The organism is Sphingomonas sp. Ant H11, assembly GCF_000797515.1.
Lineage (GTDB): Bacteria > Pseudomonadota > Alphaproteobacteria > Sphingomonadales > Sphingomonadaceae > Sphingomonas.
In genome coordinates, this window is sequence record NZ_JSBN01000002.1 from 115,343 (window position 1) to 199,346 (window position 84,004).

General features: G+C 63.8%; 64 protein-coding genes and 14 pseudogenes (1 of these 78 only partly in view). 38 read left to right on the forward strand and 40 right to left on the reverse strand.

Features of this window, described 5'->3' with window-relative positions:
• The 16 genes and pseudogenes from NW75_RS00790 to NW75_RS00860 all read right to left on the reverse strand — a co-directional run.
• Positions 1-758, reverse strand: the beginning of a protein-coding gene (locus NW75_RS00790; RefSeq protein WP_010405585.1) for a heavy metal translocating P-type ATPase. Its footprint begins 1,768 nt before the window's first position; only the first 758 of its 2,526 coding nucleotides appear in the window; it begins with the start codon at positions 756-758; its stop codon lies off the left edge, out of view.
• Entirely contained in the window at positions 758-1,363 is a 606-nt protein-coding gene (locus NW75_RS00795; RefSeq protein WP_010405584.1) for a cation diffusion facilitator family transporter, read from the reverse strand. Before NW75_RS00795 ends, NW75_RS00790 begins: the two co-directional genes overlap by 1 nt.
• Complete coding sequence (locus NW75_RS00800; protein ID WP_010405583.1) at positions 1,360-2,043, reverse strand: ZIP family metal transporter; 684 nt, start codon at positions 2,041-2,043, stop codon at positions 1,360-1,362. The genes NW75_RS00795 and NW75_RS00800 overlap by 4 nt, the downstream gene beginning before the upstream one ends.
• A 31-nt stretch (positions 2,044-2,074) precedes the next feature.
• Positions 2,075-2,410, reverse strand: coding sequence for a hypothetical protein (locus NW75_RS00805; RefSeq protein ID WP_231564852.1), 336 nt, complete (start codon positions 2,408-2,410; stop codon positions 2,075-2,077).
• A 65-nt stretch (positions 2,411-2,475) separates the two neighbouring features.
• The gene (locus tag NW75_RS00810; RefSeq protein WP_010405581.1) at positions 2,476-2,931 is read right to left on the reverse strand and encodes a hypothetical protein; all 456 of its coding nucleotides are present in this window, start codon (positions 2,929-2,931) and stop codon (positions 2,476-2,478) included.
• Between the two features lie 26 nt (positions 2,932-2,957).
• Complete coding sequence (locus NW75_RS00815) at positions 2,958-3,413, reverse strand: MgtC/SapB family protein (RefSeq protein ID WP_010405579.1); 456 nt, start codon at positions 3,411-3,413, stop codon at positions 2,958-2,960.
• On the reverse strand, positions 3,413-3,853 hold the full coding sequence (locus tag NW75_RS00820; RefSeq protein ID WP_010405576.1) for a hypothetical protein: 441 nt from the start codon (positions 3,851-3,853) through the stop codon (positions 3,413-3,415). Before NW75_RS00820 ends, NW75_RS00815 begins: the two co-directional genes overlap by 1 nt.
• Positions 3,854-3,970: 117 nt before the next feature.
• Positions 3,971-4,213, reverse strand: coding sequence for a TFIIB-type zinc ribbon-containing protein (locus tag NW75_RS00825; protein ID WP_010405574.1), 243 nt, complete (start codon positions 4,211-4,213; stop codon positions 3,971-3,973).
• Positions 4,214-4,344: 131 nt separating this feature from the next.
• Positions 4,345-4,845, reverse strand: a complete 501-nt coding sequence (locus tag NW75_RS00830; protein ID WP_010405572.1) for an SRPBCC family protein — start codon at positions 4,843-4,845, stop codon at positions 4,345-4,347.
• Positions 4,846-4,991: 146 nt separating this feature from the next.
• Entirely contained in the window at positions 4,992-5,339 is a 348-nt protein-coding gene (locus tag NW75_RS00835; protein ID WP_033963078.1) for a DUF190 domain-containing protein, read from the reverse strand.
• Positions 5,339-8,593 carry an efflux RND transporter permease subunit gene (locus tag NW75_RS00840; RefSeq protein ID WP_126849020.1) on the reverse strand — a complete coding sequence of 1,085 codons (3,255 nt, stop codon included), beginning with the start codon at positions 8,591-8,593 and terminating at the stop codon, positions 5,339-5,341. The genes NW75_RS00835 and NW75_RS00840 overlap by 1 nt, the downstream gene beginning before the upstream one ends.
• Before the next feature lie 3 nt (positions 8,594-8,596).
• A pseudogene (locus NW75_RS00845) lies at positions 8,597-9,762 on the reverse strand (efflux RND transporter periplasmic adaptor subunit).
• Positions 9,762-11,115, reverse strand: a pseudogene (locus NW75_RS00850) (TolC family protein). Before NW75_RS00850 ends, NW75_RS00845 begins: the two co-directional pseudogenes overlap by 1 nt.
• Before the next feature lie 65 nt (positions 11,116-11,180).
• Positions 11,181-11,531 carry a hypothetical protein gene (locus NW75_RS23335; RefSeq protein ID WP_081988561.1) on the reverse strand — a complete coding sequence of 117 codons (351 nt, stop codon included), beginning with the start codon at positions 11,529-11,531 and terminating at the stop codon, positions 11,181-11,183.
• 170 nt (positions 11,532-11,701) lie between these two features.
• Positions 11,702-13,639: a cytochrome c/FTR1 family iron permease gene (locus NW75_RS00855; RefSeq protein ID WP_029622657.1), complete on the reverse strand. Its 1,938-nt coding sequence runs from the start codon at positions 13,637-13,639 to the stop codon at positions 11,702-11,704.
• Positions 13,640-13,779: 140 nt separating this feature from the next.
• Positions 13,780-14,199 (reverse strand): MerR family transcriptional regulator, encoded by a 420-nt coding sequence (locus NW75_RS00860; RefSeq protein ID WP_010405566.1) that lies wholly within the window; start codon positions 14,197-14,199, stop codon positions 13,780-13,782.
• Between NW75_RS00860 and NW75_RS25590 the strand changes: the two genes are divergently transcribed.
• From NW75_RS25590 to NW75_RS00870, 3 genes are all read left to right on the forward strand, one after another.
• Entirely contained in the window at positions 14,177-15,193 is a 1,017-nt protein-coding gene (locus NW75_RS25590) for a hypothetical protein (protein ID WP_231564854.1), read from the forward strand. The genes NW75_RS00860 and NW75_RS25590 overlap by 23 nt on opposite strands.
• A complete protein-coding gene (locus NW75_RS00865; protein ID WP_231564855.1) occupies positions 15,120-16,790 on the forward strand; it encodes a heavy metal translocating P-type ATPase in 1,671 nt (556 codons plus the stop codon). The genes NW75_RS25590 and NW75_RS00865 overlap by 74 nt, the downstream gene beginning before the upstream one ends.
• Before the next feature lie 65 nt (positions 16,791-16,855).
• Positions 16,856-17,728 (forward strand): undecaprenyl-diphosphate phosphatase, encoded by an 873-nt coding sequence (locus NW75_RS00870; RefSeq protein ID WP_010405564.1) that lies wholly within the window; start codon positions 16,856-16,858, stop codon positions 17,726-17,728.
• Positions 17,729-17,957: 229 nt separating this feature from the next.
• Here the strand turns inward: NW75_RS00870 and NW75_RS22590 are convergent, their stop codons facing one another.
• From NW75_RS22590 to NW75_RS00890, 4 genes are all read right to left on the reverse strand, one after another.
• Positions 17,958-18,194, reverse strand: a complete 237-nt coding sequence (locus NW75_RS22590) for a copper-binding protein (RefSeq protein ID WP_010405563.1) — start codon at positions 18,192-18,194, stop codon at positions 17,958-17,960.
• A 314-nt stretch (positions 18,195-18,508) separates the two neighbouring features.
• The gene (locus tag NW75_RS00880) at positions 18,509-19,741 is read right to left on the reverse strand and encodes an aspartyl protease family protein (RefSeq protein ID WP_231564856.1); all 1,233 of its coding nucleotides are present in this window, start codon (positions 19,739-19,741) and stop codon (positions 18,509-18,511) included.
• A gap of 119 nt (positions 19,742-19,860) precedes the next feature.
• A complete protein-coding gene (locus NW75_RS00885; protein ID WP_033963080.1) occupies positions 19,861-20,550 on the reverse strand; it encodes a transporter in 690 nt (229 codons plus the stop codon).
• A 163-nt stretch (positions 20,551-20,713) separates the two neighbouring features.
• Positions 20,714-21,112 carry a MerR family transcriptional regulator gene (locus tag NW75_RS00890; RefSeq protein WP_033963081.1) on the reverse strand — a complete coding sequence of 133 codons (399 nt, stop codon included), beginning with the start codon at positions 21,110-21,112 and terminating at the stop codon, positions 20,714-20,716.
• A 279-nt stretch (positions 21,113-21,391) separates the two neighbouring features.
• Here NW75_RS00890 and NW75_RS00895 point away from each other — a divergent pair, with 279 nt between their 5' ends.
• The 8 genes and pseudogenes from NW75_RS00895 to NW75_RS22595 all read left to right on the forward strand — a co-directional run bounded on the left by NW75_RS00895 (position 21,392) and on the right by NW75_RS22595 (position 32,353).
• Positions 21,392-22,672, forward strand: a complete 1,281-nt coding sequence (locus NW75_RS00895) for a TolC family protein (protein ID WP_033963168.1) — start codon at positions 21,392-21,394, stop codon at positions 22,670-22,672.
• A gap of 88 nt (positions 22,673-22,760) precedes the next feature.
• Positions 22,761-23,930: an efflux RND transporter periplasmic adaptor subunit gene (locus NW75_RS00900; RefSeq protein ID WP_010405553.1), complete on the forward strand. Its 1,170-nt coding sequence runs from the start codon at positions 22,761-22,763 to the stop codon at positions 23,928-23,930.
• 3 nt (positions 23,931-23,933) lie between these two features.
• Positions 23,934-27,199 (forward strand): annotated as a pseudogene (locus tag NW75_RS00905) (efflux RND transporter permease subunit).
• 14 nt (positions 27,200-27,213) lie between these two features.
• Positions 27,214-27,555, forward strand: a complete 342-nt coding sequence (locus tag NW75_RS00910; protein ID WP_010405551.1) for a DUF190 domain-containing protein — start codon at positions 27,214-27,216, stop codon at positions 27,553-27,555.
• Positions 27,556-27,648: 93 nt separating this feature from the next.
• Positions 27,649-28,848 (forward strand): sodium:proton exchanger, encoded by a 1,200-nt coding sequence (locus tag NW75_RS00915; RefSeq protein ID WP_231564862.1) that lies wholly within the window; start codon positions 27,649-27,651, stop codon positions 28,846-28,848.
• Between the two features lie 64 nt (positions 28,849-28,912).
• Complete coding sequence (lspA, locus tag NW75_RS00920; protein WP_126849018.1) at positions 28,913-29,479, forward strand: signal peptidase II; 567 nt, start codon at positions 28,913-28,915, stop codon at positions 29,477-29,479.
• Positions 29,480-29,514: 35 nt separating this feature from the next.
• Complete coding sequence (locus NW75_RS00925) at positions 29,515-31,635, forward strand: NAD(+) synthase (protein ID WP_081988567.1); 2,121 nt, start codon at positions 29,515-29,517, stop codon at positions 31,633-31,635.
• A 274-nt stretch (positions 31,636-31,909) separates the two neighbouring features.
• Entirely contained in the window at positions 31,910-32,353 is a 444-nt protein-coding gene (locus NW75_RS22595; RefSeq protein ID WP_010405543.1) for an MAPEG family protein, read from the forward strand.
• Here NW75_RS22595 and NW75_RS23345 read toward each other — a convergent pair.
• The 7 genes and pseudogenes from NW75_RS23345 to NW75_RS23350 form a co-directional block, all read right to left on the reverse strand.
• A complete protein-coding gene (locus NW75_RS23345; protein WP_269430243.1) occupies positions 32,285-32,869 on the reverse strand; it encodes a YgjV family protein in 585 nt (194 codons plus the stop codon). The genes NW75_RS22595 and NW75_RS23345 overlap by 69 nt on opposite strands.
• Positions 32,870-32,994: 125 nt before the next feature.
• Entirely contained in the window at positions 32,995-33,387 is a 393-nt protein-coding gene (locus NW75_RS00935; protein WP_010405537.1) for a copper-binding protein, read from the reverse strand.
• Between the two features lie 17 nt (positions 33,388-33,404).
• On the reverse strand, positions 33,405-36,548 hold the full coding sequence (locus NW75_RS00940; RefSeq protein ID WP_033963083.1) for an efflux RND transporter permease subunit: 3,144 nt from the start codon (positions 36,546-36,548) through the stop codon (positions 33,405-33,407).
• Positions 36,545-38,038: an efflux RND transporter periplasmic adaptor subunit gene (locus NW75_RS00945; protein WP_010405530.1), complete on the reverse strand. Its 1,494-nt coding sequence runs from the start codon at positions 38,036-38,038 to the stop codon at positions 36,545-36,547. Before NW75_RS00945 ends, NW75_RS00940 begins: the two co-directional genes overlap by 4 nt.
• Complete coding sequence (locus tag NW75_RS27595) at positions 38,035-38,709, reverse strand: TolC family protein (RefSeq protein WP_331385950.1); 675 nt, start codon at positions 38,707-38,709, stop codon at positions 38,035-38,037. Before NW75_RS27595 ends, NW75_RS00945 begins: the two co-directional genes overlap by 4 nt.
• On the reverse strand, positions 38,624-39,265 hold the full coding sequence (locus NW75_RS27600) for a TolC family protein (RefSeq protein WP_331385951.1): 642 nt from the start codon (positions 39,263-39,265) through the stop codon (positions 38,624-38,626). Before NW75_RS27600 ends, NW75_RS27595 begins: the two co-directional genes overlap by 86 nt.
• Before the next feature lie 154 nt (positions 39,266-39,419).
• Positions 39,420-40,481: pseudogene (locus tag NW75_RS23350) on the reverse strand (IS630 family transposase).
• A gap of 242 nt (positions 40,482-40,723) precedes the next feature.
• Between NW75_RS23350 and NW75_RS23355 the strand changes: the two are divergent.
• Complete coding sequence (locus tag NW75_RS23355) at positions 40,724-41,632, forward strand: HNH endonuclease (RefSeq protein WP_081988564.1); 909 nt, start codon at positions 40,724-40,726, stop codon at positions 41,630-41,632.
• 39 nt (positions 41,633-41,671) lie between these two features.
• Positions 41,672-41,881 (forward strand): annotated as a pseudogene (locus NW75_RS00960) (NaeI family type II restriction endonuclease); the annotation flags it as partial.
• A gap of 32 nt (positions 41,882-41,913) precedes the next feature.
• Here the strand turns inward: NW75_RS00960 and NW75_RS00965 are convergent.
• The 6 genes and pseudogenes from NW75_RS00965 to NW75_RS00990 all read right to left on the reverse strand — a co-directional run bounded on the left by NW75_RS00965 (position 41,914) and on the right by NW75_RS00990 (position 49,960).
• Positions 41,914-42,975 (reverse strand): SDR family oxidoreductase, encoded by a 1,062-nt coding sequence (locus NW75_RS00965; RefSeq protein WP_033963178.1) that lies wholly within the window; start codon positions 42,973-42,975, stop codon positions 41,914-41,916.
• 100 nt (positions 42,976-43,075) lie between these two features.
• Positions 43,076-43,797, reverse strand: a pseudogene (locus NW75_RS00970) (ABC transporter permease).
• Between the two features lie 205 nt (positions 43,798-44,002).
• Positions 44,003-44,929 (reverse strand): ABC transporter ATP-binding protein, encoded by a 927-nt coding sequence (locus NW75_RS00975; protein ID WP_033963086.1) that lies wholly within the window; start codon positions 44,927-44,929, stop codon positions 44,003-44,005.
• Between the two features lie 61 nt (positions 44,930-44,990).
• Positions 44,991-45,716 (reverse strand): DsbA family protein, encoded by a 726-nt coding sequence (locus NW75_RS00980; RefSeq protein WP_033963087.1) that lies wholly within the window; start codon positions 45,714-45,716, stop codon positions 44,991-44,993.
• On the reverse strand, positions 45,716-47,071 hold the full coding sequence (locus tag NW75_RS00985; RefSeq protein WP_033963088.1) for a M48 family metalloprotease: 1,356 nt from the start codon (positions 47,069-47,071) through the stop codon (positions 45,716-45,718). Before NW75_RS00985 ends, NW75_RS00980 begins: the two co-directional genes overlap by 1 nt.
• Positions 47,072-47,189: 118 nt before the next feature.
• A pseudogene (locus NW75_RS00990) lies at positions 47,190-49,960 on the reverse strand (Rne/Rng family ribonuclease).
• A gap of 556 nt (positions 49,961-50,516) precedes the next feature.
• Here NW75_RS00990 and NW75_RS00995 point away from each other — a divergent pair.
• From NW75_RS00995 to NW75_RS01025, 7 genes and pseudogenes are all read left to right on the forward strand, one after another.
• The gene (locus NW75_RS00995) at positions 50,517-51,722 is read left to right on the forward strand and encodes an N-acetylmuramoyl-L-alanine amidase (protein ID WP_033963090.1); all 1,206 of its coding nucleotides are present in this window, start codon (positions 50,517-50,519) and stop codon (positions 51,720-51,722) included.
• Between the two features lie 76 nt (positions 51,723-51,798).
• Positions 51,799-54,333: a penicillin-binding protein 1A gene (locus NW75_RS01000; protein WP_033963091.1), complete on the forward strand. Its 2,535-nt coding sequence runs from the start codon at positions 51,799-51,801 to the stop codon at positions 54,331-54,333.
• A gap of 88 nt (positions 54,334-54,421) precedes the next feature.
• Complete coding sequence (gene prfB, locus NW75_RS01005; RefSeq protein ID WP_033963092.1) at positions 54,422-55,549, forward strand: peptide chain release factor 2; 1,128 nt, start codon at positions 54,422-54,424, stop codon at positions 55,547-55,549.
• Complete coding sequence (locus tag NW75_RS01010) at positions 55,549-56,274, forward strand: class I SAM-dependent methyltransferase (protein WP_033963093.1); 726 nt, start codon at positions 55,549-55,551, stop codon at positions 56,272-56,274. The genes prfB and NW75_RS01010 overlap by 1 nt, the downstream gene beginning before the upstream one ends.
• Positions 56,275-56,422: 148 nt before the next feature.
• The gene (locus NW75_RS01015; protein ID WP_033963181.1) at positions 56,423-57,319 is read left to right on the forward strand and encodes a thymidylate synthase; all 897 of its coding nucleotides are present in this window, start codon (positions 56,423-56,425) and stop codon (positions 57,317-57,319) included.
• A gap of 363 nt (positions 57,320-57,682) precedes the next feature.
• Positions 57,683-59,970: pseudogene (locus tag NW75_RS01020) on the forward strand (TonB-dependent receptor).
• Positions 59,971-60,035: 65 nt separating this feature from the next.
• Entirely contained in the window at positions 60,036-61,640 is a 1,605-nt protein-coding gene (locus NW75_RS01025) for an AMP-binding protein (protein ID WP_033963183.1), read from the forward strand.
• Positions 61,641-61,693: 53 nt separating this feature from the next.
• Here the strand turns inward: NW75_RS01025 and NW75_RS01030 are convergent, their stop codons facing one another.
• Positions 61,694-63,334 (reverse strand): carboxylesterase/lipase family protein, encoded by a 1,641-nt coding sequence (locus NW75_RS01030; RefSeq protein WP_033963094.1) that lies wholly within the window; start codon positions 63,332-63,334, stop codon positions 61,694-61,696.
• Positions 63,331-64,647: a spinster family MFS transporter gene (locus NW75_RS01035; RefSeq protein ID WP_033963096.1), complete on the reverse strand. Its 1,317-nt coding sequence runs from the start codon at positions 64,645-64,647 to the stop codon at positions 63,331-63,333. Before NW75_RS01035 ends, NW75_RS01030 begins: the two co-directional genes overlap by 4 nt.
• 149 nt (positions 64,648-64,796) lie before the next feature.
• On the opposite strand from NW75_RS01035, the gene NW75_RS01040 reads away from it, so the two are divergent.
• From NW75_RS01040 to NW75_RS01075, 9 genes and pseudogenes are all read left to right on the forward strand, one after another.
• Positions 64,797-65,492, forward strand: coding sequence for a TetR/AcrR family transcriptional regulator (locus NW75_RS01040; RefSeq protein WP_033963186.1), 696 nt, complete (start codon positions 64,797-64,799; stop codon positions 65,490-65,492).
• Between the two features lie 671 nt (positions 65,493-66,163).
• Positions 66,164-66,799: pseudogene (locus tag NW75_RS28010) on the forward strand (IPT/TIG domain-containing protein); the annotation flags it as partial.
• On the forward strand, positions 66,800-70,147 hold the full coding sequence (locus NW75_RS22600; RefSeq protein ID WP_231564858.1) for an autotransporter domain-containing protein: 3,348 nt from the start codon (positions 66,800-66,802) through the stop codon (positions 70,145-70,147).
• Between the two features lie 75 nt (positions 70,148-70,222).
• On the forward strand, positions 70,223-70,693 hold the full coding sequence (locus NW75_RS01050) for a dihydrofolate reductase (RefSeq protein WP_033963098.1): 471 nt from the start codon (positions 70,223-70,225) through the stop codon (positions 70,691-70,693).
• A 107-nt stretch (positions 70,694-70,800) separates the two neighbouring features.
• Positions 70,801-71,985 carry a dipeptidase gene (locus NW75_RS01055; RefSeq protein WP_033963099.1) on the forward strand — a complete coding sequence of 395 codons (1,185 nt, stop codon included), beginning with the start codon at positions 70,801-70,803 and terminating at the stop codon, positions 71,983-71,985.
• A gap of 7 nt (positions 71,986-71,992) precedes the next feature.
• Positions 71,993-72,927 (forward strand): annotated as a pseudogene (locus NW75_RS01060) (bifunctional riboflavin kinase/FAD synthetase).
• 669 nt (positions 72,928-73,596) lie between these two features.
• Positions 73,597-73,914 (forward strand): glycine zipper 2TM domain-containing protein, encoded by a 318-nt coding sequence (locus tag NW75_RS01065; protein WP_033963191.1) that lies wholly within the window; start codon positions 73,597-73,599, stop codon positions 73,912-73,914.
• Between the two features lie 72 nt (positions 73,915-73,986).
• A complete protein-coding gene (locus NW75_RS01070) occupies positions 73,987-74,415 on the forward strand; it encodes an OsmC family protein (protein WP_033963195.1) in 429 nt (142 codons plus the stop codon).
• 135 nt (positions 74,416-74,550) lie between these two features.
• A complete protein-coding gene (locus NW75_RS01075; protein ID WP_033963101.1) occupies positions 74,551-75,099 on the forward strand; it encodes a glycine zipper 2TM domain-containing protein in 549 nt (182 codons plus the stop codon).
• Positions 75,100-75,154: 55 nt separating this feature from the next.
• On the opposite strand, the gene NW75_RS01080 is transcribed toward NW75_RS01075, so the two are convergent.
• Positions 75,155-75,385 (reverse strand): hypothetical protein, encoded by a 231-nt coding sequence (locus NW75_RS01080; RefSeq protein WP_033963103.1) that lies wholly within the window; start codon positions 75,383-75,385, stop codon positions 75,155-75,157.
• 122 nt (positions 75,386-75,507) lie between these two features.
• Here NW75_RS01080 and NW75_RS01085 point away from each other — a divergent pair, with 122 nt between their 5' ends.
• From NW75_RS01085 to NW75_RS01115, 8 genes and pseudogenes are all read left to right on the forward strand, one after another.
• On the forward strand, positions 75,508-76,287 hold the full coding sequence (locus tag NW75_RS01085; protein ID WP_033963106.1) for a hypothetical protein: 780 nt from the start codon (positions 75,508-75,510) through the stop codon (positions 76,285-76,287).
• 111 nt (positions 76,288-76,398) lie between these two features.
• A complete protein-coding gene (gene crcB / locus NW75_RS01090; protein WP_033963108.1) occupies positions 76,399-76,773 on the forward strand; it encodes a fluoride efflux transporter CrcB in 375 nt (124 codons plus the stop codon).
• Positions 76,770-77,879, forward strand: coding sequence for an RluA family pseudouridine synthase (locus NW75_RS01095; protein WP_033963110.1), 1,110 nt, complete (start codon positions 76,770-76,772; stop codon positions 77,877-77,879). The genes crcB and NW75_RS01095 overlap by 4 nt, the downstream gene beginning before the upstream one ends.
• Before the next feature lie 67 nt (positions 77,880-77,946).
• A pseudogene (locus tag NW75_RS27605) lies at positions 77,947-78,051 on the forward strand (FMN-binding negative transcriptional regulator); the annotation flags it as partial.
• 89 nt (positions 78,052-78,140) lie between these two features.
• Positions 78,141-78,503, forward strand: a complete 363-nt coding sequence (locus NW75_RS01100) for an FMN-binding negative transcriptional regulator (protein ID WP_331385952.1) — start codon at positions 78,141-78,143, stop codon at positions 78,501-78,503.
• On the forward strand, positions 78,500-79,171 hold the full coding sequence (locus NW75_RS01105; protein WP_033963196.1) for an HAD-IA family hydrolase: 672 nt from the start codon (positions 78,500-78,502) through the stop codon (positions 79,169-79,171). The genes NW75_RS01100 and NW75_RS01105 overlap by 4 nt, the downstream gene beginning before the upstream one ends.
• On the forward strand, positions 79,168-79,389 hold the full coding sequence (locus tag NW75_RS01110) for a hypothetical protein (RefSeq protein ID WP_033963112.1): 222 nt from the start codon (positions 79,168-79,170) through the stop codon (positions 79,387-79,389). Before NW75_RS01105 ends, NW75_RS01110 begins: the two co-directional genes overlap by 4 nt.
• Positions 79,390-79,448: 59 nt before the next feature.
• A pseudogene (locus tag NW75_RS01115) lies at positions 79,449-80,166 on the forward strand (ATP12 family chaperone protein).
• Here NW75_RS01115 and gmk read toward each other — a convergent pair.
• The 4 genes and pseudogenes from gmk to NW75_RS01135 form a co-directional block, all read right to left on the reverse strand.
• Complete coding sequence (gene gmk / locus NW75_RS01120) at positions 80,116-80,772, reverse strand: guanylate kinase (protein WP_029622978.1); 657 nt, start codon at positions 80,770-80,772, stop codon at positions 80,116-80,118. The pseudogene NW75_RS01115 and the gene gmk sit on opposite strands and share 51 nt — an antisense overlap.
• A gap of 51 nt (positions 80,773-80,823) precedes the next feature.
• Complete coding sequence (locus NW75_RS01125) at positions 80,824-81,045, reverse strand: hypothetical protein (protein WP_033963120.1); 222 nt, start codon at positions 81,043-81,045, stop codon at positions 80,824-80,826.
• 228 nt (positions 81,046-81,273) lie between these two features.
• Positions 81,274-82,661: pseudogene (gene fumC / locus NW75_RS01130) on the reverse strand (class II fumarate hydratase).
• A 138-nt stretch (positions 82,662-82,799) separates the two neighbouring features.
• The gene (locus tag NW75_RS01135) at positions 82,800-83,282 is read right to left on the reverse strand and encodes an SspB family protein (protein WP_033963122.1); all 483 of its coding nucleotides are present in this window, start codon (positions 83,280-83,282) and stop codon (positions 82,800-82,802) included.
• Positions 83,283-83,379: 97 nt separating this feature from the next.
• Between NW75_RS01135 and hisB the strand changes: the two are divergent.
• Positions 83,380-83,966, forward strand: a pseudogene (gene hisB / locus NW75_RS01140) (imidazoleglycerol-phosphate dehydratase HisB).
• The last annotated feature ends 38 nt before the right edge of the window (positions 83,967-84,004 follow it).

Consider the following 84,004-nt stretch of genomic DNA (forward strand, 5'->3'; position numbering starts at 1 on the left):
TTCAGATTGTCGATCGCCTCGCGCAGCGTGAAGAAGCCGCCGAACACATAGGCGCCGACATAGAAAGCGGTCGGCAGCCAGTCGGGCGCGCCCGCGACCAGCTTCTCGATCGCGAAGCCGATCGCCAGCAGCGCGCCGCATGCCAGCGCGAAGATCAGCTCGGTATTAGGGCCGAGGAAATTGGCGTGGGCATGGTCGTGGCGATCCCCCGGCCCATGCTTATCCGCGCCTTCGCCGTGATCGTGCCCGGCATGGTCGCCGGAGTTGTGATCGTGTCCGGCATGATCACCGGCCTGATCGGAGCCAGTCCGCTTGCCGGGTTTGACCTTGAGCCTGCCCAGTGCCGCGAGGATCGCCGCTTCGTCGACGCGTTCTTTGTCATATTCGACACGGACGCTGCCCGAGGCGCTGGCATCGGCCTGCAATACGCCGGGCACCTGGGACAGGGTTTCCCCGACGGTACGGGCGCGGCGTTCGTGGCCGATCCCTTCGACCTGCCATGTCACATGACCGTATCGCCCGCTGATCTCGGCGCCTGCCGCCCGCACCATGTCGCGCACGCGTGACAGCGGCAGCGCTTCGCCGTCGAAATGGATGCAGAGCTTTGCCGCCGTATCGCCGTCGGCGGGCAGGACATGCGCGCGCTCGACGCCGCGCTTGGCGCTCAACGTCGAGACGAGGCGCCCGACACAGGCATCGGCCGCGTCGGGAACCTCGGGCAGAAGGACGGGAATATCGAGTTCGAGCTTTTCGGTCATCACGCCGTCTCCGCGTTGGTCTTGGTTTCTGCGCGCGCATCACGCAGGATTTCGATGCCGCCCTTGATCGCGATAAGGGCGGTAGCCAGGCCGACCAGTAGATCGGGCCAATTCGTTCCCAGCCAGAGCACCAACGCCCCAGCAATCAGGATGCCGCCGTTAGAGATGAAGTCGTTGAAGCTGAACGTGGTCGCGGCGCGTAGATTAACATCGGGCTGCTTGAGCCGTTGCAGCAGTCGCAGACAGATATAGTTCACGACGCCGGCAATCGCCGACATCACCATCATTGTCGGCCCGATCGGGTCGCTGCCCTGGATATAGCGGCGGCCGACGTCAATCAGGATGCCGCCGGCGAAGATCAGCAGCATGACGCCGGACACTGTTGCAGCCCGCGTCTTCCAAGCGCGTCCCTGACTCAGGGCAATCAGGCTGAGGGCATAGACCGCGGTGTCGGAGAGGTTGTCGACGCCATTGGCGATAAGCGCGCTGGAATCGCCGATCAGGCCGGTCACGAAGAAGCCCGCGGCGATCACTACGTTGAGCAGCAGCACGATCCAGAGCGTGCGGCGCTCGACTGAAACCTGCCCATCCGGGGAAGCCGTCATACCATGATTTCCTCGATCAGCAGGAGGACGAGGAAGCCGACGAAGAACATCGCGCTAATAAGCGGCGAGTCCGGCTTCTCGTGCGCTTCGACCAGCAGCTCTTCGGTGACGAGATAGAGTAGCGCCATAAGACCGAAGCTCAGGAAGCCGGTGATCCATATCGGCGTCAGCAACGCCACCGGCTGTGCGATCAGCGCGCCGATCGGCACCAGCACCGCCAGCGCGCAGGTCAGGCCGATCGCTTTCATCTTGCGATACCGGCCTGCCAGATCGTTGGTGAGGGTCAGGGCCAGGAACAGCACTTCGAGGGTCAGCGCGACGGCCAGCAAAGAACCCGCCTTCTCGCCGGCGATAAAGGCGAGGCCGAGAACAAGGCCGTCTATCGCCAGATCAAGACCGATCGCGGCGAGCAGCGCGACCGGCCCCCTGAACCGGCTTTCCGCCGCCTTCAGGCCGAGCATCACAGCGACGCCCAGCGCTCCGCCGATCAACGTTGCGGTCGGAGAACTGCCGTGCATCACCAGCGGCAGGATCTCCGTCGCAGCGGCGGCGAACACCACGCCGGCCGCGAGGTGCTGCATGGCCGCGACCAGCTTCTCGCCGGGCGTGCGCCATCCGGCGACTAGCGCGCCGATCATGATCGCGATCATGGGGATCAAGGAGAATTTGAGCGCTGCCATCGTCAGCGCCCCTCTGGGCCGGGTGAATTGGTCACAAGCTCGTTGCCTTCCTGCACAGGACCGGATGCTTGTCCGCTTCCTCGATTTTGATTTCGCTGCCCGAGAAGGTCGCGCTCATCGTGTCGCCGACATATTGGAGGCCGGGTGCCGGCGCGGTCAGGACGATCGGCGCCGCGTTCGCATCGCGGCGCAGCTCGAGCGCCAAGCCCTCATCCTTGAAGTCGACGAGGAGCGGGCGATTGTCCTCGCACCGATAGGGGTGACGACCGCGGGTTCCGCTCGCATCCCCGCTGTCGCCGGCGTGGATTTCCTGTTCGGTCGGCGGCCCTTTGCGAGGCTGTTCGGAACAACCCGATAACGTCAGCACAACGCATATGCCGGCGATTCCAATCCGAAATCGCGTCATGTGTGTCGCCGGGCACATCCTGATACTCATAAAAGCCATTGAGCAGCTCCGATGACGCCGGCGATCGTGACGATGACGCCAACCAGGATCAGCTTTTCACGGCGCGGATCGGCGACGTTTCGTATTCGCGCCGCGACCTGCCAGGCAGGGCGCACCGGGACGCGCCAAGACCCGGACGCGATCCGGTCCAGCTCGGTATCCGAAAGGCGGAAAAACGATTTCACGTCAGTCCGAGAGCGTCCCGTGAGACCCGTCACGCGAAAAACCGGGTCGGCCCAAGCCAGTTCGATGGCGCTTGGATTCGCGGCCATCGGTGAGATGTCGTCGCCCGCTGCCCATGACGGACGCAGCAGCGCGATAAGCCGGTGCGGATCGCGTTCGAGCAGAGAAGCCCAGCGCACCAAGCGTGAACGACGGTCGCCGCTCGGGAGCGCGGACACCGGCTCGGATTGCCCACCACTCTTCGGCACTCGCCATTTCATGCGCGTGTCTGCGGGACGATTGTGCCTCATTGCCGGTCAACCGGCTCGACGTGATCTTGGGAGGCACGCTTCAGCGGATGAGAAAAGCGCAACGTCAGGAAGGTCGTCAAGCTGAGAACCGCCGCGATGTCGTAGAGACCATAGCCGACTGCGGCCCCCAGCGCTCCGGTCGCCCATAGGCTTGCAGCGGTAGCGGTCCCGGAAGCCTTTCCGCCATGCTTCAAAATGGCGCCACCGCCGATGAACCCGACGCCTGTGATCAATCCTTCGAGCAGACGTGCTTGGGCAGGAGACGTGCGACCGAGAATGGCGATAGCGACAAGCACGAACCCGCAACTGGCGATGGCGACCAACGGAAAGGTTCGGATGCCAGCGCTGCGTTCGTCCTTCTCCCGGTCCCAGCCAACCGGAAGCGCTAGCGCATACGCCAGCGCGAGGCTGACGATATGGGAAAGGGCTTCCCACAATGACGGCAGCAGCATCATGCGGCCGAGCCCGCGGCTTTTCCGCTTGCTGCCTTGTCCGCTGAATCTCGATAGGCGGGCGCCCTCTTGCAGGTCATGGCGCGCGCGCCGGGGCGCTCGAGCGTGATCAGGTCGCCGCCTGAGATCGACACGTTAAGATTTGGGCCGACGTAGGTCAGCCCGCTTGCCGGCGAAGTCACTCGCATCGGGGCTGCGTTCGGATTTGTCTTTATAGCGAGGGTCAGGCCATCGCCGAGAAAATCGACATCGAGGCGTGAACCATCAGGACATGCGTAGAAATGCTCGCCAATGAAGTCGGGCATCTGACGATCACGGGATGCTTTGGCCTCGCTGTCGCTCGCAGATGGCGAGCAGCCGAGCAGGCCCGGCGCCAGGGCAAGCCCGGTTGCGATGATGATCCATCGAACCGGACCGCTGCTAGGTCGCCGAGCCGTCATCTCCCTGTCTTCCCACGATCTATCGCCATGGGCGCTACAGGGGGCACGCCCATGGCGCGGGCCGTTCTCACACGGACACCCGAAGGACTCGTTGTGCGGCGGCCGATCCACAGCAGTTCAGTCGAACAATTCGCTCAGGAAGCCCTTGCGGCGACCCTTATGGCCCCGCTCGTCGCCGTGCTTCCCGCCATGATCGCCATGGCCACGATCGTCGAACATCCCGGCGCGACCGCCGCTCGCCGGCGGCGCGATGTCGCCGCCGGCGCTGCGCTCGATGATCTTGTCGAGTTCGCCGCGATCGAGCCAGACCCCGCGACATTGCGGGCAATAGTCAATCTCGATGCCTTGGCGCTCGCTCATGACGAGATCAACCTTGCAAGTCGGGCACAACAGACCTTGTGAGGTTCTGTTCTCTACCATGACGACACCCTTTCTTTTGGATTTAAGAAGCAAATGACGATCAGCCAATGTCCGCCGCGTTCGACAGCGTGTCAGTCATTGGCGGCATTGCGAGCAGCGGGCGGTTTAATCGGCCGTGGGCGGTTTCGCGTGGATCGCCCCGGCAATCGGGACTGACGGCGCAGAAGGGCCAAAAAAGCCGCATCCTGCTGACGCATGGTCCGGCGCAGGCCCTTGCGCATCATGCGGCCGACCAAGGCGCCGACGATACCCCGACATTCGACTGAATGGTGAACACAGACGCCGTTCGCGATAGGCTCGATCTCGTAGCGTTCGTCCAGGGTGAGAAAACCTCGCACACCCATCTGCCATCCGATGAGCTGGGGTTTCGTCAGCCGGTTGATGATCATTTGCGTCGTCATTTTCCGATCGCCGCCGAACAGGAGCCATGTCACATCGATTTCGGCACCACGTTCGGCCTCGCCCGCGATGCGATATACGGGGTGCCATCGTGCAAAGCTCCTTAGATCGGAGATCAGCGACCAAACGCGGAGCGCTGACATGTTGAAATCGAAACTCGTCTCTTCCTTCATGACTGCCTGTCCTGTCGGGGCCCGACACGGCCGAACCGGAGGCCGCGCAAAAGCGGCCTCCTCCCCGATTAAGCGGGAAATTGATGGGAGCTGCGTGGACGCCAGGGGCTGGTACGGACCAGGCCCCGGTGCGTGCGGGCCGATCCTCATTGGCTAGGGCTTTCCAGCGTTTTACTGGCCTTGCCCCCGATGACCTCTACGGCTTCGAGAGTGATGAGGCCGATGTCAGGCACATCATCCAGACTGGCAACGAACGCGCGCAACGCATCCTCAAAATCGACGATCTCGATCACCACGGCTCGATCACTTTCGAGCACATGGCGGCGGTGGACGTGCGACGACGCCCCAAACCCGATCAGCGCCTCAAGCACCGTGAGACCCGCCATCTTCCGATCGCGCGCCAGCGAGGCGACATGTTCGAAAACCTTGCGATCGCCGATATAGGCCGCTTCGTCTGTGTAGATCCGCAGCAATTTTCGAGCGGGTTGTCCCATCACGCTTCTCCTATCAAAGGGGCAGGATCCTCGTCGTGCGGGGTGCTACCCTCTTGTTCTTTTTGGTCCTGGGTTCGCCCGAGGATCACTTTCGCGAGCGCCGGCAGCACGAGCAAGGTAAGGATAGTTGCCGCAATCAGGCCGCCGATCACGACCGTCGCAAGCGGCTTCTGGACCTCAGCGCCGGTACCGTGCGCGAGCGCCATCGGCACGAAGCCGATCGCCGGCACGAACCCCGTCATGATGACCGCGCGCATCTTCTCGGCCATGCCTTCGCGAATCGCCTGCGCGATAGGCAGTCCACCTTCACTCCGGTCTCGGATCGCCGTCATGACGACAAGCCCGTTTAGCACCGCCACGCCGGCGAGGCAGATGAACCCAACCGCCGCCGACACCGAAAAGTTGATGCCCGTCAGCGCCAGTGTGAACACGCCGCCGGCGAGGCCCAGTGGAACCGCCAGGAACACCGATGCCGCCCTGCCGAACCCGCCGAGCGCCATATAGAGGAGCCCGAAGATGGCCAGGAAGCAAAGTGGAACGACGATCGACAGTCGTTTGGACGCTGCAGCCAGGTTCTCGAACTGGCCACCCCACTCAAGATAGTAGCCGGCCGGTAGCTTGATCTGCGCGATCTTTGCCTGCGCCTCCTGTACGAACGACCCGGCATCTCGACCGCCCAGGTTAACCTGAACAACGACGCGACGCTTGCCGTTCTCGCGGCTGATCTGGTTCAGACCCTCGGTCAGCCGGATTTGCGCGACTTGCGCCAGTGGCACCTGCCCACGCGGACGACCCGCTACCTCGGGTAGCAGCACCGGCAACGAGCGGATGTCGTCGAGATTGGCACGGGTCGCATCTGGCACACGCACGGTGATATCAAAACGCCGATCGCCCTCGTACACACGCCCGGACTCACGACCGCCGAGTCCAGCCGCAACGGTATCCGCGACATCGCGGATGGTCAGGCCGTACCGCGCGATCGCCGCGCGATTGAGCTTTACGTCGAGCGCTGGCGCGCCCCCGACCTGTTCGGCCTTGACGCTCGCCGCGCCGGGTACCGTCTGGAGCACCCGCACCATTTCGCCAGCGGTCTGCGCCATCTTGTCAAGATCGTCGCCGTAGATCTTGATCGCGACGTCGCCGCGGACGCCCGCGATCAGCTCGTTGAAACGGAGCTGGATCGGCTGACTGACCTCATAAAGATTGCCGAGCAGTCCGCCGGTCGCCTTTTGGATCTTGGCAACGATGTCGGCCTTGGTCGTGCCCTTGGCCCATTCCTCCTTCTCCTTCAGGATCACAAACCCGTCCGAGACGTTCGGCGGCGCCGGGTCAGTTGCGGCTTCCGCGATGCCCGTCTTGGAGAACATCAACGCGACTTCCGGCACCTTTATCACCGCCTCCTCGACCTTGCGTTCCATCAACAGCGATTGTTCGAGGCTGACCGAGGGCACGCGCGTAGACGCGAAGGCGAGATTTTTCTCGTCGAGCTGGGGGATGAACTCGGAACCGAGCAGTCCAAAGGCGGGGATCGCCGCCAGGAAGAAGGCAAGCCCGCCGATGATGAACGGCCACGGCTTGGCGATCGCCCTGTCGAGCAGTGGAAGGTAGCGCTCTTTGGACTTGCGGATCAGCCACACATCCTTCTCCGCGACCTTGCCGCGGATCAGGATTGCGACCAGCGCCGGAACCAGCGTGATCGCCAGCACGAACGCCGCCACCAACGCGAGCATGATCGTGATCGCCATCGGCGAAAACGTCTTGCCTTCGGTGCCGGTGAAGGTCAGCAGCGGTGCAAATGCCAGGAGGATGATGGCCTGACCAAAAACGGTCGGCTTGATCATCTCCTGCGCGGCCCGCATGGTCTCCTCCAGCCGCTCCCTGACCGAAAGCAGCCTTCCCTCATGTTCTTGCCTATGCGCCAATCGGGCGAGGCAGTTTTCGATGATGATGACCGCGCCATCGACGATCAGCCCAAAGTCAAGCGCGCCCAGGCTCATCAAATTGCCGGGGACGTTGAACGCGTTCATTCCCATGGCCATCATCAGGAACGAGAACGGGATTACCAGCGTCGCGATCACCGCGGCGCGCCAGTTGCCGAGCAGCAGGAACAGCGACGCCGCGACGAGGATCGCGCCTTCGGTCAGGTTGCGCTGGACCGTGGCCACCGTTGCCCCGACCAGCGCCGCGCGGTTCAGCACCACCTTAACCTGGATGCCGGGCGGCAACGTCTTTGCTATCTGATCGAGCTTGGTAGTCGCCTGTTCGGCCACGACCCGGCTGTTCTGTCCAATCAGCATCAGCACCGTGCCGATGACCGCTTCGCGGCCGTTCATGCTGCCAGCGCCGGTACGCAGGTCACCGCCAACACGAACGTTGGCGATCTGGCCGATCGTGATCGGCGTCCCGCCCCGCGTAGCGGCGACCGCGTTGCGGATTTCGTCAACGGTACGCACGCGGGAGTCGACGCGCACAAGGTACGCTTCACCACCGCGGTTGTAGTAGTTCGCGCCCACCGCGAGATTTGCGTTCTCGAGAGCTTGGCCAAGTTCACTATAGGAGATGCCATAGCTGGCTAGTTTCGTCGGATCAGGCTCAACCACGAATGTCTTAGCGAAGCCGCCGATCGAGTCGACGCCGGCAACGCCCTTAACCGAGCGAAGCTGCGGACCGATGATCCAGTCTTGGACAGTTCGCAGATAGCTCGCCTTGGCCACCGCGTCCGTTAGTCGTTCGCCTTCGGGCGTCAGATAGCTGCCGTCAGGCTGCCAGCCGGGTTGGCCGGCGACCTTTTTCGCGCCCCTGCCGTCCGGATTGGCGTAGCCGACCGTATACATGACGATCTCGCCGAGGCCGGTCGAGACCGGCCCGACCTGCGGCTGCACACCGTCCGGCAATTTTTCGGCCGCTTGGCGCAGGCGCTCACCGACCTGCTGGCGCGCGAAATAGAGGTCGGTGCTGTCGGTGAAGATCGCACTGACCTGGCTGAAGCCGTTGCGCGAGATCGAACGTGTGGTTTCTAGCCCGGGAATGCCTGCGAGCGCAATTTCGACTGGATAGGTGACGAGCTTTTCGATTTCGACCGGCGACAGCCGCGGATCGATCGTGTTGATCTGAACCTGTTTGGTAGTGATGTCGGGCACCGCGTCGATCGGCAGCTTGGAAAGCTGCCACACGCCGAGGCCGGCGATGACGAGGAACAATGCGAGGACCGTCCAGCGTGCGCGGACGGAGAGCGCCATGAGATTTGCGATCATGATCTATTCTTCCTCGCCCGCGCCCTTGCCGAGTTCGGCCTTGAGCAGAAATGCGTTTTTGGTTGCGACTTGGCTGCCTGCCGCGAGACCCTTCAGGATCTCGACCCGGCCGTTGCTGCGTTGTCCGATCGTGATGGTCTGAGCCTTGAAGCCCCGCGCGGTCCGCACGAACACGATGTCACGCCCCTCGAGCGTCTGCACCGCATCCTCCGGCACCACGATCGCATTGCTAGTCGTGCCGCCTCCGCTCGGTAGGAGCCGCACGCGCACCGCGAGCCCTGGCTGAAGGCTGCCCGTCACATCGAGGACAGCAGTCGCCGAGCGCGTGTCATTGGCGAGGCCAGGCGTGACGGCGCGCACCCGTGCTTCCACGGTTCGGCCGTCGGGCAATTCGATAATCGCCCGATCGCCGGGCGATAGCCGCTGTGCATCGGTCGGTCCGACCGCGGCTCGACCTGTATCTTCGACGCATCGGCGACGCGCATCAGCTCGGTCTCGGGCTGGACAAAGGCGCCCAAGCTTACGTTCTCCGAGGTAACGCGGCCGGAAATCGGGCTGGACACCAACACGCCGCGGCCATCGGACGTCACCCGTGCGGCCCCTGCCGCCACGCTGGCGCGGCGCGCCTCAGCCACAGCAGACGCGGCCTCGGCTTCTGCCTGTTCAAGCTCGACCCGCGCCGAGACCTTCTGGCGGAATAGATATTGCTCGCGGGCGAGTGCCTTTTGCGCCAGCGTCGATTTCGCAGCGGCAGCTGTGCGATCGGCAGCAAACTGCGCCGCGTCCCGGCTTTCGACGACGGCGAGCGTTTCGCCGGCACGCACCGGATCACCGAGCCGCTTCATCAATCGCGTGACCGCGCCGCCTGCGCGGGCGGTCACGATCGCTTCGCCTTGCGGTGATGCGCTGACTGTCGCCTGCGCTACGATTTCCGCGCCGAGCCCGCTGGGATTGATCGTCTCGACGGCAATACCGGCCTGCTGGACCGCTTGCGCGGTCATCGCCACCGTGTCGGGGTTTTTTTTCTCCTCTTTAGGGGCGGCGGTGTTGCCGCTTGCCGCTTCGGTCGCGGCAGGTTCACTCGCGGTCCAGCGTGCGATCCCGAAGCCGCCAAGTGCGGCGACGATCGCGACAGCCGCCGCACCGCCAAGAAAGCGCTTATCGTTCATCATCGATCATCTCCGGAAATCGTCGGGGCCGGCGTCGTGAGCCGGTCGAGCCGGGCCTGCGCGTCGTGGTACGCCGCAAGCGCATCGACGTAGGTCTGGCGGGTCTGTGAAAGCGTGCGCTCGGCATCGAGGAGCGCGATCTGGTCGAACTTGCCCTGCGTCCAACCGATCCGCGCTATGCGGGCGGCCTCCTGTGCCGCCGCCAGTCCCGGCCCGCCCGCCGCTCGCGCGGTCGCAGCGGCGTTCGCCACTTCGGTTTGTGCGCTAGCGATCTGTTGCCGGGTATCGATCACGGCGAGGTTGCGCAGCGCGATCGCCTGCGTCTGTTCAGAGCGTGACTGCGCCACGAAGGCGCTGCCGTTGTTGAAGAACGGGATCGGGATCGAAATGCCGACGACCGCGGCGGTGTCGTTGGTCGCCGCCAGTCGGCGGGCGGAGGCGCTGACCGTTACGTCAGGAACCCGCAACGACCGAGCCACGCGAACCTGCGCATCCGCGGTGCGAACATCCGCTTCCGCAGCAACCAAGGCGAGCGTCCCATCAACATCGACGGGCCGGGGCGGTCCGTAATCAGCGATCCGCTCGAACCAGGCGCGATCGAGTGGGCCCATCACCGGCACCGACAACAATGTCTCAAGGTTTGCACGCGCCGCCTGTGCCTGCCGGGCCGCGATATCGGCTGCGACCTGCGCATTGATGCGCAGCACATCGGCGCGCTGTTGCTCGATCGGACCTACATCGCCGGCCTTGACGCGCTCGCTTGAGACCCGGAACGCGTTGTTGGCGATCCCTGCCTGCTCGCTCAGCACTTCGGCACGGCGCTCGGCGGCGGCGGCTTCGATATAGAGCTGCGTAATCCGCAAGCGGAGATCCGCCTTCGCGATTTCAGCCTGGACTTGCGCGCGACTGAGGCGTGCGGTTGCAAGCGCGACACGCGCTGGCCGCTTGCCGCCCAACTCTAGCGGGAGCGCCACGCCAACCGTCGTCTCGGAGCTTCGCAAACCCTTGTAGACGCCGGTCCCCGCAAGATTCTCAACCTGCGCCTGCACTTCTGGGTTGGGGCGCAAGCCTGCGACACGCCGCGCCGCGGTCGCGGCATCGACGCCGGCCGTGGCCGCCGCGATCGACGGAAGTGGAGCCGATCCGCTCCCCCCCCGATGCCGCGCCGTTGTCGAGGACGGCCGACGGGATGGATGGCATGCCGCCCGCAGCGAGAGCGTTCTCGAGCGAGAACGCATCGGCCGATTGTGACGAAGTGGTCGCCGCCGGAATGCCGGGCGGCGTTGTTGTTTGCGCCCCGGCCGCACCGGCAAGGGACGCCGCGACCATGACGGCCGCGATTGTACGATACATGGATGATAACTCCTGACGAACCGGGTTCGCCCCGCGCGGCAATTGCCGGCGAGGTCAGCGGATCCTCAGGCTTGGGGAGGCCTCAGCGCCGGATCGGCGGTAGAGAGCGGCCGCATGGAATGACTCGCGAAGACGGGGGCGACCCGAAGATCGCGCGTCAGTGCTGCGTTGGTAGCCTTGACCGGCGCTGCGACGTGATCGCCATGGCAACCACCGTGATGATGAGGATAGCCCTTGTCGCTATCAGAAGGCACTTGGTCGGCGTCGCCAGGTACATGGCCTAACGCAACTTCGTCCACGCGCGCCTCATGGGATGAAGCGCTAACATCCGGTCGCTCCAGCACATGCGCAGTCGCCGTCGTTCCCAAGGAGAGGGCGATCGTCAAATACGCAAGGATGTTCAGCAGGCGTCGCACGGATCACGCTCTAACAGGAACGCAGGTAACGGGCTAGTCCGCTCGTCGCATGAAGAAATAAAGCCGTCATCGGAAAGTCTGCAATAAAATAGGACGTGCCTTGCGCCATATCGGGATCGCCTCGGCACGCACCCACTCGCCTAGGAATATACACGCGCGTTCGGGCTGCATCAGCCGGTGGCCGCAGCGGCTCGGCGCCGGTTGAGGATGAACCCGCCGATTACCGCGATGAACATCAGGAGCTGAGCCGCCATCGATTGCAAGGTCGGGAAGATACCGAGCATAGAAACGCGGATCCCGCCGCCAAGCGGCGCAATGTCGATGATGCCGGCTTCCTGTAGCGCCGACACGCCCTTGCCGGCGAGGACTACGGTGAGGATGGCCATCAGCCAAGCACTGTAGGCAAAGAATTTCGCGATCGGCAGGGCGCGGCTGTAGCGCAACATGGCCCAGGCAATGAGCCCGAGCAGAACGACCGCCGAGCCGGCGCCCGCCAACATCATGCCGCCATTGCCCTGGGTCCAGAGCGCGGCATAGAACAGCATCGTCTCGAACACCTCGCGATAAACGACGATGAAGGCCAGGCCGAACAGGAACCAGGCCGACTGCTTCGACAATGCGTGCGATATCTTCTCGCGGATGTAGCGCTGCCATTGGTCCGCCTGCGCCTTGCCGTGCATCCAGATCCCCACGGAGAGCAGGACGACAGCCGCGAACAGCGACCCGAACCCTTCGGTAAGCTCCCGGCTCGCGCCGCTGATCCCGATCGCATAGGTCGCGATTCCCCATGTGACCGCGCCGACTATGAGCGCCCCGATCCAGCCGCCATGGACATAGGGCAGCACTTCAGGCCGCTCGGCCTTGCGGAGGAAAGCGATCATCGCGACGACGATCAGCAGGGCTTCGAGCCCCTCGCGCAGCAGAATGGTGAAGGCGCCCAGGAAGGTCGATGCGCTGCTCGCTGCGTCCGGGGACAATGCCGCGTCGGCATCGTCGAACAGGCCGTCGAGCACCTGGACGCGCGTGGCAACCTCGTCGGCGGGGCGACCTTGCTGGAGTGATGCCCGAAATTCGCCCATGGCGCTTTCGATGTGCCCCATGAGCGTTGCGTCGCGCGCGGTCAGCATCGGCTCGAGTGGCTCGAAGCCATCGAGATAAGCCGAAAGCGCGAGTTCCTGGGCAGCGTGACGGTCGCCACCGCGGTACGCGGCAAGGCTCCGTGCCAGTTTTTCGCGCGCGATGGTCAGCGAGCCGGGTGCCTGCCGGATCACCGCGTCCGGGTGACGGCGCAGATAGGCGATCACCGCGTCGGCCTTGGCAGGTCCGATCGTCTTGGCAAGCACCTCCGGGGTCAGTCCCGCCAGTGTTGTCAGGTCGGGGATCATGTGCCGCAGGCCGGGATCGGATTTCCACAGCCGCTCGCCCTGGCTTGCAAGGGCGTCGGGAAAGGCAAAGCGACCGGCATAGAAGGCCAACGCCCAGCGATCATCGCTCGGCAAGGTCGCAAAGCTTTGCATCGCCGTGCCGTCGATGCCCTGGTCGATGACCTGGTACAGCGCGAAGGGACTGCGTTGCCGCGCGCGCGTTATTTCGCTGAAGGCGATCGGCGGCGTGGTGAGCTTCGCCGCGTCGGGGCCATGCCCATCCCCGGTCATGCCGTGACAACTCGCGCAATTCTGCGCGAACAACGTGGCGCCGCGGGCGAGGTCGGGCGCCTTGCCCGGCGCGAGCGGCACGGGATAGGCCTTGAGCAGATCGGCGGCGAGGCCATGGGCGATGCGGGCGACCTCTTCGGGCGTTCCCTTCGCGGCGATGACGCCCTGAAGTCGAGCTGCGCCCGCGATCAGCTTCCCGCGCGCCGGCGTGGGCGACAGCGTCGAAAGGCGAGTCGATACCGAGGCCGCGAATTCGGTCATCTCGGCATATTCGGAAGGACTCTTCACCCGTCCGCCGCTGACAGCACCGCCATAGTCGACCGCCATATAATCAAGTAGCCGCCATGCCGTCTGGACGTCGGTCGTTTGGGCATGGGCCGCGACGCTTGTGCCAAGGGCAAACAAGAGGGCGCCGAGCACCGCCAGCGCGCGGCGCAACGAGACCGTCCGCAAGAGAATCGACAAAGGGCTGTTTGAAGGCGTAAACATGCGCAACGTCTACACCCTCTAGCCGCTAGAGGGTCAAGTGGTTTTGCGACTTGTTTGCATTAGCTGCTGGCAATTGCGAACGGTGGTATCATCAACCGCCCTGCTCAGCTGAACGTGGCGGAATCCGGCGCCAATGTCTCGATGATGCGGCACTCGGAAATAGTGCCCTGTCCGCACTGGACAATCACGTTGCTCAACTCGGACCTCAAAGTATTCAGATCGCGGAGCTTTCGGTCGATTTCGGCGAGATGCTCCCGCGCGATCGCGTCCACCGCCTTGCAAGAAATATCCTTCTGGTCGGCGAGCTTGAGCAACTCCTGAACCTGGTCGATCGAGAAACCCAGCGCGCGAGCCCTGCGAATGAAACTGAGCCGTGCGAGATGTTGGGCGGTGTAGGCGCGATAGTTGTTCTTTGTTCGGGCGGGCGCCGCCAACAAGCCGATGCTCTCATAATAGCGGATCGTCTCCACCTTGCTGTCGGTGGCTTTGGCGAGACTCCCGATGCTGAGCGGCTCGGTGGACATATCGTTTGACCCTCTAGTGACTTCAGACTGTATAGTGGGTGTCATGTCGAAAAGTCGAGGTGACGCAATGTTCGAGCAGACCGGGACGAGCCCCATAGCGATAGGGCGCCGGTGGCGCTTCAAGGTCCAGGGGCTAGACTGCCAGAATGAGGTTCGATTGCTCAGAGAAGCGCTTATCCCACTCGTTGGAGATGAGCGGTTTTTGTCGTTCCAGCCGAAGCTTGGCCTGCTCGACGTCGATGTCGCGTCCGGCCTCACAGTCGAAGCCGTGATCGCGGCCGTATCGACCACCGGGATGACCGCCGAGCTAGATGGTCAGAGCGGTATCTCAAAAGATGCCGCAGGAGCCGACGGTTGCAGAAGCTGCTCGGGTGAACCGGCGCCCGTTGCCCAGGCTCTCCCGGACCATCCGGACGGCGTCATTTTCGAAATCCATGGCATGGACTGCGGTGACGAAGTCGCGGTGCTCAAGCGCGAACTCGGTCCGATCGTAGGGCCGGAAAATCTGTCGTTCGATCTCATCAACGGTCGCATGTCGATCGCGAGCGGTGCCGATCTCTCTCTTCACGCCGACATCCTAAGGGCAGTCGAACGCACGGGGATGCGCGCCGAACTGTGGAAAGAAGGCGAGCGCAGTGCCGGTGCGCCAGAGGAGCAGCGGCGACGCCGGGTTCAGGCCGGGCTGACCATCGCAAGCGGCGCTTTGGTCCTGGTCGGTTTTGCGATTCACGCGCGCGCAAACGGCTTCGCTGCGGTACTGCACGAGAGTCTGGCGCGCGAGGCGCACCCCCCGGTTCTGGCGATGCTCGCTTATTCCTTGTCGGTCCTGTCGGCAGTTCGATACGTCGCACCCAAGGCGATCCTCGCGGCGCGGCGACTCCGGCCGGACATGAACCTGCTCATGCTGGTCGCGGTGGCGGGTGCCCTCGGCATCGGCCAATGGTTCGAAGCGGCGACTGTCGCATTTTTTCTTCGCCCTTGCGCTGGCGCTTGAGGCATGGAGCCTGGGACGTGCCCGCCGTGCCGTCGCCGCACTTATGGAAATCGCGCCGGATTCTGCCCGGATACGAGATGCGGCAGGCGTCGAGAAGGACGTACCCGTTGCCGAAGTTGCGGTCGGAACCCATGTGATCGTTCCCCCGGGCGGAAAGATACCGCTCGACGGCTATGTGGTTGCGGGGACGAGCGCGGTCAATCAGGCGCCAATCACGGGCGAAAGCGTACCCGTTACGGTGACGCAAGACGCGGTGGTCTATGCCGGGACCATCAACGGCATGGGCGCGCTCGAGATCGTAACCACCCGGCCAGCCTCCGACACCACGCTCGCGCGTATCGTGCGCATGGTCGGCGAGGCGCAGAGCAAACGGGCTCCGAGCGAACAGTGGGTGGAACGCTTCGCGCGGATATACACGCCGGTCGTGATGGCGCTTTCCCTGGCGGCATTCCTCGTGCCGCCGCTTCTGCTCGGGGGAAGTTGGGCCGCATGGTTCTATCAAGCGCTGGTGTTGCTCGTCATCGCCTGTCCCTGCGCCCTGGTCATCTCGACCCCTGTCAGCATAGTCGCAGGATTGACCGGCGCGGCCCGGCGGGGCGTGCTGATCAAGGGAGGTGTCCATCTGGAAACGCCTGCCCGCCTCACGGCGATTGCGATGGACAAGACCGGCACACTCACGCTTGGCCGCCCCAAGGTGATCGAAATCATACCGATCGGCACCCGGAGCGAATCTGAGTTACTGTCATTTGCTGCTGCCGTTGAAGCCCGCAGCGAACACCCCATTGCGCGCGCAATCCTCGCCATTGCAGCGGAGCGCGGCATAGACGTGGTCCCCGCGAAAGACGTGACGGCTGTCCCGGGCCTAGGGGTTGTTGGCAAGATCAATGATCGCCACGTCTGGGTCGGTTCTGCCATCTATCTTGAACAGAGGCTCGGCGGCGGCGACAGCGAAAAACTGACAACCGCCTTGAAACGTATCGCTGGAGCCGGACTGACTGGAATCGCGGTCTGGGAATCCATGACAGTGATCGGGTTGATCGCGGTGGGTGATGCGGTGCGACCTGAAGCAAGACTAATCGTTGCACAATTACACGCCCTTGGCATCGCTCAAGTGGTCATGCTCACGGGAGATGCTCGCGCGCCGGCCGAAGCGATCGCGCATGAAACCGGCGTGGATGAGGTTTACGCCGAGCTGCTTCCCGAACAGAAGGTCGAGGCGATAGAAAGACTGGTGGCGCAGCACGGCCTTGTTGCCATGGTCGGTGACGGCGTCAACGACGCGCCGGCGATGGCGCGGGCGAGCCTCGGCATCGCGATGGGCGCGATTGGGAGTGATGCGGCGATCGAGACGGCCGACATCGCACTGATGCAGGACGATCTCTCCCAGCTACCGTGGCTCATTCGGCACTCACGAGCGACACTCACCATCATCCGGCAGAACATCGGCTTCTCGCTTGCGGTAAAGCTCGTCTTCGGGGGGCTGACGCTGCTTGGAATGGCGTCGCTCTGGGGCGCGATAGCAGCAGATGTCGGAGCATCGCTCCTGGTCGTGCTCAACGGGCTGCGTCTTATCGATCGCGACCAGCAGGCGCGATAGCCCGGTTACCGAGCGTCCCGAAGCCACGATCTTCGCTCTTCCATCCCGCAAAGGACTACATTGATATGGCCGGCCAATGTACCGCGAGCATCGACACGGGCTTTGTGACATTGGGCTATGCCAAGGTCGCCCTATTGGGCGTGGTGCAGGGCATTACCGAACTTCTGCCGATTTCGTCGACAGCCCATATGCGCGTCGTACCTGCCGTGCTGGGGTGGCGAGATCCGGGTTCGGCCTTTTCGGCCGCGATGCAGCTTGCGGCGCTCGCCGCCGTTATCAGCTATTTTTGGCGAGACGTTCGCCGTCTTGCGGTCGGGTCAGTGTCGGCGATCAGCCGCCGCGAATTCGCCGATCCCGATCTTCGTCTGGCGACCTGGATCGTGCTGGCAACGATTCCTATCGCGCTGGCGGGCGCGTTACTTTCGAGCAGCCTCAATACATGCAACTCACCCCTTCGCGCATTGCCGGTGATTGGCTGGGCGTGCATCTTGATGGCGGTGCTGATGGCGCTCACCGAAATCCTGGCACGCCACCGCCGCAGCGTCGAGAATGCATCACTGGTGGACGCGCTGCTCGTCGGCCTGGCCCAGGTCGGAGCCCTCATCCCAGGCGTCTCACGCTCCGGATCGACTCTCACCGCTGCGCTCGCACTCGGATTTAAGCGTGAAGAAGCTGCGCGCTTTTCATTCCTGTTGGGCATCCCGGCTATCGCTCTCGCCGGATTGAAGGAATTGTGGGAGCTGCACAAAGTCCACCTCGACATGCACGGCTGGTCCATTCTGGCGGTCGGCCTTGGCGTCGCAACCGTTTCAGCATTCGCGGCGATCTGGGCGCTAATGCGCGTCCTCGAGCGCTTCTCCGCCTGGCCCTTCGTCATCTATCGCGGAGTGCTTGGCGTTCTTCTGGTCATCGCGACCACCAACGCCTGGCTAGTCTAAGCGTCAGCCTCCCAACACATCGGGAAATTGGCATGGCAATGCCTCGTCGACGCATCGCGATGCCTATGCCTATGCCTATGCCTAGGAGGTTCACCCAATCTGGTATCAGGCGAATGGTCGTGCAGCTCAGTCAGATGTAGCCACAGTCCGATAGATACTAGATTTCGGCGACGATGAGAGGCGCCGTGACAGGTTCGCCGCTCTTGCAGCAACATCGATCAAATCGTGCTCAATTGGTAGCAGACAATGTTGTGATCAACGGGCATCCGACCTGATCGCCGACGTCGCAGGCACGAACGGTGTCGGCGGAATGGCCTTTGAACGCCATGGTCATTGCTGGCCAGCCCACCGCCAGTATCGGCCGATGCTGGATCGTGAGCTTGTTCGCCTTGGTATCGATCGCGGTGATGACATCGACACCCTGCCCCGTCGTGACGGCAGGCGCCTTCTTGTCCATGCCCGCCATACCGGCATGCCTTTCATATCTCCGCTCATGGATTGAGCGAGGGCCGGACCGGCGGAAGATGGCGGCGGTACGCAATGCGATGCGTAGCGCTCTTATGATGACTTCCTTTTGCTGAGAGGTTGGGGTCGTTTTTGGAAGATGGACGTAGCGGCTTGCGCAGCAACAGCGGCTAAGCGGCCGCCAAAACGAACATTGACACCGGCGAGGCTGCCAGCATGCCACCGACTGAGTATGGCGATCCGGCTCATCACCTCCAAACCAGCGCCAGTCCCGAGCAGGACCTGTAGCTTCCCATTGCTTTCGTGTCGAGCTGCTCAGTAGTAGTCGGCAAGCTTTAGAACCCGCGTCGTTCCGTTCGCGAGCTTAAGCGTTACCCGGCTTCCTGCGGGGCCGTAGCGCCATTGCCAAAGCAATCCCCGCGTATAGGAGCTGTCGATAGGACGACCGTCCACGGCTACAACCTGCTCACCGACGGCCCACCCCGCCCGATCCGCAGGGCTGCCGGATGCCACATGCACGACAGTCAGGTCAGTAGTGGAGGCGGCGAGGCCGAGGCCGCTTCGATCCTTCAGCATCGGCAGGCGCGCCCGAGGAGGGGCGGAACGCAACCACAACTGTCCTTGAGACACGTCCAGTACGATGTCGAATTGTCCGAGCAACGGCATCCCCACATTCCCTACCGTGCTCACCGAGGTCCACCGATCAAGGGCGAGCGCCGGAACTAAGGCGCTCGAGAGCGCGCCCAGGCTCACCTTGTCGGCAACGAAGGCCTTGACGATTTGCACTCCCTCGACCCCGCCAAGGGCGGCGGTGGAGACGGTCTTGCCGACGAGAACGGAGTGCGCCTCGATATAGGCGGAGGATAGCATCAACGCCGACGAACTGCCGAAATCGAGCATCAGCGGCACCGGGTCCAGTCCGGCGATGGACGCGAGCACAAACAATTCCCGTTTGGCCCCGTGCCCGAGCGGAAGTACAGTCCATTCCGGACCCCCCACAAAGCTGGCGGTCTTCTCAAATGCAAACCGCCGTGTCGTGAAATCGAGCGCCAGGCAGCCACCCGCTAGTACGTCTGACCCGAGGATCATGTCGATCGGCCGACCAAAGGCGGCCGAAACCGCCCCCAAGTCTGCAACGACTGCGGAGGGGAGGACGGTAGCATGAGTGTCCAGCATCACCGCGACATTACGGACCAGACCAACCGGAGCCTTGCCGCCCAGGCCGTTGATCCGTCGCGGCTCCAGGTTCGTCAAGCCAAGCTTGGCCGCGAGCGGTTTGCTGATAATTGACGCGCCGCTTCCGCTGTCGAGCACCGCGTCGATTGCTACGCCGGACACCTTGGCCGGCACGATCAGCGTGTCGCCGGTTGCGACTTCTATCGGGCGCCAGACCGGAGGCGTAGCGAAGCCGCCCCAAGACCGACCCCGCTCGGTCCTCGCTGCCAATAGAGGAAGCGGAATGCTCGTCATGAGCCCGGCCCCGAGCCACATGATCGCCGCCCGCCGGTCAGCATGCCAAATCGTCTTGATTTCTTCCCTGGGTTCCACCGAATTTCCATTCGCTTCTCACGAGTCGCGGAGAGGTTCGAGCGTTGCTACATGCTCCAGCCCCTCAAGGATCAAGCCCCCCGACCGAAAATGATACGGCCATGCTGCGGGTTTAGCGATCAGAAGCGTTTCGAGAAGCCCGCCGCGAGAAAAGGATGAGGTGGTTTTGTGCCGGCGGCACCCGTCCCGACGCTAAGGTCAATCTGTATATCGTGCCCGATGATGTACGCGGCCCCAACGTCGAAGATCAACGAAGCACGTCCATTCTTCTCCTCGGCATATTGAAGCCCGGTGTCGACGAAAAAATTCAGGATCTTGCTCGGATTGTAGTTCAACGTAGCTGCGAACAGTCCGGCGGCATAGGAGCGCTTCGTGTCGTCCTCGTACACCGCCACGCCGACGTTGGGGTTCAATGACCATTTGTCGACAAAATTCCAGTCGGCCGCCAAGCGGAAATCCCCGGTTGCGCGCGAGTTACGAAAAGCACTGGAACCAGAAGGTGGAAAGACCCGAACGATTGCGCCGATTGATGGCTGGGTCGATCCCACTGCCTTGACGATATTGTACTTCAGACCAATCGAGGACGGCGCAAACCCGCTGCTGTCCGTATCGACTAGGGCCGGGTCGTGCTGGCGCTGCCGAGTGAACGTGTTGCCTTCGACACGGAACTCCCAGTTCTTGCTGAACCCATATCGCAGCAGCCTCGGAATAAAGGTCGTATGCTCTCGTTCATCGCCGTTGCTGCGATACTCGCGCTGGATAGCCGTCTCGAACTGAAAATGACCCCTGGCCAACCGTCGTGCTTCCATCCGCGATCCCGGGCCGATCGGGATTGATGAAGTCGTCGGAAGGGTCCGCATGAGCTGGAGCTGCCACTGCGAACGCCGCAACGATAATGAGCGTTGTTGATGTGCGAAGATGGCAATGGGGCATCGAAAACTTACTCCGCTCCTGGACGCAATCAGTCGGCACCTAAGCGGCTGGCCGCGCTATCGCTTGAATGACCCGGCACTCGGCCATCGTTCGGGCGCAGCACCCGCTCGCGCTCATGGCGCTCAGCTCGTCGCGCAAGGCAGAAAGCTGGCGAAGCCGATCCTCCACACCGACCAGGTGCCGCGCTGCGATTTCCGCTGCTTCCGCACAGTCGCGCTCCGGTTGATCGGCAAGCGCGAGGAGCGAACGAATTTCCTCGATCGAGAAACCGAGCCTTCGCCCGTTCCGCACGAAGTTCAGGCGATCCACGTCGCCGTCACCATAGGTGCGTCTGCCCGAGGATGTGCGCTCAGGTGTTTCGAGCACACCAATTTGCTCGTAAAAGCGGATCGTCGTCACCTTGGTCGCAGTCGCGCGCGCCAACTCACCAATCTTCATCTCGCATTTGCTCCAAATCATTTGCTGCCATCGAACTTTGCGCTTGCTCCTACAGCAGCTAGAGATTGTAAAGAAGCCAGATGATTGACACCCGAATCGTTAACGCGCCCGCCCGCCATGGACGGGGCGAGCGTTGCCCGACCTCACGGTTGACGGCGTGATCGCGCTTCTGTTCCTTCCTTCCGCGTATGAGATCGTCCGCAATGCGCGGACTGAACTCCGGCCGGCAACCTAGAGGTGCGCAGGATGATCGTTCCGCCGCGCGCGGTTTTGTGCGTGCTGAATGCAACGCTGGTCGCGTGCCTCGCTGGCGCGTCGGTCGCGCAGGCGCAAACGGGGTCTCAACCGGGGGTGCCGACGACTTCGACCGAGGGAGAGGTGCTTAGCCTTGAAGCGGCCTTGTCTCAGGGCGGCGCCGCTTCGCCCTCGATCGCAGCATCGACTGCCGGTGTGCAGGCGGTCACGGCCGCCCGTACGATAGCGGGATTGCGCCCAAACCCCGAGGTTCAGCTGCAAGTCGAAAATTTAGCGGGTTCGGGGCAATATCGAGGCTTCCGCAGCGCTGAATCAAGCGTCGGAATTGCGCTGCCTCTGGAACTAGGAGGCAAGCGCAGCGCGCGGCTTGCGCTGGCGAACGCACGACTGACCCGGGCTGAGATCCAGACCGCAATCGCCGTTGCCGACCTTCGGCTCAGGATCACGCAGCTCTATGTCGAGGCGGCCGCAGCCGAGCGTCGTACAGAAGTGCTGTCGGAGCAGTCTGCTATTGCAGCAAATGCCTTGCGGATCGCAAGCGAACGCGTTCGTGCCGGCGCGGCATCGCCAATCGAGCAGCAACGCGCTGATGTCCTCCGGATCAACGCACAGGTCGCTGCCGACAGTGCGGGGCGGCAGGCACAGGCTGCAAGACTAAATCTCGCCGCGCTCATCGGTCGCCCGATCACGGGGCTGCTTGACCGCGCCTGGTTCGATCAGGTCGCAAGTTTCTATGGGCCCGCTCAGCCCGTCGATGTCGAAGAGACTCTCGCTTTTGCCGCTGCCACCGCCGACGTTCGCGCGGCGGATGCTCAGGTCCGACTAGCTCGCGCGTCACGCATTCCTAACATCACGATCAGCGCAGGAGCCCGTCGTTTGGCGGAGACCAATGACACAGCCGCCGTGGTCGGCGTGAGTGTCCCCATCCCGATCTTTAACAATGGTCGGGCCTTCGTCAGTCAGTCGCAAGCCGAGCAGACGCAGGCTCAGGCGCTGCGCTCCCTCGTGGCACTCGATACCCGCCAGGATATCGCCCGCGCGCAAACCGAAGTCGCCAATGCTGCCGCGACTGCACGCGCTACGGGAGGCCCAGGTCTCGCTGCCGCAGCGGAGGCGGCCAGGATCGCGCGTATCGGTTACTCTCAAGGCAAGTTTGACCAGATCGCGCTGCTAGACGCCGAGCGAACGCTGTCTCAAACCCGGCAAGCCTATGTCGATGCGCTTGCCGCCTACCACGATGCAGTGGCGAGATTGCAGCGTCTGACGACGCCAGCCACCCTCGCCAACGGTGAGGCGCGGCAGTGATGAACTTGGAACATAAGCCGGGTTCCGGCCGCACGTGCCTTGGGCATAAGTCGTATGCTCGCGCCTCGTTTTATCTCGGAGAACACCTATGATCCTTCAGGATAAGCGCCTGCTTGGCAGTGCGGCCGGTGTCGCGTTGATCGCCGCGCTCGGTGGTTTCGCGGTTGCCCGCTATACCACGGGCGGCTCGAAGCCCGTCGAGGCCCCGGCCAGCGTTCCTGCGGCTGCATCGGGCAAGGAGAAGAAGCCGGATACCTTGGCAATGACCGCACAAGCAATGCAGCAAGCTAGCATTGCGACTGAAACGGTCAAGGCAGGCGGTCTGGGTGCCGAAATCGTTAGCCAAGCGACAGTGGCAGCCTCCCCTACTGGCGAGGCGATCGTCACAGCGAGAGCCGGAGGTGCGGTGACGCGCTTGCTCAAGCGCCTGGGCGATCCCGTACGAGCAGGCGAAGCGCTCGCGATCGTCGAGAGCCGTGAGGCGGCTCAATTCGCGGCGGATCGCACGGTCGCAGCTGCCAAATCAGCGCTGGCGCAAAAGGCATTGGCGCGAGAGCAATATTTGTACCGGCAGAAAGTATCCGCGCGGGTCGATCTCGAGCAGGCTCAGGCCGGGGCGACGTCCGCGGCGGCCGAGGCGCGACGCGCGCAGGTCGCCGCGGGAGCGGCAAACGTCACAAGCGATGGTCGCGGTGTCGTCGTCGCAAGTCCGATCACAGGGCGCGTGACCGCCGAAAACGTAAGTCTCGGGGCGTTCGTTCAACCCGAGACCGAACTGTTCCGGGTTGCCGATCCTGCGAAGATTCAGATCGAAGCCGCGGTCGGTCCGGCTGATGCTCAGCGCTTATCCCCCGGTGACCGCGCAATCGTCGAATTGCCCGGCGGGCGGACGATCGAGGCGCGCGTGCGCGCCGTGACCCCTGGCCTTAGCGGGGAGACTCGTTCCGCGACTGCGGTGTTAGATGTTCCCGGTTCTCTGCAGCCGGGTCTCGCAGTCCGGGTGCGGCTCCTGCCAAGCCGCGGCGAGGTTTCGAACGCGATTGTCGTGCCAGAAGACGCCGTTCAGAGCCTTGAAGGTCGCGACGTCGTGTTCACACGCACTGCTAAGGGTTTCCGCGCCCAGAATGTCACTACCGGCCAGCGCAGCGCCGGCCGCATCGAGATCGTGTCGGGCCTCTCAGCCGGGCAGACCATCGCCACCAAGAACGCCTTCCTGCTCAAAGCCGAACTCGGCAAGGGCGCGGGCGAGGAAGAATAACAGATGATCGCCAACCTTATCGCGCTGGCCGTCCGTGCGCGCTGGGCGGTCCTGTTCATCTTCCTGGCGATTGCCGGTCTTGGCCTGTGGCAGCTCACCAAGCTGCCGATCGACGCCGTGCCCGACATCACCAACAAACAGGTACAGATCAACACCGTCGATCGGCGCCTCTCGCCGGTCGAGATGGAAAAGCTTGTCACTTATCCGATCGAAACCGCGCTGGCTGGCATCCCTGGACTGGAGACGACCCGTTCGATTTCCCGCAATGGCTTTAGCCAGGTATCCGCAATATTCTCGGAAGGCACCGATCTCTATTTCGCGCGCCAGCAGGTAGGCGAACGCCTGACCCAGGCGCGCGATACGTTGCCCGACGGCGTACAGCCGCAGATCGGCCCGGTTACGACCGGTCTTGGCGAAGTCGTGATGTACACGGTCGAATATGCCAATCCTGACGGCAAAGGCGCGAAAATTGTGAACGGCCAGCCCGGCTGGCAATCGGATCGGAGTTACCTGACGCCCGAAGGCGATCGGCTGACGAATGCGGTCGAACAGGCCGGGTTCCTTCGCACCGTTCAGGACTGGATCGTCCGCCCACAGCTCCGCGCCGTTCCGGGCGTGGCCGGCGTCGACTCGATCGGCGGCTACGCCAAGACATTCGTGGTTGAACCAGATCCGGTGAAACTCTCGACCTACGGTATCTCGTATAGCGAGCTTGGCGAGGCGCTGGAGAACGCCAACCTCGCGGTGGGCGCGAACTACTATAACCGCGGCGGCGAAGGCTATTTGGTTCGGCTCGATGCGCGGGTTCGCTCGGTGGATGAAATCAAGAACGCCGTCGCCGCCACACGCGGCGGTGTTCCCATCACCGTTGGCCAGATCGCCAATGTCGAGAGCGGGGGCGACCTTCGCACCGGTGCGGGCAGCGTGAACGGCAAAGAAGCCGTCATCGGCACCGCGTTGATGCTTATCGGTCAGAACAGCCGCATCGTTGCGCAGGATGTCTCTGCAAAGCTCGAGCAGGTATCGAAGACCTTGCCGCCCGGCGTTACCGTCAAGGTGGTGCTCGACCGCTCGAAGCTGGTCAACGCGACGGTCGCGACCGTGCAGCGCAATCTGACCGAGGGCGCGATCCTGGTGGCGGTCGCGCTATTCCTGTTGCTCGGCAACTGCGCGCGGCGCTGATCGCGGTGCTCGTTATTCCCTTCTCGTTCCTCATGATGGCAATGGGGATGAACGCCTTTCGCGTGCCCGGCAACCTGATGAGCCTGGGGGCTCTCGACTTCGGTCTTATCGTCGACGGCGCGGTGATCATCATCGAGAACTGTCTGGCGCGGCTAGCGCACCGGCAGGAACATGAGGGCCGGCTGCTCGCCCTTCGCGAGCGGCTTGAGGAGACCATGCGCGCCGCTCAGGAAATGATAAAGCCGACCGTTTTCGGGCAAGCAATCATCCTGCTTGCCTTTGCGCCGCTGCTCATGTTCACCGGCGTCGAGGGCAAGACGTTCTCGCCGATGGCAATCACGATCATGCTCGCGCTGGTCGCGGCCTTCATCCTGGCGCTGACCTTCGTGCCGGCCATGGTGGCGCTGCTCATTCGCGGCCGGGTCGCCGAGAAGGAAGTGTGGCTGATCCGCAAGAGCAAGGAGCGCTATCTGCCGCTGCTCGACAAGGCGATCGCACGGCCGTGGCCGTTCATCCTCGGCGGACTGGCCTTCTTTCTCGCCGCGGTGCCGGCGTTCGGATTGTTGGGCAGCGAGTTCATCCCGCAGCTCGACGAGAAGAATATTGCCCTCGCCTCGACCCGCGTTCCCTCGGTCAACCTCGAACAGTCGCTCGCTATGCAGCGACAGGTCGAGGCCGCCGTGAAAAAACTGCCCGAAGTCGAGCTGATGTTTTCCAAGACCGGCACCGCTGAGGTTGCGACCGATCCGATGCCGCAGAATATGTCGGACGGCTATATCATTCTCAAGCCCCAGGATCAGTGGCCCGCCAGCGTCCATACAAAAGCCGAGGTGATCGAGCGCATTGAGAAGGTGTCACGTGGTCAGCTCGGTCAAATCTATGAAATGAGCCAACCGATCCAACTTCGCTTCAACGAACTGATCGCGGGTGTTCGCGGTGACGTCGCCATCAAGCTCTACGGCGACGACCTCGACAAGATGGCGCAGACGGCCAGCGAGATGGTTCGCGTCCTGCAATCCATTCCGGGCGCGGGCAGCGTAAAGGCTGACCAGGTTGGTGGTGCGCCGACGCTCGACGTGAAGCTCGATCGCGCCGCCATTGCACGCTATGGTCTCACGATGCGCGAAGTGGCCGACACGGTTTCCGCGGCGCTCGGGGGCCGCGAGTCCGGTTTGCTCTATGAGGGCGACCGGCGGTTCGACATCACGGTGCGCGTGCCCGAAACCACGCGCACCAGCCTGGATGACATCCAGGCGCTGCCGGTGTTGCTTCCCGAGAAGGCCGGGCAAGCTCGCCAGCAAGTGCCGCTCTCGCAAGTCGCGCAGATTCGCGTCACCGAAGGCCTCAATGAGATCAGGCGCGAGAACGGCAAGCGCCGTCTCGCCATTCAGGTGAACTTGTTGGGACGTGATGCCGGGTCGTTCGTCGCCGAAGCGCAGGCCAAGATTGCACAGGTCAAACTTCCGGCCGGCTATTATCTCGAATGGGGCGGGCAGTTCCAGAGTCTGCAGGATGCATCTAAGCGGCTTTCGATCGTTGTGCCGCTCTGTTTCGCGTTGATCTTTGGCCTGCTCTACATGGCTCTCGGCAGCTTTGGACGCGCTACTGCGGTGTTCCTGGCGGTGCCCTTAGGATTGGCGGGCGGCGTGTTCACCTTGGCGCTCACCGGCATTGCATTCTCGGTATCAGCCGCTGTCGGCTTCATCTGTCTTGCGGGCGTCGCCGTACTCAATGGCCTCGTGGTGATGACAGCGATACGCGAACGGATCGAGGCAGGGTTTCCGCTCGCTCAGGCGATCCGCGACGGGATGGCCGAAAAGATGCGCGCCGTCGTCATGACCGGATTTGTGCCGGCGATCGGTTTCGTGCCGATGGCGCTCGCGCACGGCACCGGCGCCGAGGTCCAGAAGCCCCTGGCGACCACTGTTATCGGGGGCTTGGTTGCGGCTACCATTCTCACTTTGCTCGTTCTCCCCGCCATCGCCCGCGTGGTGCTTGGCTGGGGCGAACGCGTGGGCAAGCACCGCGATCCCGAGCCGGATGGCGGCGTGGCGGCGCATCCGACCCCCGAGCCGATCTCGACATGACACAGGAGGCGAGCATGAGCGAACATACCAAATTGCTCCGCATCTACACCGACGAGGCCGCCTATTACGGCGACCGCAAGGTGCTCGAGGTGGTCGCATCCAAGGCGCGTGACGCCAGACTCGCCGGCGTGACCGTGCTTGAGGCGCTTATTGGGTTCGGGCGATCGGCGCATCTTCATCGCAGGCATGTACTCGAAAGCGATCGAGCCGTGGTGATCGAGATCGTCGATTTCGACGCTCGTTTGCGGGCGTTCGTGTCGGACCTGTCCGACGTGCCAGGGATAGGATTGATGACGCTCGAAGCAGTGGAGGTTCTCGGGTCAGAGCTTTCGGTCAGCAGTATACAACCAGAGTGAGGTTTGGGATCAGGGTGAGGATCGTTCTTGGCGACTGATATTCCTTCCGCTTCGTCTCCACGGCCATCATTGCGCCGCTTTGCCCTGTTGCTCGTGCTGGTCGGGGCGGCAATGATTCCCGCCGTGATCCTGCGGATCGAAGGCTGGCGTCCCAACCCGCTGCTCGACACGTTCGTTTTCGGAGCGGCTATCCTCGCTGCGGGGTTCCTTTTGTCATGGGGCGCCGAGGCGGCCGAGAAGCGCATTTCGGCAGGGTTGATCGTGGCGATCGTCGCGCTGATCACCGTGCTCCCTGAATATGCCGTGGATTTTTACTACGCCTATTCGGCGGGCGCGAACCCCGGATCGAATTACGTCCATTATGCCGCGGCGAACATGACCGGCGCAAATCGGCTGCTCGTCGGCCTTGCCTGGCCGCTTCTGGTATTGCTTCACTGGCGGCGAACGCGGGATCGCGCCATTGAGTTACGGCCCGCGAACCGAACCGAAATCCTCTTTCTGCTTCTGCCAAGCATCTATGCCTTCGCGATCGTGGCGAAGGGCCGAATTTCACCCATCGACACCATCGTCCTTATCGCGCTGTTCGGGGTGTATATGTGGCGCGCCAGTCGGAAGGAAACTGGCGCAGACGCTGATGACGACGATGACGACGATGACGACGAGCCTGGCCCGGCCGCGGCGCTCATGCTGCTTTCACCCCTTCGCCAATGGTTAGCCATGGGAGCGCTGACGATCGTCGCAGCCGCGATTATTCTTGTATCCGCCGAACCTTTTGCAGAGTCGATGATCGACTCGGGCCGCCTTTTGGGGTTCGACGAGTTCTTGCTGATCCAGTGGCTCGCGCCGCTGGCCAGCGAAGCGCCTGCCGTCGTCGTGGCGGCGCTGTTCGTGCTGTCGGGCCGCGCCGCGTCCGGCCTCGCGACGATGATGTCCGACAAGATCAATCAATGGACTCTGCTAGTCGGCATGTTGCCGCTGGCGGTCAGCTTGGGCGCGGGGCATCTGACCAGCCTCCCGCTCGACACACGCCAACACGAGGAATTCTTCCTCACTGCCGCACAGTCGTTATTCGGTATCGGCTTGCTGCTGCGTCTTCGCCTCAGTCTGGTGGGTGCGGCGGCGCTCGCTACCCTTTTCGTCGCCCAGGTGGCTTTGGCGGTAATCTGGCAGGGTGACGAACTGCGTATCGTCAACAGTCTGACGTGGCTGGCTTGGGGCTATCTGGCGCTCGCGGCTGGCCTGTTCTTGACGAACCGCAAAGCGCTTGGCGCGCTTTTCAGGAAAACAGGCTAGTGAGACGGCCAGCGTCGTTGAACCGACACGGCCGGCCCGCCGGCAAACGTAGGAGGTGGAGTCGTTGTTTGACCAACTCGCCGCTCCGGTCCTCGACAGCCCAGCCTCTAGGCCGGGGAATACGCCGCAGCGCGAGGGTGAAGCCATGACGAGGGCTGCCACCTGGCTGGGCGCAGGGCTCGCCCTGACCGTGGACCAGGTGACCAAGCCGGCGGCCTTCGAGCTCGTTGCAAGCCACGGCGCGATACCCGTCCTCCCCTTCCTTACCATCACGTCCAGCATGAACGCCGGCGTTGCCTTCGGGATCGGCACAAGGGTGCATCCGATCCTGCTGATCGGGGTCGCGGCGACCGTCACGGCTCTTCTCCTCGCGATGATCCTGCGGTCGGCGAGTCCTCTCTACCGCGCCGTGCTGGGCATGATCCTCGGCGGCGGCATTGGGAATATCGCCGACAGGCTGCGATTCGGCGCCGTACGCGACTTTATCGACCTCCACTGGGGCGGATCTCACTGGCCGACGTTCAATATGGCAGATGCTTTCATCACCGTTGGCTTCGTCATCATGCTCATCGCCTGCGACGAGTCCAACGGGCATTTGAAGCCGCGATCCACCCGTTGCGGGAAGAACTGATGTCAGAAGCGGGGATGAATGAGGGAGCGCCACCCATGACAGGCCACTTCCTGTCGATCTACCGACAAGGCTTTGTGAGGGTCGCCGCTTGCTGCCCCCTCTGCAGGATCGCGGAACCGGCGTTCAACCTCGAGGAAACACTGAGGCTCGCCCGCAGAGGGAGTGATGAAGGGGTCGCGCTGATGGTCTTCCCGGAGCTCGGGCTGTCGGGCTATTCGATCGACGACCTCCTCCATCAGCGGGCCCTGCTCGACGAGGTCGAACGACGACTTCTGGAGCTGGTCGCCGAAAGTAGCGATCTCCACCCGGTCCTCCTCGTCGGGGCACCGCTGCGCCGTGAGGGGCGGCTCTACAACTGCGCCATCGCCATTCATCGGGGTCGAATTCTCGGCGTCGTGCCGAAGGGGCACCTGCCCAACTATCGGGAGTTCTACGAGAAGCGTTGGTTCGCCTCCGGGCGGGACGTGCGCGGCGAGATCTGCCTCGGAGGCGAGCCCGTTCCGTTCGGGATGGACCTCCTGTTCCAGGCGGAGGATGTCGACGGCCTGATCTTCCACACCGAGATATGCGAGGATGCCTGGGCGCCCGCCCCGCCCAGCGACTTCGGCGCGCTCGCCGGCGCGCTGATCCTGACGAACCTCTCTGCCAGCAACATCGTGGTGGGCAAGGCAGACACACGGCGACGCCTCTGCGAGGTCCAGTCCGGCCGCTGCTGGGCCGCCTACGTCTACTCGGCGGCTGGACACGGGGAGTCGACAACCGATCTAGCCTGGGATGGCCAGGCCTGCATTTACGAACTCGGGGCCCAACTCGCGGAGACGGAGCGCTTCAGCGCAGAGTCCCAGATGGCCGTCGCGGACATTGACATCGAGCGGCTGCAATTGGAGCGCATGCGGACCGGTACGTTCAACGAGGCGGCAATCGCCAACGGCATGCCGGACCGGCGCTTCCGTCGCGTGTCCTTCGTTCTCCAGCCGCCCGCTGGCGACTTGGGCCTGCGGCGACGCATCGATCGCTTCCCCTTCGTACCTAACGATCCAGCCCGGCTCGATCAGGACTGCTACGAGGCGTTCAACATCCAGGTGACCGGGCTCGCGAAGCGCCTTGAGACGACCGGAATAAGCAAGATCTGCATCGGCGTGTCCGGAGGGTTGGATTCGACCCACGCCCTGATTGTCGCGGCGAAGGCATTTGATCTGCTCGGGCGTGCGCGTACCGACATCCTCGGCTTCACGATGCCCGGCTTCGCCACCAGCAGCAGGACCAGGTCCAACGCGCATTCGCTGATGAGCGGGCTCGGGGTGACGGCCGAGGAAATCGATATCACGCCGCTGGCCAACCAGATGCTTCGCGATCTGCGGCACCCGTTCGCGAGCGGGGAGCCGGTCTACGACACGACCTTCGAGAACGTGCAGGCGGGGATCCGGACCGATCTCCTGTTCAGGGCCGCCAACCAGCGCCAGGGCCTGGTGCTCGGCACCGGCAACATGTCGGAGCTCGCACTCGGCTGGTGCACCTACGGCGTCGGCGACCAGATGAGCCACTACAACGTCAACGGCTCGCTTCCGAAGACCCTCATTCAGCACCTCATCCGGTGGACGGCGTCGAACCGGCTGTTCGACGCCCAAGTGACCGACATCCTGCTCGACGTGCTCGGGACGACTATATCGCCGGAGCTCATCCCGCAGGCATCCGAAGGCCAGTCGCAGAGTACAGAGGAAAAGATCGGCCCCTACGAACTCCACGACTTCTGGATCTACTATCTGACCCGATTTGGGCTGCGCCCCTCCAAGATCGCCTTCCTAGCAATGCACGCTTGGCAGGACGCCTCCGCGGGCAACTGGCCGCCGGGCTTTCCGGAGGACCAGAAGCGCTCCTATGATATACCTGCCATCCGCCACTGGCTCGACGTTTTCCTGCGCCGCTTCTTCGCCAACCAGTTCAAGCGATCCGCCCAGCCGAATGGGCCGAAGGTCACGACTGGCGGCTCGCTGTCGCCGCGCGGCGATTGGCGCGCGCCCTCGGACGCCAACGGCCAGCTCTGGATCGATGAGCTTTGCAACAACGTGCCCGAGGACCTCAACGCGGCGGACGTGTCTCCTCTGACGCAGGAACCACCTGCGGTAGCCGCGGAGGGCAGACCCATTGTCCGATGAAATCCGATACCATACGGCCCGGTGGCTGCGCACCGGCCGTCCGCACCTCGGGGCGCCCGGCGACATCGTCGTCCCGAGCACGGCGAAGAGGCAGCCCGACGTGGGTGCGACGGAGGCGCCGTTGCGGGGCGGCCCCCATCCAGGGCGCGGAGGGGCGGCGACGATCCATCGGCAGGCAAGCTGGAGCGAACGACAATGGCTGAGCATCCGAAGCCTTTGACCATGGCCGCAGAACGGTCGGGAATACGAAGGGAGGGCCGGGTGGGTCTTCCTGATGTGCGCAACGGTCCTGGGTGTCGCCACTTTGTGGCTTCCCGAACAGATTGAGCTGCCACGGGAAACTGCCCCGCGGCTCGCGTTTGCCGCCCGCGAAAGCCTCCTCGTAATGCTGTGGGTCGCCATCGGTGTCGGGATGGTGTCGACCATCCGGCGCTACTCGGCACATGACAATCCCGGCTCCGCCTTCGCTCCTCCAAGCGAGCGGCTGAGGGTGCCGCTCGCATTTCTTCAAAACACGCTTGAGCAGGCGACGATGACGAGCATCGCCTTTCTCGGGCTCTCCACCGTCGATGGCGACGCTCCGCTCGGCTTCATCACCGGCGCCGTAGTCCTGTTCGCGGCAGGACGGATCGAGGTGCGTGGCATGCCACTAAATGCCCAGTGTCGAAACCGGTCCAGCCTGAGCAAATATTCCGGGCGCATTGGCGGAAGCGCTTGACCTTTGGCTGAAAGATACAGTCCTCCGGCGACGCACCACAAACCTCATCAGGTTCGCCAGGTTTGACGCCAACGATACCGCGTCTGTCCCCAACGCGAACAGAGCTCCGACGATCAAATTATGGGCAAGCCAAAATGGAGCCCCCAGGAGGAAGAGCCCCTTCATACGCGTAGTCGATGTCTGCAAGCGCGCCAGACTACCCAGCGAGCTCCCCGTCAATGCCAGCGCAGACGGTATGCCGTGCCATGTCACTACCGAAAGGAAAGACAATATAATGAGGCTGGCTCCGTAGAGTCGCACGACGACATAGCGATCACGCACCGATGCCGAAACGACGAGCTGCGCGCAGGAAATGAGGCACGCGATCGCCGCCGTAGGAGATCCCAACATCAGAAAATACATCGCGAAGGCGGCAGCGCCTGCACTCTGAATTTGGACGACCTTTTTATAGTCGCTGAAAAACGGCCAGCTGATGACGCACAAAAGAGCCATGCAACCGAACGCGGTGGCAATCACGACGGCCCCCGCGCGGTTGTTCCTGTGTTGATCTGCGTGCCGCGCTCAGCTCTGTCTTTTCCCATAGCTGAAGCGTGAAGGAACGAGGTTAATTACGCTTTAATGGCCCTCATGAAATCGACCATTCAAGGCTTCTTTTGGATTGCTGTCACCTCACCCGCACTGCCAACAAGCGTGACATCAAAATCGACCTTGTCGCCGACCTTGGCGGCATCGGTGATCCCAGGCGCTGCCTTGAACGCCATCGTCATCGCCGGCCATTTGGCTTCCGGGATCGGGCCATGGTCGAGCGTGATCGTGCCTGCCGCCTTATCGATCTCCTTCACCGTCCCCTGTCCCTTGGCCTTGATCGCGGATGTCGCGGAGGGCGCCATTGCCATATTCGCCATATCGCCGCTCATCGCCGCATCGGGCGATGCCTGATTGGTCTCGGTCGCGATAGGTGCTTCCGCTTTTTTGCCGCACGCGGCGGTCAGGGCGGCGAGGCCGAGGGCGATAGTCAGTCGTGCATAGTTCATGGTCTTCTCCTTGCATGTTAGGCGGGTTGATGGGTGGGCTTGGTCTTGGTCTTGGGCTTGCGCAGCAGCAGATAGGCGGCGGGCAGAACGAACATGGAGAGCAGCGGCGCGGTCAGCATGCCACCGATCATCGGCGCTGCGATCCGGCTCATGACCTCCGAGCCCGCGCCCGAGCCGAGGAGGATCGGCAGCAGGCCGGCAAGGATCACCGCGACCGTCATTGCCTTGGGGCGGACGCGGAGAAGAGCCCCCTCTCGAACCGCCGTCTCGACCTGGCTCGCATCGGGATCGTGGCCGCGCTCTTCGAGCGCGTTCTTGAGGTAGATCAGCATCACCACGCCGAACTCGGCGGAGACACCGGCGAGGGCAATGAACCCGACCCCGGTCGCAACCGACTGGTTGAAGCCAAGGAGGTACAGCGTCCAGATACCGCCGGTGAGCGCGAACGGCAGCGTGCCCATGATCAGGGCAGCTTCGTCGAAGCGCCCGAAGATCATGTAGAGCAGCACGAAGATGATCAGCAGCGTCGCTGGCACCACCAGCTTGAGCTTGTCGATCGCCCGCTGGAGATATTCGAACTGGCCTGAGTAAGCGATGCTGACGCCCGGCGAGAGTCTGACCTGCTTCGCCACCGCCCTTTGCAGATCGCCGACCACCGAGGCGAGGTCGCGCCCGCGCACATCGACATAGACCCAGGTCGATGGCCGGGCATTCTCGGTCTTGAGCATCGGCGGCCCTTCGGCGATCGATATGTTCGCAACTGTACCGAGCGTGATCTGCTGCCCCGAAGGGGTCAGGACCGGCAGTGTCCGCAGACCCTCCAGGCTGTCGCGCAGTTCGCGCGGATAGCGCACGGTGATCGGATAGCGGGCCAGCCCCTCGACAGTCTCGCCGATCGTCTCGCCGCCGATCGCGCCCGAGACGATCGCCTGCACATCGGTGATGTTGAGCCCGAACCGCGCGGCGGCAGCGCGGTCGATATCGACATCGACATAGCGCCCGCCGGTCAGCCGTTCGGCGAGGGCAGAGGAAACGCCCGGCACGGTCTTGGCGACCGTCTCGACATCATGCGCGATGCGATCGAGCTGGGCGAGATCGGCGCCCGACACCTTGACCCCGATCGGGCTCTTGATGCCGGTCGCCAGCATGTCGATGCGGTTCCTGATCGGCGGCACCCAGACATTGGCGAGGCCGGGCAGCTTCACCGTGCGGTCGAGTTCGTCGACCAGTTTGTCCGGCGTCATTCCGGGACGCCATTGGTCGCGGGGCTTGAACTGGATCGTCGTCTCGAACATCTCCAGCGGCGCCGGATCAGTCGCGGTCTCGGCGCGGCCGGCCTTGCCGAACACGCTCTCGACCTCGGGCACCGTCTTGATCAGCCGGTCGGTCTGCTGGAGCAGTTGCGAGGCCTTGGCCGCAGAGAGGCCGGGCAAGGCCGAGGGCATGTAGAGCAGGTCGCCCTCGTCGAGATTGGGCATAAACTCACCGCCGAGCCGGGTGAGTGGCCAGGCCGTTGTCGCGAAGACCAGCGCAGCGATCACCAGCACCGCCTTCGGCTTTCGCATCGTCCAGTCGATCGCGGGGCGGTAGAGGTTGGTCAGCCAGCGGTTGACCGGATTGGCCTGCTCGGCTGGGATGCGGCCCCGGATCAACCACCCCATCAGGATCGGAACGAGGGTCACCGACAGGATCACGGCGGACGCCATCGCATAGGTCTTGGTGAAGGCGAGCGGCGCGAACAGCCGGCCCTCCTGCGCCTCCAGCGTGAACACCGGAATGAACGACAGCGTGATGATCAGCAGGCTGAAGAACAGGGCCGGGCCGACTTCGGCCGCGGCTTCGGTGACGACGATCCAGCGCATCTCGCCCTCGAGATGCTCGTCCGGATGATCCTGCTCCCAGCGCTCGATCTTCTTGTGGGCATTCTCGATCATCACCACGGCCGCATCGACCATCGCGCCGATGGCGATGGCGATGCCGCCCAGCGACATGATGTTGGCGTTCACGCCCTGAAACCGCATGACGACGAACGCGGCGAGCACGCCCAAGGGCAGGGTCAGGATCGCCACCAGCGCCGAGCGGACGTGCCAGAGGAACAGGCCGCAGACGATCGCGACGACGATGAACTCCTCAATTAGCTTGTGGGTGAGGTTATCGACCGCGCGATCGATCAGTTGCGAGCGGTCATAGACCGTCACGACGTCAACGCCGGGCGGCAGGCTTGCCTTCAGGGCGGCGAGCTTGTCTTTGACCGCTGCGATCGTTTCGCGGGCATTCTTGCCCGAGCGCAGGATCACGACGCCGCCGGCGACGTCGCCTTCGCCGTTCAACTCAGCGCTGCCGCGCCGCATCTCCGGACCGATCTGGATCGTGGCGACGTCGCCTAGCCGGACCGGAACGCCACCGCTTGCTGTCTTCAACGGGATCGCCCGGAAATCGTCGAGCGTCTTCAGATAGCCCGAGGCGCGGACCATATATTCGGCTTCGGCCATCTCCAGCACCGAGCCGCCCGACTCCTGGTTGGCTTGTCTGATCGCCTGGACTGCTTGTTGATGGGTGACGCCGTAGGCAGCGAGCTTCACTGGATCGAGCAGCACCTGATATTGCTTCACCATGCCGCCGATGCTGGCGACCTCGGCGACGCCGGTCACGGTTTTCAGCTCGTAGCGCAGGAACCAGTCCTGAAGCCCGCGGAGCTGCGACAGGTCATGCCGGCCGCTCCGGTCGACCAGCGCATATTCATAGACCCAGCCGACGCCGGTCGCATCGGGACCGAGCGCGCTACGCGCGCTCGCCGGCAATCGTCCCTGCACCTGGTTGAGATATTCGAGCACACGGCTGCGCGCCCAGTAGAGGTCGGTGCCGTCCTCGAAGATCACATAGACGAAGCTGTCGCCGAAGAAGGAGTAGCCGCGCACCGTCTTCGCCCCTGGCACCGACAACATGGTGGTGGTGAGCGGATAGGTGACCTGGTTCTCGACGATCTGCGGTGCCTGGCCCGGGTAGCTGGTGCGGATGATGACCTGCGTGTCGGAGAGATCGGGCAGCGCGTCGATCGCGGTCGATCGCACGGCCCAGACGCCCACGCCGATGAGGGCCAGTACGCCGATCAAGACGAAGAAGCGGTTCCTGACCGACCAGCGGATGAGATGAGCGATCATTGGCCCGCCACCTTGGTCATACGTCGTATCGTTGGCCCCGCGGGAGGCCGGTCGAAGCCGAAGCGAACGCGGTCCCCTGTCTTCAGGCCACGCGGAATCTTCGGATCGGGAAGCTGGAACGTCATCGTCATCGCCGGCCAGCCAATCGCCGGCACGGGCTCGTGGCTCAGCGTCACCGAATTGGCGGTGATCTGTTCGATCTTGCCGACGGTCTCGTAAAGCGTTCCCGTAGCCGCGGGCTTCGCGGCGGCGGTTGGCGTGGCAGCTCCGATTGGCCGCGCTTCGACACCGGACAAACTTGCCTCGGAATCAATCAGGAACTGGCCCGAGGCGACAACCTTCTCACCTTCGGAGAGCCCGGCGAGGATTTCGGTGTCATCGCCGGATTCCCTTCCGATTTGCACCTCTGCGGGTCGGTAGCGGCCCTTGTCGAGGGCCAGCATCACCAAGGTCCGCTTGCCGGTGCGGATCAGCGCTTCGGAGGGCACAAGTAACGCCGGTTGCGTGGCTCCACCGAACGAGACGGTAGCAAACATGCCGGGACGCAGACGTCCTCCGCGATTGGGCAGCTCGATCCGGACAGTAAGGGTGCGGCTGTCGGCCTGAGTCTCGGGCAGGATCGCCGAGACACGGCCCGACAAGGTCTCGCCAGGAAAAGCGGCAAGCGTGGCCTGCACGGTTTGTCCGGGTTTGAGCGGACCGGCGATCGCCTCGGGTACAGCGGCATTGAGCCAGACCGTGCCGAGGCCATTGACCTCCGCGAGCGTCTGGCCTGCCATCATGGTCATGCCCGCCCGCACGTTCAATGTCTTGATGACCCCGCGGGTGGGCGTAGAGATTGTGATGACATTGTGCGGCCGTCCCGCTCGCTCGACCGAGGCGATCGTGCCCGACGACATGCCGAGCAGCATGAGCCGCTGGCGCGCGGCCTGGGTCAGCGCCGCGTTGCCGGTGCGGCGGACCGCAAGGAATTCAGCCTGCGCGCCGCCCCATTCCGGCACCAGTAGGTCGGCAAGAGGTGCCCCTGCCCCGATGATGTCGCCAGGTGCGCGCGCATAGACGCGCTGGACGAAACCTCCAGTGCGTGCCTGGACGACTGCGATATCACGCTGATTGAAATCGATCGTCCCCGTCGCGGTCACGCTACTCGCCAAAGCGCCACGTCGGACCAGGACGGTGCGCAGCCCGAGCGCCTGAGACGCGGAAGGATCTATTGAAATCCCCGGCGCTGCCGAGCCTGCCCCCGCCTCATCTGCATAGCGGGGGATCGTCTGCATCCCCATCGACGAAAGGCCGGGACCGTCATGATGTTCGGCCGGGATCATCGGGTCGTACCAATAGAGAATCTTGCGCGCGGCGGGCTTCGCGCTCTCCGGATCGTGCGAACCTTCCCATTGTTGGGCCACGGTAAAACCGATCCCGCCAGCAGCGAGCGCAAGAAGAGCAGCGGCACCAAGAAGGCGGCTGCGGGTAATTGTAACTTGGCTCATCGCGGTGCGCTCCCGTAAGTAAAGTTCAATCCGGCTCCGTCCGCTGCGACCTTGGCTTCGCGATCAACGGTCGTCAGGGTGGCATCGGCGAGCGCGGCAAAAGCGTCCGCGACGTCAATCAGACTGGCGCGGCCCGCACCATAACTCGCTGTTTCCAACTTCACGCGCTGCTCGGCGAGCGGTTGCAGCGTGCCCTGCGCGCGCATCCACTGCTCATGATGCATGACATGGTCGGCGATATCAGCGTCAAGGTCGGCGGCAAGCGTGCGCCGCGCGGCCTCGCGTTCGGCCAAGACCCGCCCGGCACTGGCCTGGGCCGCCGCGATCCCGGCATTCTGGCGATTGCGGGTGAAGAACGGCAGGCTGACCGTCACGCCGGCCGAGATAAAGTCGCCGAAACGGGGGTCGCGGCGTTGATAGGCCAGGTTGACACCGAAATCAGAGCGCCGACCGGCGTCGGCCACACGCACATCGGCATCCGCCTGGTCGGCCTGGGCATCGATCATCTCGATGGTGGGATGGTGATCAAGGCCGGCACGCAGCTTGGCGGCATCGACCGGGAATTCAGGGATTGGTCCAGCGATCTCAGGCGCGGGATCGCCTGTCCAGCGGGTCAGCGTCGCGCGGGCGCGCGCCACGTTGGAGACCAGTTCGCTGCGGCGATCCTGCATCGCCGCGACCGCCTGCTGACCGGCAAGCGTCTGCGCCGGCCGTGCGTTGCCCGAGGCGACAGCCCCCCGGCGTCGTTCCCACCACGCGCTCGAGCCGGGAGAGAACATCGTCGAGAGCGGCAAGCCGGCGTTCGGCGTAGGCGAGATTGATCCAGGCAAGCGCGGTGCCCACCTCGACGGTGCGCGCCTCGACCGCGGTATCGGCCTCGGCCACCTTGATGTCGCTATCGGCGCGCGCCTGCTGGGCATGGCGCTTGGCGAGGTTGGGAATGTCCTGGGACACGCCGACCCGCGCCATGGTGAAATCGTCGCGATTGGGCTCGAACGCGAGCGGTCCCGAGATCGGGAAGCTTTCGACGCTCACGCCGAGCGTCGGATCAGGCAGAGCTCCGGCCGCGCCGCGCGCGTAACGCGCGGCATCGGCGCCGAGCGCCTTGGCCTTGATCGACGGGGCTTCCTGTCGGGCGCGCTGGAGCGCAGCTTCGAAGGTGAGCGGACCGGCGAATGCAATGCCGGGGATCGCCGCAAGAAGCGGCGCGCAAAGAAACAATCGCATGGAAAACTCCTGATCGGAGGGTCAGGCCGGCATCGCGCAATATGACAGGCATGTCAGTGGCGGCGGGATGGGGGGCATCCCGCCGCCACTGCTGGCCTAGCCGTCTATGCGACCTGTAGCGGCCAGAACCTGTGCTTATACCAACCTGCATTGATCACGACCCACGCGCCCATTTGCGGCGTCCGATTGTCATGATGCGCCATGGCTGATCAACCAGCCTGTTCCAAGCCTCGCAGCAAAGGTCGATGATGTTGTCGTGGGATGTGAAGATGCGGTTGGATAGCCAGTTATCGCGCATGAACTGCCAGATATTTTCTACCGGGTTGAGTTCGGGGCATTTGGGCGGCAGCGGAACGATGCTGATATTATCAGGTACTTCCAGTTTCCCGGTCATGTGCCATCCGGCTTGATCCATCAGCAACACGCCATGGCGCCCGGCTCGATAGCAAGCGATATCTCCGCCAGATGCAGCGACATGGTCTGGGTATTGCAGAATGGGAGAACCAGGCCAGCGCCCTTGCCAAGTTCGGGGCAGATGGCACCGAAGATGTAGGCCGATTTCGTTCGTTGGTCCTTGGGTGCCGAGGGCCGCGTGCCGCGCCTGGCCCAGCGGCGGGTGATCTTGTTTTTCTGGCCGATCCGGGCTTCGTCCTGAAACCAGACCTCTATCGCCGTGCCGCGCGGAAGGGCGACCTTGATCTTTGCCAGCTCGGCTGCAAAGCCCCCTTTTAAAGTCCTCCATCGCATATTCATTCTGCGCATGGTGACGCGGGCGCGCCGTCAGTTTGACATAGCCCAGCTTCTTCAACTCCCGTCCCACGGTCGTTTCCGTCAGGGACACCCCGAACTCATCATGGAGCCACCGCGTCAGGTCGATCAGTCTCCAACGCACAACTCCATGGATCGCCGGGATCGGACCGCTTTCAACGATCTCCGCAAGAGCCTGGCGCTGGGCATCGCTCAACAAAGGGGGCTTGCCCGGTGCCTTACCATTAAGGAGCCCGTCAGGACCTCTATCATTGAACCGCACGACCCAGTCCCGCACGATCTGCAACGTCACTCCGCCGATACGCGCCGCATCGCTGCGGCTCCCGCCATCATAAATTTCCGCCAAAGCCAGAAGCCGACGGCCCTGGTTCGCGCTCTTGGTCACGCGCGCCAGTCGCCTCAAGCTCGCGGCGTCAAAGTCGTTCCGCATTCCGATCGCTGCACCCATGGCCATGCCCTCCAATCGACAGCCATAGAGTCAGAGTTTCGCCGCTTTGGGAATCCCCCCCGTGAGTCAGTATCATCGGAGGTTGGTATCAGACAATTTTGAACAATGCGTCCGGAATGTTCGAAGAAGAAACCCTCGACGACACAGAAGGACCAATGACTGACGTCCAGTCAATTTTCATGCGTCTTTTACCGCAAGATGCATAATTATTATAAGATAGTGAATTATAATGTGAAATTTATATGACGAAAGGAGTTTTCATATATCGTTCTGACTCTGACTATGCCGACGATCCAACCTCGCGCTATCAGTTTCCATCGAAGCTATACCTATCACGAGCCAGAGAACTGGTAGGTGATTGGGTTATTTTTCTTGAATCACGGCGTGGTGGCAAAAGAGGCTATTTTGCGACCGCGAAAATACAAGGTTTGATCGCGGACCCAGACGATCCAGCCAGACATGTCGCCCTGATTGAGCCGGGAAGTTTCCTTGAATTCGACCACCATGTGCCCTTCAGTGACGGCACAGGCCCACTCGAACGAGCGTTGCTGAAACCCGACGGCACCCAATCTGGCGGTAAGCAGTCATCGGTACGCCCAATTTCCGATCAAGATTTCAATCGTATTATCGAACGCGGGCTGTCAGACGGGACTGGCTTCCTTCCGCGAACTGGCGATGTTTCAATCGACGAAATATCAAACCGAGTTCTGGATAATAGAACCCCGTTCATCTATGAAGTAGAACGATCAAGAGTTGATATAGTCACCTCGCGCGCTATACGTGACCGCGCCTTTCGTAGAAACGTTCTTGCCGCATATGACTCGAGATGCGCTTTATCTGGCCTTAAACTAATCAACGGCGGGGGCCGAGCCGAAGTAGAAGCCGCTCATATCAGACCTGTTGAACACGGTGGACCCGATGCCATAGCAAATGGTTTGGCCTTATCGGGAACTGCACATTGGATGTTCGACCGCGGCTTGATCTCGTTAAATGATGACCTTACTATAAAAATTTCTCGCCATGTAAATGATCTTGAGGGCGTTCGAATCTTCCTTCAGTCAAGCCAGAGTGCAACCGCTCCAAGAGTCGCAGCTCATAGACCACATGTTAATTTTCTAAAATGGCATAGAGACAACATATATAAGCATTAGTTTTAATATTGTGCGCTTGCGAATTTTTATACGGTTTCCCAGCAAGATGACTTTATGAAGCGGATCCGCCGAAACGGTGGTGCCCGTGACCTGCTCGCCCCTAAAGGAATCGCAATTCTCTATTCGGAGACCGATCGCGCGCTGATGCACCAACTGGGCTTGCAGTTCGGATTTCGGGAATTTCTATCCGTTCAGGCAAAATCCGACGATCACTATCGCATCCTGAAAGCGGCGGGACATATCGATTAGCGTGCGCCGCTTGCGCGCTGCCCACACAACTCTCAGGGAATCAACCGCGCGGCTCGCAACTCCCGGAACAAGTCGAAAAACGCATCGTCGGTCGGCTGATAGGCCAGAAACCCCATCCGTCGGCTCTTCGACATGTCGGTGACGACTTCGATCGGCCGCCCGAGATCGGCATCGGTATGCCAGGGCGAGGCCAGCCGCGCCAGATCGGGTTCGGCCAGCCCATCGCGCTCCGCAATGCTGCGCCACACCGCCGCATCGTCCGCCATTTGCTGTTCCAGCGGCAGCACGGTGCCGTCGAACGGTGCGGGTTCGAGACCGAACCATTCGGCGATCCGTCCCCACATCCAGCTCCAGCGGAAGACGTCGCCATTGACGATGTTGAAGTCCTGATCGGCCGCCGCCGGGGTCTCCGCCGCCCACAGCAATTGCCGCGCGAGCTGGCGCGCGTCGGTCATGTCGGTCAGCGAGTTCCATTGCGCAGCGGAGCCCGGAAAGCGGAACGGCCGCCCAAGTTCGCGGCACAGCGTCGCATAGACCGCCAGCGTCGTGCCCATGTTCATGGCATTGCCGACGGCCTTGCCGATCACGGTATGCGGGCGGTGCACGCTCCAGGTGAAGCCGTCGCGCGCGGCGGCGGCGAACACTTCGTCTTCCTGCGCATAATAGAAATTGTCGACGTCGAGCCGCCCTTGCTCCTCGCGGAACGGCGTTTGCGGCAGCGCGCCTTTGCCATAGGCCTCGAACGGCCCGAGATAATGTTTGAGCCCGGTGACCAAGGCGACGTGGCGCGACCCGGTGGCACCGCGCAGCGCGTCCAGCAGATGGCGCACCATCGCGGCGTTGACGCGGATGTTTTCGGCCTCGCTATCCTGCCGCAGCCAGGTGGTGATGAACACCGCATCGGGGCGCAAATCGGCCAGCGCCGCTTGCGTCGCGGCGGCATCCTGCAGGTCGGCGGCGACGGGCAGCACACCGTCCTGCTGTGTTGGACGCCGCGCGAGGCCGTGTACGCGCCAGCCATGATCGACCAGCAAGGTCGCCGTCGCGCTGCCGACAATCCCGCTCGCGCCCACTACCAATGCCGTCTTGGTCATCATTGTCTCCGAAAGATTTGGAAACAGGCACGGCAAGCGCGCCCGATGCGGCGTTAGCGCAGCGCGCGCCGCATTGTTCCGTCCGCAATCGTCCGCGCGGTCAGTTCTTCATCCGCCAGCCGGTCTTGAAGATCCACGAGATCACGCCGAGGCATGCGACCAGGAACACCGCCGTCACGCCAAGCTTACGCCGACCGACACATCGCCCTTGTCGAAGAACGCCCAGCGAAAGCCGCTGACCAGATAGACGACCGGGTTGAACAGGCTGACCGTGCGCCACGGCTGCGGCAGCATGTCGATCGAGTAGAACGCCCCGCCGAGGAAGGTGAGCGGGGTGATGAGCAAGGCGGGTACGAACGATAGCTGTTCGAATCCCTTGGCCCACACCCCGATGATGAAGCCGAACAGGCTGAACGCCACGCTGGTCAACACCAGAAAGGCGAGCATCGCAAAGGGGTGGACGATCTGCAGCGGCACGAACAACGCCGCCGTCGCCAGAATGATGAGCCCGAGCACGATAGACTTGGTCGCCGCCGCGCCGACATAGCCGACCACCATCTCCATCGCCGATACGGGCGCGGACAGCAATTCGAACACCGTGCCAGTGAATTTCGGAAAATAGATGCCGATCGAGGCATTGGAGATGCTCTGCGTCAGCAGCGACAGCATGACGAGGCCGGGCACGATGAAGCTGCCATAACCGACGCCGCCGACGGTGCTGATCTTGGAGCCGATCGCGCCGCCGAACACGACGAAATAGAGCGAGGTGGTGATGACCGGGGTGACCAGGCTCTGCCACAACGTGCGCAGCGCGCGCGCCATCTCGAAGCGGTAGATTGCCCAGATGCCGTGGAGGTTGATCGCGGGAGCCTTGCTTGCGGCAGCGCTCAAATTGCTCACGCGCCTACCCTCCCCACAACCGTTCGTGCTGGGCTTGTCGAAGCATTCCCCGCAACGACCGTCGCGCTGGTGGCGAGCGGTGCTTCGACAGGCTCAGCAAGACCGGAAAGAAGGTGTGTTTGGTCGCTCATGCCGCGTCCTTCCGCTCGACGAGATCGACGAAAATGTCCTCGAGCGAGCTCTTATGCGTTTCGAGATCGCTATAGCCGATGCCAAGCTCACCCAGCCTGGCGAGCAGGATCGGAATATGCTCGTTTTCGGAATCGAAAGTGTAGACCAGCGTCTTGCCCTCGTCGTCGAGCGCGACCGACCAGCCATCCAGCCCGGACGGCAACGACACCATCGGCGTTTGCAGCGTGATCGCCATACGGCGCTTGCCGAGCTTCTTCATCAGCGCGGCCTTGTCCTCGACCAGGATGATACGGCCCTTGTCGATCACGCCGACCCGGTCGGCCATTTCCTCGGCCTCTTCGATATAATGCGTGGTCAGGATGATCGTGGTGCCCTTGGCGCGCAGGCGGTGGACGAGCTTCCACATGTCACGGCGCAAAGCGACGTCGACCCCGGCGGTAGGTTCGTCGAGGAACAGGATGTCGGGTTCGTGGCTCAGCGCCTTGGCGATCAGCACGCGCCGCTTCATGCCGCCCGACAGCTCGCGGATTTTGGCGTCGCGCTTGTCCCATAGCGACAAGTCGCGCAGCACTTGCTCGATATAGGCATTGTCGGGCGCGCGACCGAACAGGCGACGGCTGAACTTGACGGTGGCGAGCACCGTCTCGAACATGTCGACCGACAATTCCTGCGGCACCAGCCCGATCGCGCGGCGCGCGCTGCGGAAATCCTTCTGCGCGTCATGCCCCAGCACGGTAACCGTGCCGGTGGAGGGCGTGACGATGCCGCAGATGATCGAGATCAGCGTCGTCTTGCCCGCACCATTGGGCCCGAGCAGCGCGAAGATTTCGCCACGCCGAATATCGAGATTGACTGGCTCGAGCGCGCGCTGGCCCGAGGCATAGACCTTCGAGACCCCGGCAACCGATAAAACAACGTCCATGAAGCCCCCGTTCCTGCGCGCTAGGTAGGGGGCCGGTTGCGCTGCAACAAGCGGTCGGCGGTTATTTCCCCGCGCGCGCCTCGGCGACCGCTTTCTGCAATTCCTCCAGCGGCAAGGCCGAGGACACGACCTTGCTGCCGATCACCCAGCTTGGCGTGCCCGTCAGCCCAAGCGCGCGCGCGATCGTTTGATTTTGCGCGATTTCGGCGTCCGCCTTGGGGGCAAAGGCCGCCGCGCGCGCCTGATCGACGCCAGCGGCCTTCGCCGCCGCCGCGATCGTCTGCGCCGACACTTGCCCACCGGCATAGAGCGCATCGTGGAATTGCTGGAACTTGCCCTGGTCGGCGGCCGCCAGGCTCATCCGCGCGGCATCGACGCTGCTTTGCGCGAGGATCGGGAATTCGCGGTAAACGATGCGAATCTTGGGATCGCTCTTGAGCAACGCCGCAATTGCGGGCAGGCTCGCCCGGCAATAGCCGCAATTATAATCGAAATATTCGACCAGGGTGACATCGCCCGCCGGATTGCCCGCCCAGGCGCTGCCGAACGGTTTGAGGATCGCGTCGCGGTTGCTGGCGATGGTGTCGGCATGGGCGCGGTCGCGCAGCCGGTCGAGCGCTTCGGGAATGATTTCGGGATGCGCCAGGACATAGTCATGCACCACGCCCTCGACGCGCGCGCGATCTCCGTCGGCAGCGGGCACCACCCGTTCGATTCCGGCAAACGCCGCCGCGCCAAGGAGCGCCGCGATCAGCGCGGTCGCAAAAACAGTCCAGCTCAGGCGCATCAGCGTCGCTTCTTATATTTCTTGGGGTTGTCGTCCATCTCGTTCTGCGCCGAGAGGGCAATGTCCTGCGCGCGGATCCAGTCGACGCTATTGGGCGGCAACCCCTGCATCGCGCCGCGCGCGCTATAGGCGGCCGTCCGGTGATCGCCGGTCAGGCTCGCTTGCTCGGCGGTGGCGAGCAGCGCGCGCGGCTGATCGCCCGAGGCCTCATACGCCGTGCCCAATTGATACCAGGCGAAGGGATTGTCGTCGTCGCGCGCCACCGCCTGGCGCAGCACCTTGATCGCCTCGGGATAATTGGCCCTGTCCTCGGTCGCGATCAGCGCATGGCCGAAGGTGGTCGCGATCAGCGGGGCGTTGCGCGATAGGTCGGTTGCCTCGCGCAACGGGGCCAGCGCCTGTCTGGGCTTGCCCGCTTCGAGCAGGATCTGCCCCTGAATTTCCAGGAAATAGGGGTCGTGCGGATCCGCCTTCAGCAATGCCGCTGCCTCCGCGTCGGCCTTTTCGGGATAGCCCGCTTTATGCCAGGCGTAAGCGCGCGCATAATGGGCGTACACACTCTGGTCTTGCTCGGGATAGACGTTCAGCGTGGTCTTGGGGTCGGCGACATAGCCAAGCAATTTGGCCTTCACGCGCTTGAAACGATCGTCCAGCGCAAGGTCGGGCTTGGCGTTGTAGAAGGGCGACGACGTCACGTCCGCCGTCAAGTTGGCGATGCGCTCGCCCGACAAGGGGTGGCTCTGCGCGAACGGATCGATGTTCTTCAACCCATAGGCATATTCTTCATTGGCCAGCTTCTTGAAGAAGCTCAGCATCCCCTTGCCGCTGATGCCCGATTCCCGCAGGAATTTTGCCCCCGTCGCATCGGCGGTCGATTCCTGCACGCGCGAGAAGGCCAGGAATTTTCCTTCGGCGGCAGTGGTGCCTGCCGACAGAATGCCCGCCCCCGCCTCGGGCGCACCCGCCGCGATCGCCGCGATGCCGAGCACCATGCTGAGGATCGAAATGCCCATTGCAGGACGCGCGCCCGCATCGATCAATACGACATGGCCATCGGCGACATGGCCCAGTTCATGCGCAATCACGCCCTGCACTTGATTGGCGTTGTCCGCCGCCTGGATCAGCCCGGAATTGACGTAAATTGTTTGACCGCCGGCGGTGAAGGCGTTGATCGAATCGTCGTTGATCAGCACGACCCGCACATTGTTGGGCGACAGGCCCGCCGCCAGGATCAGCGGGCGCGACATGTCGTTGAACATCGCTTCGGTTTCGGCATCGCGCAGGATCGACTGCGCCGCAGCCGGTTGGGCCCAGATCAGGAGGGAGGCCGCGAGTCCCGCGAAGAGCCGCTTCATGCCCGACCTATCGCCGAGTTTTCCGGCCGGGGCAACCGGCCTTGCGGTGCGGTGAAAGGGCGGAGCGGTAAGGCAAACCAACCGGCCCCTCGCCCACAGGCGAGGGGCCGGTCGTTGGTCACGCCCCGAAGGTACGCTGCCACCAGCCACGACGCGGGCTGCCGGCTTCGCCCGGATCGGGATCGATCGCGCGCGGTGCCGCGTCGCTCGCTGCCGCCGCAGACGAAGCCTCGTCCTGCGGTGCATCGGGTGCCGGAGCAGCAGGCTCCGCCACTGGTGCGACGCTCTGCGCTACCGGGGCTTCTTCTACCGGGGGAGTTTCCACTTCAACCGCTTCCACGGCTGCGGCCTTGGCCTTGCGGGTACGCTTTGCCTTTGGCTTGGGGGTGTCCTCCACCGGAGCTTCCACGACGGGTGCGGCTTCCGCCGGTTCGGCCGCCTCAACCGCCTTGGCCTTGGCACGCCGGGCGCGCTTCGGTTTCGCGGCCGGTTCGACCTCGCTTGCAGCTTCGACAGCCGGTTCGGCTTCCACCACCGCTTCGGCTACCGGAGCCGCCTTTGGCGCGGCATCGCGCGCACGCGGACGACGACGTCCCTTCTTCGGGGCCTCAACCTCGGGCTCGGCTTCCGCTTCGACCGCGACCGGCTCGGCTTCGACCAGCGCAGCGTCGACTACGGGAGCCTCGCCATCAGCGGCTTCGACAACCGCCTGCTCGCCGTCGCTGCGACGACCGCCACGGCGACCGCGACGGCCACGACGGCGACGACCGCCTTCGCTGCCTTCTCCCTCTTCCGACGACACTGCGGCCGGGGTCTCGGCGTCTTCGCGCTCGGCATCCTGCTCCGACGCGTCCTCGTCACCACCGCCGTCGACGACGGCTTCGCCCTCGGCGGCACCCTCACCCTCAGGCCGGTTGCGACCGCGACGGCCGCGACGGCGCCGACGGCGACGCGAGCCACCGTCTTCTTCGCTACGCTCGGGCCGTTCGCCGCGCTCGCGCGGTTCGCGGGCAGCGCGCGGCTGCTCCTCTTCCTCGACCTCGTCCTCGATTTCGTCTTCGATCTCGTCCTCGACGAAATCTTCCTCGATCTCCTGGATCGGCGCTTCGAAGCGCGGCGTGTAAGCAGGCGGCGGGCCGGACACTTCGACCGACATGCGCGCGCCTTCCTGCTCACCGTCGGGCGCGACTTCGATCATCACGCCATAGCGTTCCTCGATCTCGGCCAGTTCCGCGCGCTTGCGGTTCAGCAGATAGAAGGCCGCTTCCTGGCTGGCGCGCAGCAGCAGCTGCGATCCGCGCCCTGTGCGGCTTCATCTTCCAGCAGGCGCAATGCCGACAGACCCGAAGAGGAGGCGGTGCGGACGAAGCCGGTTCCCTCGCAATGCGGGCATGGCCGGGTCGACGCTTCGAGCACGCCGGTGCGCAAACGCTGGCGGCTCATTTCCATCAGGCCGAAGGACGAAATGCGACCGATCTGGATGCGCGCGCGATCGTTCTTGAGCGCTTCCTTCATCGCCTTCTCGACCTTGCGGACGTTCGAGCCGTTGTCCATGTCGATAAAATCGATCACGACCAGCCCGGCCATGTCGCGCAAGCGCAACTGGCGCGCGATTTCGGCGGCGGCCTCGAGATTGGTCGCGGTCGCGGTTTGCTCGATCGAATGTTCGCGCGTCGACCGTCCCGAGTTGATGTCGATCGACACCAAGGCTTCGGTCGGGTTGATGACGAGATACCCGCCCGATTTGAGCTGCACCACCGGGTGGTACATCGCCGACAATTGCTCCTCGACGCCCGCACGCTGGAACAGCGGCACGGGATCGCTGTAATGCTTCACCTTGCGCGCATGGCTCGGCATCAGCAGCTTCATGAAGTCCTTGGCGTGGCGATAGCCTTCCTCGCCCTCGACGATCACTTCGTCGATGTCGCGATTGTAGATGTCGCGGATCGCGCGCTTCATCAGGTCGCTGTCGCCATAGACCAAAGCGGGGGCCGAGGAGGACAGCGTCGTCTCGCGAATCCCGTCCCACAGCCGCGCCAGATAATCGAAGTCGCGCTTGATCTCGACGCGGGTGCGCTGCAGCCCGGCAGTGCGCACGATGCAGCCCATCGAGGGGGGGAGCTTCATGTCGGCCATGATCGACTTGAGCCGCTTGCGGTCGCCAGCGTTCGAAATCTTGCGGCTGATCCCGCCGCCATGCGACGTATTGGGCATCAACACGCAATAGCGGCCAGCAAGCGACAGATACGTCGTCAGCGCCGCGCCCTTATTGCCGCGCTCTTCCTTGACGACCTGGACGAGCAGCACCTGGCGGCGGCGGATGACGTCCTGGATCTTGTAGCGATGCCGCAAATTGGTGCGGCGCTCGCGCAGATCGTCGGCGGCATCGTCCGATGCGGTGCGCTTGCGACGACGGCCACGCCCCTCGCCACCGCGGCTTTCACCCTCGGCGACGACTTCTACGTCGGGTTCGGCACCGCCATCATCCTCGAAACGCTCGATCGAGGCATCGTCGGCGGCCGAATCGCGTTCGAAGCCGTCGTCTTCATGCTCGTCGTCGTGAAGATCGTCCTCGGCCTCCTGCTGGGCGCGCAACGCGGCTTCTTCCGCCGCATGCTCGGCCTCTTCGCGCAACAGCGCGTCGCGGTCTTCCTTGGGGATCTGGTAATAATCGGGGTGGATTTCGCTGAACGCCAAAAAGCCGTGGCGATTGCCGCCGTAATCGATGAACGCCGCCTGCAGCGACGGCTCAACGCGCGTCACCTTGGCCAGATAGATATTGCCTTTGAGCTGCTTGCGCTCGGCGGATTCGAAATCAAACTCTTCGATTCGGTTTCCCTTGACGACAGCAACGCGGGTTTCCTCCCGGTGCCGTGCGTCGATCAGCATACGCGTGGTCATGTATTATTCTCCGGTCGCGCGGCGCAGAGCCAAAGGGCGCTGGGCGCCGTGGCGCTGGCCGCGCGCGATCAATGAAAGTGGCCGATCCGGCGAGAGTATCGCCTGGCTCGATCACATGGTGGTTTACGAAAACTGCCTCTGCTCGCCCTGCACGCCCCGCCTTCCGGCCTTGGGCATTCCGCGCGCTCGCGATCCCGCCGGTGGAAACCGGGCGGTGCGAGGGGCGGAATACATACATCATGCGAACGTCAACCTGGATAAGCCGCGCCCAAGGAACATGAGGGGCGGCCAGATGGCCCTCGCCGCGGTCGATACTAGGCCGCGATCAGGAACTGTTTGATGCCTAGCACCCCCGCTCGCGCGCAGCAACCGGCACGTTTTTTGCCGCCCGACCGGCAATTCTATGCCTACGACCATATTAACCGCACCCCGAAAGGCTGTTTTGTCGTCTCCGGCCTAGTCCAGACGAATGAGCGCGACCTCCCGCCCTTTGGCAGCCCCTTTTCGCTTTACCGCGCCGCAGTCGCGACGGCATTACGGACGCGTGTCGTTCGTTTTCGCCTTGCTGGCCTGCTGGTTCGTCGGCGCTCCCGGTTGGGCGGCGTCGGTCGAGCGCGTCGAGGTCCAGCACGACCGGATCGTCGTGCGGTTCGATCAGCCGATCGCCGATGCGTCGAGCTTCGTGCTGGCCGCACCGCACCGGATCGCGCTTGATCTGCAGGGCGCGACCCCCGGCGGCAAGATCGCCGCGGGCGGGCCGGTATCGAGCGTGCGCCAGGGCGCGCACGGTGCCAACGGCACGCGCGTCGTGTTCGACCTTGCACGCCCGGCCCTCGTCACCGAAGGCGTGTTCGGCCGCGACGGACGCGAACTGACACTCGAACTGCAGACCGTCGACGATGCGACCTTTGCGCGCGCGGCGGGGGAACGGCGGCTGCATTTCCTGCCGCCGTTCAACATGGGGATCGTGCAAGCCCCCGCAACCTATGCGGTATCGGTGCCGATCCCGCCTGCGCCGCGCACGCCCGGATTGCCGCGCATCTATGGCGACGATGACAGCCGTCCGCTGGTGGTGATCGACGCCGGACACGGCGGAGTCGATCCCGGCGCGATTTCGCCCATCGACGGTCGCCGCGAGAAGGACGTGACCCTGAAGATCGCCAAGGCGATCCGCGACGAGCTGGTCAAATCGGGCCGGGTCCGTGTGGCGCTGACGCGTGAGGACGACCGTTTCCTCGTGCTGCAGGAACGCTATGGCATTGCCCGCAAATTGCGCGGCGACCTGTTCATCTCGATCCATTGCGACAGCGTCGGTTCCGGCAGCGCCAGCGGGGCATCGGTCTACACCCTGTCCGAAGTCGCGTCCGACAAGGAATCGGCCAAGCTGGCGGCGCGCGAGAACAAGGCCGACGTCATCGCCGGTGTCAATCTCGCGGCCACGTCCGCCGACATCTCCTCGATCCTGATCGACCTCACCCAGCGCGAGACGATGAACTCCTCGGCCAATTTCGCGCGACTGCTCGGCCGCGAGGCGCAGCCGCTGATCCCGGTGAAACCCAATTTCCACCGCATGGCCTCGCTGATGGTGCTGAAAGCGCCCGACATGCCCTCGATCCTGTTCGAGACCGGCTATATCTCCAACCCGCGCGACGCCGACTTTATCGACAGCGCCGACGGCCGCCGCAAGATCGCGCAGAGCATCGAACGCGCGGTCGAGGTGCACTTCGCACGGCGGATGGCGTCGAACTGACCTTTCACGGCCTCGCACCGCGCGCAGTTAAGGCGGCTGGCAACGCGCGGGAAAGTTGCTAGAGCCTGACACCCATATGGCCGCTTCTGATTCCACCGTGAATTTCCGCATCCGCCGCGACATTGGCGGCTTCCGGGGATACCTTCGAAATGCCTGGGGCCGGTGGTGGGTCAAGGCGCTCGCCGCATTGGGCGTGCTGTTCGTCATCGGCTATACGGTGTTTTACTTCCTGTTCGCCGCCGATCTGCCTTCGGTCGACAAATTGCGCACCTATGAGCCGCCACTGCCGACCAATGTGCGCGGCGTCGATGGTACGCCGATCCACAGCTATGCGCGCGAACGCCGGGTCGAACTCAGTTACGACGAATATCCGCCGCTTCTGGTCCGCGCGTTTCTGGCCGCCGAGGACAAAACCTTTTTCGAACATCACGGCGTCGATTATCTCGGCATCGCCAGCGCGGCGATCAACAATCTGACCAGCCACAAGCGCCCGGCCGGCGCATCGACCATTACGCAGCAAGTCGCCAAGAACCTGCTGATCGGCAACGAGACCAGCTACAGCCGCAAGATCAAGGAAGCGATCCTCGCGTACCGGATCGAGGACACGCTGACCAAGAAGCAGATTCTGGAACTGTATCTCAACCAGATCGCGCTCGGTCGCAACGCGTTCGGCGTCGAGGCCGCGAGCTACGCCTATTTCGGCAAGGATCTGAACCAGCTCGATCTCGCGCAAATGGCGTATCTGGCGATCCTGCCCAAGGGCCCGTCCAATTACGACCCCGTCCGCCACGCCGACCGCGCGCTCGTCCGTCGGGCTTATGTGCTGCGCGAAATGCTCAAGAATGGCTTCATCACCCAGGCGCAGCATGACGAAGCCATGGCCGAACCGCTCGGCACCGTGCCGCGCCAGACGCCCAAGACCGAAACTGCGGGCAGCGGCTATTTCGTCGAGGAAGTCCGCCGCCAGTTGAAGGACAAGTTCGGCGAGGACGAAAAGGACGGGCCGTACAGCATCTATGCCGGTGGCCTGTGGGTGCGCACCTCGCTCGACAACCGGCTGCAGGACTATGCGCAGACCGCACTGCGTGAGGGCTTGCTGCGCTTCGATCATGGCCGCGGCTGGTCCGGACCGATCGACCATAAGGACATTGTGGGCGACACCTGGCAGACAACGCTGCTCAACACCAATATCGGGCTCGATTACGACAATTGGCGCGCGGCGATCGTGACTGCCGTCGGCGCAAGCGAGGCGACGATCGGCTTTTCCGACGGCAGCACCGGCGTCTTGCCCCGAGACGCCGCGCAAATGCCGGTGCGGGGCGAGGGCGGCACCGCTTTCGCCGCGCTGAAACCCGGCGACATTATCGCGGTTGCGCCGGAAGGTGGGGCGTTTGCTTTGCGCTCGGTGCCCAAAATCTCGGGCGCGTTCGTGGTCGAGGAACCGCAGACCGGGCGCGTGCTGGCCATGCAGGGCGGGTTCGATTTCCGGGCGCAGGCCTTCAATCGCGCGACGCAGGCGATGCGGCAGCCGGGATCGACGATCAAGCCGATCGTCTATGCTGCGGCGCTGGAGGGCGGGATGACCCCTGCCTCGATCATCGTCGACGGCCCGTTCTGCGTCTATCAGGGCGCGCGGCTGGGCCAGAAGTGCTTCAAGAATTTCGGCAATGTCGGCGGGTCGGGCGCGCATACCATGCGCTGGGGCGTCGAGCAGTCGCGCAACCTGATGACGGTGCGCGCCGCCGCCACGACGGGGATGCCGCGGATCGTGTCGCTGATGGACCGGATCGGCGTCGGCAAATACGAACCGTATCTGTCCTATTCGCTCGGCGCAGGGGTGACGACCGTGTCGCGCATGGTCAACGCTTACGCCATCCTCGCCAATCAGGGCCGCTCGCACCCCGCGACGCTGATCGATTTCGTGCAGGACCGCCACGGCAAGGTGATCCTCCCCGAAAACTGGCACCCGTGCGACCGCTGCAACGCGCCCGACTGGAACGGCAAGCCGATGCCGCGCCCGGTCTCGCGCGGCAAGCAGATCGTCGATGCGATGAGCGCGTATCAGATGGTCCATATCGCCGAGGGCGTCATCCAGCGCGGCACTGCCACCGTGCTGCGCGACCTCGACCGGCCGATGTTCGGCAAGACCGGCACCAATACCGGGCCAACCGACGTATGGTTCATCGGCGGCACCCCGCAAATGATCGGCGGCCTGTATATCGGCTACGACCAGCCGCATTCGCTGGGCGGCGCGGCGCAGGGCGGCACGCTCGCCGCGCCGATCTTCAAGGCGTTCGCGGTCAAGGCCTATGAGGGGCTGCCCAAAATTCCGTTCCGCGCGCCCGCCGGCATCCGCATGGTCCGCATCGACCGCGCGAGCGGCAAGCCTGTGTTCGGCACCTGGCCGACCGACGATCCCAAGGCGTCGGTCATCTGGGAAGCCTTCAAACCCGAAAGCGAGCCACGCCGCGTCGTCCACCGCGACGTGATCGTTCCCGACCCGGCCGCTGCGGCCGCCGCCGCTGCCGCCAAAGCACGCGCCGACGCCCAGGCACCGAAGGACACGCGCCGCGACAGCGATTTCCTGCAACGACAGGGCGGTATTTACTAGCGGCGCGCCAACCTCATATACGGCAGGCACGCTATCGTTTTCCCGCCAACGGGAAGAACGACACGATATTTTTCTGGAAGGTTCTCCCATGCGCGCTGAAGCGCAGGCTCATATCGACTCGATCAAGGACGCGCTCGCGCTGCTCCGCCGGTTCCTCGACTGGGACCGCGCGCTGCGTCGGCTCGATGAACTCAACGCGCGCGTTGAGGATCAAACTTTGTGGAACGACCCCAAGGCGGCGCAGGCGGTTATGCGGGAGCGGCGCCGTCTCGATGAGGCGATCACCGCAACGCGCGCGATCGAAAGCGAGCTCAACGATACGGCAGAGTTGATCGAAATGGCCGAGGCCGAGGGCGATACCGAGATGGAGACCGACGGCCTCGCCGCGCTCGCCGATCTCGCGCGCCGCGCCGAACAGGACAAGATCAAGGCGCTGCTGGCGGGCGAAGCCGATGGCAACGACACCTATATCGAGGTCAATGCCGGGGCGGGCGGCACCGAGAGCCAGGACTGGGCCGGGATGCTCAGCCGCATGTATTCGCGCTGGGGCGAACGCCACGGCCTGAAGGTCGAACTGATCGACCAGCATTCGGGCGAGCAGGCCGGAATCAAGTCGGCGACGCTGCTGCTGAAAGGCGAGAACGCCTACGGCTATGCCAAGACCGAAAGCGGTGTCCACCGCCTGGTGCGCATCAGCCCGTATGACAGCGCCGCCCGCCGCCACACCTCGTTTGCCAGCGTTTGGGTCTATCCGGTGGTCGATGACAATATCGAGGTCGACTATAACGAAAGCGACCTGCGCATCGACACCTATCGCGCGTCGGGCGCTGGCGGGCAGCACATCAACACCACCGATTCGGCGGTGCGCATCACCCACATCCCGACCGGCATCGTCGTGCAGTGTCAGAACCAGCGCAGCCAGCACAAGAACAAGGCCGAAGCCTATAACCAGCTCCGCGCGCGATTGTACGAGCGCGAACTGGCGATCCGCGAAGCCGCGGCCAATGCGGAGAATGCGGGCAAGACCGATATCGGCTGGGGCCACCAGATCCGCTCTTACGTGCTGCAGCCATACCAGATGGTGAAGGATCTGCGCACCGGCGTGACCTCGTCGAGCCCGTCCGATGTGCTCGATGGCGATCTCGATGCGTTCATGGCCGCCGCGCTATCGCAGCGCGTCACGGGCGAGACGGTCGAGGTGGAGGACGTGGACTAGTGCACTTTCACGGTGCCCGCGCGCTGACCTTGGTGGCCGTGCTGCTGCTCGCCGCGTGCGACGGCGGCACGCCGCGCGTGCCCGATCATACGCAGGAGGCAGGCCCCTTCCCCGCCGCCGACCGCCCGGTCGCCAAGATCAGCTCGCCACGCTGGTCGACCGAGGAGGATCGCGACCGGCTGAACGAAGCCGGCGAGGTAATGACCAAGGCCGGAATCAAGCCCGGTATGACCGTCGCCGACATCGGCGCCGGCGAGGGCTATTACACGATCCGCGCCGCCAACCGCGTCGGCAAGACCGGGCGCGTGCTGGCCGAGGACATCGTAGCCGAGGTGCGCGATACGCTGGCGCTGCGCGTGTCGCGCGAGCGGCTGGAGAATGTCAGCGTGCGTCTCGGCGCGCCCGCCGATCCGCGGCTGCCCGATGCCAGCTTCGATCGCGTGCTGATGGTGCATATGTACCATGAAATCGCGCAACCCTATGAGTTCCTGTGGCGGATGCGCCCCTCGCTAAAGCGGGACGGGCTGGTCATCGTCGTCGATGCCAACCGCCTGACGCAAAACCACGGGACGCCGCCCGCGCTGCTCAAATGCGAATTTGCGGCGGTCGGCTACACCCAGGTCGCACGCTACGACATGCCCTCCGCGGGCGGGTATCTCGCCGCGTTCCGGGCGGAGGGGCCTCGCCCCGAACCGGCAGCGATCAAACCCTGCCGGATGACCTGATCCGCCGTTATGCCAGCCGACTTCGCGCTACCGCATCACCCGGCAGCGCGCTACACCGACCTAATGCAAAACCCGCTCGACCGGATCGAAAAGACGCTGCAACAGCGAACGACACGATGAACCAACTTGCGGGTATGAAGGCGTGAACATGCGGCACCCCGAACACCAATATCTCGACTTGCTTCAGCAGATTCTCGACCATGGCGACCAGCGCGTCGACCGGACCGGGGTCGGGACGCGCTCGCTGTTCGGCGCGATGATCCGGTTCGATCTTTCCGACGGAAGCGTGCCGATCCTCACCACCAAACGCGTCTACTGGAAGACGGCGGTGAAGGAGATGCTGTGGTTCCTGACCGGGGACACCAGCCTGCAGTCGCTGCTGCGCGAGAATGTGAAGATATGGACCGATTGGCCGCTCGCGCAGTACCGGCGCTCCACCGGACACGACATTTCTCAAACCGAGTTTGAGCAGCGTGTACTGAACGACGATGCCTTTGCCGCGCAATGGGGAGACCTGGGCCCGATTTACGGGAAGCAATGGCGCCGTTGGCAAGGCGCGGACGGGCGCGTGCATGATCAGATCGCCAGCCTTGTCGAGACGCTGAAGCACAATCCGGCCAGCCGCAGGATGCTGTTTCATGCCTGGAACGTGGCGGAGCTCGATCAGATGGCGTTGCCGCCGTGCCACATGGTCTATCAATTTCACGTAACCTCCGACGGGCGGCTGAACTGCGGCCTCTACCAAAGGTCGTGCGACCTGTTGCTGGGGGCCGCCTTCAATTTCACGGGTGCCGCCGCGCTGCAGCTGATGCTTGCCCAACAGGCCGATCTCCGCCCGGGAGAGCTCGTCTGGATGGGCGGTGACGTCCATCTGTATCTGAACCATCTGGATCAGGCGCGCGAACAGATATCCCGCGATCCGCGCCCGTTCCCGACCATGCGCCTCCTCCGCAAACCCGCTGATATCGACAGCTATCGGATCGAGGATTTTCAGGTCGAAGGGTATATGCCGCACGGTCCGATCAAGGCCGACGTCGCGGTGTGATGGAGCGCGCTTAGTTCGAGTATCTGCCGCTTTTCGGGCGCTCCAAAATCGAGTGCCATCGCGACGAACCCCGGCGGTCGCCACCGCCCTCCCTACAAAAAGCAGAACCGGCACAGGGGAATGCCCCCGGGTTATCCTCTGACGCGGTCGCAGTGTCCGGCACGCGCTCGCTGCGGCCGCTCACCCTCCACGCGCCCCATGCCGGATGCAGCCGCGTCAAGTGGGAAGGGCTGCCCTGCGATCTCCGACTGGACCAGATCTTTAATTCACTCTGTAGAGAATGAGTGTTGATTCGGATCGAAAACTGGGGCATCCAGACCCCATCGCGCCGGAGAGCGTGTGTGGGTGAGGATGGGGAGGTTTATGAAGAGCTTTGCATTGTTGCTAAGCGCATCGGCGTTAGCATTCACATCGGGAAGTGCGGCGATCGCCCAGACCGCCACCACGCAGACGGGCGACGTCCAGCCAGCGGCGGCGACCGACAGCAGCCAGGACATCGTCGTCACCGCGCTCCGTCGCAACGACAAGCTATCGCAGACTCCAATCGCGGCTTCGGTCCTGAGCGGCAGCGACCTCGCCAACAAGGGCGTCGTCAACATCGACGCACTGCAGTTCGCGGTGCCGAGCGTGGTCGTCAACAATTTCGGGCAGGGCCTCGAGTTCAATGTGCGCGGCATCGGCAAGGCCGAGCACAATTCGCAAACCACCACCGGCGTCATCACCTATCGCGACGGCGTGCCCACCTTCCCTGGCTATTTCCAGGAAGAGCCGTATTTCGACATCGCCAATATCCAGATCCTGCGCGGGCCGCAGGGGACGTCGGTTGGCCAAAACGCAACGGGCGGCGCGGTCTTCGCCAACACCAACGATCCGATCATCGGCGGCGGTACGCACGGTTATTTCGCCGCGAGCTACGGCAACTATAACGACCTGAGCGGACAGGGGGCGGTCAACCTGCCGATCAGCGACACCTTTGCCGCGCGCGTCGCCTTTTCGGGCGAACGGCGCGACGGGTTCTACCACATCACCGGGCCGGGCGGGGCACCCTATACCGGCAATAACGGCAGCGTACGCTCGATCGCAGGGCGGATAAGCTTCCTGTGGAAACCGACCGATCGACTGTCGATCCTGTCCAAGACCGATCTCGATTATCTCGACATGGGGGCCTATCCGGCCGACCCCTTCACCAATCGCTTCAAGACGCTGACGCTGGCCGGCGGCACCGTCGCCAATCCCAACTACCGCGACCTGTTCGACATCACCGCCAACATGCCGCAGGAAGCACGCGACAAGTTCGTCCGCACCGTGCTCAAGATCGACTATGAATTCGTCGGCGGCATCAAATTCCGCTCGATCACCGGCTTCCAGAACGGCAACACGCTATACCGCGCAGATCTCGACGGAACCAATGCGACCGCCAACGTCGCCGCCACGCCAACCGCGCCGGCACAGAAGAATTACATCTTCTTCGACACCACCACCGAGACGCAGTTCAGCCAGGAATTCAACCTCATCTCACCCGATAACCAGCGCCTGACCTGGCTGATCGGTGCCTTCGGGCTGTGGAACACCTATTTCTGGCTGCCGCCCTACCAGTTCGTGATCGACGCTCCGGCGGCGGGGCAGCCGCTCGGCACGACCGCCGCGCAATACACGCTGCAGGGGCGTAACCCTGAGCGCTCGCTCGCGGTGTTCGGGCAAGTCGGCTTCAAGATCACCCCACGGCTGACGCTGGATCTCGGCGGACGCTACACCGCCAGCCAGTCGACCAATCATGTCGACATCAACCAGAACGGGCTACGGCTCCGCGACGACCAGCACATCACATCGGACAATTTCTCGTACAAGGCGTCGCTCGGCTGGGTGATCGACCGCAACAACTATCTCTACGGCTTCGTCGCGACCGGCTTCCGCCCGGGCGGAATCAACGTGCCGGTCGGCTCGGGCCTCGCCACCCCGCCCTTCCAACCCGAAAAGGTGCGCTCGTACGAAGCGGCTGGAAGGCCAATTTCGCAGGCGGCCGCATCCACACGACGATCGACGGATTCTACAACGATTACCAGAATTTCCAGGTGATCGTCGGCTATCCGACGCTACCGGTGTTCGGTTTCGAGATCAACGTGCCGGGCACGACCAAGATCTACGGGTTCGAGGCCGAGGCCGATCTGAAGGCGGGCAACTTTACCTTCGACGCCGGGATCAACGTCCTGCACAGCGAGCTGGCGCAGTTTTACGCGCTCGACACGCGCACCGGCGGGTCGTTTGCGCCGTGTTCGCCAACCACCGGACCCGCCACTGCAACCTGCCTTAACCTCAAGGGGCGCGAGCAGACCTATGCGCCCAACCTCACCTTCAATCTCGGTGCGTCGTACGAGCATCGTTTCGCCAACGGCGACACGCTCACTCCGCGCGTCAATTTCGGGCATATCGCGGCGCAATGGGCGACGCTGTTCGAGAACGCCGCGCAGGGCGACCGGCTCGACGCGCGCAACATTCTCGGCGCGCAGGTGGCATGGCAGCACAAGACCTGGACGGTAACGGCTTACGGCACCAATTTGACCGATCAACACTATGTTGCAGCGCTCAACAGCGGGCTCGATTTCGCCGGACCGCCGCGTCAGTATGGCGTCAAGGTACTGAAAACCTTCTGACGCAACGGCGGCCACCGCCCGCGCGGGCGGTGGCCGTTGCCCATCCCGCCAACCACGAAGGCATCATGCAAAGCTACGGCCTGACAGTCGACAAATTCCTGGATCATGCCGCAAAGTGGTTTGGCACGCGCGAAGTGGTGGAAGCCGATGCCGGGCGCGTGTCGCGCCGGACCGGCTACGCCGATCTGCGCGCGCGCAGCAACCGCATGTCGGGCGCGCTGGCCTCGCTCGGCTTGCGGTTCGGCGACCGCATCGCCACGCTCGCGTGGAACACCCAGGCACATTTTGAGGTCTATTACGCAGCGATGGGCGCGGGGCTGGTGTGCCATACGCTCAATCCGCGGCTGACCGTACAGCACCTTGCCACGATGATCGAGGAAGCCGAGGACCGGGTCCTTGTCGTTGCAGCGGATCTGCTGCCGCTGTCACGGGCATTGCTGCAGTTGTGCCCGGCGATCGAACACGTCGTGGCAATCGACGCTGCGCTGCTGCCGGGCGAGACGCTCGGCGACCATCGGGCACAGCTGTGGGACTATGAACGTCTCCTCGACCAACATGGTGCCGCGAGCGCATGGGGGGACTTTGACGAGAACGTTGCGGCCGGGCTGTGCTATACTTCCGGCACGACCGGGCGGCCGAAGGGCGTCCTCTACACGCATCGCTCCAACTACCTCCACACGCTGCGCACCCTCCAGGCAGATTCGATCGCGCTAACCGCGCAGGATGTGCTGCTGCTCGGCGTGCCGATGTTTCATGCCAATGGCTGGGGGCTACCGTTTGCCGCGCCTGCGGCGGGCACCAAGCTGGTCTTGCCCGGACGAGCGATCGACGGAGCGAGCCTGGCGACCCTGATGCGCGACGAGGGCGTGACAATCGCGGTCGGGGTGCAGACCGTCTGGCTCGGGCTTGTCGACCATCTCGAACGCACCGGTGGCGAGTTACCCGATCTCAAGCGCATTCTGATCGGCGGCTCGAATTGTCCCGATGCGCTGATCAATCGCATCGAGCAGCGGCTCGGGGTCTATGTCCAGACGAGTTGGGGAATGACCGAACTGTCGCCGACCGGGACGATCGCGCCGCCCTATCCCACCGGGCAAGGCCGCGGTGCATCGGGGCGACCGCCGCTTGGGGTCGATCTCAAATTGACCGATGCCGATGGTGCGGCCCTTCCTTCGCAGCGCGAGGCGATGGGACATCTCAAGGTCCGCGGCGCAAGCGTTCTCGACCGCTATTTTCGAGCCGAGAGCGACGCGTTGGACGAAGAGGGATTTTTCGATACCGGCGACCTGGCGATGATCGACGCCGACGGCAACCTCACCATCTGCGGGCGTGCCAAGGATCTGATCAAGTCGGGCGGCGAATGGATCAACCCGACCGAGATTGAGGCGATTGTCGGCGGACATCCGGCCGTGCGTCACGTTGCAGTGATCGCGCGACCTGACGCCAGATGGGGCGAGCGTCCGCTGCTGGTTGTCGAAACTGCCGACGCGAGCGGAACCCCCGACAGCCTGATCGGAATGTTGCGCGGCAAGGTCGCCGATTTCTGGATCCCCGACCAGGTCGCCGAGGTCGAGGCGATGCCGCTCGCCGCAACGGGCAAGATCGACAAGCTCCGGCTAAGCGCGGACTTTGCTGCGGGGCAGATCAGCACGACTCACGTCGGGCGGTAATTTCCCCCTTTCACCCGCCCTCCGGCGCATCTCCCATTTGGCGCTGCTCACCGTCAGGGGCACCCCGCCCCTGCGGCCGGCAGCTTCGGTGCGGCCAGCCCGACATTCCAGTTCCAGCCAATCGTGCCCGTCGCTTTGCGGCGGCACATCACGGTCTCGTTGAACGCGTACATACCCGGCATCGGTTTCGCCTCGGCGCGCGGCACGTCGGCGACGTGGAGATAGGCTTGGCCGGTGCCAAAGGGTTGCCATATCGGCCCGTTCGCGGCCACGGGTCGGCCGTCACGCGTGAAGCTTGTCCAGTAATCGAGCAATGCGTCGGACACGGCGCGCTCTGCCGGTGTCTCCGGCACGCGCGGCCAGCGTGGCGGGGTGCGGTCGAAGGTGCCGAATACGAACGGCAATTCGCTCGCATGAAAGGCGTGGAGCCCGGCTTGATCTGCAGCGGGATAGCCGTGATCGAACAGATAGAGATAAGCCGGCTGGCCGAGCGCAGTCTGCATCCGCGCGAGCCGCTCGGCAGTCCAGCCATAGAGCGCATCGCGAGTCGTCGCCAGGATACTCTCCTTATAGGTGGCGGCCGGGTACAAGGTGAGGAACGTGTCGGCGAGATCGCCATAGCGCTCCCGGATGCCCTTCTCATAGTCGGCGGCGGTCGCAGGGGCTTTGGGCGCGAGCACCGTCAGCGAGCGGATCTCGCCCTGGTTGAAGCCAGCGAGCACGGGAACGGGTGCCTGCTTCCCTGCAGCGAACGTTGAGACCATCTGCTCGGGCAGCACCAGTCCGTCGACGGTTCCCCAGGGGCCGTATCCCATTGCAGCGGCGCTGTTGGTCAGCGTCTGCGCGTCCATTCCGCGTAGTGTCGCAAGATCGGGTGCCTGCAGCGCGGCAGCAAGCAGCTCCCCTGCCCCTTCGGCCGAAGGCGCACCGTAAACCGCCTTCTTGAGCTGCGGCATCGAGATCATATAGCCGCTTTCGACGATCGCTCGCGCGAACAACCCCCGCGCGAGGGGCGATTCGAGCAGGTACATCGCACTCAGCCCACCTGCGGATTCGCCCGCGATCGTAACCTTGGCGGGATCGCCACCGAACGCAGCGATATTGGCACGCACCCATTTGAGCGCTGCGATCTGGTCAAGCAGTCCGTAATTGCCCGAGACGTGAGCGACCGATTCGTGGCTGAGCGCGGGATGCGCCAGCCAGCCGAGCACGCCGAGACGATAGTTGATCGACACCACGATCACCCCGCGCTCGGCCATCCGCTTGCCATCATAGAGCGGCTCGCGCCCTGACCCGGCCACCAATGCGCCGCCATGGATCCAGAAAAACACGGGCGCATCGCTGGCGTTAGCGGGGGCCCAAATATTAAGCGTCAGACAATCTTCACTGACGGGCATTGGGTCGCCGCTGTAGATGGACGCAGTCTTCGCCTGTGGCTGGACACAGGCTGGGCCGAAAGCACCGGCAGCGCGCACGCCGCTCCACCGCGGCAGCGGCACAGGGGGGTGCCAGCGCAGCGCCTGCACCGGCGGAGCGGCATAGGGGATGCCCTTGAACACCTGAACCCCGTCCTCCACGACGCCCTGCAGCTTCCCGGCAGGCGCGGTGACGATCGGGGTGGAAGGGGCTTGCGCCGCAGACGCGGTGGCACCGGCCACGCCGAGCAGCGCGAGCGAATGGATCAGCAGCTTCATGCTATGTCCTTTCTGGGTAGGCTGCCACGCACACGCAACACGCGGGCGAGCCACAGGAACAGGGCGATTGCGACGAGATAGGCGGGCGCGAGGGTGTAGAGCGCCGCCTGCAATCCATGCGCGGAGCCGTGTGCGGTAAACCAGTCGCTCGCCGCGCCAACATAGGTAGGACCGAGCCCCAGCCCGATGAAATTCATCACCAGCAACAACAGTGCTCCGGACAGCACGCGTTGGTCGGGGCGCACCTCTTCCTGCACCAGTGCGACCGCAGCCGAGAGGTAGAAATAGTTGAGCAGCATCACCACAGTCAGCAGCACCAACGCCACTGGCCAGCCCGGTGCCCAGAGGAACGCGACATAGAAGGGCAATGCGATCGCCAGCGAAACAGCCGGCCCGATCGCATAGACTTTGCGCGAGCGCGGCAGCAGGCGATCGATCACGCGCCCGGAGGCCAGCATGCCGCCGCCCATGCCGATCGCCACTGCGATGGCGTACCACAGCGCGACCTCCCCCAGTGTCATGCCCTTTTCGCGGATCAGGAACAGCACCGCGAAGTTGCCAAGACCATAAGTGACAAACTGCGTTGCCCCGCTCCCGATGGAGACAAGCAGCAGCACCGGGTTGGCAAAGAACGCACCGACCGTTCCCCAGAACGGCACCGTGACATGCCCCCCGGGCAGCGCATCGTCGAGCGCCCCCCCGCGTCGCTCGCGGATCAGCAACCGCACAGCGATCGCGGTGACAATGCCGATCGCGCCGATCGCGATAAACGCATCGCGCCAATCAAACGCTGCAGCGACCGACGCACCGAATGCGATGCCGATCGCCGCGCCGATCGGTGGACCGAGGTTATAGATGCTGAGCGCCGTCGCGCGCCGTCCCTTTGGAAAGGTGTCGGTAATTATCGCATAAGACGGCGGCACTCCGCCGGCCTCGCCGAATCCCACTGTCATGCGCGCCAACACCAGCTGCGGGAAGGTCACCGCCAACCCACAGGCAATCGTAGCACCGCTCCAGATTGCGCAGGCCAGCGACACCACGGTGACGCGGTTGGTGCGGTCCGCGAACCAACCGACGGGGATCGCAATGAAGCAATAGAAAAGAGCGAAATACAAACCGCCGAGCAATCCAAGCTGGCCGTCGGTGATCTGCAGCGAATCCTGGATCGGCTTGGCAAGGATTCCGATCAACTGCCGATCGAGGAAGTTCAGGACATAGACAAAGGTCAGCACGAACAGGACCAATCCGCGCCTGAACGCCCCGCCCGGCCAACCGATCGCCCGCGTCGCGGCATCCGAGGCCGGAACTTCCATAAACCCTCTCCGTCGACGTGTTTTCGTCGTTGTCGCGATGATGCGGATGAGCGGCTCTCCTGTCAATAAGTCACTCTCTCGTGTGTGAATGATCAACAAGCGGCGATCGCTGCTTGACGCTCGCGTCGGGAGTCGGGAAGGACATTGTCGTGACCCAGGATATACCCGTACAGCGTCGCCCGCGCCGGGCCGAGCAACGCGCCGAAACGATGGAGTTGATCCTCGATACGGCCGAAGAGCTATTCTCCAAACACGGCCTGCACGGCGTGACACTGAAGGAGGTCGCCAAGCGAGTCGGCGTCCATCACACGCTGCTCAATTATTATTTCGCCGACAAGAAGGCGTTGTTCGACGCAGTATTCGCGCGCCGTGCGGTGGTAACCAGCGAACGCCGGATGAAGGCGCTTGACGATTACGAGTCCGCCGCCGCGGGCAAGCCGACCGTCGAGGGCGCGCTGCGCGCATTTCTGGATACCGATCTCGACCTCTATATCGATGGCGGCGAGGGCTGGCGTAACTATGCGAAACTCGGCGCGCAGGTCGCCAACACGCCGGAATGGGGGGCCGAGCTGATGGACACGCATTTCGACCCGGTCGTTCTGCGGCTGATCGGACTGCTCAAGCAAGCGCTCCCCGAGTGCGAGGAAAGCAAGATTTTCTGGGGTTATCATTTCGTCACCGGCGCGCTGATGCTGACGCTCGCGCGCACCGGGCGGATCGACAAGCTATCGGGTGGCATCAGCCGGTCGGACGACTTTGTGTCGGTAAAGGAGTATATGGCGACCTTTATGGCTGGTGGCTTTCTCGCGATCTGCACACCGCAGCCGACCGCCATCACCACTTAGAAATCTACACTCCGGCGACGGATCAAAGCCCGCCTGGAACGTCGTCGGTCCGGCTCGGCGCAGTGGGAAAGGTCGGCAATGTCCGATCTTTCAACGCCCGCTTGTGGTCACCTGTTCGAGCGACGCTGCCATTCTCGATGAACACCCTCTCACCGCGCTTTTGTGCCGAAGCGCGAAAGAGGGCGTGGGCCGTATCAAAGCGCGCAATCATTACGCCGCATGTGAAATAATATACAGATTTCGCCTGACGATCTGGGCGAACCCGCACGCGTGATTTCATTTGGCATCTTGAACAGGGAGCGATCATCGCCCTCGGCGTATATCGCAATCCTACCTTAATGCAGAACGCCGGTTATCGATCAGGGGCATCACCATCTAAAAACACGATCGATCTCCAGGACACGCAAGCATCTGTCCTGAAGCAATTTCTTTATTATTACATATTACAAAAATCAGCTAAGATCTTCTCAAAGTAAGCGATTCGCGGGCGGGGGGAAATAATGGGGCAGTTTCGGACTGAGCGGGGGCGATTTCGTGCCTTCGCCGGATGCATGCGATCTGCACTTGGTACCTTTGCTCATCGCAATCGCATGCGCGAACTCGGCCGACGACGCGCCGCAGGGCATCCAAGCCGCCCTTTAATCGCGCTTTTTGCTTTTATGTTCGCCTTGATGCCCGCTTTTGCGGCGGCGGCTACATCGAAGGGCTGCGCCGACATCAACACCGGCCAGTATAATCGCACCTTTTCGATTCCATCGGCCAGCAATGGTTCACAGATACAAGATCAGGATATTACTTTTGGAGCTTATGCATCAACGTTAAGCGATTTCTATTTTAATAATGGAGATGTAGTTCAATTTACATTGACATCTCGCGTCGGGACAGGATATTTTTCCGCATTTGAATATGACGATACTGGATCCATTGTTCGCAGCGTCCTCAATCAAACAGGAAATTCTGCGACTTTCACAATCGGATCCAACAATTTATTCAGATATTATAATTACGCGCTTTCCAATTTTACATATACCGCAGGGGGAAGCGCCAACAACGACGCGACTGCCGCGCACTCCAACTCTTCGGCATTTTTAACCCTAACCTGTACCCCAGCGAGCGCGGGACCGACCGTAACGGCCGTTAGCCCGACCAGCGGCCCCGCTGCCGGCGGCACGGCGGTCACCATCACCGGCACCGGCTTTACCGGGGCTACCGCCGTCAAGTTCGGTGCGACCTCTGCAACCGGCATCACCGTTGTCAGCGCGACCAGCATCACCGCAACCGCTCCCGCTGGCAGCGGCACCGTCGACGTGACCGTGACTACCCCTGGCGGCACCAGCGCCACCTCGGCGAGTGACCGGTTCAGCTATGTCGCGGCCCCCGCCGTCACCGCGATCTCGCCCAGCTCGGGCCCGGCGAGCGGCGGTACCTCGGTCACCATCACCGGCACCGGCTTTACCGGGGCTACCGCCGTCAAGTTCGGTGCGACCTCTGCAACCGGCATCACCGTTGTCAGCGCGACCAGCATCACTGCAACCGCTCCGGCTGGCAGCGGCACCGTCGACGTGACCGTGACCACCCCTGGCGGCACCAGCGCGACCTCGGCCAGCGACCAGTTCAGCTATGTCGCGGCCCCCGCCATCACCGCCATCTCGCCCAGCTCGGGCCCGGCGAGCGGTGGTACCTCGGTCACCATCACCGGCACCGGCTTTACCGGCGCGACCGCAGTGACCTTCGGCGCGACCGCCGCCGCCAGCTTCACCGTCAACAGCGCGACCAGCATCACCGCCACCGCCCCTGCAGGCACCGGCACCGTCGACGTGCGCGTCACCACTACCGGCGGCACCAGCGCGACCTCGGCCGCCGACCAGTTCAGCTATATCGGGGCCCCCAGCGTTGCCGCGAAGAGCGCGAGCGTCGCTTATGACACCGCGACGCCGATCGATCTCACCGCTTCGGTCAGCGGTGTGCATAGCAGCCTCACCGTCAGCACCGCGCCCGCACACGGTACCACCAGCATTGCTGGCGACGTGATCACCTACACCCCGACCAGCGGCTATTATGGCAGCGATAGCTTCGCCTATACCGCCACGGGGCCGGGCGGCACCTCGGCCGCTGCCACCGTGACGCTGACCGTCGCGACACCTGCCGCCCCAACCGTTGCCGCCAAGAGCGCCAGCGTTGGCTATAACACCGCCACCCCGATCGACCTGACCGCCTCGGTCAGCGGTGTGCACTCAAGCCTCACCGTCAGCTCAGCGCCTGCGCACGGCACCACCAGCATTGCTGGCGATGTCATCACCTACACCCCGACCACCGGCTATTATGGCAGCGACAGCTTCGCCTATACCGCCACGGGGCCCGGCGGCACCTCGGCCGCTGCCACCGTCACGCTCACCGTCGCCACGCCTGCGCTTGCGATCACGCAAACCAGCTTGCCGGCGGGCCAGCAGGACGTCGCGTATAGCGTATCGCTGACGGCGTCTGGCGGAACGGCACCCTATACCTTTGCGGTGACGGGCGGCGCGCTGCCATCTGGCCTTGCCCTCGCAACGAACGGAACACTCGCCGGAACGCCCACCGCAAACGGATCGTTCAGCGTGACGATCACCGCTTCGGACAGCTCCACCGGCGACGGGCCGAGCCGGGTCAGCCAGACCTTCAGCTTGCAGATCGCGTTGCCCGCGCCGCCCGTCGTCCGCGACACCTCCGTCGCCGTTACGCAGACCGTCACCAACAATCAGCCAGCCTCGATCGACCTCAGCACTTTGATTTCGGGCAACGTCACCGACGTGACGATCGCTACGCCCCCGCAGCACGGCACCGTGGTGATCCAGCGGACCGGTACAAGCTTCACCGGCGTGTCGATCGCCAACCCCCTGCAACCAGGCGCGGTGGGGCTCGAGCGGAGCGCTGCCGTTGCCACCCCGACCCTGCCCCTGGGCGCGACCGTCGCAGCCCCCCGCTTTGTCGCGGTCTACACCCCGACCCCCGGTTACCAGGGACCTGATCGCTTCACGTTCACAGCGGTCGGGCCCGGCGGCAGCTCGACCTTCGCGACGGTGGACATCACGGTGAAGGGGACCGCACCGGTCGCCGCGAATCTGGTAACGACGACCGACCAGAATCAGCCGGTCACGGTCGATATTTCGAGCGGTGCTGTCGGCGGACCGTTCACGCAAGCCGCCATCGTCAGTGTGTCGCCAGCCGACTCCGCGACGGCGACCCTCATCGCCGACGGCACGGCCTCCGCGCGGACCTATCGCTTGCAGATCCAGCCCAGCCCCCGCTTCAGCGGAACGACGGTCGTGACCTATACGATCGGCAACACGTTCGGGATGTCGGCGGCGGCCACCGTCACCGTCACCGTGAAGGGTCGCCCCGACCCCTCGGCCGACCCGGTCGTGCGCGGGTTGATCGATGCGCAAGACACCGCGACCCGCGATTTCGCCCGGGCGCAAATCGAGAACTTCGGTCGCCGCAACGAACAGCTCCATGGCGGCGGTGGCAGCACCGGCAACAACCCGATCGGGATCACACTCGGCAGCAGTGATGGCGGCACCTTCCGGCGCCCCGGCCGGTTCGACGGGATCGCCCCCGAAACCGCGCTCAAGATGGAACATGCCAATGAAGTGATGGGAGCCGAAGGCCTGCGCGTTTCCTCAACCGGGACTCTGCAGCCGGGTGCCTCGCCAACGGGCGTGACGGGCGCGATGGGATTACGGACCCCAACCGGTTCCCGCAGTGGCATGGCGACCGGCTCTGCGACGTCCGCCAGCACCGCAGCCGCTGTCGGAGCGGTGGCCGACGAGAGTGGCGACACCGGACCGCGCAAGATCGGGTCGATCGCGATCTGGAGCGGCGGCGCGATCAGTGTCGGGACGCGCGACGCGACGACGCGCCGCACCAAGCTGTCGATCTCGAGCTCGGGCTTGAGCGCGGGTGCCGACCTGAAACTGTCGGACGATCTCACGGTCGGCGCGGGCGGCGGCGGCGGCGAAGAGCGCACGCGGGTCGGCACCGCCGATGCCGGCCATCTGACCGCCGACACCTGGGTCGGGGCCGCTTATGGCAGCTTCAGGCCCACGCCTGGTGCCTTTATCGACGGGGTTTTGGGATATGGCGATCTCTCGTTCAACACACGGCGCGCGGCGCTTGGCGGGTCGCTGGCCGTCGGTCACCGCAACGGGTCGATGCTGTTCGGATCGTTGAGCGCGGGAATCGACCAAAGCACCGGGCGGCTCAGCTATTCGCTCTACGGACGCGCCGAGTATCTCAACGCCAAGCTCAGGGCCTATGCCGAGACCGGAGCCGGGGTCTACAGCCTGACCTTCGATCCTCGCACGCTCGAATCGTTGACCAGCGTTGCCGGCGGCCGGGCGACCCTGCACCTTGGTGCCTTTGCGCCCCGTGCCCGGTTCGAATGGCGTCACGAGTTCAATCAAGCCAGTCCGCAGTTGCTGGACTATGCCGATCTCGGGGGCCCATCGCAGTACAGCATCACCAATAACGACTGGCTGCGGGACGAGGTCCAGTTCGAAATCGGGCTGGGAATCAACCCCGGCGACGGCTGGACCACCGGAATCGACTTGGGTGGAAGGGGCGGCCCCGGCTCGCGATCGATGACGGTGCGCGTATCGGCGACAAAGAAGTTCTAAGCCGCGATCGGCACCGATCCGACGCGCGCTAGATCTTCCCTCGCCATCAGCGGCGCGGCGCGGCATGAGGGGCGGATGATCACGCTCTATCTCGCGCGCGCCGACAATGGCGTCATCGGTGCCGAGGGTGCCTTGCCCTGGCACCTCCCGGCCGATCTCAAGCGTTTCAAGGCGCTGACGATGGGCACGCCGATGGTGATGGGGCGCAAGACCTTCGAGAGCTTCCCGGCCCCCCTGCCCGGTCGTCGCCATATCGTGCTGACCCGCGATCGCGACTGGTCCGCGCCGGGTGCCGAGGTGGCCTATTCGGTCGACGCTGCATTGGCGTTGGCGGGCGACGGGGACGTCGCGGTAATCGGCGGGGCCGAAATCTTCGCGCTGTTTACCCCTTTGGCGGACCGGGTCGAACTGACCGAGGTTCACTTGATGCCCGCAGGCGACGCGATCGTTCCGGCGTTTGCGGGCTGGCACGAAACCGCGCGCGAAGACCATCCCGCCGAGGGCACGCGCCCGGCCTATAGCTTCGTGACGCTGGACCGGCCCTAATCGCCATCTGCGGGCTTGCTCCCGCCGCCAGCGCGCAGCATATCAAGCGCTGGATCGGACACGGCAAAGGCGTCGATACAAGTCCGGCATGACGGGGAGCGACTTCGATGCGCAGGATCTTGCTGGCCGTACTGGGCCTGGTGCTGGTTGCCGCGCTTGCCTTTTTCACGCTCGCCCCCGGCATCGTCGAACGGTCGATGAACCAGGTGGTCGCGATCCCGCTCAAAATCACGCCGCGCGCCCGCGCGCTGCACGCGACCCTGCAAATCGCCGACATGCACGCCGACACGTTGCTGTGGCAGCGTAGCCTGCTCGACCGGTCGGAGCGCGGGCAAATCGATCTGCCACGCCTGCTGGCTGGCAATTATACGCTGCAAGTGTTCTCCTCGGTGACCAAGACGCCCAAGGGCCAGAATTACGACGCGAACCCGTCCGATACCGACAATATCACCGCGCTCGCCATCGCCGATCTGCAGCCCCCGCGCACCTGGGGATCGCTGCTGCAACGCTCGCTGTGGCACGCACAAAAGCTGGATCGCTACGCGGCTGCGTCAAACGGTCAGTTGCGGGTGATCCGCTCACCTGCCGATCTCGACCGGCTGCTGGCGGATCGCGCGGGCGGGAAAAAGGTGGTCGGCGGGATGCTCTCGATCGAGGGCCTGCAAGATCTTGAGGGCAAGCTGGCCAATCTCGATGTCCTGTATCGCGCCGGTTTCCGTATGGCGGGGCTCGCGCACTTCTTCGACAATGAAGTGGCGGGGTCGATGCACGGCGAGGCCAAAGCCGGGCTTACCCCGCTCGGTCGGCAGGTGGTGCGACGGATGGAGGCGCTCGGCATGGTCGTCGACGTCGCGCATTCCAGCCACGCGACGATTGCCGAAGTGCTGGCGATGGCACAGCGCCCGGTCGTCGCCAGCCATGGCGGCGTGCAGGCGACCTGCAAGGTCAACCGCAACCTGACCGATGACGAGATTCGCGGCATCGCCCGCACCGGCGGCGTGATCGGGATCGGCTATTGGGATGCGGCGATCTGCTCGACACAGCCCGCCGCCGCCGCTGCTGCGATTGCGCATGTGCGCGATGTGGCGGGGATCGATCATGTCGGGCTGGGATCGGACTTCGACGGCGCGGTGACCACGGGCTTTGACGCCAGCCAGTTGGCCGCCGTGACGCAGGCACTGATCGATCACGGCTTCAGCGACGGCGACATCGCCAAGGTGATGGGCGGCAATGTCCTGCGCGTCCTCAAGGCCGGGATCGCCCCTAGCGCAGCCGCAAACCGGGCCGTATAGCGCGCTCATGCAGCGGCTCGACGGCGGCTCGGTGGTTCCCGCAGCCTTGCGCGCGGGGATCGTCGCGCTTGGCAATTTCGATGGATTTCACCTTGGCCACCAGGCGGTGGTCGGTCGCGCGGTGGAACGCGCGCGCGCGGAGGGTCGCCCGGCGCTGGTCGCCACTTTCGATCCGCATCCCGTACGCCATTTCCGTCCCGACACCGCCCCGTTCCGCCTGACCACGCTCGACCAGCGCGAGCGGCTGTTCGCCGAAGCCGGGGCCGATGCGATGATCGTCTTCCAGTTCGATACGGCACTCGCCGCGCTGAGTGCGGTGGAGTTCGTCGGCGACCGGCTGCTCGACACGATCGGCATCGGCGGAGTCGTAACGGGCGAGGACTTCACCTTCGGCAAGGCCAAGAGCGGCACGGTCGCGGTGCTGGCCGATCTCGGCCGCAAGAACGGCTTTTCGGTCGATACCGTCGGCCCGGTCATGCTCGACGGAGAACCCGTCTCCTCGAGCCGAATCCGCGCGCTGCTGGAGGCGGGGGACCCACGTGGCGCGGCACGGCTGCTGACGCGCCCGTTCGCGGTGGCGGGCACGGTGCAGCATGGCGACAAGCTCGGCCGTACGATCGGCTATCCCACCGCCAATCTCGATATGGGCAGCTATTTGCGCCCGGCTTATGGCATCTATGCCGTGCGCGGGCGCTTGCCCGACGGGCGCGTGCTCGATGGCGCAGCCAATCTCGCATTCGCCCGAGTTTCGATCCCCCCAAGGAATTGCTCGAGCCGTTCTTCTTCGATTTTTCCGAAAATCTCTATGGCCAGACGATCGAGGTCGCCTTGATCGAGTATCTGCGGCCCGAAGCGAAATTCGACACGCTCGACGCGCTCACGGCGCAAATGGAACAGGATTGCGCGCGGGCGAAGGTCATCCTGGCCGAGGAGCCGCGATAAGCGCCGACACCGCAAAAGGGGCCGACATTGCTGCCGACCCCCCTGTCGCCTCATCCGAATGCGCTGGACACTGCCCGGGAAGGAAGCGTCCGCGCCATTCAGTCTTGGCGGCTCGCCTCGACCGCGCCCAGAGGACATCGACCGACGCGTTTCGGCGATCTTCGGCCCATCGCCCTCTCCCCGTGAAAGAAGGGGCGCGCGGACCGTCCGTCACCTACATCCTGCCCCTTCGTCGCGGAACGACCGGGCCAGGATATATTTGGAAGGGCGTCTCGTAATCGCCGGTGAAGCGCCTTGCCTGCGCAAAGCGACGCCGCACGATCCTTGCCATCCTTCCGCTGCTGACCGATCGCAGGTTTCCGAGCGGCACCATACCATCTCTCGCAGCATAAGTAGCTGATGTTTCTTCGGTTTCCCGCTTCTTCATCCGCTGCTTACAATCCAGATGCTGTCATGGGCCGCGAGTCGCGCCAAGCCCTGAAATGACCAGGCCACCCTGTGAATACTGTGGATAACGGGGATAATATCGCGCGCGTAAAGCAGGCTGCCTTCGCCCTACATTTACCTGAACACACGGTTATTTCAGGTTCATGAAACTTAAGTACAATCGAGATCGTTACGTTAGCGAGATTGATTCAAAGCAAGTCGCACCTCATGGGAGAAAATCATATGCGTACCTTCATCCTCGCGCTCAGCGCTGCCGCCGTCGCGATTCCTGCCACCATGGTCGTCCCGACCACGCAGGCCGAGGCACGCCGCCACCATTATCAGCCGCGTGAATATCAGGGCCGCGACGGGCGTCGCTATTGCCGCCATTCCGATGGGACCACCGGTCTGATCGTCGGCGGCGTCGGCGGCGCGCTGCTGGGCAATTCGGTCGCTGGCCATGGCGACAAGACCTTGGGCACCGTGCTCGGCGGCGTCGCTGGTGCCTTCGGCGGACGGGCGATTGATCGTGCCAGCACGGCGGACCGTCGCTGCAACTAAGCAACGTCACACGATGACCCTATATCAGGCGCGGACCAGCAACGGTCCGCGCCTTTTTATTGGAGAATGAGCATGACGACACGCAGCGGATCGGCCAGCTATGACGGTTTTGGCAAGGACGGCAAAGGCCATGTCTCCACGCAATCGGGCGTCCTGTCGGACACGCAATATGGCTTCAGCAGCCGTTTCGAAGACGGCATCGGCACAAACCCCGAGGAATTGATCGCTGCGGCGCATGCGAGTTGCTTCACCATGGCACTCAGCTTCGCGCTGGCCGGTGCCGGTTTCAGCGCCGGCAAGCTGGAGACGACCGCGAAGGTGACGCTCGACAAGGATGGCGACGGTTTCTCCATCACCAAATCCGCGCTCGACCTGAAGGCGACCATCGCCGACATTTCGCCCGAGCAATTCGAGGCAATTGCCGCCGGTGCCAAGGCGAATTGCCCGGTGTCGAAAGTTCTCAATGCCGAAATCACGCTAACCCACTCTCTCAACGCGTAATTACGGCAAGAAATTCGACGACGGTCTTTCCTTGCGGGGGCGTGAACGCAGTGTAGTTTTGCGTTCACGCAACCTCGTGCGTGCCGGTGTGTTCTGTCCATGATCCAACACGGATTACCGCAAGGAGCATTTTGCATGCGCACGTTTTTTCTCGCCGCCGCCATGGCCGCGACCGCCCTGTCCGCGCTTCCCGCCACCGCGCAGGACTATCGCGGCGACCGCCAGGACCAGCGCGGCGATCGACCCGATCAACGCGCCGACCCGCGTAATGACGGTCGCGATCACCGCGATGAGGGGCGCGACCGTCGCGATGACGGCCGTGATCGCGGCGACCACCGTCGTGACGACCGTCGGGCCAACTGGCAGCAATATCGCAGCTATGATTACAATCGCTACGAGCCGGGCCAGCGCACCTATTATGCCGACCGTTATTATCGCGATGGCCGCTATTACCAGCCGCGCCGTCTCGGCCGGAACGACCGCATCTATCGCGGCAGCGACAACCGTTATTATTGCCGTCGCAGCGATGGCACCACCGGGCTGATCATCGGCGGCCTGACCGGCGGCCTGCTCGGCAATAGCCTGGCGGGTGGCGGTTCGCGCACGCTCGGCACCTTGCTCGGCGGCGGTGCGGGCGCGCTGCTCGGCCAGTCGATCGATCGCGGCAAGGTCATCTGCCGCTAAAGCCTCTTTGGCGACAAAACGAACGGCCCGGCGCGCCCGCGTCGGGCGTTTGCCGTTACAGCAAGCCACCACCAAGGATCAGGCGAACCACCGCAACGACGATAACGAAAATATTGAAGTTACGGCCACTCTTATGCCCCGATAAAACACCGATGGCCGCGCCGACCACCGCGATCGGCAGCGCGAGATAATTGGCGATTCCGAAAAACGGCACCAGCCCGACCAACGCCACCGGCAGCGCCAACAGGCCCACCAGAATCGAGAAGAGATTGACGACAAAGCCCATGCGCGGATCATGACGCCCCCCGCTGCCGCGCGCAACCGACGATGGCACCGCGCCGCTATGCCCAACGATTTTTTAACCGAACCCGGTGCAAAAGCGGAGACCGATATTGGAGCTTTCGATCGATGGTCCGCATCCGCCTCCGCATCCTGAGCGCCGTGGCTTTGCCGCTCGCTCTGCTGGCGTGCGGCAAGCGCGATGACGACCGCAATCTCGATTCGCTCGATAACGAACTGGTCGAGGCGGGCTCGGGCAACGCCAATGTCAGCGACCCGGCGATGACCGCGGCGCTGCACGACCAGATCATGGTCGATCCCGCGCTCACCCAACATGCCAATGCGGACAGCGTCCGACCACCGGCACAGCCGTATTCGGGCGGCGTACCGCCAACCGGCATCGCACAGCCGCCGGGCAGAACCCCCGGATCCGCCGGAGCCTCCACCAGCGAAACGATCAAATCCGCCCCAGCGCCGAGCAAGGATTGCCCCGGCTGCACCGCCGCCCGCGAATCACTGACGTTGGGCGCGCTCGCCGCGCGCCAGACGAACCGCCGCACCAGCGCCTGCGCTGGCGCACTGCGCTATTCGGCGAGCTGGGCCGATCGCCTCCCCGCCGATGTCCCGCTGTACCCCGGCGCGCGCGTGACCGAGGCCGCCGGCGCGAACACCGGTGCGTGCGCGCTGCGCGCGGTCAGCTTCTCGACCAATGCGCGGCTGCAAACCGTGGTCGATTGGTATTATACCCGCGTCACCAACACCGGCTTCACCGCCGAACATCAGTCGGACGGGACCCAGCATACGCTGGGCGGCACGCGCGACCGGGATGGCGGGGCCTATGTGCTGTTCCTCACGCCGCGCCGCGATGGCGGCACCGATGTCGATCTGATCGCCAATAACGGCAATTAAGCTGGGTTTCGACGGCGCGATACCCACGCCGCTCGGCCACAAAACCACCCCCTGCGCGGCGGCGTTGGGGAAAAGGTTCATTTTTGTGTCAATTCGCGCTAACGCACCCTCATGTATCATCTTATCCTCGTCATGGCGGGCGGCGCGCTCGGTTCGGCCGCGCGCTTACTCGTCGGGCGCGCCACGCTCGCCGGGTTCGGCCCCAATTTCCCTTATGGCACGCTGACGGTCAATCTGGTCGGCGGGCTGGCGATGGGGGTGCTCGCCGGTATTCTTGCGCGCCACCCAAACAGCGAGGCGTGGCGCTTGCTGCTCGGCGTCGGCGTGCTCGGCGGTTTCACCACCTTCTCGTCCTTCTCGCTCGATACCATCGCGCTGATCGAGCGCGGTAGTATCGGAACGGCGCTCGGCTATGTGCTCGTCTCGGTAATCGGGTCGATTCTCGCCGTGTTCGTCGGCCTCACCGCCGTGCGGGTGGCGGCATGAGCGACGGCCCCACCAAAGCAACCTCCGATGTCCGCCAGTTCACTGTTGGCGTGGACGATGACGGCATCCGGCTCGACCGCTGGTTCAAGCGGCATTTGCCCGACACCAGCTACACCACGGTCGCGAAATGGGCGCGCACCGGCCAACTCCGCGTCGATGGCGCGCGCGCCAAGCCCGGCGATCACGTCGCCACCGGTCAAGCGATCCGGGTACCGCCCGCCGAACCGGTCCGGGTCGATGCCCCGGTCAAGCGCGAACGACCGCCGCTCAGCGATGACGAGATCACCTTTGCGCGAGAGATGGTCATTCATCGCGATGCCCAGGCGATCGTGCTCAACAAGCCGCCCGGCCTCGCCACGCAAGGCGGCACCAAGACGATCGAGCATGTCGACGGCCTGCTCGATGCCTTGCAGGATGACATGGAGGGCCGCCCAAAGCTGGTCCACCGGCTCGACAAGGACACGTCCGGCGCGTTGCTGATCGCCCGCACCGCGCGCGCCGCCGCCTATTTCTCCAAATCCTTCTCCTCGCGCACCGCCCGGAAAACCTATTGGGCGCTGGTCGTCGGCGTGCCGTCGATCGAGGACGGGATGATCGAACTGCCAATCGCCAAGCAGCCCGGTTCTGGCGGCGAGAAGATGCATGTCGATGAGAAAGAAGGCAGCCCGGCGCGCACGCGCTACCGCGTGATCGAAATGGCGGGCACCACCACCGCCTGGCTCGAGCTGATCCCCTATACCGGCCGCACGCACCAGTTGCGCGTACATCTGGCAGCGATCGGCCATCCCATTGTCGGCGACGGCAAATATGGCGGGCAGGCGGCGTTTCTCACCGGCAATATCTCGCGCAAAATGCACCTGCATTCCAGGCGGATTCGCATCGATCACCCAGATGGCGGCGCGATCGACGTCCAGGCCGAATTGCCGACGCACTTCGCCGAAAGCCTCAAGCAATTGGGCTTTGACGAGATGCTGGGCAACACCATGCCGCTCGAATCGCCACCCCCGCCAAGCCGCGCGGTCAAGAAGCAGCAGGCGCGCCAGCACGCCAAAACCGTCCGCAAGGACCGCAAGGGCGAACGGCGGCGGCGGGGCGCGGCATCGTGATGCTTGCGCGCGGTCCAAGCTGCTGATGCATCCCGACTCCGCTTTCCGCTGGGAAGACCGCGACGCCATGCGGGCGCTGGTGTCCGAACTCGGCTTCGGCGCGCTGTTCGCGGCCACGCCCGATGGCCCGCGCGTTGTCCATCTTCCCGTCGTCTGGCAGGGCGAGACCACGCTCGCCTTCCACGTCGCGCGCGGCAACGGCATCGCGCGGCATCTCGACGGAGCGACCGGCCTGTTCACCGTACAGGGCCCGGACGCTATATCAGCCCGGACTGGTATGGCCTCGACGCCAATCAGGTGCCAACCTGGAACTACGTTACGGTCGAACTGGAAGGTCGCATCGCGCGGATGGACCAGCAGGGATTGGTCGCCCAGCTCGATCAGGTATCGGCGCTGCAGGAAGCGCGCCTTGCCCCCAAGGCCCCGTGGACGCGTGCGAAAATGGACCCGAGCGTGTTCGAACGCATGACACGCGGGATCATCGGCTTCACGTTGGAGGTGCAAGGCTGGCGCGGCACCCGCAAGCTTGGCCAGAACAAGCCCGTCGCGGCGCGGCTGGCCGCTGCAGACGGAGTCGAGAATGCCGGACGACGCGCCATTGCCCATTGGATGCGCAGCGCATGAACCGTCTTGCCCTCTTCGATTGCGACGGCACGCTGGTCGACAGCCAGGACAATATCTGTCGGTCGGTCGAAGAAGCCTTTGCCGGGGCAAAACTCGTCCCGCCGGAACGTTCCGCGATTCGCCGGATCGTCGGGCTGAGCCTCGTTGAAGCGATGCGGCAGTTGCTGCCCGAAGGCGAGAATGCGCTGCACCAAAGCCTTGCCGCCGACTATAAGGCCGCGTTCTTCAAGATGCGCGCGGCGGGCGCGATGACCGAGGAGCCGCTGTACGACGGGATCGTCGAGGTGCTGGACCTGTTACGCGCCGATGGCTGGACGCTGGGCGTCGCTACCGGCAAATCCGATCGTGGCCTTGCCCATATCCTCGCGCATCACGGCATTGCCGATCGATTCGTGACGCTGCAGACCGCCGATCGTCATCCCTCAAAACCACACCCGTCCATGATTGAGACAGCCATGGCCGATTCGGGCGCAATCCCTGAAACAACGGTGATGATCGGCGATACGAGCTATGACATTGTCATGGCGCGCGCGGCGGGGGCACGTGCGCTTGGCGTCGCCTGGGGCTATCACCCTGTGGACGAGCTGACGGCTGCGGGCGCGCATGCCATCGCATCGACGGTGGCGGCGCTGCCCCGGCTAGTAACCTTTCAGGAGACGCAACGGTGACCGATCCCGATGCGACCTTCCGCAATCGTTATCTCGCGATCACCGCGACCCGCATCGCGGGATCGGCGGGGGCCTTGCTCGGCTTGGTGCTGATCGCGCGGGCCGATGCTCCGCTACCCAAGATCATCGGCACCGCGCTGGTGCTGTCGGCGCTTCTCATGATCGCCATCGTCCCGCGCGCGCTGGCCAAACGCTGGCGTTCCCCGCCGGCCGAATAGAGGCTCTAGTCAAAGCGGCTGCGTTCGATACGGCGCGAAGCCGCGCTATGGAGAACACCATGAAGCGGTTCTGGACCGACGTAACGCTCGATGACACTCGCATCGTCCACCTTGACGGGAAGCCGGTACGCACCCCGGGGCGCGTGCCGCTGGCGGTGCCGACCCAGACACTCGCAGAAGCGATCGCCGCCGAGTGGCGCGCGGTGGAGGGGGAGATCGATCCGCGCACGATGCCGCTGACCGGCCTCGCCAATGCGGCAATCGACCGGGTCGCCCCCCGATCCTGCGCTGTTCGCGCGCGGCCTCGCCAGTTACGCCGAGAGCGACCTGCTCTGTTACCGTGCCGAGTCGCCCGACGATCTCGTCGCCCGCCAGGCACAAATATGGGATCCGCTGCTCGACTGGGCGCGCGGACGCTATGACGTGCAGATCGAGGTCGCCACCGGCATCCTCCACCGCGCGCAACCCGCCGCCACGCTTACGCGACTGGGGACCGCCATTGCCGCACGCGACGCGTTCGCGCTCGCCGCCCTTTCGCCGATCGTCACCATTGGCGGATCGCTGATCGCGGCGCTGGCACTGGCCGAAGGCGCGGCAAGCGCCGAACAGGTGTGGGACGCTGTTACGCTCGATGAAGAGTATCAGGCGGAACGCTGGGGCCGCGATCCTCTAGCGGCAGCGGGGATAGAAGCGCGACGTCGCGATTTCGACGCCGGCGTCCGCTTCCTAGCGCTCGGGCAAGCGGCGGATGAAGCCGATCATCCCACGCTGGCGTGAGCGCTTGAGCCGCTCGGCGGTGAGGATCGTCTGCACGCAGTCATAGCAATCGTCGAGATCGTCATTGACCAGCACGTAATCATAGCCGTCCCAGTGGCTGACTTCGGCGAGTGCGCGGTCCATGCGCCGGTCGATCACTTCCTGCGTATCGGTCGCGCGCTTTTCCAACCGCTCGCGCAGCGTTTTCAGGCCCGGCGGCAGGATGAACACCCGCACCACATCGCCACCCGCCAATTGGAAAAGCTGCTGCGCACCCTGCCAGTCGATGTCGAACAGAATGTCCTGACCGTGCTCGAGATCCTTGAACACGGTGTCGCGCGGCGTACCATAGCGTTCGTCGAACACGCGCGCCCATTCGAGGAACTGGTCGTCCTCCGCCATCGCGCGGAAGGTTTCCTTGTCGACGAAGTGATAGTCCTTGCCCTCGACCTCCCCCTTGCGCGGCGCGCGGGTGGTGTAAGACACTGACATTTTGAGCTTATTGCGCTCTTCCTTCAACAGCCGGTTGGCAATCGTCGATTTGCCCGCCCCGGACGGAGAGGACAACACGAACATCAGCCCGCGGCGTTTGAAGTTCTTGGGTTGAGAAGCGCGATGGTCGACCATGCGCGCCTTTGGCGCGGGCATGGCCGTCCCGTCAAGGCATGGCGTCGCCGATCAGCGTTCGGCGGTGCTCGCGCCGAACACCTGATCCTTCACTTTGCCGATCCCGCGCAGCACCAGCCAGCCAGTGGCGAAGGTCAAAGCCAGCGGGATCATGGCCTTCACGACGTTGGCGGCAATCGCGCCTTCGATCGCACCGTCCACGCTGCTGTCGTCGCCGCTGGCGCCATCAATCGCACTGCCGATGGCCGCACCAATCAGGGTCGTGAAACTCATTGATCGTCTCCCATTCGCCGCTTGAGCGCGCGAAAGGCGATATGGTTCCTGCCCCAAACCCCGCGAAGCGGAACACATGTCCTCCACAAATCGCGCACCCGCGCTACATCCCACCCACTCTCTGCGCCTCTGCGTCCTCCGCGCCTCTGCGCGAACAAAAATGAAGAATGATTCGCGCAGAGCGCAGAGGACGCGGAGCAGAAGGAGAGAGAGAATGCCTGCGGCGCTTTAGACCATGGTTTCGGGGCGGACTAAGCGATCGAACGTCTCGGCGTCGACCAGTCCGAGCGCCAGCCCCGCTTCCTTGAGCGTCAGGCCTTCATGGTGCGCGTGCTTGGCGATCTTGGCGGCATTGTCATAGCCGATTTCCGGCGCAAGCGCCGTCACCAGCATCAGCGAACGCTCGACCAGTTCGGCGATCCGCGCGCGATTCGGTTCGATCCCCTCGACGCAGCGTTCGGCGAAGCTCGCCATGCCGACGCTCAGCAAATCGATCGAGCGCAGCAGCGCCGCGCCGATCATGGGCTTGAATACATTCAGTTCGAGATGCCCCTGCAGCCCCCCGATCGTGATCGCCTGATGATTGCCGATCACTTGTGCCGCCACCATCGTCAGCATCTCGCACTGCGTCGGGTTGACCTTGCCCGGCATGATCGAGCTGCCCGGCTCATTCTCCGGCAAATGCAATTCGCCCAGCCCAGAACGCGGCCCTGAACCCAGCAAGCGAATGTCGTTGGCGATCTTGGTCAGCGCCACCGCCAGCGTGTTGAGCGTGCCGGACACGTGCACGATCGGATCGTTCGACGCGAGCGCCTCGAACTTGTTGGGCATGGTTTCAAAGGCAAGGCCGGTAATCTCCGCCACCTCTGCCGCAAACGCCTCGGCGAACCCGGCCGGGGCGTTGAGCCCGGTGCCCACCGCCGTGCCGCCCTGCGCGAGCAACAGCATATTGTGGGTGATCGCCGGTTCGATGCGGTGATAGCAACGATACAATTGCACCGCGTACCCCGAGAATTCCTGCCCCAGCGTCAGCGGCGTCGCATCCTGCAAATGCGTGCGACCGATCTTGACGATGTCGTGCCACGCCTCCGACTTGGCCTTTACCGCGCGGTTGAGCCGGTCGAGCGCGGGCAACAACCGCTGCGTCGCCGCGATTGCCGCCGCAATGTGCAAAGCGGTCGGGAAGCTGTCATTCGAGGACTGGCTTTTATTAACGTGATCGTTGGGGTGGACCGGCACCTTGCCGCCGCGCGTGCCGGTGAGCAGCTCATTGGCGCGCCCGGCGATCACTTCGTTGACGTTCATGTTGGATTGCGTGCCGCTGCCCGTCTGCCAGATGACCAACGGGACTGATCGTCGAATTTGCCCGCCACCACTTCCGCCGCCGCCGTCTCGATCGCGTCGGCGATCTCGGCGGGCAGGCCATGCTGGCGGTTCACCCGTGCCGCCGCCTGTTTGACGATGGCGAGCGCGTGGATGATCGCGATCGGCATGCGCTCGGTCGCGGGAAAGGGGAAATTCTCGATCGAACGCTGTGTCTGCGCGCCCCAATAAGCGCTGGCCGGGACTTCGATGGGCCCAAGCGAATCGGTTTCGGTGCGGGTATTCTGAACCATGCCAACTCCGTCATGCCGGCTTGTCCCGGCATCCACCGGGCTGCAAAGCCGATCGGTTGCGATGTGCGGCACGGTGGACCCCGGGACAAGCCCGGGGTGACGAAAAGGGTCGTATAAAGAGTCGTTTATACGGCCAGCTTACTTCTTCCGCTTGAAATCCACCGCGACGACGTTGGATCCATCCTCGACCGGCTTGATCGTCGGGCCGTCATTCTCCGCTTCGTCATGCGGCTCGGGGCCCTCGGGGCCTTCCGCCGCCTGAAAGCGCAATTCGAAACTGACCGCCGGATCATGAAAGAGGGTAATCGCCGAATAGGGAATCACCAGCTTGGACGGCACCTGGTTGAAGCTAAGGCCGATCGAAAACTTGGTGTCGTCTACCAGCAGATCCCAATAGCGGTTCTGCATCACGATCGTCATTTCATCGGGAAAGCGCTCGATCAGGCGTTGCGGAATGTCCACGCCCGGTGCCTGCGTCTTGAAGGTGATGTAGAAGTGATGCTCGCCCGGCAGGCCGCCATTGCTGGCGACCGACCCCAGCACCCTCCCAACCACGGCACGCAACGCCTCCTGGACGATTTCGTCATAGGGAATCAGACTATCGGGAAGGCCATCGCTCATGCGCCCTTGGGTAGCGGGCTTTGCGTCGTCGTCAAGATTGGGGAGTCAACATAGGCAGCAAGATTGCATGCGGTCGCAAGCGCGTTATGGGGAAAGCATGCGTACCGCCACGATCAGCCGCCACACCAGCGAGACGTCGATCGACGTCACCATCAACCTCGATGGCACGGGAGCCTATACGGTCTCCACCGGCATCGGCTTCTTCGATCATATGCTCGAACAGCTCAGCCGCCATTCGCTGATCGACATGCATATCAAGACGGTGGGCGATCTGCATATCGACCAGCATCACACGGTCGAGGATACCGGCCTTGCGATCGGCGAAGCCGTGCTGAAGGCGCTGGGCGAAAAGCGCGGCATCCGCCGCTATGCCGATGCGCTGTCGCCGATGGATGAGACGCTCACGCGCGTCGCGATCGATATTTCGGGTCGGCCCTATCTGGTGTGGAAGACCGCCTTCTCGCAGAAGAAGCTGGGCGAGATGGACACCGAAATGTTCGAACATTTCTTCCATTCCTTCGCGCAGACCGCGGGCATCACGCTGCACATCGAGACGCTGTACGCACCAACAACCACCATATCGCCGAAGCCGCGTTCAAGGGCGTCGCGCGGGCGTTGCGCGAAGCGGTCGAGCTCGACCAGCGCAAGGCAGGCGTGATCCCCAGCACCAAGGGGACGTTGTGACGCTCCCCTCCCGCTTGCGGGAGGGGCTGGGGGGAGGG

Coding starts and splice junctions, on each gene's coding strand:
- NW75_RS01050 (WP_033963098.1), top strand. CDS start 70,223: ATGATCACGCTCTATCTCGCGCGCGCCGACAATGGCGTCATCGGTGCC.
- NW75_RS00795 (WP_010405584.1), bottom strand. CDS start 1,363: ATGACGGCTTCCCCGGATGGGCAGGTTTCAGTCGAGCGCCGCACGCTC.
- NW75_RS00910 (WP_010405551.1), top strand. CDS start 27,214: ATGAGCGAACATACCAAATTGCTCCGCATCTACACCGACGAGGCCGCC.
- NW75_RS01055 (WP_033963099.1), top strand. CDS start 70,801: ATGCGCAGGATCTTGCTGGCCGTACTGGGCCTGGTGCTGGTTGCCGCG.
- NW75_RS01065 (WP_033963191.1), top strand. CDS start 73,597: ATGCGTACCTTCATCCTCGCGCTCAGCGCTGCCGCCGTCGCGATTCCT.
- NW75_RS00830 (WP_010405572.1), bottom strand. CDS start 4,845: ATGAAGGAAGAGACGAGTTTCGATTTCAACATGTCAGCGCTCCGCGTT.
- NW75_RS01035 (WP_033963096.1), bottom strand. CDS start 64,647: ATGGAAGTTCCGGCCTCGGATGCCGCGACGCGGGCGATCGGTTGGCCG.
- NW75_RS01135 (WP_033963122.1), bottom strand. CDS start 83,282: ATGAGCGATGGCCTTCCCGATAGTCTGATTCCCTATGACGAAATCGTC.
- NW75_RS00940 (WP_033963083.1), bottom strand. CDS start 36,548: ATGATCGCTCATCTCATCCGCTGGTCGGTCAGGAACCGCTTCTTCGTC.
- NW75_RS27600 (WP_331385951.1), bottom strand. CDS start 39,265: ATGCGATTGTTTCTTTGCGCGCCGCTTCTTGCGGCGATCCCCGGCATT.
- crcB (WP_033963108.1), top strand. CDS start 76,399: ATGTATCATCTTATCCTCGTCATGGCGGGCGGCGCGCTCGGTTCGGCC.
- NW75_RS00900 (WP_010405553.1), top strand. CDS start 22,761: ATGATCCTTCAGGATAAGCGCCTGCTTGGCAGTGCGGCCGGTGTCGCG.
- NW75_RS01075 (WP_033963101.1), top strand. CDS start 74,551: ATGCGCACGTTTTTTCTCGCCGCCGCCATGGCCGCGACCGCCCTGTCC.
- prfB (WP_033963092.1), top strand. CDS start 54,422: ATGCGCGCTGAAGCGCAGGCTCATATCGACTCGATCAAGGACGCGCTC.
- NW75_RS00870 (WP_010405564.1), top strand. CDS start 16,856: ATGGCCGGCCAATGTACCGCGAGCATCGACACGGGCTTTGTGACATTG.
- gmk (WP_029622978.1), bottom strand. CDS start 80,772: ATGGTCGACCATCGCGCTTCTCAACCCAAGAACTTCAAACGCCGCGGG.
- NW75_RS23355 (WP_081988564.1), top strand. CDS start 40,724: ATGACGAAAGGAGTTTTCATATATCGTTCTGACTCTGACTATGCCGAC.
- NW75_RS22590 (WP_010405563.1), bottom strand. CDS start 18,194: ATGGCGGGCATGGACAAGAAGGCGCCTGCCGTCACGACGGGGCAGGGT.
- NW75_RS00815 (WP_010405579.1), bottom strand. CDS start 3,413: ATGCTGCTGCCGTCATTGTGGGAAGCCCTTTCCCATATCGTCAGCCTC.
- NW75_RS00965 (WP_033963178.1), bottom strand. CDS start 42,975: ATGACCAAGACGGCATTGGTAGTGGGCGCGAGCGGGATTGTCGGCAGC.
- NW75_RS01000 (WP_033963091.1), top strand. CDS start 51,799: ATGGCCGCTTCTGATTCCACCGTGAATTTCCGCATCCGCCGCGACATT.
- NW75_RS00825 (WP_010405574.1), bottom strand. CDS start 4,213: ATGAGCGAGCGCCAAGGCATCGAGATTGACTATTGCCCGCAATGTCGC.
- NW75_RS01070 (WP_033963195.1), top strand. CDS start 73,987: ATGACGACACGCAGCGGATCGGCCAGCTATGACGGTTTTGGCAAGGAC.
- NW75_RS01125 (WP_033963120.1), bottom strand. CDS start 81,045: ATGAGTTTCACGACCCTGATTGGTGCGGCCATCGGCAGTGCGATTGAT.
- NW75_RS22595 (WP_010405543.1), top strand. CDS start 31,910: ATGTGCGCAACGGTCCTGGGTGTCGCCACTTTGTGGCTTCCCGAACAG.
- NW75_RS00890 (WP_033963081.1), bottom strand. CDS start 21,112: ATGAAGATTGGTGAGTTGGCGCGCGCGACTGCGACCAAGGTGACGACG.
- NW75_RS00835 (WP_033963078.1), bottom strand. CDS start 5,339: ATGGGACAACCCGCTCGAAAATTGCTGCGGATCTACACAGACGAAGCG.
- NW75_RS00820 (WP_010405576.1), bottom strand. CDS start 3,853: ATGACGGCTCGGCGACCTAGCAGCGGTCCGGTTCGATGGATCATCATC.
- NW75_RS01025 (WP_033963183.1), top strand. CDS start 60,036: ATGCAAAGCTACGGCCTGACAGTCGACAAATTCCTGGATCATGCCGCA.
- NW75_RS00885 (WP_033963080.1), bottom strand. CDS start 20,550: ATGGAAGCACGACGGTTGGCCAGGGGTCATTTTCAGTTCGAGACGGCT.
- NW75_RS00980 (WP_033963087.1), bottom strand. CDS start 45,716: ATGCGCCTGAGCTGGACTGTTTTTGCGACCGCGCTGATCGCGGCGCTC.
- NW75_RS01085 (WP_033963106.1), top strand. CDS start 75,508: ATGGTCCGCATCCGCCTCCGCATCCTGAGCGCCGTGGCTTTGCCGCTC.
- NW75_RS01080 (WP_033963103.1), bottom strand. CDS start 75,385: ATGGGCTTTGTCGTCAATCTCTTCTCGATTCTGGTGGGCCTGTTGGCG.
- NW75_RS00800 (WP_010405583.1), bottom strand. CDS start 2,043: ATGGCAGCGCTCAAATTCTCCTTGATCCCCATGATCGCGATCATGATC.
- NW75_RS00975 (WP_033963086.1), bottom strand. CDS start 44,929: ATGGACGTTGTTTTATCGGTTGCCGGGGTCTCGAAGGTCTATGCCTCG.
- NW75_RS00985 (WP_033963088.1), bottom strand. CDS start 47,071: ATGAAGCGGCTCTTCGCGGGACTCGCGGCCTCCCTCCTGATCTGGGCC.
- NW75_RS01030 (WP_033963094.1), bottom strand. CDS start 63,334: ATGAAGCTGCTGATCCATTCGCTCGCGCTGCTCGGCGTGGCCGGTGCC.
- NW75_RS01105 (WP_033963196.1), top strand. CDS start 78,500: ATGAACCGTCTTGCCCTCTTCGATTGCGACGGCACGCTGGTCGACAGC.
- NW75_RS01015 (WP_033963181.1), top strand. CDS start 56,423: ATGCGGCACCCCGAACACCAATATCTCGACTTGCTTCAGCAGATTCTC.
- NW75_RS00925 (WP_081988567.1), top strand. CDS start 29,515: ATGACAGGCCACTTCCTGTCGATCTACCGACAAGGCTTTGTGAGGGTC.
- NW75_RS00860 (WP_010405566.1), bottom strand. CDS start 14,199: ATGTCCACCGAGCCGCTCAGCATCGGGAGTCTCGCCAAAGCCACCGAC.
- NW75_RS01095 (WP_033963110.1), top strand. CDS start 76,770: ATGAGCGACGGCCCCACCAAAGCAACCTCCGATGTCCGCCAGTTCACT.
- NW75_RS00840 (WP_126849020.1), bottom strand. CDS start 8,593: ATGATCGCAAATCTCATGGCGCTCTCCGTCCGCGCACGCTGGACGGTC.
- NW75_RS25590 (WP_231564854.1), top strand. CDS start 14,177: ATGCTGAGCGGCTCGGTGGACATATCGTTTGACCCTCTAGTGACTTCA.
- NW75_RS27595 (WP_331385950.1), bottom strand. CDS start 38,709: ATGCAGGATCGCCGCAGCGAACTGGTCTCCAACGTGGCGCGCGCCCGC.
- NW75_RS00810 (WP_010405581.1), bottom strand. CDS start 2,931: ATGAAATGGCGAGTGCCGAAGAGTGGTGGGCAATCCGAGCCGGTGTCC.
- NW75_RS00935 (WP_010405537.1), bottom strand. CDS start 33,387: ATGAACTATGCACGACTGACTATCGCCCTCGGCCTCGCCGCCCTGACC.
- NW75_RS00945 (WP_010405530.1), bottom strand. CDS start 38,038: ATGAGCCAAGTTACAATTACCCGCAGCCGCCTTCTTGGTGCCGCTGCT.